Source organism: Simplicispira metamorpha (assembly GCF_004341365.1).
Taxonomy (GTDB): domain Bacteria; phylum Pseudomonadota; class Gammaproteobacteria; order Burkholderiales; family Burkholderiaceae_C; genus Simplicispira; species Simplicispira metamorpha.
The window spans coordinates 1-88,832 of the sequence record NZ_SLXH01000019.1 but is presented as its reverse complement, the minus strand read 5'-3'; the positions used below and the strand labels follow the sequence as shown (position 1 = coordinate 88,832).

At 65.3% G+C, this 88,832-nt stretch carries 74 protein-coding genes and 1 riboswitch; of the genes, 39 read left to right on the top strand and 35 right to left on the bottom strand.

Features of this window, described 5'->3' with window-relative positions:
- Nucleotides 1-236 precede the first annotated feature (236 nt).
- Both EV674_RS11345 and EV674_RS11340 read left to right on the top strand, forming a co-directional pair.
- Nucleotides 237-1,247, top strand: coding sequence for a DnaJ C-terminal domain-containing protein (locus EV674_RS11345; protein ID WP_119012641.1), 1,011 nt, complete (start codon nucleotides 237-239; stop codon nucleotides 1,245-1,247).
- A gap of 2 nt (nucleotides 1,248-1,249) precedes the next feature.
- Complete coding sequence (locus EV674_RS11340; protein WP_119012642.1) at nucleotides 1,250-1,582, top strand: chaperone modulator CbpM; 333 nt, start codon at nucleotides 1,250-1,252, stop codon at nucleotides 1,580-1,582.
- A 76-nt stretch (nucleotides 1,583-1,658) separates the two neighbouring features.
- On the opposite strand, the gene EV674_RS11335 is transcribed toward EV674_RS11340, so the two are convergent.
- Entirely contained in the window at nucleotides 1,659-2,636 is a 978-nt protein-coding gene (locus EV674_RS11335; RefSeq protein ID WP_241524896.1) for a sensor histidine kinase, read from the bottom strand.
- Nucleotides 2,637-2,746: 110 nt separating this feature from the next.
- Entirely contained in the window at nucleotides 2,747-4,198 is a 1,452-nt protein-coding gene (glmU, locus tag EV674_RS11330; protein ID WP_119012643.1) for a bifunctional UDP-N-acetylglucosamine diphosphorylase/glucosamine-1-phosphate N-acetyltransferase GlmU, read from the bottom strand.
- Between the two features lie 290 nt (nucleotides 4,199-4,488).
- Here glmU and EV674_RS11325 point away from each other — a divergent pair, with 290 nt between their 5' ends.
- Nucleotides 4,489-4,920: a bacteriohemerythrin gene (locus EV674_RS11325; RefSeq protein ID WP_241524897.1), complete on the top strand. Its 432-nt coding sequence runs from the start codon at nucleotides 4,489-4,491 to the stop codon at nucleotides 4,918-4,920.
- 71 nt (nucleotides 4,921-4,991) lie between these two features.
- Here the strand turns inward: EV674_RS11325 and tyrS are convergent, their stop codons facing one another.
- Nucleotides 4,992-6,224 carry a tyrosine--tRNA ligase gene (gene tyrS / locus EV674_RS11320; RefSeq protein ID WP_119012644.1) on the bottom strand — a complete coding sequence of 411 codons (1,233 nt, stop codon included), beginning with the start codon at nucleotides 6,222-6,224 and terminating at the stop codon, nucleotides 4,992-4,994.
- Nucleotides 6,225-6,412: 188 nt separating this feature from the next.
- Here tyrS and EV674_RS11315 point away from each other — a divergent pair, with 188 nt between their 5' ends.
- A complete protein-coding gene (locus EV674_RS11315; RefSeq protein WP_119012645.1) occupies nucleotides 6,413-7,777 on the top strand; it encodes a M23 family metallopeptidase in 1,365 nt (454 codons plus the stop codon).
- 122 nt (nucleotides 7,778-7,899) lie between these two features.
- Entirely contained in the window at nucleotides 7,900-9,012 is a 1,113-nt protein-coding gene (locus EV674_RS11310) for an anhydro-N-acetylmuramic acid kinase (protein WP_119012646.1), read from the top strand.
- Nucleotides 9,013-9,015: 3 nt separating this feature from the next.
- Here the strand turns inward: EV674_RS11310 and erpA are convergent, their stop codons facing one another.
- The 4 genes from erpA to EV674_RS11290 form a co-directional block, all read right to left on the bottom strand.
- Complete coding sequence (gene erpA / locus EV674_RS11305) at nucleotides 9,016-9,378, bottom strand: iron-sulfur cluster insertion protein ErpA (protein ID WP_119012647.1); 363 nt, start codon at nucleotides 9,376-9,378, stop codon at nucleotides 9,016-9,018.
- Nucleotides 9,379-9,540: 162 nt separating this feature from the next.
- Nucleotides 9,541-9,933, bottom strand: coding sequence for a 30S ribosomal protein S9 (gene rpsI / locus EV674_RS11300; protein WP_119012648.1), 393 nt, complete (start codon nucleotides 9,931-9,933; stop codon nucleotides 9,541-9,543).
- An 11-nt stretch (nucleotides 9,934-9,944) separates the two neighbouring features.
- Complete coding sequence (gene rplM, locus EV674_RS11295; protein ID WP_119012649.1) at nucleotides 9,945-10,373, bottom strand: 50S ribosomal protein L13; 429 nt, start codon at nucleotides 10,371-10,373, stop codon at nucleotides 9,945-9,947.
- A gap of 212 nt (nucleotides 10,374-10,585) precedes the next feature.
- Nucleotides 10,586-12,490 carry a serine/threonine protein kinase gene (locus EV674_RS11290; RefSeq protein ID WP_119012650.1) on the bottom strand — a complete coding sequence of 635 codons (1,905 nt, stop codon included), beginning with the start codon at nucleotides 12,488-12,490 and terminating at the stop codon, nucleotides 10,586-10,588.
- A 153-nt stretch (nucleotides 12,491-12,643) separates the two neighbouring features.
- On the opposite strand from EV674_RS11290, the gene EV674_RS11285 reads away from it, so the two are divergent.
- Nucleotides 12,644-13,534: a 23S rRNA (adenine(2030)-N(6))-methyltransferase RlmJ gene (locus EV674_RS11285; protein WP_119012730.1), complete on the top strand. Its 891-nt coding sequence runs from the start codon at nucleotides 12,644-12,646 to the stop codon at nucleotides 13,532-13,534.
- Between the two features lie 32 nt (nucleotides 13,535-13,566).
- Here the strand turns inward: EV674_RS11285 and EV674_RS11280 are convergent, their stop codons facing one another.
- The 5 genes from EV674_RS11280 to ahcY form a co-directional block, all read right to left on the bottom strand.
- Nucleotides 13,567-14,232, bottom strand: a complete 666-nt coding sequence (locus EV674_RS11280; RefSeq protein WP_241524898.1) for a septal ring lytic transglycosylase RlpA family protein — start codon at nucleotides 14,230-14,232, stop codon at nucleotides 13,567-13,569.
- Between the two features lie 136 nt (nucleotides 14,233-14,368).
- Nucleotides 14,369-14,962 carry an OmpW/AlkL family protein gene (locus EV674_RS11275; protein WP_119012651.1) on the bottom strand — a complete coding sequence of 198 codons (594 nt, stop codon included), beginning with the start codon at nucleotides 14,960-14,962 and terminating at the stop codon, nucleotides 14,369-14,371.
- A gap of 147 nt (nucleotides 14,963-15,109) precedes the next feature.
- Nucleotides 15,110-16,003, bottom strand: coding sequence for a methylenetetrahydrofolate reductase [NAD(P)H] (metF, locus tag EV674_RS11270; protein ID WP_119012652.1), 894 nt, complete (start codon nucleotides 16,001-16,003; stop codon nucleotides 15,110-15,112).
- Complete coding sequence (locus EV674_RS11265; RefSeq protein ID WP_119012653.1) at nucleotides 16,000-16,998, bottom strand: TlyA family RNA methyltransferase; 999 nt, start codon at nucleotides 16,996-16,998, stop codon at nucleotides 16,000-16,002. The genes metF and EV674_RS11265 overlap by 4 nt, the downstream gene beginning before the upstream one ends.
- A gap of 189 nt (nucleotides 16,999-17,187) precedes the next feature.
- Complete coding sequence (gene ahcY / locus EV674_RS11260) at nucleotides 17,188-18,621, bottom strand: adenosylhomocysteinase (RefSeq protein ID WP_119012654.1); 1,434 nt, start codon at nucleotides 18,619-18,621, stop codon at nucleotides 17,188-17,190.
- 71 nt (nucleotides 18,622-18,692) lie between these two features.
- Nucleotides 18,693-18,775: riboswitch (S-adenosyl-L-homocysteine riboswitch) on the bottom strand.
- Between the two features lie 404 nt (nucleotides 18,776-19,179).
- Between ahcY and EV674_RS11255 the strand changes: the two genes are divergently transcribed.
- The 6 genes from EV674_RS11255 (at nucleotide 19,180) to EV674_RS11230 (ending at nucleotide 24,461) form a co-directional block, all read left to right on the top strand.
- Entirely contained in the window at nucleotides 19,180-20,079 is a 900-nt protein-coding gene (locus tag EV674_RS11255; protein ID WP_119012655.1) for an amino acid ABC transporter substrate-binding protein, read from the top strand.
- Nucleotides 20,080-20,191: 112 nt separating this feature from the next.
- A complete protein-coding gene (locus EV674_RS11250) occupies nucleotides 20,192-20,944 on the top strand; it encodes an amino acid ABC transporter permease (protein ID WP_119012656.1) in 753 nt (250 codons plus the stop codon).
- Nucleotide 20,945: 1 nt separating this feature from the next.
- The gene (locus EV674_RS11245) at nucleotides 20,946-21,614 is read left to right on the top strand and encodes an amino acid ABC transporter permease (protein ID WP_119012657.1); all 669 of its coding nucleotides are present in this window, start codon (nucleotides 20,946-20,948) and stop codon (nucleotides 21,612-21,614) included.
- A gap of 24 nt (nucleotides 21,615-21,638) precedes the next feature.
- A complete protein-coding gene (locus EV674_RS11240) occupies nucleotides 21,639-22,376 on the top strand; it encodes an amino acid ABC transporter ATP-binding protein (RefSeq protein WP_119012658.1) in 738 nt (245 codons plus the stop codon).
- A gap of 112 nt (nucleotides 22,377-22,488) precedes the next feature.
- Nucleotides 22,489-23,157, top strand: a complete 669-nt coding sequence (locus tag EV674_RS11235) for an HAD family hydrolase (RefSeq protein WP_119012659.1) — start codon at nucleotides 22,489-22,491, stop codon at nucleotides 23,155-23,157.
- A gap of 59 nt (nucleotides 23,158-23,216) precedes the next feature.
- Entirely contained in the window at nucleotides 23,217-24,461 is a 1,245-nt protein-coding gene (locus EV674_RS11230) for an HD-GYP domain-containing protein (protein ID WP_119012660.1), read from the top strand.
- A 39-nt stretch (nucleotides 24,462-24,500) separates the two neighbouring features.
- Here EV674_RS11230 and EV674_RS11225 read toward each other — a convergent pair whose 3' ends face one another.
- Nucleotides 24,501-25,502, bottom strand: coding sequence for an AraC family transcriptional regulator (locus EV674_RS11225; protein ID WP_119012661.1), 1,002 nt, complete (start codon nucleotides 25,500-25,502; stop codon nucleotides 24,501-24,503).
- Between the two features lie 239 nt (nucleotides 25,503-25,741).
- Between EV674_RS11225 and EV674_RS11220 the strand changes: the two genes are divergently transcribed.
- From EV674_RS11220 to EV674_RS11175, 10 genes are all read left to right on the top strand, one after another.
- Complete coding sequence (locus EV674_RS11220) at nucleotides 25,742-27,349, top strand: carboxyl transferase domain-containing protein (RefSeq protein ID WP_119012662.1); 1,608 nt, start codon at nucleotides 25,742-25,744, stop codon at nucleotides 27,347-27,349.
- A 17-nt stretch (nucleotides 27,350-27,366) separates the two neighbouring features.
- Complete coding sequence (locus EV674_RS11215) at nucleotides 27,367-27,876, top strand: DinB family protein (protein ID WP_119012663.1); 510 nt, start codon at nucleotides 27,367-27,369, stop codon at nucleotides 27,874-27,876.
- The gene (locus EV674_RS11210; RefSeq protein ID WP_119012664.1) at nucleotides 27,873-28,655 is read left to right on the top strand and encodes an enoyl-CoA hydratase/isomerase family protein; all 783 of its coding nucleotides are present in this window, start codon (nucleotides 27,873-27,875) and stop codon (nucleotides 28,653-28,655) included. The genes EV674_RS11215 and EV674_RS11210 overlap by 4 nt, the downstream gene beginning before the upstream one ends.
- Nucleotides 28,656-28,675: 20 nt before the next feature.
- Complete coding sequence (locus EV674_RS11205; protein WP_119012665.1) at nucleotides 28,676-30,715, top strand: acetyl/propionyl/methylcrotonyl-CoA carboxylase subunit alpha; 2,040 nt, start codon at nucleotides 28,676-28,678, stop codon at nucleotides 30,713-30,715.
- A 76-nt stretch (nucleotides 30,716-30,791) separates the two neighbouring features.
- Nucleotides 30,792-31,712 carry a 2-hydroxyacid dehydrogenase gene (locus EV674_RS11200; RefSeq protein WP_119012666.1) on the top strand — a complete coding sequence of 307 codons (921 nt, stop codon included), beginning with the start codon at nucleotides 30,792-30,794 and terminating at the stop codon, nucleotides 31,710-31,712.
- Nucleotides 31,713-31,826: 114 nt separating this feature from the next.
- A complete protein-coding gene (locus EV674_RS11195; RefSeq protein WP_119012667.1) occupies nucleotides 31,827-32,744 on the top strand; it encodes a hydroxymethylglutaryl-CoA lyase in 918 nt (305 codons plus the stop codon).
- 24 nt (nucleotides 32,745-32,768) lie between these two features.
- A complete protein-coding gene (locus EV674_RS11190; protein WP_119012668.1) occupies nucleotides 32,769-33,044 on the top strand; it encodes a DUF1289 domain-containing protein in 276 nt (91 codons plus the stop codon).
- Entirely contained in the window at nucleotides 33,041-33,682 is a 642-nt protein-coding gene (locus tag EV674_RS11185; RefSeq protein ID WP_119012669.1) for a 2-hydroxychromene-2-carboxylate isomerase, read from the top strand. The genes EV674_RS11190 and EV674_RS11185 overlap by 4 nt, the downstream gene beginning before the upstream one ends.
- Nucleotides 33,683-33,691: 9 nt before the next feature.
- Complete coding sequence (locus EV674_RS11180; RefSeq protein WP_119012732.1) at nucleotides 33,692-35,512, top strand: DUF294 nucleotidyltransferase-like domain-containing protein; 1,821 nt, start codon at nucleotides 33,692-33,694, stop codon at nucleotides 35,510-35,512.
- Nucleotides 35,513-35,525: 13 nt separating this feature from the next.
- Nucleotides 35,526-36,209 (top strand): 3'-5' exonuclease, encoded by a 684-nt coding sequence (locus tag EV674_RS11175; RefSeq protein WP_119012670.1) that lies wholly within the window; start codon nucleotides 35,526-35,528, stop codon nucleotides 36,207-36,209.
- A gap of 266 nt (nucleotides 36,210-36,475) precedes the next feature.
- On the opposite strand, the gene EV674_RS11170 is transcribed toward EV674_RS11175, so the two are convergent.
- Both EV674_RS11170 and EV674_RS11165 read right to left on the bottom strand, forming a co-directional pair.
- Entirely contained in the window at nucleotides 36,476-38,212 is a 1,737-nt protein-coding gene (locus EV674_RS11170) for a cation acetate symporter (protein ID WP_119012671.1), read from the bottom strand.
- Nucleotides 38,209-38,517 carry a DUF485 domain-containing protein gene (locus tag EV674_RS11165; protein ID WP_119012672.1) on the bottom strand — a complete coding sequence of 103 codons (309 nt, stop codon included), beginning with the start codon at nucleotides 38,515-38,517 and terminating at the stop codon, nucleotides 38,209-38,211. The genes EV674_RS11170 and EV674_RS11165 overlap by 4 nt, the downstream gene beginning before the upstream one ends.
- A gap of 268 nt (nucleotides 38,518-38,785) precedes the next feature.
- Between EV674_RS11165 and EV674_RS11160 the strand changes: the two genes are divergently transcribed.
- The 3 genes from EV674_RS11160 (at nucleotide 38,786) to EV674_RS11150 (ending at nucleotide 46,503) form a co-directional block, all read left to right on the top strand.
- Entirely contained in the window at nucleotides 38,786-44,923 is a 6,138-nt protein-coding gene (locus EV674_RS11160) for an excinuclease ABC subunit UvrA (protein WP_119012673.1), read from the top strand.
- Nucleotides 44,924-44,925: 2 nt separating this feature from the next.
- Nucleotides 44,926-45,369 carry a hypothetical protein gene (locus EV674_RS11155; RefSeq protein ID WP_374761670.1) on the top strand — a complete coding sequence of 148 codons (444 nt, stop codon included), beginning with the start codon at nucleotides 44,926-44,928 and terminating at the stop codon, nucleotides 45,367-45,369.
- 168 nt (nucleotides 45,370-45,537) lie between these two features.
- Nucleotides 45,538-46,503: a Bug family tripartite tricarboxylate transporter substrate binding protein gene (locus EV674_RS11150; RefSeq protein ID WP_119012674.1), complete on the top strand. Its 966-nt coding sequence runs from the start codon at nucleotides 45,538-45,540 to the stop codon at nucleotides 46,501-46,503.
- A 155-nt stretch (nucleotides 46,504-46,658) separates the two neighbouring features.
- Here EV674_RS11150 and EV674_RS11145 read toward each other — a convergent pair whose 3' ends face one another.
- The 4 genes from EV674_RS11145 to EV674_RS11130 all read right to left on the bottom strand — a co-directional run bounded on the left by EV674_RS11145 (nucleotide 46,659) and on the right by EV674_RS11130 (nucleotide 52,256).
- Nucleotides 46,659-47,504, bottom strand: coding sequence for an HAD family hydrolase (locus tag EV674_RS11145; protein WP_119012675.1), 846 nt, complete (start codon nucleotides 47,502-47,504; stop codon nucleotides 46,659-46,661).
- A 51-nt stretch (nucleotides 47,505-47,555) separates the two neighbouring features.
- Complete coding sequence (locus tag EV674_RS11140; protein WP_119012676.1) at nucleotides 47,556-49,394, bottom strand: hypothetical protein; 1,839 nt, start codon at nucleotides 49,392-49,394, stop codon at nucleotides 47,556-47,558.
- Nucleotides 49,395-49,443: 49 nt separating this feature from the next.
- Nucleotides 49,444-51,072 (bottom strand): peptide chain release factor 3, encoded by a 1,629-nt coding sequence (locus tag EV674_RS11135; RefSeq protein WP_119012677.1) that lies wholly within the window; start codon nucleotides 51,070-51,072, stop codon nucleotides 49,444-49,446.
- A gap of 233 nt (nucleotides 51,073-51,305) precedes the next feature.
- On the bottom strand, nucleotides 51,306-52,256 hold the full coding sequence (locus EV674_RS11130; protein ID WP_119012678.1) for a LysR substrate-binding domain-containing protein: 951 nt from the start codon (nucleotides 52,254-52,256) through the stop codon (nucleotides 51,306-51,308).
- 190 nt (nucleotides 52,257-52,446) lie between these two features.
- On the opposite strand from EV674_RS11130, the gene EV674_RS11125 reads away from it, so the two are divergent.
- The 3 genes from EV674_RS11125 (at nucleotide 52,447) to EV674_RS11115 (ending at nucleotide 55,408) form a co-directional block, all read left to right on the top strand.
- Nucleotides 52,447-52,998 carry a TRAP transporter small permease gene (locus tag EV674_RS11125; protein ID WP_119012679.1) on the top strand — a complete coding sequence of 184 codons (552 nt, stop codon included), beginning with the start codon at nucleotides 52,447-52,449 and terminating at the stop codon, nucleotides 52,996-52,998.
- On the top strand, nucleotides 52,995-54,293 hold the full coding sequence (locus tag EV674_RS11120) for a TRAP transporter large permease (protein WP_119012680.1): 1,299 nt from the start codon (nucleotides 52,995-52,997) through the stop codon (nucleotides 54,291-54,293). The genes EV674_RS11125 and EV674_RS11120 overlap by 4 nt, the downstream gene beginning before the upstream one ends.
- Nucleotides 54,294-54,370: 77 nt before the next feature.
- Nucleotides 54,371-55,408, top strand: a complete 1,038-nt coding sequence (locus EV674_RS11115) for a DctP family TRAP transporter solute-binding subunit (RefSeq protein ID WP_119012681.1) — start codon at nucleotides 54,371-54,373, stop codon at nucleotides 55,406-55,408.
- A gap of 74 nt (nucleotides 55,409-55,482) precedes the next feature.
- On the opposite strand, the gene pdxR is transcribed toward EV674_RS11115, so the two are convergent.
- Nucleotides 55,483-56,979, bottom strand: coding sequence for a MocR-like pyridoxine biosynthesis transcription factor PdxR (gene pdxR / locus EV674_RS11110; protein WP_119012682.1), 1,497 nt, complete (start codon nucleotides 56,977-56,979; stop codon nucleotides 55,483-55,485).
- 218 nt (nucleotides 56,980-57,197) lie between these two features.
- Here pdxR and EV674_RS11105 point away from each other — a divergent pair, with 218 nt between their 5' ends.
- From EV674_RS11105 to EV674_RS11095, 3 genes are read left to right on the top strand one after another with little or no spacing between them, the layout of a single operon-like run.
- Complete coding sequence (locus EV674_RS11105; protein ID WP_119012683.1) at nucleotides 57,198-58,439, top strand: benzoate/H(+) symporter BenE family transporter; 1,242 nt, start codon at nucleotides 57,198-57,200, stop codon at nucleotides 58,437-58,439.
- Nucleotides 58,436-59,272, top strand: a complete 837-nt coding sequence (locus EV674_RS11100) for a YggS family pyridoxal phosphate-dependent enzyme (RefSeq protein WP_119012684.1) — start codon at nucleotides 58,436-58,438, stop codon at nucleotides 59,270-59,272. The genes EV674_RS11105 and EV674_RS11100 overlap by 4 nt, the downstream gene beginning before the upstream one ends.
- Nucleotides 59,273-59,282: 10 nt before the next feature.
- Entirely contained in the window at nucleotides 59,283-60,521 is a 1,239-nt protein-coding gene (locus tag EV674_RS11095) for an aspartate aminotransferase family protein (RefSeq protein ID WP_119012685.1), read from the top strand.
- Here EV674_RS11095 and EV674_RS11090 read toward each other — a convergent pair.
- Both EV674_RS11090 and EV674_RS11085 read right to left on the bottom strand, forming a co-directional pair.
- Nucleotides 60,502-61,194: a DUF3334 family protein gene (locus EV674_RS11090; RefSeq protein WP_119012686.1), complete on the bottom strand. Its 693-nt coding sequence runs from the start codon at nucleotides 61,192-61,194 to the stop codon at nucleotides 60,502-60,504. The two genes, EV674_RS11095 and EV674_RS11090, sit on opposite strands and share 20 nt — an antisense overlap.
- A 219-nt stretch (nucleotides 61,195-61,413) precedes the next feature.
- The gene (locus tag EV674_RS11085; RefSeq protein ID WP_119012687.1) at nucleotides 61,414-63,231 is read right to left on the bottom strand and encodes an ABCB family ABC transporter ATP-binding protein/permease; all 1,818 of its coding nucleotides are present in this window, start codon (nucleotides 63,229-63,231) and stop codon (nucleotides 61,414-61,416) included.
- A 40-nt stretch (nucleotides 63,232-63,271) separates the two neighbouring features.
- On the opposite strand from EV674_RS11085, the gene EV674_RS11080 reads away from it, so the two are divergent.
- On the top strand, nucleotides 63,272-63,697 hold the full coding sequence (locus EV674_RS11080; protein WP_119012688.1) for an acyl-CoA thioesterase: 426 nt from the start codon (nucleotides 63,272-63,274) through the stop codon (nucleotides 63,695-63,697).
- A gap of 41 nt (nucleotides 63,698-63,738) precedes the next feature.
- On the opposite strand, the gene EV674_RS11075 is transcribed toward EV674_RS11080, so the two are convergent.
- Nucleotides 63,739-64,260 (bottom strand): bactofilin family protein, encoded by a 522-nt coding sequence (locus tag EV674_RS11075; RefSeq protein WP_119012689.1) that lies wholly within the window; start codon nucleotides 64,258-64,260, stop codon nucleotides 63,739-63,741.
- A 177-nt stretch (nucleotides 64,261-64,437) separates the two neighbouring features.
- Entirely contained in the window at nucleotides 64,438-64,920 is a 483-nt protein-coding gene (locus tag EV674_RS11070; protein WP_119012690.1) for a thioesterase family protein, read from the bottom strand.
- Nucleotides 64,921-65,008: 88 nt separating this feature from the next.
- On the opposite strand from EV674_RS11070, the gene EV674_RS11065 reads away from it, so the two are divergent.
- From EV674_RS11065 to EV674_RS11050, 4 genes are read left to right on the top strand one after another with little or no spacing between them, the layout of a single operon-like run.
- Nucleotides 65,009-66,640 carry a glycosyltransferase family 39 protein gene (locus EV674_RS11065; RefSeq protein WP_241524899.1) on the top strand — a complete coding sequence of 544 codons (1,632 nt, stop codon included), beginning with the start codon at nucleotides 65,009-65,011 and terminating at the stop codon, nucleotides 66,638-66,640.
- A complete protein-coding gene (locus tag EV674_RS11060; protein WP_119012692.1) occupies nucleotides 66,637-67,716 on the top strand; it encodes a glycosyltransferase family 2 protein in 1,080 nt (359 codons plus the stop codon). Before EV674_RS11065 ends, EV674_RS11060 begins: the two co-directional genes overlap by 4 nt.
- A gap of 8 nt (nucleotides 67,717-67,724) precedes the next feature.
- Entirely contained in the window at nucleotides 67,725-68,132 is a 408-nt protein-coding gene (locus EV674_RS11055; protein ID WP_241524900.1) for a GtrA family protein, read from the top strand.
- The gene (locus EV674_RS11050) at nucleotides 68,129-68,938 is read left to right on the top strand and encodes a ChbG/HpnK family deacetylase (protein WP_119012694.1); all 810 of its coding nucleotides are present in this window, start codon (nucleotides 68,129-68,131) and stop codon (nucleotides 68,936-68,938) included. The genes EV674_RS11055 and EV674_RS11050 overlap by 4 nt, the downstream gene beginning before the upstream one ends.
- Before the next feature lie 338 nt (nucleotides 68,939-69,276).
- Here EV674_RS11050 and EV674_RS11045 read toward each other — a convergent pair whose 3' ends face one another.
- The 11 genes from EV674_RS11045 to EV674_RS10995 form a co-directional block, all read right to left on the bottom strand.
- Nucleotides 69,277-70,053 (bottom strand): enoyl-CoA hydratase, encoded by a 777-nt coding sequence (locus EV674_RS11045; RefSeq protein ID WP_119012695.1) that lies wholly within the window; start codon nucleotides 70,051-70,053, stop codon nucleotides 69,277-69,279.
- Nucleotides 70,054-70,058: 5 nt separating this feature from the next.
- Nucleotides 70,059-70,883: an acyl-CoA thioesterase gene (locus EV674_RS11040; RefSeq protein WP_193552676.1), complete on the bottom strand. Its 825-nt coding sequence runs from the start codon at nucleotides 70,881-70,883 to the stop codon at nucleotides 70,059-70,061.
- Nucleotides 70,884-70,964: 81 nt separating this feature from the next.
- Nucleotides 70,965-72,161 (bottom strand): acetyl-CoA C-acyltransferase, encoded by a 1,197-nt coding sequence (locus EV674_RS11035; RefSeq protein ID WP_119012696.1) that lies wholly within the window; start codon nucleotides 72,159-72,161, stop codon nucleotides 70,965-70,967.
- Nucleotides 72,162-72,185: 24 nt separating this feature from the next.
- A complete protein-coding gene (locus EV674_RS11030) occupies nucleotides 72,186-74,606 on the bottom strand; it encodes a 3-hydroxyacyl-CoA dehydrogenase/enoyl-CoA hydratase family protein (RefSeq protein ID WP_119012697.1) in 2,421 nt (806 codons plus the stop codon).
- 73 nt (nucleotides 74,607-74,679) lie between these two features.
- The gene (locus EV674_RS11025) at nucleotides 74,680-75,117 is read right to left on the bottom strand and encodes a DUF2147 domain-containing protein (protein WP_119012698.1); all 438 of its coding nucleotides are present in this window, start codon (nucleotides 75,115-75,117) and stop codon (nucleotides 74,680-74,682) included.
- A 46-nt stretch (nucleotides 75,118-75,163) separates the two neighbouring features.
- Complete coding sequence (locus tag EV674_RS11020; protein WP_119012699.1) at nucleotides 75,164-76,960, bottom strand: acyl-CoA dehydrogenase C-terminal domain-containing protein; 1,797 nt, start codon at nucleotides 76,958-76,960, stop codon at nucleotides 75,164-75,166.
- Between the two features lie 37 nt (nucleotides 76,961-76,997).
- Nucleotides 76,998-77,663, bottom strand: coding sequence for a TetR/AcrR family transcriptional regulator (locus tag EV674_RS11015; RefSeq protein WP_119012700.1), 666 nt, complete (start codon nucleotides 77,661-77,663; stop codon nucleotides 76,998-77,000).
- A 123-nt stretch (nucleotides 77,664-77,786) separates the two neighbouring features.
- Nucleotides 77,787-78,458: a nucleoid occlusion factor SlmA gene (slmA, locus tag EV674_RS11010; protein ID WP_119012701.1), complete on the bottom strand. Its 672-nt coding sequence runs from the start codon at nucleotides 78,456-78,458 to the stop codon at nucleotides 77,787-77,789.
- A gap of 207 nt (nucleotides 78,459-78,665) precedes the next feature.
- A complete protein-coding gene (gene argB / locus EV674_RS11005; protein ID WP_119012702.1) occupies nucleotides 78,666-79,574 on the bottom strand; it encodes an acetylglutamate kinase in 909 nt (302 codons plus the stop codon).
- Between the two features lie 81 nt (nucleotides 79,575-79,655).
- Nucleotides 79,656-80,759 (bottom strand): MraY family glycosyltransferase, encoded by a 1,104-nt coding sequence (locus tag EV674_RS11000; RefSeq protein ID WP_119012703.1) that lies wholly within the window; start codon nucleotides 80,757-80,759, stop codon nucleotides 79,656-79,658.
- The gene (locus EV674_RS10995) at nucleotides 80,756-81,541 is read right to left on the bottom strand and encodes a glycosyltransferase family 2 protein (RefSeq protein ID WP_193552677.1); all 786 of its coding nucleotides are present in this window, start codon (nucleotides 81,539-81,541) and stop codon (nucleotides 80,756-80,758) included. Before EV674_RS10995 ends, EV674_RS11000 begins: the two co-directional genes overlap by 4 nt.
- A gap of 28 nt (nucleotides 81,542-81,569) precedes the next feature.
- Between EV674_RS10995 and EV674_RS10990 the strand changes: the two genes are divergently transcribed.
- The 3 genes from EV674_RS10990 to EV674_RS10980 all read left to right on the top strand — a co-directional run bounded on the left by EV674_RS10990 (nucleotide 81,570) and on the right by EV674_RS10980 (nucleotide 88,367).
- Nucleotides 81,570-85,316, top strand: coding sequence for a methyltransferase domain-containing protein (locus tag EV674_RS10990; protein ID WP_243647381.1), 3,747 nt, complete (start codon nucleotides 81,570-81,572; stop codon nucleotides 85,314-85,316).
- Between the two features lie 82 nt (nucleotides 85,317-85,398).
- Nucleotides 85,399-87,372 (top strand): glycosyltransferase family 2 protein, encoded by a 1,974-nt coding sequence (locus tag EV674_RS10985; protein ID WP_119012705.1) that lies wholly within the window; start codon nucleotides 85,399-85,401, stop codon nucleotides 87,370-87,372.
- A complete protein-coding gene (locus tag EV674_RS10980) occupies nucleotides 87,369-88,367 on the top strand; it encodes a glycosyltransferase family 2 protein (RefSeq protein ID WP_119012706.1) in 999 nt (332 codons plus the stop codon). Before EV674_RS10985 ends, EV674_RS10980 begins: the two co-directional genes overlap by 4 nt.
- The last annotated feature ends 465 nt before the right edge of the window (nucleotides 88,368-88,832 follow it).

The window sequence follows — 88,832 nt, the reverse complement described above, 5'->3', positions numbered from 1 at the left end:
GCATCAAGAAGGGCATATCTTTTACTCATCGCATTCACTTGGCGCTTGGGCTGCGACTTTCAACTGTAGGGGCATTGATTGATGACACGCCCTAGAAACAAAAATGCCTCCAGCGCTTTCTGCGCAAGCGCCATAAGCTATCAAAGTAATAGCGTTGCAGCACTTGGGCGGCGACACCCTTGCCCCGAACGCCAATTCGCGTAGAGTGCAGGAACCCACCGTCAGGAGGCACCGGCATGGAGTTCAAGGACTACTACCAGATTCTCGGCGTCGCCCGCAGCGCCAGCGCCGACGACATCAAGAAGGCTTACCGCAAACTCGCCCGCAAATACCACCCGGATGTGAGCAAGGAGGCCAACGCGGCCCAGCACATGAGCGAGGTCAACGAAGCCAACGCCGTGCTCAGCGACCCCGAAAAGCGCGCCGCCTACGACAACCTGGCCGCACAGGCCGCAGCGCAGGCCACGCGCGGGGGCGGTGGCGATTTCCGGCCACCACCGGGCTGGGACACGGGCTTTGAGTTCTCCGACACGGGGGCAGGCTTTGCCGAAGAGGGCAGCGACTACAGCGCCTTTTTCGATCAGCTCTTTGGCCGCGCCGCCCGGGCCGCGCGCAGCCCGCACCCCGGCCAGCGCGCTGGGGGCGCGTCTGCTGGTGCAGGCCACCCCGGCGCCCAACGCGGCACCGACCACCACGCCAAAATCGCCCTTGACCTGCGTGATGCCTACTACGGCAGCGAACGCACCATCGACCTGCGCAGCGCGCACCTGGACGCCTCGGGCCATGTGGTGCAGGAAACACGCAGCTTGCAGGTGAAAATTCCCAAGGGCGTGCGCGAGGGGCAGTTGATCCGGCTGGTCGGCCAGGGCAGCCCGGGCACCGGGGGCGCACCGGCGGGCAACCTGTTTCTGGAGGTGCATTTCACGCCCGGCGGGCCTTGGCGCGCCGAGGGGCGCGATGTGTACCAGCGCCTGCTGCTGTCACCCTGGGAGGCAGCGCTGGGCGCCAGCGTGCTGGTGCCAACGCCCACCGGCGAGGTCGAGGTCACGGTGCCTGCGCACTCGCTGCCCGGGCGCAAGCTGCGCCTGAAGGGGCGGGGCATTCCGTCCACACCGCCGGGCGACCTGTTTCTGGAGCTGGACGTGGTGCAGCCCCCCGCCCACAGCGACAGCGCGCGCGCCGCTTACGCCGCCCTGGCCAAAGCCTTCCCGCACTTCAACCCGCGCCAGCCCGCGCCAGGAGCCTGAACATGCCCCACGCTTTTCACCTGCCCGTGCAACTGGGCGAACTGCTGGACGAGCACGCCCTCACCCTCGAAGAACTGGCCCAGGCCTGCCGCCGCGACCCCGCCTGGGTGAGCGCGCGCCTGCAAGCGGGCGTGATCGAAGCCCAAGGCCCCCGCGCTGGCGTGTATTACTTCACCAGCAGCACACTGGTGCGGGCGCGGCGCATTGCACACCTGGAAACCACTTTCGATGCCGACCCGCACCTGGCCGCACTCGCTGCCGATTTGATGGAAGAGGTGGCAGCACTGCGCCAGCGCCTGGCGCAGCTGGAGCCCCCCTCGGCGCAGGCCCACTGACCACCGCTGCACTGGTTTATTTATCAGACCAAAACAGGCCCTGAGGCCCACCGATAGGGCGCAAGCAGCTATTAAATTAATAGCATTTTGCAGGCCAGGTGACGCACACGGTGCAGCCCTGCCCGGGTGTGGCCGTGGCACTGGCCTGGCCGCCGTGGCGCTGGGCAATGGCGCGCACCACAGCCAGACCAGCGCCTACGCCGTCAAACTCGCTCTCGCGGTGCAGGCGCTGGAACACGCCAAACAGGCCCGCCGATTGCGCCGGGGCAAAACCGGCACCGTTGTCCTGCACGTGCAGCGTGACCTGACCGCCCGCACTGCCTTGGCTGTCTGGCGCGCCTGGGCTGCCTGCGCTGGCCAGATCGTCCTGCGTGCGTGCATCGCCTGCGCCGGTGGCATCGCTGGCGCCCGGGGGTTCCACGGCCAGCGTGATGGCGATGTGCGCCGGTTCGCGTCCGCGCGTGAACTTGAGCGCGTTGTCCAGCAGCTCGGTGAGCAGTTGGCGCAGCAGGGCGGCGTCGGCGTATACGGGGCGCTCGGCCAGCGTGAGCTGCCACTGCACGGCCCGCCCGGCAGCGCGGGGGGCCAACGTGTCCTGCACCTGGGCGATCAGGTCGGCCACCTCGGCGCGCGACAGCTGCTGCGGGTGCAGCGGCGCGCGGGCCACGCGCGACAGCGCCAGCAGCGCGTCCAGCATACGGCCCATGCGCCGGGCCGATTGCTCCATGGTGGCCAGAAACTCCAGCGCCTCTTGCAGCGCTTGGCCCGTGGGCAGGGCGCCGTCGGCCTCTTGCAGCACTTCGGTGACCAGCGGGCCGTAGGAGGTGATGTGGCGCAGCGGCGCGCGCAGGTCGTGCGAGACGGCGCGCAAAAACTCTTCGTGCGCGGCGGCCATGTCGGCCAGGCGCTGGTCACGCTCGGCCAGCTGGGCGCGCAGCTGGGCCAATTCCTGCGCCGGGTCTTCAGTGGGTTCCTGCACCGGGCCAGCCACGCTGGCGGGGGCGGCGCCCGGTGTGGCGTGGCAGCCAGCAGCAGGCGAAGGCGTGGGGGTCATATCGGTTCACCTCGGGTTTGGGGCAGATCAGGCATCACAGGCGGCACGTTGGCAGGCGGTGCCGTGCTGTGCCGCACCAGTCTGGGCCAGCACACGCAACGCCCAGCCGCTCAACTGCGGCCCGCCTTGGTCGGGCGCTGCCAGTTGGCAATGCTGGCTTGCTTGCCGCGCGCCACGCCCAGGGCGCCGGGGGACACGTCTTTGGTGATGGTGGAGCCGCCGCCCACGGTGGCCCCGGCGCCAATGGTCAAGGGTGCCACCAGTACGCAGTTGCTGCCCACGTGTACGTCGGCTTCGATCACGGTGCGGTGCTTGTTGGCGCCGTCGTAGTTGGCGGTGATGCTGCCCGCGCCGTAGTTGACGCGCTCGCCCACGGTGGCGTCGCCCAAATAGGCCAGGTGGTTGGCCTTGGCGCCATCGGCCAGGGTGCTGTTCTTGATCTCGACAAAGTTGCCGATATGCACGTCGCGGCCCAGCGCAGCGCCGGGGCGCAGGCGAGCAAAGGGGCCGATGAGCGCGCCCTCGCCCACGCTGGCGCCCAGGGTTTCGCCGTCGATGTGGGTGTAGGGATGGATGACGGTGCCCGCCGCAATGCGCGCGTTGGCAATGCAGCAGTGCGCGCCAATTTGCACGCCCTCGCCCAGCACCACCGGGCCGGTGAAGATGCAGCCCACGTCGATTTCCACATCCTGGCCGCACACGAGCTGGCCACGCGCGCCGCTGCGCACGTCATCGCGCAGGTCAAAACGGGCCGGGTCTGCCAGGCGCACGCCCTGCTCCATCAGCGCGCGGGCCTGGCGCAGTTGGTGGGCGCGCTCCACGGCGGCCAGTTGCAGCGGGCTGTTGATGCCTTCGACCTGCAAGGCGTCGGCAATGCAGTGGCCGACTACCGGCACGCCGCCCTGCACGGCCATGGCGACGATGTCGGTCAGGTAGTACTCGCGCTGGGCGTTGTCGTTGGTCAGGCGCGCCAGCCAGCCCGTCAGGTGCTGCGCGGGCACGGCCATGATGCCGCTGTAGACCTCGGTGATGGCGCGCTGGGCGTCGGTGGCATCTTTGTGCTCGACGATGCCCTGCACGGCGCCGCTGGCATCGCGCACGATGCGGCCATAGCCGGTGGGGTCGGGCAGCGTGACGGTGAGCAGCGCCAGCGCGCCGCCGGCCACGCCCTCGGACGCGGCCACCAGCGCGCGCAGGGTGTCCGGCTGGGTCAGTGGCACATCGCCCGAGAGCACCAGCACGGTGCCATCGCCCGCCAGCACGGGCACGGCCTGCTGCACGGCGTGGCCAGTGCCCAGCTGGGGCTCCTGGCGCACGAATTTCAGGTCGAATTGAGGGTCAAAAGTGGCTCCAGCGCCCGTGGGCTGGGCGCAAGCAGCTTCTACTTCGATAGCACCGTGGCCGGTGATGACCACCGCACTGCGCGGCTGCAGCTGCGCGCCGGTATCGAGCACATGCTGCAACAGGGGGCGCCCGGCCAGGCGGTGCAGCACTTTGGGGCGGCGGCTTTGCATGCGCGTGCCTTTGCCTGCGGCCATGATGAGGATATCCAGGGGTGCCATGGGGTTCTCGTCGGTGAAAGTGGGGTGGCGCGCGGGGGCGGTGCCCTGGCGCCGGTGGTGGGCGCGATTATCGGTGCGGCACGCCACTGGCCCGAGGCGGCAGCCGGGCGCGCAGCCGCTCCGGACAAACCCTCACGCAGCGCCCAGCCAGTGCCAACCCTTGACGCGGCGCAAACCTGTGCGTGAAAAGCCCTTCTACAACCATGGTTTGCAAAATCGGCGGGCGTGTGAAACGGCTTTTGGCACGACTTTTGCAGAAGCACACCAAAGGGGGTTTTGCGATGACATTCATGCCATGGACCAGCGCGCTGGAGCTGGGAATCGACGAGATCGACCAGCAACACCAGCGGCTGGTGGACCTGACCAACCAGCTGCACGACGAGCTGTCCCACGACCTGCCCCGGCGCGAGGCCATCGGCGATGTGCTGGAGGGGCTGGTGGACTACACGCACAACCACTTCATCGTCGAAGAGGTGATGTTCCAGCAGCACGACTACCCCGACACGCCCGCGCACAAAGCCCAGCACGACAGTTTTACCGGCAAGGCCATGGACTTGCTGATGCGCTTTGAGGACGGCGAGGAAGTGACCTTTGAGGCGCTGGACTTTCTCAAAGAATGGCTGGTACACCACATCTGCGAGGTAGACCGCTCGTACCTGCCGTTTCTGCGCGCCCAGAACGCGCTGCAAGCGCGCAGCGCAGCGCAGCCCCTGGCCGCCTGAGTGGCGCCGGTGCCGCAGCTTTACAGCACAGCGCCCGGCGCGTGGGGCCAGGGCCAGGCACGGTCGGCAGCTCAGGCCAGCGTCACCTTGGCAAACTTGCGCTTGCCCACCTGCACCACGTAGGTGCCTGCGGCCAGCTTCAGGCCCTTGTCGCTGACCACGCTGCCATCGACGCGCACGCCGCCACCGTCGATCAGGCGGTTGGCCTCGCTGCCCGAAGGCGCCAGGCCCGCCTGCTTGAGCAAGGCACCGATGCCCAGCGGCGCGCCAGACAACGCCACCTCAGGGATGTCATCGGGCACACCGCCCTTGCTGCGGTTGATGAAGTCCTGCTCCGCCGAATCCGCCGCCGACACGTTGTGAAAACGCGCCGTGATCTCTTTGGCCAGCGCCACCTTGGCATCTTTGGGATTGCGCCCGCCTGCCACCTCGGCCTTGAGCGCGGCAATCTCGGCCAGGCTCTTGAACGACAGCAGCGTGTACCAGTCCCACATCAGCGTGTCCGAGATGGACAGCACCTTGGCAAACATGGTGTTGGCGTCTTCGGTGATGCCGATGTAGTTGTTCTTGGACTTGGACATCTTCTCGACGCCATCCAGCCCCACCAGCAGTGGCATGGTGAGCACGCACTGCGGCTCCTGGCCGTATTCCTGCTGCAAATGGCGCCCCATCAGCAGGTTGAACTTCTGGTCGGTACCGCCCAGCTCCAGGTCAGACTTCAGGGCCACCGAGTCGTAGCCCTGCATCAGCGGGTACAAAAACTCATGCACCGCAATCGGACTGCCCGCTTTGAAGCGGTCGTGGAAATCGTTGCGCTCCATCATGCGCGCCACGGTGTAGCGCGAGGCCAGCTGGATCATGCCCGCCGCGCCCAGTGCGTTGCACCACTCGCTGTTGTAGCGGATCTCGGTGCGCTCGGGGTCGAGCACCAGGCTGGCCTGCTGGTAGTAGGTTTCGGCGTTGTGCTGGATTTGCTCGGGCGTCAGCGGCGGGCGCGTGTTGTTGCGCCCGGATGGGTCGCCAATCAGGCTGGTGAAGTCGCCAATCAGAAAAATCACCTGGTGGCCCAGGTCTTGCAACTGGCGCATTTTGTTCAGCACCACGGTGTGGCCGATGTGGATGTCGGGCGCCGTCGGGTCCAGCCCCAGCTTGATGCGCAGCGGCTGGCCGGTGGCTTCAGCGCGCGCCAGTTTCTTGGCCCACTCGTCTTTTGGCAGCAGCTCATCGACCCCGCGCAGCGAGATTTCAAGCGCTCGTCCTACACCATCGGATACCTGAAAAGATGTAACAACAGATTGATTCATAAGGGTTTCCTTGGATGTCCTGGTGGCAAGCTTCGCTATACTTCGCCCCACTTTGCAGTGGCGGATTCTAGTAGCCCGCTTTTTCGAACGACTCGAAACACTGTAGCCCGACAGTCTGTGCGCTCCGCCGCACCCGGCCCCTGCGCCGGGACTCTGCCCCGGACACACGCTCACCCTGGGAAGACATCTTGAACAACGGCTTGACCACCGCTAGCGCGGCTTTGCTTTCGCGGCTCTCCCACGGCATCCAGAAACACCCCAAGCGCGTTACCGCTGCACTGGCACTTTTGCTGCTCACGGGCGGCGGCGGTGCCTTTGCCGTGGCCTCGTTCGGCCCCGACCCGTCCGAGCTGCCTGTGCGCCTGGTCGAGCAACCGGTCGAATCCCTGGCCAGCGACGCCACCTTGGCTGAGCTGACCGACCGGCCTGGCTTCTCGCTGTACCGCTCTGACAACGTGCGCAGCAGCGACACCGCTGAATCTCTGCTGCGCCGCATGGGCGTGGCCGACCCCGCCGCCGCTGCCTTTCTGCGCCGCGACACCCACGCCCAGCAAAACCTGCTCGGTCGCACGGGCCGCCTGATCAAGGCCGAAACCACCGACGACCACCGCCTGCTGCGCCTGACAGCGCGCTGGGCACACGACGACAGCGGTGACTTCAAGCGCCTGGTGGTCGAAAAGTCAAACAGCGGCGAGTTCACCTCGCGCATCGAGACGGCGCCCCTGACCGTCTCCAGCCGCCTGGCCGGGGGCGTCATCCACAGCTCACTGTTCGCCGCCACCGATGCGTCCAACATCCCTGACGGCGTGGCCGTGCAGCTGGCAGAGTTGTTCTCGGGTGATATCGACTTTCGCCGTGCGCTGCGCAAAGGCGACCGCTTCTCGCTGGTCTATGAAACCCTGGAAGCCGATGGCGAGCCCCTGCGCAGTGGCCGCGTACTGAGCGCCGAGTTCCACAACCAGGGCAAATCGCACCAGGCCGTGTGGTTCCAGGAGCCCGGCACGACCAAAGGCGCCTACTACACGCTGGCGGGCCAAAGCCTGCGCCGCGCCTACCTCACCTCGCCCCTGGAGTTCTCGCGGGTGTCCAGCGGCTTTGCCATGCGCTTTCACCCCATCCACAAAACCTGGCGCGCCCACCTGGGCACCGACTTTGCCGCGCCCACGGGCACGGCCGTGCGCACCATCGGTGATGGCGTGGTCGAGTTTGCGGGCACGCAAAACGGCTTTGGCAATGTGGTGTTCGTCAAGCACCGCAACCAGCATGTCACCGTCTATGCCCACCTGAGCCGCATCGACGTGCGCCCCAACCAGGCCGTAGAGCAAGGCCAGACCATCGGTGCCGTGGGCGCCACCGGCTGGGCCACCGGCCCGCACCTGCACTTCGAGTTCCGCGTCAACGGGCAGCACCAAGACCCCATGCTCATCGCCAAGCAAAGCGAAGCGGCTGCACCGGTGTCTGCCGCTGCGCGCCCGGCATTCAACCGCCTGGCTGCCGTCATGCGCACACAGCTGGCATCGGCTGAGCTGATTGAGCAGGCCAGCGCCCAGTAAGCGCAACCGCAGGCGGGCGCCGCCCAGCGCGCCCGCTGCCCACGCCCGCCTGCGCGCCCCGGCAGCTTACTGTGTACCCACCTGCTGCCCCGCCCTACACCCCCCACCACTGCGCCCGCCCCATGCCCTCTGACCTGTATATCGGCCTGATGTCGGGCACCTCACTGGACGGGGTGGATGCAGTGCTGGTTGATTTTTCAGGGTCAAAATGCCTTGTAACGCACCACCAGTCTGCGCCACTAGCTCCTGAATTAAGAGCACAATTGTGGGCCCTAAACACCCCAGGCCCTGATGAACTGCACCGCAGCGCACTGGCGGCCAACGCATTGGCACGCACCTACGCCCAGGCCGTGCAGGCGCTGCTGGCCGACAGCGGCACCCCGGCCCAGGCCATCCGCGCGCTGGGCGCCCACGGGCAGACCGTGCGCCACCGCCCACAGGCCTTCGACGGCACCGGCTACACCCTGCAACTGAACAACCCCGCCCTGCTGGCCGAACTGACAGGCATCACCGTGGTGGCCGACTTTCGCAGCCGCGACGTGGCCGCAGGCGGGCAAGGCGCGCCGCTGGTGCCCGCGTTCCACCAACAGGTGTTCTGGCAACCGGGCCAGAGCGCGCTGGTGCTGAACATTGGCGGCATTGCCAACCTCAGCGTGCTGGGGGCAGACGGCAGCGTACTGGGCTTTGACTGCGGCCCCGGCAACGCACTGATGGATTACTGGTGCCAGCAGCACACCGGCCAGCCCTTCGACCGCGATGGCGCCTGGGCCGCCAGCGGCCAGGTGCTGCCCGAACTGCTGGCGCGGCTGCAAGCCGAGCCCTTTTTGCACCAGCCACCGCCCAAAAGCACGGGCCGCGACCTGTTCAACCCCGCTTGGCTGACAGCGCAATTGGCAGACATGGGCCACGCCGCGCCGCAAGACGTGCAAGCCACATTGACCGAATTGACCGCAAACGCTTGCGCATCCAGCGTGAGCAGCTACGGAAACAATAGCAAAACACTGGCCATATGTGGGGGTGGCGCCTTCAACCGGCACCTGATGCAGCGCTTGCAGGCCCTGCTGCCGGGCGTGGCCGTAGCACCCACCGATGCCCATGGCCTGCCAGCGCAGCAGGTCGAAGCCGCCGCTTTCGCCTGGCTGGCGCGCCAGACTTTGCTGGGCGCGCCAGGCAATCTGCAAAGCGTTACGGGCGCCCGTGGCGCCCGTGTGCTGGGGGCTATCTACCCCGCCTGAGGATCAGGAAAAGCTCGAACCGCAGCCGCAGGTGGTGGTGGCGTTGGGGTTCTTGATGACAAACTGCGCGCCTTGCAGGTCTTCTTTGTAATCGATCTCGGCGCCCACCAGGTACTGGTAGCTCATGGCATCGATCAGCAGCGAGACACCGTTTTTGGTCATGGTGGTGTCGTCTTCGTTGGTGATCTCATCGAAGGTGAAGCCATACTGAAAGCCCGAGCAGCCGCCGCCTTGCACAAACACGCGCAGCTTGAGGTCAGGGTTGCCTTCTTCGGCAATCAGGTCAGCCACCTTGGCCGCCGCGCTGTCGGTAAACAGGATGGGGGCGGGCATTTCGGTCTGGATGTTTTCGGCAACAGCGCTCATGGAGACTCCGGGATTTCTAGGGTTGGGCCAAATACTACTGAAAAATGGTCGGCCATTCAGGCCAGCGGCTTTTGCCGACAACCCCGGTAGGGGCATTGCCACCAACAACAAAGCCGCACCAGGCGTGAACCCGGGGCGGCTTGGTGGCAGGCAAAAAGCGGATTAACGCTTGGAGAACTGCTTGGCGCGGCGTGCAGAACGCAGACCGACCTTCTTACGTTCGACTTCACGCGCATCGCGCGTCACGAAGCCGGCTTGGCTCAGCACGGGCTTGAGCGTTGCATCGTAGTCAATCAGAGCGCGGGTGATACCGTGGCGGGCAGCGCCAGCCTGGCCGGATTCACCACCACCGTGCACGTTGATCATCACGTCGAAAGTTTCGACATGGTTGGTCAGTGCCAGAGGTTGCTTGGCGATCATGATCGAAGTTTCACGGCCAAAGTAGGACTGGATGTCCTTGCCGTTGATCGTGATCTTGCCAGAGCCTTTTTTCAGAAACACGCGGGCGACGCTGGACTTGCGACGGCCGGTGCCATTGTTCCATTCACCAATCATCTCAAGGCTCCTTACAGTTCCAGCACTTTGGGCTGTTGGGCGGTGTGGGGATGCTCAGCACCACCGTACACCTTGAGTTTCTTGATCATGGCGTAACCGAGCGGGCCCTTGGGCAGCATGCCCTTGACAGCCTTTTCGAGTGCGCGGCCAGGAAACTTGGCTTGCAGATCGCGGAAGTTGGTGGCTGTGATGCCGCCGGGATAGCCGGAGTGGCGGTAGTACACCTTGTCCAGGTTCTTGGTACCGGTGACCTTGAGCTTGGCGGCGTTGATGATGACGATGAAGTCACCGGTATCGACGTGAGGCGTATAAATGGCTTTGTGTTTGCCGCGCAGACGGAGGGCAACTTCGCTGGCTACCCGGCCGAGCACCTTATCGGTGGCGTCAATCACAAACCACTCGTGCACGACCTCAGCGGGTTTGGCGCTGAAAGTTTTCATGAGTTTTCTCTTTCGAGGGTTTGACCAGCCTGGAACAGGGGCTGGCGTCCTGGGGACTCTTTTCCACGGTCGGTGTTTCTCTAGGGTGGAAATCTCTTAGGTGGTACTTGCAGGCATTGCTGCCTGCCTTCGCCGCGGAGTCGCGCAAGCGCTGCGAAGCCCGCGATTATATAACGCCGCCTATTTTGGCGGGTGTTTTTCAGAACGCGCCTTTAGTTTTGCGGGTGCACTTCCAATGGCTCCATCTGCTTGCGGAATTCCACACACACCGGCAAGTTGGCATGGACAGGCTGGCGGCATTCGCTGCGCAGGCACATGCTGCGGGTCAGGGCGCTGCTGTCTTCGCACAAGCGGGCAGGCTGGGGGCGCGGACGCTCGGGTGCAGGCGCCGGGGTCGGTGCAGGCGCCTGCGGGGCGGGCGCAGGCACCGGCGCAGGGGGTACGACCGGTGCGCGGCGCGGTGCAGAGGCGCGCGGCAAGGCGTTGGAGACGGCGCGCGGATCGGTCTTGGGTACAAAGGCGGGGGTGGCTGGCGCAGCGTCGGATGCTGCCAACGCCATGGAGGCCGCAGGCTCGGTGGCTTCGGCCAAGGCATCGCCGTCGGGGGCAGCAGAAGCGGGCGCCAAGGCGCCACTGGCAGCGGGATCGGCCATTTCGGTCAGTATGTCCTCAACCGGCGCCACGGCGGCAGGCGCGCCGGTGCGACCACCCGACAGTGCCCAGACAGCGGCCAGCACCGCCAACGTGCCCCCCACCAACAGCCCCACGGCCAGCGTGCGCCCCGAACTCTTGGCCACACGGGCCTGCCCCCCGGCAGATGCAGCGCGGTGGTGCTCCAGACCACGCACCGGCCTGGCACTCTCCAGAACAGCGGCAGGGTCTTCAGGGGGCGACACTGGTACGTGGTGGCGTCCATCGTCCAGCAATACGGTGTCGCCTGCATCGACCAACACGGTATCCCCCGCATCGGCCGGTCGGCCACCGACGGCGCTGGAGCGTGGCGGCATCCCACCCGCATCCGGCACCGGCGCGGCGGCCCGCGCCGCAGCATGCGGCGGCAAGGCGGCAGAGGCCAGGTCCACCGTGGTCACGGCCAATCCGGGGCCAGGCTGGTCGGTGGGCTCCACCCAGATGTCACCCAGCTCGGCACGAAAATCAAAGTGTTCCAGCGCGGCGGGCGGCACCGTCATGGCCATGGCCTGCAAAAAGGCGTCGATGCTCTGGGGACGCTCTTCGGGGCGCAGCGCCAGCGCCTGCGCAATGGCGGCCACAAAGGCCCCTGAATACTCCTGGCCAAACTGGTCTTCGACGGTTTTTGCCACGCGCGCCAAGGGCACCATGCGGTCGCGGATGGAGCGCAGCGTGGAAGGCAGCGGCGCATCGTTGCACAGGCAGCCATAGACCACGGCCGCCAGCGAGTACAGATCGCTCCAGGGGCCTTGCGGCAGCTCGGCATCGCCGCTGGCGTATTGTTCAATGGGCGCGTAATTGACCTTGAGCACGGCAGTGTGCTTGCGGTCACGGTCGTTGATGGCATGGCGTGCAGCGCCCAGATCCAGCAGCACCGGCGGCCCCACGTCCTGCAAGAAAATGTTGTCAGGCGAGATGTCGCGGTGCAGCGTGTGGCCATCGTGCAAGGTGCGCAGGGCACCCAGCACCGACCACAGCACCTTGCGCAACCAGGCCTCTGACGGGGGCGCACGCATTTGGCTGCGCGCCTGTTTGAAGGTCATGCCGCTGTACAAGGGCATGACCATGTAGGCCGTGTGATTGGCCTCCCAGAAGCGAAACACCTTGACCAGGGAGGGGTGGTCAAACTGGGCCAGCAAGCGCGCCTCACCCACAAAGGACTTCAGACCGGCCTCAAACGCTGGCGCATCGGCTGGCGTTCGCACCGACAGCGCCAATCCATCGGCACGCCCCGCCAGGGCCGAGGGCATGTATTCCTTGATGGCCACCGCCCGGTGCAGGGAGTGGTCAAAAGCCTGGTACACCATGCCAAAACCACCCACGCCCAGCAACGCAACAATCTCAAACTCAGCCAGGTGCGTGCCTGCGGGCAAGGCGTCCACATGGCGCGCCGCAGACACGGGAGCGGAACGGGAACTATCAGTCATGGTGGCAAATACGTGACGGGTGGTAACAAGAAGAAAGGCGCCATCATCCACCATGCACACGCCAAAACCGTGACCCACGTCACTTCAGCGCACGAAAAATGCCCCACACATACGCCGCCCACGGCCAGCGCCAGCAGTAGTTACCATAGCGCCATGTTCAGTTACCGCCACGCCTTCCATGCGGGCAACCATGCCGATGTGCTCAAGCACACGGTATTGATTGCCGCCCTGCAATACCTTACAGAGAAAGATGCCGCACTCACCGTGCTGGACACCCACGCGGGAGCGGGTCTGTACCGGCTCGATGGCGACTACGCCAAAACCAGCGCCGAAGCCGCCGACGGCATTCTGCGCCTGGCCGCTGCCAGCGCAAGCACACCGTTGACCCCGGCCTTGCAAGCCTATCTGGAGCTGGTGCGCAGCTTCAACACAGGCCATAGCACCAAGGTGTACCCTGGTTCGCCTTTCATCATCCAGCACCTGCTGCGCGCCCACGACAAGCTCAAACTGTTTGAGCTGCACCCCTCGGACATGCGCTCGCTGGCGGGCAACGTGGCCCAGCTGGAAGCGGGCCGCCAGGTGGCCGTGCTGCACGAAGACGGTTTTGAAGGCATCAAGAAGTTTTTGCCTCCACCGGCGCGCAGGGCGCTTGTGCTGTGCGATCCCAGCTATGAAATCAAGAGCGATTACGGCAAGGTGCTGGACATGGTGCAAGACAGCCTCAAGCGCTTTGCCACCGGCACGTATGCCGTCTGGTACCCGATCATTCCACGCCCCGAGGCGCATGACCTACCGCGCCGGCTGAAAACCATGGCGCAAAAAGCAGGCAAAAGCTGGCTGCACGCCACGCTCACCGTCAAATCCAGCAAGATCACCGAAACCCTGGAAGGCCAGACCAAGCGCCCCGGTCTGCCCGCCAGCGGCATGTTCCTCATCAACCCGCCACACACCCTGAAGGCGGCACTGAAAGACGCGCTACCCCAGATGGCAACCCTGCTGGCACAAGACAAGCACGCCACACACACGCTCGAATCGGGCAGTTAAAGCGTGCAGGCCCGGCGCTGCGGCGCAGGGCCTCAGGAGTCGGGGCATTCACCCTCGTCGGTGCTGTCGAACAGCGCCACCTGCTTGGTGCCCAAGTCCAGCATGCCCAGCGCATCTGCGGCAGCACGGCTCAGGTCGATGACCCGGCCAGGGGTATGCGGGCCACGGTCATTGATGCGCACCACCACCTCACGCCCCGTGGTCAGGCTGCGCACGCACACCAGCGAGCCAAAAGGCAATGTGCGGTGCGCGGCGGTCAGGGCGTGCATGTCAAAGCGCTCGCCGCTGGCGGTACGTTTGCGGTGCAATTGCGCGCCGTACCACGAGGCCAGGCCGTACTCCTGGCGCGGCGGCGTGATTTTCGACACCAAGGGTTGGTAGGCCGGGGTGTCCGCGCTCTCAGCATCGGCATCGGTATCGACACCAGCCCCTACGGCCAGCGCCCCTGCCAGCGGTGGACGCAGCCCCAGCTGGGGAGATTCTGCCGAGGGCGTCTGGGCGCCATCAGCATCGGTGGCATCGGCAGTGGCGGCCACATCGGGCGGTGCGCCAGACGGAGCGCCATCGGCCATGGCCAGCGCCGTGGTCAGCGCCAATGCGGCTGCCAACACCGCACCACGCACGCCCAGCCGCCAGCGGCCCGCCACTATCGAGAGCGTCATGTTCAGCACCTTTGCCAAAAAAACAGGGGCGGCCATGGTAGCGCACAGCCTGCGGCGACCTGCCTGCCAGGCCCGCAGGCAAAAAAAATCCCGCACATGGCGGGAGCTTGGGCACCAAAGCGCCAGGGGCTGCGCCAGGCCCGGAGGCGCGACGCAGCAGGGGCCGTCAACCTCAGAAGCGCCAGCCCAGACCCACGCCCACCAGCATGGGATCGACCTTGAAGCGGCCGATCTTGGCGCCCGCAGCCGACACATCGGTACGGATATAGACCTTCTTCACATCAAAGTTCAGGTACAGGTTTTTGGCCACGGGAATGTCCACACCCACTTGCAGCGCAGGGCCGAAGCTGTTGCGGTCCACCGTCACGCCAGCGGGCAGGTGGACTGCGCTCAGGCGCGTGTAGTTGATACCGGCGCCCACGTAGGGCTTGAAGCCCTGCGCGTCAAAGTGGTATTGCAGCGTCAGGGTGGGTGGCAGGTGCTTGAACGAACCGATGGCTGCACCGTTGGACGACAGCGTCTGCTTTTGCGGCACGGTCAGGATCAGCTCGACAGCCAGGTTCTTGTTGTAGAAATACGTGACATCGAATTCGGGCAGCCATTTGTCGTTGATCGACAGACCCAGGCCGGTGGAGTCGCCGTTGCTGCTGTCGAGGTGGACAGCGCGGGCGCGCACCATCCAGGAGCCTTCTTCAGCCTGCTGCGCAAACGCCGAAGCGCACAAAACAGAGCCAAGCACAGCGGCGGCAATAGCGTGTTTTTTCATGGGGAAATCATCCAAAAAGGGCAGGGAACATTCCCTGGGAAAAGATTGGAATCCTGCGCAGCGGCAAGGTGGTTGACGTGCATCAATCCCAAGCCGCCAGCGTGGCGCAAAAACATCGGCTGCAACGCGGCGCAGCCGGGCCAAGGCTCAATCGCGCAGGCCCAGGCGGCGGCAGATTTCCAGCGTGGCCGCGCTCTGGTTCATGGTGTAGAAGTGCAGCGCGGGCGCACCACCACGGCGCAGTTGTTCGCACAAGGTGGTGATGACATCCAGGCCGAACGCGCGAATGCTGGCCGTGTCGTCGCCAAAGCCTTGCAGGCGCAGACGCAACCAGCGCGGAATCTCGGCGCCGCAGGCGTCCGAAAAACGCATCAGCTGCGTGGCGCCCAGAATGGGCATGATGCCCGGCACGATGGGCACCTGTAGCCCCAGGCGCTGGGCGTCATCCACAAAGCGGAAGTAGGCATCGGCGTTGAAAAAATACTGCGTGATGGCCGAATCCGCACCCGCGCGCACCTTGGTGGCAAAAGCCTGCAAGTCGGCCTCGGGCGAGCGCGCCTGCGGATGGACTTCCGGGTAGGCGGCCACCTCGATGTGAAAGCTGCTGCCCGTTTCGGCACGGATGAAGGCGACCAGATCGCTGGCGTACTGGAACTCGCCGCCCACGCCGTAGCCGCTAGGCAAATCACCGCGCAGCGCCACCAGGCGCTGGACGCCCATGGCCTGCAACTGCGCCAGCTCGGCGCGCACCGAATCGCGCGTGGCGCCGATGCACGAAAAGTGCGAGGCCGCGCTCTGGCCCTCGGCCAGGATGTCGCGCACGGCGGCAAAAGTGCCTTCTTGCGTCGAGCCGCCCGCGCCATAGGTCACGGAACAAAACTGCGGCCCCAGCGCATACAGCTGCTGGCGCACGGCGCGCAGCTTGTCGGCGCCCTCGGGCGTCTTGGCCGGAAAAAATTCCACGCTGATCGGGTACGGCACGCCCGGCGCCACGCTGTCATGGGTTGCGGGGGTGGTGCTCGTTGCGCTGCTGGTGGTCATGCGCCTCTCCTGGCCAAAACAAAAAATTCACGGTTGCCATCGCCGCCGCTGATGGGGCTGTCCAGCCAGGCCTGCACCTGCAAACCTTGTGCGGCGCAGCACTCGCGGATGCGCTGCTCGACCACGGCGTACAGCGCCGCATCGCGCACGATGCCGCCCTTGCCCACCTGCCCCGGCTGCAGCTCAAACTGCGGCTTGACCAGCATCAACAGTGCGCCTTGCGGCGCCAGCAGCGGCACCAGCGCGGGCAGCACCAGCGTCAGCGAGATGAACGACAGATCGCCCACCACCACATCGAACTGCGGCGTGATGTCCACGTTCTGGCGGTCAGCGCGGCGGCGACGCTGCACCGGCAGCGTGCCAGCGGCACGCGCCTTGGCCCGGGCCGCACGCTCGGCCTTGAAGCGCTCGATGTCCTGCTCCTTGGCGTCGTCGCTGTCGTCGTATTCCTCATCGACCAGACCGCCGTTGCGCATCCAGCTGTAGGGCGCCTCGGGCTGGGTGTCGTTGTCCTCTTCTTCCTCAATGGCTTCGGACAGCGCCAGCTCGCAGGCTTCTTGCAGCGCCTCGGGTGTGAGCGCACGCGCGTTCAGGCCCTCGACGCAGACCACGCGCGCATCCTGGCGCAGGCGCTCGTGCAACTGGGCATGGCCCACATCCACGCCAATCACCTGCGCTGCACCTTGCTGCAACAGGCAGTCGGTAAAGCCGCCGGTGCTCTGGCCCACGTCCAGGCAGCGCAGGCTGGCCACCGACAAGCCTGTGGCCGCCAGCGCGCCTTCGAGCTTGAGGCCGCCGCGCGAGATGTATTTGGCCTCGGCGCTGTCGAGCAGCCGCACCTCGGCCACGGACGGGATCTCGTCCCCGTTCTTGACCACCTTCTGCCACGGCGCCAGCGGCGACAGGCGCCACTCCACCCCGGCCGCAATCAGCCGCTGCGCCTGCGAGCGCGTGGCTGCGTGGCCAAAATCCACCAAAAAAACATCTGCGCGCATGCGCCCATCCTTTATGTATCAAAAAGGCATCTAACGCCCGACTGGCGGGCGCAAGCAGCTATTATTTAAGTAGCGCTGCACCCAAAGCGCTCGCGCCCTGAAAACCAGCGCCGCAGCGCAACCGGCTTTGCCGGGACGCTAGCGGCGCCCCCCGCTGAAGGGGAAGGCGCGCAGCGCCTCAAAGCGGGTTCAATACCGGTAGCTGTCGGCCTTGTAGGGGCCGTTTTTCGGCACGCCGATGTAGGCGGCCTGGGCGTCGGTCAGCTCGGTGAGCATGGCGCCCACTTTCTTCAGGTGCAGGCGGGCCACTTTTTCATCCAGGTGCTTGGGCAGCACATAGACCTTGCCCGCTTCGTACTGGCTGGTCTTGGTGAACAGCTCGATCTGCGCGATGGTCTGGTTGGCAAACGAGGCGCTCATCACAAAGCTGGGGTGGCCGGTGGCGCAGCCCAGGTTCACCAGACGGCCCTTGGCCAGCAGGATGATCTTTTTGCCATCAGGGAACTGGATGTGGTCCACCTGGGGCTTGATCTCTTCCCACTGGTATTGCTCGATCGAGGCCACGTCGATTTCGTTGTCGAAGTGGCCGATGTTGCAGACGATGGCCTGGTCTTTCATGGCCAGCATGTGCTCGTGGCGGATCACGTCCTTGTTGCCGGTGGTGGTGACGAAGATATCAGCCTTGTCGGCGGCGTATTCCATCGTCACCACACGGTAGCCTTCCATGGCGGCTTGCAGGGCGTTGATGGGGTCGATTTCGGTCACCCAGACCTGGGCGCTCAGGGCGCGCAGGGCCTGGGCGCTGCCCTTGCCCACGTCGCCGTAGCCGGCCACCAGCGCCACCTTGCCGGCGATCATCACGTCGGTAGCGCGCTTGATGCCGTCCACCAGGGATTCGCGGCAGCCGTACAGGTTGTCGAACTTGCTCTTGGTCACCGAGTCGTTGACGTTGATGGCGCGGAACAGCAGCGTGCCCTTGGCCGACATTTCGTTCAGGCGGTGCACGCCGGTGGTGGTTTCTTCGGTCACGCCGATGATCTCGGCCGACTTGCGGGTGTACCAGGTGGCATCCACGGCCAGCTTGGCGCGGATGGCGGCAAACAGGATGGTTTCTTCTTCGCTGGTGGGCTTGTCGAGCACCGACAGGTCTTTTTCAGCGCGCTGGCCCAGGTGCATGAGCATGGTGGCGTCGCCGCCGTCGTCCAGGATCATGTTGGGGCCTTCGCCGGGGGTGCCAGCAGCGCCGAATTCAAAGATGCGGTGGGTGTAATCCCAATAGTCGGCCAGCGATTCGCCCTTGATGGCAAACACCGGCGTACCGCCATCAGCGATGGCAGCGGCGGCGTGGTCTTGCGTGCTGAAAATATTGCACGAGGCCCAGCGCACTGTGGCGCCCAGGGCTTCGAGTGTCTGGATCAGCACGGCGGTCTGGATGGTCATGTGCAGCGAGCCGGTGATGCGCGCGCCCTTGAGCGGCTGGCTGGCGGCAAACTCTTCACGGATGGCCATCAGGCCGGGCATTTCCGTCTCGGCGATGCGGATTTCCTTGTGGCCCCAGGCGGCCAGGGCGATATCGGCAATGGCGCAATCGGCGGGGGCGAAGGTTGTGGACGGTGCGTTCATGGTCAGCTCCAAACAGGTTTGAACAAACCACTGGCCGCTGGGGAGTCATGAAAAAAGCTCACCACACGGAAAGTGGATGAGCGTCGTTGCGAGATAGGGTTCCGAGCCTCACGCCCCGCTGTGTGTAGGGGGCGCTGCAACGCTCCTCGGAAAGCGCGGATTATACGGAAGCTGTGGCAGCGGTGGCGCAAGGCACAGGGCAATAATCCACGCCCAATCCGGCTCCAAGGCTTATACAGAAAGCGCAAGTAGCTATTAATTAAATAGCATTTCGAGGCTGACACACACCTGAAGACTCCAGACAATGCCTGCGCCAGTGGGCGTTTGTGGGTAGCGTCACCTGGGTGCAGCAGCGCCAGAGTTGGGGTATGGCCACGGCGCCACCCACTCCCCCCGGCTCGGTATTACCCCCTAGCGCACAACATCCCCACAGAGCACTTTAGGGGCGGTCAAGGTGTCAAAATGCTGTCACCGAGGCAACGTAAGCCGATGGAACGTGTGCGTGCAGACCCACCCGGTTGTGCGTTTTGGATTTCACCCCCACAAGGAGACCTTTTCATGAAAAAACATTTGCTGGCAATTGCCGTCACCGCACTGGCCGCAGGCAGTGCATTCGCCCAAGCGGGCGACACGCTGGCCAAGATCAAAGCATCGGGCAGCATCACGCTGGGCGTGCGCGAGTCGTCGGGCCTGTCGTACACCCTGGGCAATGGCAAATACGTGGGCTTTCACACCGAAATGGCCGAGCGCGTGATTGCCGATCTGCAAAAGCAGCTGGGCCTGGCCAAGCTGGAAACCAAGTACCAGCCCGTCACGTCGCAAAACCGCGTGCCCCTGGTAACCAATGGCACGGTGGACTTTGAGTGCGGCTCCACCACCAACAATGCGGCACGCCAGAAGGATGTGGCCTTTGCCGTCACCACCTATGTGGAAGAAGTGCGCACCGCCGTCAAAGCCAACTCGGGCATCAACTCGGTCAAAGACCTCAACGGCAAGAGCGTGGCCACCACCACGGGCACCACGTCGGTGCAAACCCTGCGCAAAAACGAGCGCGCTGGCGGCATCGACTTCAAGGAGGTCTATGGCAAAGACCATGCCGACAGCTTTTTGCTGCTGGAAACGGGCCGCGCCGACGCGTTTGTGATGGATGCCTCCATCCTGGCGGCCAACATCTCCAAATCCAAGAACCCGGCAGACTTCAAGATCGTGGGCGAAGTGCTGAGCGTGGAGCCCATCGCCTGCATGCTGCGCAAGGACGACACTGCCTTCAAGAAGGCCGTGGACGACTCCATCAAGCGCCAGATTGCCGATGGCTCGCTGGCCAAGCTCTACGACAAGTGGTTCATGCAACCCGTTCCGCCCACCAACACCAAGGTGGGCCTGCCCCTGTCTGAAGCCACCAAGGCCGCCTGGGCCACCCCCAACGACAAACCCATGGAAGACTACGCCAAGAAATAACTGGCAGTTCGCACATGCGCCCCTTCAAACTGATGTTTGAGGGGGCTTTTTTGTTGTGCCGGGTACGTTGAATAGACCCGTGGGCATACAGATTGAAGAAAGGGGAAATCCTATGAGCTGGGATTGGCAGGTGTTCTGTGAGGACACCATGAGCAGAACGGCAGTCCAGGGCTGCTTTGGCAAGGGTGGTGACATCACCTACCTGGACTGGATGCTGTCGGCCTGGGGCTGGACGGTGTCGGTGTCTTTGCTGTCGCTGCTGCTGGCGCTGGTGCTGGGTGCGCTGGTGGGCACGCTGCGCACGCTGCCGGGCAGACCGGGCATCGTGAAACTGGGCAACGCCTGGGTGGAGTTGTTCCGCAATATTCCGCTGCTGGTGCAGCTGTTCCTGTGGTACCACGTGGTGCCCACGGTGTTTCCGGCGATGAAGGCCGTGCCCGGCTTTGTGCTGGTGGTGCTGGCGCTGGGCTTTTTTACCTCGGCGCGCATTGCCGAGCAGGTGCGCTCGGGCATTGAGACCCTGCCGCGCGGCCAGCGCTATGCGGCCATGGCCATGGGCTTTACCACGTTCCAGAGCTACCGCTATGTGCTGCTGCCAGCGGCATTTCGCATCATCATTCCGCCGCTGACCAGCGAGACCATGAACATTTTCAAGAACTCGTCGGTGGCGTTTGCCGTGTCGGTGGCCGAGCTGACCATGTTCGCCATGCAGGCGCAGGAAGAAACCGCGCGCGGCATCGAGGTCTATCTGGCCGTCACGGCGCTGTACGTGGTGTCGGCCTTTGCCATCAACCGCATCATGGCCTTCGTGGAAAAGCGCGCCCGCATTCCTGGCCTGGTGGCAGCAAGCGCAGGAGGACACTGACATGACCGGGCTTGACTTTTCTTTCTACAACTGGGACCTGATCAGCAACTTCGTGCTCAAGGGGCTGTACTTCAGCGTCATGCTGACGGTGGTGGCCACCATTGGCGGCGTGCTGTTTGGCACCGTGCTGGCGCTGATGCGCCTGTCGGGCAAAAAGTGGCTGGATGTGCCCGCCACCATCTATGTCAACGGCATGCGCAGCATTCCGCTGGTGATGGTGATTTTGTGGGTGTTCCTGCTGGCGCCCGCGCTGATTGGCCGCCCCATTGGCGCCGAGGTGTCGGCGGTGATCACCTTCATCGCCTTTGAGGCGGCGTACTTCAGCGAGATCATGCGCGCGGGCATCCAGTCGATCTCACGCGGCCAGGTCTTTGCCGGCCAGGCCCTGGGCATGACCTATGGCCAGAACATGAAGCTGGTGATCCTGCCGCAGGCGTTTCGCAACATGCTGCCGGTGCTGCTGACGCAGACCATCATCTTGTTCCAGGACACCTCGCTGGTGTATGCCATTGGCGCCTACGACATGCTCAAGGGCTTTGAGGTGGCGGGCAAGAACTTTGGCCGCCCCATCGAGGCCTACCTGGCCGCTGCCGTGCTGTACTTTGTGATGTGCTATGCCCTGTCGTGGGGCGTCAAGCGCCTGCACAAAAAGATTGCCATCATCCGCTAAGACCGATATTCCAAGAGATTCGCCATGATTGAACTCAAAAACGTTTCCAAGTGGTACGGCAACTACCAAGTGCTGACCGATTGTTCCACCCGCATCAACAAAGGCGAGGTGGTGGTGGTGTGCGGGCCTTCGGGCTCGGGCAAGTCCACGCTGATCAAGACCATCAACGCCCTCGAACCCATCCAGCAGGGCGAAATCTGGGTGGACCGCGTGCCCGTGCACGACCCGGCCACCAACCTGCCCAAGCTGCGCAGCCATGTGGGCATGGTGTTCCAGCACTTTGAGCTGTTTCCGCACCTGTCGGTGACGGAAAACCTGACCATCGCGCAGATCAAGGTGCTGGGCCGCAGCGCCGACGAGGCCAAACAGCGCGGCCTGAAGATGCTTGACCGCGTGGGCCTGATGGCGCACAAAGACAAGTTCCCGGGCCAGCTCTCGGGCGGACAGCAGCAGCGCGTGGCCATTGCCCGGGCACTGTCGATGGACCCCATCGTCATGCTGTTCGATGAGCCCACCAGCGCCCTCGACCCCGAAATGGTGGGCGAGGTGCTGGACGTGATGGTCGGCCTGGCCCACGAGGGCATGACCATGATGTGCGTGACCCACGAGATGGGCTTTGCCCGCAAGGTGAGCAACCGCGTGATCTTCATGGACGTGGGCGGCAAAATCCTCGAAGACTGCACGCGCGACGAGTTCTTCAACCACCCCGAAGAGCGCCAGACCCGTACCAAAGACTTCCTCAACAAAATCTTGCAGCACTGAACCCGCAGCCGCTGCCCTTCCCCCGCACACACCCGCAGGCGCCTGGCGCACCTGCGGGTGTGTTTTTATATGTTTTTGCCCTCCAGCCCCGATGCAGAGGGCGCTACCAGCTATGAAATTTGAAGCAGTTTTATTCGATTGTGATGGGGTTTTGGTGGACAGCGAGCCCATCACCAACGGCGTGCTGTGCCAGATGCTCAACGAGGCCGGCTGGGCCTTGACGCCTGCGCAGTGCATGGAGTGGTTCATCGGCAAGACGGTGCGCAGCGAGGCCGAGCGCATCGAGGCCCACACCGGTCGCCCGCTCACCGACGCCTGGATGGCCGCCTTCTACGCGCGCCGCAACGCCCGGCTGGCCGCCGAGCTGCAAGCCATTGACGGCGCCGTAGAGGCCGTGCGCACCGTGCACGAGCGCCTGCAAGGGCGCATTGCCTGCGCCTCGGGGGCCGACCGCTTCAAGGTCGAGATGCAGCTGGCCCAAGTGGGCCTGGCGCCGTACTTTGCGGGCCGCATCTTCAGCGGCCACGAAATGCCCGCCACCAAACCCGCGCCCGACGTGTACCTGGCCGCCGCCGCCGCACTGGGCGTGGCGCCCGCGCGCTGCCTGGTGATTGAAGACACCGTGACGGGCGTGCAGGCCGGGGTGGCCGCTGGCGCCACCGTGGTGGGCTACAGCCCCAGCCCGGTGGGCCACGGCACACCCGAGGCGCTGCGCGGTGCCGGGGCCCAACACATCATTGCCGACATGGCCGCACTGCCCGGCTTGCTCAGTGGTTGGTAGCATTGCCACCGGGCGTGCGCACCCGCGCTTTGCTCACCCCCAGCCCATCCTTCAAGCTTATGCCCCTGCAAGCCGAACTGCACCATGTGATTTACGCCCTCTCCGACGCCCTGGATCTGGTCGGGGTGGACGACCTGTCCCACGGCAAGCGGGTGGGCGTGATGGCCGCCGAATGTGGCCGCGTGCTGGGCCTGGGGCTGCCGGAGCAGCATTTTCTGTTCGAGCTGGGCATGCTGCACGACATCGGCGTGTCTTCTACCCGCATGCACCAGCACCTGCTGGCCGAGTTTGACTGGGTGGGCTCGCAAGAGCATGCGGTGGATGGCTGCGCACTGCTGCAATCGTTTGCGCCACTGGCGGCCATGGCCTTGCCCATCCGTTACCACCACACCCCCTGGAGCGAGCTGAAAACGCTGGACCTGGCGCCCGAGGTGGCCTTGCAGGCCAACCTGATTTACCTGGTAGACCGGGTGGACACCCTGGCCGCGCCCTATTACGCCAGCAACGCCGTACTGGTTCATATGGCGCAAATCCGTACCGAAATCGCGCAGCGCAGCGGCTGCCATTTCGCGCCCGCGCTGGTAGAGGCGTTTTTGCAGGCTTCGCGCACCGAGGCGTTCTGGCTGCTGCTGGAGCCGCGTGCCATCCAGCAGGCGTTGCAGCACCAACTGGCACAGGCCACGCCCCTGCCCGCGCAGGGAATGCAAATCCGCCAGGCGGCTGCGCTGTTTGCCCGCATCGTCGATGCCAAAAGCCCGTTCACAGCACGCCACTCCGAGGGTGTGGCCTGCCTGGCCCGGCTGCTGGCCCAGCGCATGGGTGTGAGCGCCGACCACTGCGACAAGCTGGAGGTGGCCGGGCTGCTGCACGACCTGGGCAAACTGCGCGTGCCCGACGAAATCCTGGAAAAACCCGGTGTGCTGGAGCCCGACGAGCGCCAGATCATCCACACCCACAGCTTTGAAACCTTCCAGATTCTGCGCGGCATCCAGGGCTTTGAAGACATCGCCCTGTGGGCCGCCTACCACCACGAAGAGCCGGGCGGGCATGGCTACCCGTTCCATCTGGATGCGCGCACGCTGCCGCTGGAGGCGCGCATCCTGCGTGTGGCCGACATCTTCCAGGCCATGGTGCAAGACCGCCCCTACCGCGCCGGGCTGGACGCCGCCCAGGCCATGGCCTTCATGCACGAACTGGCGCAGGCCGGGCGCGTGGAGTGGCCCATTCTGGAGGCGCTGGAGCAAGACCTGGACGAAGCCATGGCCGCCGCCCACAGCACGCTGACCGACGCCGCCACGGCCTGAAACGCCCGCCCGCGCCAACGCAGCGGCCCTGCACTGGCCTCAGCCAGGCCGGGCGCTGCGCCGGAACTCGGCGGGCGATTGCCCCGTCCAGCTGCGAAACGCGCGGATAAAACTCTTGTCGTTGCCAAAACCCGCTTCGTGCGCCACCTGCTTGATGGGGCGGTCGGTGCGGTGCAGCAGGGCGATGGCGCGCTCGCGGCGCACCTCGTCTTTCAGCGCTTGCAGCGATGCCCCCTCCTCCTTGAGCTGGCGGTGCAGGGTGCGCGGCGACAGGTGCAGGCGCTGGGCCAGGGCCTCGGCGCTGTGGGCGGCGCCCGGGTCGGCGGCCAGGGCGTGGCGCACACGCTGCACCAGCAGGCGGTCGCGCCGGTATTGCAGCACCGTCAGCGGCAGGGCACGTTGCAGCATCTGGCGCAGCGCAGCCTCGTCGCGCTGCAAAGGCAGCGCCAGGTAGCGCGCATCCAAGCGGATGCTGGCCAGCGCCGCCCCCGCCACCGGGGCGCCAAACACCGTCGGCCCCGGAAACAACACCGCATAGGCGCTGTGGTGCGCAGGCCGGGCAAACGCAAACTGCGCCCCTTGCAGCGGAATGCGCGAGTCGATGAACCAGCAGGCCAGACCGTGGGCATTGCGCAGCACCGACACCGGACAGAACTCCTGAAACGGCCCCAGGTCACGGTGCGCAGTGAGCGAGAGCGTGGCCGTACCGCCCTCGCTGTGCAGGCGCAGTGTGATGGCCTCTTGCAGCAGGCCGTGGTGGCGGCACCAGCGCTGCAAGGCCACGCCCAGCGTGGGCGCGCTGATGGAGGCGCGCGCCAGCATGCCGTAGCTGCCCCAAGGCAGGCGGCGGCCAAACCAGCCCAGGGCCTCATCGTCGAGCGCCTGCATGGCCAGGCCCGAGAGCCGCTCGAACTGCCAGGCGGTGACACGGGCCTCAGGGTTTACCACTTCTTGTGGCGCGATTTGTGCCTGCGCCAGCAGCGGACCGGGGGGCACACCGGCGCGTGTGCAAGCCTGCACAATGGCCTGCACAAAAGCCATGGGCGTAGCGGCAGGGCCGCCGGGAAGGGGCGATGACAGGGTGGCAACCGGTGCCGTGGCAGGAGCGTGATTCACCAACCGCAGTGTGCGTTGCCGTGGCGCAATTTGCAACCCCGCTGGCAACCTCAAAACCAGCGAAGGGCGTATTCTTGCCGTTCGTGTCGTGGCATACCCACACCGCGCAGCCTGGCGTGACCGCCATGGCGCACGCCCTATTTCTTGCACCCGGAAAGACCACCATGCCCGTTTTGCAGAGCCAACTCAACGCCCGCTCGGCCGACTTTCAGGCCAACGCCAGCGCCATGCGCGCGCTGGTCGCTGACCTGAACGCGCACCTTGCCACCATTTTTGCGGGCGGTGGCGAAGCCGCCCGCGCCAAACACACCGCCCGTGGCAAGCTGCTGCCGCGCGAGCGCGTGCAAATGCTGCTCGACCCCGGTACGCCGTTCCTGGAGCTGGCCCCCCTGGCCGCACTGAACATGTACAACAACGACGCCCCCGGCGCGGGCCTGATCGCTGGCATTGGCCGCGTCAGCGGCATCGACTGCATGATCGTGTGCAACGACGCCACCGTGAAGGGTGGCACCTACTACCCGCTCACCGTCAAAAAGCACCTGCGTGCGCAGGAAGTGGCCCAGCAAAACCACCTGCCCTGCATTTACCTGGTGGACTCGGGCGGTGCCAACCTGCCCAACCAGGACGAGGTCTTCCCCGACCGCGACCACTTTGGCCGCATCTTCTTCAACCAGGCGCAGATGAGCGCCCAGGGCATCGCACAAATCGCCGTGGTCATGGGCTCTTGCACAGCGGGCGGCGCTTACGTGCCTGCCATGAGCGATGAATCCATCATCGTGAAAAACCAGGGCACCATTTTTCTGGGTGGCCCGCCGCTGGTCAAAGCCGCCACGGGCGAGGTCGTCACCGCCGAAGACCTGGGCGGTGGCGATGTCCACACGCGCCTGTCGGGCGTGGCCGACCACCTGGCGCAAAACGACATGCACGCGCTGGCCCTGGCGCGCAATGCCGTGCGCAATTTGAATAAAAACAAGGCTCCAGCGCCCGCCGATACTGCGCCAACAGCTCCTAATTTTGCAGCAGAAGAGCTGTACGGCGTGATCCCCGTGGACACGCGCAAGCCCTTTGATGTGCGCGAAATCATCGCCCGCATCGTCGATGGCAGTGAGTTCGACGAGTTCAAGGCCCGCTACGGCACCACGCTGGTCACGGGCTTTGCCCGCATCGAAGGCATGCAGGTGGGCATCATTGCCAACAACGGCATTTTGTTCAGCGAATCGGCCCTCAAGGGCGCGCACTTCATCGAGCTGTGCTGCCAGCGCAAGATTCCGCTGGTGTTCTTGCAGAACATCACCGGCTTCATGGTGGGCCGCAAGTACGAAAACGAAGGCATCGCGCGCAACGGCGCCAAGATGGTCACGGCGGTGGCCACGGCCAGCGTGCCCAAATTCACCATCATCATCGGCGGCAGCTTTGGCGCCGGTAACTACGGCATGTGTGGCCGCGCCTACTCGCCGCGCTTCTTGTGGATGTGGCCCAACGCGCGCATTTCCGTGATGGGCGGCGACCAGGCCGCTGGCGTGCTGGCCACCGTCAAGCGCGATGGCATCGAAGCCAAGGGCGGCAGCTGGAGCATGGAAGAAGAAGAAGCCTTCAAAGCGCCGATCCGCCGCCAGTACGAAGACCAGGGCCACCCCTACTACGCCAGCGCCCGCCTGTGGGACGACGGCGTGATCGACCCCGCCGACACGCGCCGCGTGCTGGCGCTGGGCCTGTCGGCCACGCGCAACGCGCCGATTGAAGACACCAAGTTCGGCATCTTCCGCATGTAACCCCACGGGGAGCTTCCATGGACGCTGTGGCCCACTTCACCCAACTCGCACGCTACAACGTGTGGGCCACGGTGCGCCTGCTCGATGCCGTGCGGGCGTTGCCTGAAGAGGCCTATCGGCACGATGTGGGCCTGTTCTTCAACAGCATCCACGGCACGCTCAACCACCTGCTGGTGGGTGAGCACCACCTGTGGTTTGTGCGGTTTGCCGAGGGCATTTCACCCAAGGTGGCGCTGGACACCGAACTGGAGAGCGACCGTGCGCGGCTGGATGCCCGCCTGCGTGAAGGTGCTGCCCGCTGGGCACCGCTGATCGCTTCGTTCTCTCCAGACCGTTGGGGCGGCACGCTGGACTACACCACCATGCGTGGCACAGCGGCATCGTTGCCTTTTGCGGCCACGCTGGCGCATGTGTTCAACCACGGCACGCACCACCGGGGCCAGATCACCGCCGCATTGACCGCCCTGGGCCAGCCCTGCCCTGAGCTGGACCTTGTTTACTTCTTGCAAAACCCATCCAAGCCATGAGTCAGAACCTGTCCATCACCCAAACTGGCGCCGTGGCGCGCATCACGCTCACGCAGCCCGAGGTGCGCAACGCCTTCAGCGACGAGGTCATTGCCGAGATCACCGCAGCCTTCACCGAGGTGGGCGCGCGCCCCGACGTGCGCGTGGTGGTGCTGGCCGCCGAAGGCCCAGCCTTTTGCGCCGGTGCCAACCTGAACTGGATGCGCCGCATGGCCGACTACACCCGCGAGGAAAACCTCATCGATGCGGGCAAGCTGGCCCAGATGCTGCGCGTGATTTATGAATGCCCCAAGCCCACCATCGCCCGCGTGCAGGGCGATGTGTACGCCGGTGGCATGGGCCTGGTGGCCACGTGCGACATGGCCGTGAGCGTGGATACGGCAGGCTACTGCCTGAGCGAAGTCAAGCTGGGGCTCATCCCCGCCACCATCAGCCCGTATGTGATCCGCGCCATGGGCGCACGCGCCGCGCACCGCTACTTTTTGACCGCCGAACGCTTTGACGCTGCCGAGGCACTGCGCACCGGTTTTGTCCACGCGGTGGTCGCGCCCGATCAGCTCGACGCCAAGGTGGACGAGCTGGCCCGGGCCATCACCGTAGCCAGCCCCGACGCCGTGCGCGCCTGCAAAAAGCTGGTGCAAGACGTGGCCGAGCGCGACATCAACGCACAACTGATCGCCGCCACCGTGGAAGGCATTGCCGACATCCGCGCCAGCGAACAAGGCCGCGAGGGCGTGCAGTCTTTCCTGCAAAAACGCAAACCCGGCTGGCTGGCCTGAAATTCCTGGAGAAATTCACCATGTTTAAGAAAATTCTGATTGCCAATCGCGGCGAGATTGCCTGCCGCGTGGCCGCTACGGCGCACCGCATGGGCATCAAAACCGTGGCCGTCTATTCCGACGCCGATGCCCACGCCAAACATGTGGCCGCCTGCGATGAGGCCGTCCACATCGGCGCCAGCACCCCCAAGGAAAGCTACCTGCGCTGGGAACGCATCATCGAGGCCGCAAAAGCCACGGGCGCCCAGGCCATCCACCCCGGCTACGGTTTTCTGAGCGAGAACGACGAATTTGCCCAGGCTTGTGCCAAAGCAGGTCTGGTGTTCATCGGCCCGCCCGCCTCCGCCATCCAGGCCATGGGCCTGAAGGCCGAATCCAAGCGGCTGATGGAGCAAGCCCAGGTGCCCCTGGTGCCGGGCTACCACGGCGCCGACCAAGACCCGGCACTGCTGCAGTCCGAGGCCGACCGCATCGGCTACCCCGTGCTCATCAAGGCCAGCGCGGGCGGCGGTGGCAAGGGCATGCGTGTGGTCGAGCACAGCGCAGACTTTGCCGCTGCCCTGGCATCGTGCCAGCGCGAAGCCATCAACAGCTTTGGCAACGACAACGTGCTGATTGAAAAATACGTACAGCGCCCGCGCCATATCGAAATCCAGGTGTTTGGCGACACCCACGGCAACTGCGTGTACCTGTTCGAGCGCGATTGCTCGGTGCAGCGGCGCCACCAGAAGGTGCTGGAAGAAGCCCCCGCCCCCGGCATGACGCCTGAGCTGCGCGCCCGCATGGGCGAAGCTGCCGTGGCCGCTGCGCGCGCCGTGAACTACGTGGGCGCAGGCACGGTGGAGTTCATCGTCGAGCAGCCCGGCGGCTACGAACACCCCGAGCAGATGAAGTTCTACTTCATGGAGATGAACACCCGCCTGCAAGTGGAGCACCCCGTCACCGAAGCCATCACGGGCCAAGACCTGGTGGAGTGGCAACTGCGCGTGGCCTCGGGAGAGCCCCTGCCCTGCAAGCAAGAAGACCTGCGCATCACCGGCCACGCCATTGAAGCGCGCATTTGCGCAGAAAACCCCGAGAACCACTTCCTGCCCGCCACCGGCACCCTGACCGTGTACCGCAAGCCGCATTGCACCAGCTTTGCACGCGGCGAAGTGCGCTTTGACGACGGTGTGCGCGAAGGCGATGCCATCAGTCCGTTCTACGACCCGATGATTGCCAAGCTCATCGTCCACGGCGACACGCGCGAGCAGGCGCTGGCCCGGCTGGACGAAGCGCTGGCGCAAACACACATCGTCGGCTTGGCCAACAACGTGCAGTTTTTGCGTCTGGTGGCGCGCAGCCCCGCGTTTGCCAACGCCCAGCTCGACACCGCCCTGATCCAGCGCGAGGCCGCCGTGCTGTTTGGCCAGGAACTGGTGGGCCTGCCGCTGGCCGCTGCCGCTGCCGTGGCACAAACCCTGCTGGCCGAACAGCGGCTGGCGGGCACCGACCCCTTCAGCCAGCGCGACGGCTGGCGCTCGCATGGGCGCACGCAGCGGCGCTTTGCCTTTGAATTTGGCGGCGCCCAGGCCAGTGCCGTGCTGACCTACCAGGGCGGCGGCGCACTGGACTTTGCCGTGCAGCCCCCCGAGGGCCACGGCGCGGCCACCAGCGGCGCGCTGGCGTTCAAGGCGCTCTGCGATAACCGCATCGAGTTGGAGTTTGCCGGTGAGCGCACGCTGGTCAGCGTCTATGCCCAGGGCGAAACCGAGCATGTGTTCAGCGCGCGCGGTGCCACGCAGATTGTCGAAATCGACCTGCTGGCGCACGCTGGCGAAGTGGCCGCTGAAGGCGGTCGCCTGACGGCCCCCATGCCCGGCAAGGTGGTGTCGTTTGCCGTGCAGGCCGGTGACAAAGTCAGCAAAGGCCAGCCCCTGGCCGTGATGGAGGCCATGAAGATGGAGCACACGATTGCCGCGCCGTTCGATGGCGTGGTGGCCGAGCTGCTCTACGCCCCGGGCGACCAGCTGACCGAGGGCGCCGAGCTGCTCAAACTGGTGGCTGCCAGCGCCGCCTGAGCATGACCAGCTGCGGCACAAGGTGTGTGCCGCGCCGGACTGCGCTGGCGGGGCAATGGCGTTACGCTCTCGCGCCATGAAAATCACTTTTTGCTGCACCGATACCAAAGCCGAGCCCTGGTTACAGGGCTTGCGCGCGGCCCTGCCACAGGCGGACATCACTGTCTGGCAAAGCGGTGCCCCGCTGGCCGACTACGCCGTGGTCTGGGCACCGCCCCAACAGTTTCTGGATGAGCAGCAAGGCATACAGGCCCTGTTCAATATTGGCGCGGGCGTCGATGGCCTGCTACAGCGGCGCCTGCCTGCCGGCGCGCGCGTGGTGCGCCTGGACGACGCGGGCATGGCCGTGCAAATGGCCGAATATGTGTGCCATGCCGTTATCCGGCATTTCCGCGAGTTCGACGGCTACGAGGCCGACCGGCAGGCCGGGCGCTGGGCCTACCGCAAGCCACGCCTGCGCCAGGATTTTGCGGTCGGGGTGATGGGCCTGGGCGTGCTGGGCGAGCGCGTGGCCCAGGCGCTGGCGCAGTTCGAGTTTCCGGTCAACGGCTGGAGCCGCTCGCCCAAAGCCGTCGCGGGCGTGCGCGCCTTCAGCGGTGCGGGGCAGTTCAACGACTTCCTCGCTGCCAGCCGCGTACTGGTCAATTTGCTGCCCCTCACGCCCGACACAGCCAACATCATCCACCGCGACACGCTCTCCCGCCTGCAGCCGGGCGCTTACGTGATCAACGTGGCGCGCGGCGCGCACCTGGTTGATGACGACCTGCTGGCCTTGATAGCCAGTGGCCACGTGGCGGGCGCCACGCTGGACGTGTTCCGCACCGAACCGCTGCCCGCCGCCCACCCGTTCTGGCAGCACCCGAACATCACCGTCACCCCCCACACCTCGGCGCGCACGCTGCGCGACGAAAGCATTGCCCAGATCGCCCGCAAAATCACTGCGCTACAGCGCGGCGAGGCCATTGCCGGGGTGGTGGAGCCCGCGCGGGGGTACTGACAACGCACGCCCAGAAAAAACCCCCAAGCAACCTGGCCGCCGAGGCAGTGGTGTTGAAGGGGGCCGTGTTGGCTGGGACTTTACAGAAAATTTGATGGAGCCAATAGCACAACCATGAACCTTGCCAACCTTCCCACCCGCGTCAAACTCATCGACGTAGGCCCGCGCGACGGCCTGCAAAACGAGAAAACCCCCGTGCCTGCCGATGTCAAGATCAGCCTGGTGCAGCGCTTGCAGGACGCGGGCCTGCAAGAGATCGAAGTCACCAGCTACGTGAGCCCCAAGTGGGTGCCGCAGATGGCCGACAACCACGCCGTGATGCAAGGCATCGCCCGGCGCAGCGGCGTGCGCTACTCGGTGCTGACGCCCAATCTGCAAGGCTATGAAGCCTCGGTGCAAGACCGGCCCGACGAGATCGTGGTGTTTGGCGCAGCCAGCGAGGCCTTCAGCCAGAAGAACATCAACTGCTCGATTGCCGAGAGCATTGAGCGCTTTGCCCCGGTGGTGGCGGCGGCGCGCGCAGCCGGTATTGCGGTGCGCGGCGCCATGAGCTGCACCGTGGGCTGCCCCTACGAGGGCGAGATCGCCCCCGAGCGTGTGGCCTACCTGGCGGGCCTGATGCGCGGCATCGGCGTGCAGCGCGTGGACGTGGCCGACACCATCGGCGTGGGCACGCCGCGCAAGGTGCAGCGCGCCATCGAAGCGGCGTTGCAGCACTACGCCATTGACGAGGTGTCGGGGCATTTTCACGACACTTATGGCCAGGCGCTGGTCAACACGCTGGCGGCACTGGAGCTGGGGGTGTGGAACTTCCAGTCCTCCGTGGCGGGCCTGGGCGGCTGCCCCTATGCCAAGGGCGCCACGGGCAACGTGGCCACCGAAGACCTGGTGTACCTGCTGCACGGCATGGGCATTGACACCGGCATCGACCTGGACAAGCTGATTGATGCCGGCGTCTACATCAGCGACTTCCTGGGCCGCAAAAGCGCCTCGCGCGTGGCGGTGGCCGTTCTGAACAAACGCGCTGGCTGAGCACAACACCCCACACCATTGACCATGAACGCTATCAAACCAATAGCTGCTCGCGCAGAACTGCTGCGCGCTGCGGGCTATTTTGACCCAAATTCTGACGAGGACATTCCCTCGCCCTGCATCTCGGTGTGCCGCATGACCGAAGACCGCAGCCACTGCGAGGGGTGCTTTCGCACCATCCCCGAGATCCGCGCCTGGGCCGGGGCCGACCGGGCGCAGCGCCTGTCCATCTGGACGCAGTTGTCGCAGCGCGCGGGGGTGGCCTTTGCGCCCGTACCTGCCGCCCAGGAGAACGCATGAAGCACATCACCTTCTACCTCGACTTTGTCTCGCCCTACGCCTGGCTGGCGTTTGAACGCCTGCCGCAGGCGCTGGAGGGCCTGAGCTACAGCGTGGAATACCGCCCGGTGCTGCTGGGCGCGCTGCTACAGCAGCAGGGCAACCCCGGCCCGGCGGGCATTGCGCCCAAGCGCGACTGGACGTACCGCCATGTCACCTGGCTGGGCCACGCGCTGGGCGTGCCGCTGCACATGCCCGCGCGCCACCCATTCAAGCCGCTGCCGCTGCTACGCCAGGCGCTGGCGTGCAGCCACGACGGCAGCATCAACCGCTTCACAGCGGGCACGCTCTTGCGCCATGTCTGGCAAGGCGGGCACGACGCACTGGACGCCACGCGGCTGGAGCAACTGGCCCAGGCGCTGGCGCCGCAGGTGCAGCCCGGCGACGACGACGGCGCGCGCGCCAAGGCGCTGCTGCGCAGCAACACCGATGCCGCTGCCGCGCGCGGTGTGTTTGGCGTGCCCGCCTTCGAGGTCGATGGCAAGCTGTTCTGGGGGCTCGACGGCCTGCCCATGCTGCGCGCCTATCTGGAGGGCGATGCCTGGTTTGCCACCGGCTGGGACGCCGCTGCAAGCGTGGAGAAAGGCATCCCGGGTTGAATGGGCGCCATGCCCAACGCCTTCAACTTTGCCGCTTCTCCCTTTGACTGCCTGACGCCCGACGAGCGCGGGCTGGTGCGCCAAAACGTCGATATTGCCTACTTCCCCGAGGGCGCCGTGGTGCTCGATGTGGGTGTGGTGCCCACGCATTTGTTCGTGCTCATCAAAGGCTACGTCACGCAGACCGAGGGCGACGAGGTGCTGGCCACCTATGGCCCCGACGACACCTTTGATGGCCGGGGGCTGGTGGCCGGGCGCGTCAGCAGCCGCTTCGTGGCCGCCGAAGAAGTGGTGGCCTACCAGCTCACCCACGAGGCGGTGAACACACTGATTGCGCGCAACACCACCTTTGGCGCGCTGCTGTTTTCCGACATCGGGCACAAACTCAGCACACTGGCCCAGCGCGGCGACCAGCACGAGCTGCAATCGCTCACGCTGGCGCGCGTCGATCAAGCCTACCTGCGCCCGGCGCACAGTGTGGACGCACAGACCGACATTATCTCGGTGGTGCGCATCTTCCAGGCCCAGCGCACCACCAGCGTGCTGGTCACGGGCCTGCCTGGCGGGGCGACGGGCATTTTCAGCAACACCACGCTCCAGCGCGCCATCCTCGATGGCCGCCCGCTGGCGCAATTGGCGGTGGGCGAGCTGGCCAGCAGCCCGGTGGTCACGGTGCGCACCAGCGACCAGCTGGGCGACGCCATGGCCCAGCTGCTGCGCAGCCGCATCCACCGGCTGGTGGTGCTGGACGAGGCCGGGCAGGTGCGCGGCATTCTGGAGGCGCTGGATTTGTTCAGCTTTCTGGCCAACCACTCGCACCTGATCACGGTGCAGATCGAGCAGGCCAGCGACCTGCCCGCGCTGGCGCAGGCCGCAGCGCAGATCACACGGCTGATTGCGCTGCTCTACCGGGGCGGCACCCGCATCAGCCTGATGACCACGCTGGTGCAGCAGCTCAACGCCCGCTTGTTTGAGCGCGCCTGGGCCATGGTGGCGCCGCCCGAGCTGGTGGCCCACAGCTGCCTGTTCGTGATGGGCAGCGAGGGGCGTGGCGAGCAACTGCTGAAAACCGACCAGGACAACGGCCTGATCCTGCGCGACGGCTACCAGCCGCCCGACGATTTGCAGGCCATTTGCCAGCGCTTTTCGCAGGCGCTGGCCGACTTTGGCTACCCCGAATGCCCCGGCCATATCATGGTGAGCAACCCACAGTGGCGCGCCAGTGCCAGCGAGTTTGGCCAAAAGGCGCGCCAGTGGCTGCTGCTGCCCGATGCCGACAGCCTGATGCATTTGGCCATCTTCATGGACGCCCACGCCGTGGCGGGTGATGCCAGCTTGCTGGCCGCTGTGCGCGAGCGCCTGGTCACGCTGGCCACCGACAGCGATGCCATGCTGGGCCGCTTTGCCGCCGCCGTGGAAGCTTTTGGCAGCAGCACCAGCTGGTGGAACCGCTGGCTGGCGCGCAGCGATGGGGCGCAGCACCTGAACCTGAAAAAAGAAGGCATCTTCCCCATCGTGCACGGCGTGCGCAGCCTGGCGCTGGCCCAGCGCGTGGCGCCCACCAGCACGGCCGATCGCATCGCCGCGCTGGTGGCAGACGGCACCTTGAGCAGCGCCCAGGGCGATGAACTGACCGAGAGCCTGTATTTTTTGATGGGCCTGCGCCTCAAAGCGGGCCTGGCCGAGCTGGACACGGGCCGCGCTGTCAGCGGCGAAGTCGCCCCCGAGCGCCTGAGCAGCCTGGAGCGCGACCTGCTCAAAGACACGCTGTCGGTGGTCAAGCGCTTCAAGGTGCTGCTGCACCACCGCTTCCGCCTGGACGCCCTGTGAGCGGGGCCTGCCCATGACCACCGCCCTGCCCACCTCCCTCGCCCCCGCCACGGGGCCACGGCGCTGGTGGCAATCGGTGCAGCGCCAATGGCAGCTGCGCCAGCTCACCGACCCGGCATTTGCCTTTTTGTTCGACCCGCCGCCGCCCGATGAATGGGTGTCGCTGGACTGCGAAACCACCGGCCTGAACGTGCGCAGCGACGAAATCATCTCGATTGGCGCCGTGCGCATCGTCGGCCAGCGCATCCTGACCAGCCAGCGCCTGGAACTGCTGGTACGCCCCGACAAGGGCGTGTCGGCAGAGAGCGTGCGCATCCACCGCCTGCGCAGCAGCGACGTGGCCCAGGGCCTGGCGCTGGACGAAGCCATGCGCCAGCTGCTGCACTTCATCGGTAGCCGCCCGCTGGTGGGCTACTACCTCGAATTTGACGTGGCGATGCTGCAACGCGCCATCCGCCCCCTGCTGGGCGTGGGCCTGCCCCAGCCCAAAATCGAAATCTCGGCGCTGTACTACGACCACAAATTCCGCCAGCTGCCGCCCTACCAGCAGCACGACAACGCCGACATCGACCTGCGCTTTGACACGCTGATGGCCGACCTGCAACTGCCCCGGCGCGATGCGCACGACGCGCTCAACGATGCGGTGATGGCGGCGCTGGCCTTCATCAAGCTGCGCCAGCTGCACCACGGGCACTGAACCTGCACCGCTGCCGCACGCGCAGCGGGCGGCCAGAAAAACCCAAGCCAAAAGAGCCTCAAGCGCCCGCAGAATGGGCGCCAATGGCTATCTTTTTAATAACATTTTGCGCAATCCCAGCGCGGCCTGGCTGCGGTATCGAGATGCGTGCGGATGCAAAAAAGCCGGGCGCTGCGGCCCGGCTTTTTTTTTTGGGGGGGGGGGAAGTGGCGCAGCGGTATGCCCGCTGCGCCGGGGGTGCATCGCACCCTCCCGAGGGAATGGACTCAGTGGCCCGATGCGCCCGATGCACCGAAACCGGTTTCCGAACGCACTTGCTGCGCGGCAAACTCCGAGCGCTCGCGGGCGGCGTTGGCGCTGCGGTCGGTGATGGAGAACAGCCACACGCCCAGGAAGCCGATGGTCATCGAGAACAGGGCTGGCGAGGTGTAGGGGAACCAGGCCGAACCGGCAGGGTTGCCCAGCGTGGCTTCCCACACCGAGGGCGACACAATGGTCAGGCCCACCGAGGAGATCAGGCCCAGGAAGCCACCGATCACCGCGCCGCGTGTGGTGCAGTCTTTCCACAGCACCGACATGAACAGCACCGGGAAGTTGGCCGAAGCCGCAATCGCGAAGGCCAGCGACACCATGAAGGCGATGTTCTGCTTCTCGAAGGCAATGCCCAGCACCACGGCAATCACGCCCAGTACCAGGGTGGTGATGCGCGACACTTTCAGCTCGGAAGCGCTGTCGGCCTTGCCCTTTTTGATCACAGTGGCGTACAGATCGTGCGACACGGCAGAGGCGCCCGACAACGTCAGACCCGCCACCACGGCCAGGATGGTGGCAAACGCCACGGCAGAGATGAAGCCGTAGAACACGTTACCGCCCACCGACTTGGCCACCAGCACCGCAGCCATGTTGGCCGTACCGGCACCGCCGTGGATCACGCCCTTGGCCACATCGGCAAACTCAGGGTTGGTCAGCACCAGGGTGATGGCGCCAAAGCCGATGATGAAAATCAGCACGTAGAAGTAGCCGATCCAGGTGGTGGCCCACAGCACGGACTTGCGCGCTTCCTTGGCATCGGGCACGGTGAAGAAGCGCATCAGGATGTGCGGCAGACCAGCGGTACCGAACATCAGCGCCATACCGAAGGAGATGGCAGAGATGGGGTCTTTGATGAAGCCACCGGGGCCCATGATGGACAAGCCCTTCTTGGCGGCTTCTTCTGCCGACATACCAGAGTTGGCGGCAATTTGGGTACGCACTTCCACGCCCTTGGCAAACAGCGCCTCGGGGCTGAAACCGAACTGCGCCAGCACCATGAAGGCCATGAAGGTCACGCCCGACAGCAGCAGCACGGCCTTGATGATCTGCACCCAGGTGGTGGCCGTCATGCCGCCAAACAGCACGTACACCATCATCAGCGCGCCCACGATGACCACGGCCATCCAGTATTCCAGACCGAACAGCAGCTTGATCAGCTGGCCGGCGCCCACCATCTGGGCGATCAGGTAGAAGGCCACCACCACCAGCGTGCCCGAAGCGGCAAAGGCGCGGATGGGGGTTTGCTGGAAGCGGTAACCGGCCACGTCGGCAAAGGTGAACTTGCCCAGGTTGCGCAGGCGCTCGGCCATCAGGAAGGTGATGATGGGCCAGCCCACCAAGAAGCCCAGCGAGTAGATCAGGCCGTCGTAGCCCGACGCCATCACCGCCGCAGAAATACCCAGGAACGAGGCAGCCGACATGTAGTCGCCCGCAATGGCCAGGCCGTTCTGAAAGCCGGTGATGCCGCCACCGCCGGTATAGAAGTCAGAGGCCGACTTGGTCTTGGCCGCTGCCCACTTGGTGATGTAGAGCGTGCCGGCAACAAAGGCGCCGAACATCACGATGGCCGTCCAGTTGGTGGCCTGCTTGGCAGCCTGGCCCATGTCGGCACCAGCGGCGTGCGCGCCCGCTGCCGCTACCAGGCCCACCAGTGCCAGCAGGATGCTGGCGTACGTTGTGTGGCGATTCATTTGGAAGCGTCCTTCAGGATTTCTTTGGTCAGCGTGTCGAACTCGCCGTTGGCGCGGCGCACGTAGATGCCCGTGATCACGATGGTGAAAATAATCACCCCCATGCCGATGGGAATGCCCACCGACGTCACGCCCGCGCCAATCGGCTGGGCCAGAAAAGGCTTATTGAAAGCAATCAGGGCGATGTAACCGTAATAAACGATCAACATCAGAATCGTCAGAAAAACCCCTAACCGATTGCGCTTGGCACGCAACTCCAGGTATTTGGGATGGCGCTGTATCTTGTCTACCACCGGATCACTCATCGTGTTGTCTCCTCAGGAATGGGTAAAAGGCCAGGCCGTGAAACCGTGCCGGCTTCAAAGCGTTGGCTGATTCTGCAAACGCCGTCTGACCAACTGCTTACGAAAATTGCCCAAAACTGCCATTTAAGTGCTTGATTTATTAGGGGAAACCCGTTGGTAATTACCCTAGGACGCACCCTGCCAAGGAGATCGGCAGCACTTGTTTTTCCGGGCTTGAGGCACCATCAGCGGGTTTGCCGGTTTCCCTTTTCCTCCTGAAAGAACCCCCATGAGCGATGGCCTGATCCGTATCCGTGGCGCCCGCCAGCACAACCTGAAAAACGTCGATCTGGACATCCGCACGGGCGAGCTCACCGTGGTCACCGGGCCCAGTGGCTCGGGCAAATCCAGCCTGGTGTTTGACACCCTGTACGCCGAGGGCCAGCGCCGCTACGTGGAAACCTTCAGCGCCTATGCGCGCCAGTTTCTCGACCGCATGGACAAGCCCGCCGTGGACAAGATCGAGGGCGTGCCCCCGGCCATTGCCATCGACCAGACCAACCCGGTGCGCAGCTCGCGCTCCACCGTGGGCACGATGACGGAGCTGAACGACCACCTCAAACTGCTCCTAGCGCGCGCCGGGCAGTTGTTTGACCGGCAAACCGCCCAGCCGGTGCGCCATGACTCCCCCGAAACCATTTACGCCGAACTGCAACGGCGCTGCGGCGTCGAGCTGCCGCCGGGCCACCCCCAGGCGGCGAGCGCCCCCTTGGAGGGCAGCGAACCACACGCAGTGGGGAGCGTGGGGGCCATGGCCAACCCGCGCCTGGTGCTGACCTTCCCGGTGGAACTGCCCGCCGCCACCAGCGCCGAGGAGGTGGCGCAGTGGCTGTCGGTCAGCGGCTTTACCAAGGTGCAGGCCGAGCGCGAAGTGGCCACGCCCAGCGGGCCGCGCAAGGTGCTGGACGTGGTGGCCGACCGCTTTCGTCTGGGCAACGCCGAGAAGGCACGCGTGATCGAGGCCATCGAGGTCGCGCTCAAGCGTGGCACAGGGCGGCTGAACGTGTACCGGCTGCTGGAAGGGGGCGAGCCAGAAATCTGGCGCTTCTCCACCGGCCTGCACTGCCCCGACAGCGATCTGCGCTATGCCGAGCCCATCGCGTCGATGTTCTCGTTCAACTCCGCTGTGGGCGCCTGCGAAACCTGCCGGGGCTTTGGCCGCGTGATTGGCGTGGACTGGGGCCTGGTCATCCCCGACGACAAGCTCACCCTGCGCGCCGGTGCCATCAAAGCCATACAGACGCCCGCCTGGAAAGAGTGCCAGGACGACCTGCTGCGCCACGCCGAGCGCGAAGGCATACCGCGCGACACGCCCTGGAACCAGCTTACCGAGGCGCACAAAAACTGGGTGATTGCCGGCTCACCCGAATGGAAGGGTAAATGGAACCAGCAGTGGTACGGCATACAGCGCTTTTTTGGCTACCTGGAGAGCAAGGCCTACAAGATGCACATCCGGGTGCTGCTGTCCAAATACCGCAGCTACACCGAATGCCCCAGCTGCGCCGGTGCGCGCCTCAAAACCGACAGTCTGCTCTGGCGCCTGGGCAGCCAAGAAGACGCCGATGCCGTGCTGGCGCCCGAACAGCGCTTCATGCCCGTGGGCGTGGCCTGGTCGCGCGCGCAGCTCGAAGCCCTGCCCGGCCTGTGCCTGCACGACCTGATGCGCCTGCCCATTGAGCGCCTGCGCCGGTTCTTTGACCGGCTCAGTGCCTTGCCCTCCCATGCCACGCCAGCACCCCGCAACGGCGATGTCCAGGCCCTGCGCCTGCTGTTCGACGAAATCGGCACCCGCCTGCGCTACCTGTGCGATGTCGGCATCGGCTACCTCACCCTGGACCGGCAAAGCCGCAGCCTGAGCGGCGGCGAGGTGCAGCGCATCAACCTGACCACTGCGCTGGGCACCAGCCTGGTCAACACGCTGTTTGTGCTGGACGAGCCCAGCATCGGCCTGCACCCGCGCGACATGCACCGCATCACCGAAGCCATGCTGCGCCTGCGCGATGCGGGCAACACGCTGGTGGTGGTCGAGCACGACCCGGCGGTCATGCTGGCCGCAGACCGCATGATCGACATGGGCCCCGGCCCCGGTGCGCGCGGTGGCAGCATCGTTTTTGACGGCACCCCCGAGGCGCTGCGCCACGCCGACACCCTCACCGGCCAGTACCTGGGCGGGCGCAAGCACATCGGCATGGGCTTTGTGCGCCCCGTGACCGAGGCCACGCCGCGCCTGGTTCTGGAAGGCGCGCACGCGCACAACCTGCGCCACGTCACGGTGCAGTTTCCGCTGCAACGCCTGGTCAGCGTGACGGGCGTGAGCGGCTCGGGCAAATCCAGCCTGGTGCAGGACGTGCTGGCGCCCGCGCTCTTGCGCCACTTTGGCAAGGCCACCGAGGCGCCCGGCGGCTTTGTGCGGCTGCTGGGCGCCGACCACCTGGGCGATGTGGTGTTTGTCGATCAATCGCCCATCGGCAAAACCGCGCGCTCCAACCCCGTCAGCTACGTGGGCGCGTGGGACACCCTGCGCGAGCTGTTTGCCACGGCGCCGCTGGCCGCCCAGCGCGGCTATACGGCCAGCAAATTCAGCTTCAACAGCGGCGACGGGCGCTGCCCCACCTGCGGCGGCTCGGGCTTTGAGCATGTGGAGATGCAGTTCTTGAGCGACGTGTACCTGCGCTGCCCCGACTGCGACGGCAAACGCTACCGCCCCGAAATTCTGGAAGTGACCATCGAACGGGCGTGGCCCGAGCAATCAGGGCCAGCGGGCGATGCACCCGATGCCGCCCACCGCGCCACCGTGGCGCTGAACGTGGCCGACGTGCTGGCACTCACGGTGAGCGAAGCGGCTGCGCTGTTTGCCGATGACGCCCAAGTCATCCGCGCCTTGCAGCCGCTCATCGACGTGGGGCTGGACTACCTGCAACTGGGCCAGAGCGTGCCCACGCTCTCGGGCGGCGAGGCCCAGCGCCTGAAGCTGGCGGGCTTTCTGGCCGAGGCCGCGCGCACACAGGCCAAGTCGCGCCAGCCACTGGCGCGCAAGGGCACGCTGTTTTTGTTCGACGAGCCCACCACCGGCCTGCACTTTGACGACATTGCCAAGCTCATGCGCGCACTGCGCAAGCTCCTGGACGCCGGGCACTCGCTCATCGTCATTGAGCACAACCTGGACGTGATCCGCGCCAGCGACTGGCTGATTGACCTGGGCCCCGAGGGTGGCGACGGCGGTGGCATGATCGTGGCCGAGGGCACGCCGCAGGACGTGCGCCAGCACCCGACATCGCACACCGGCGCGGCCCTGCGCGAGTACGCACAGGCGCTGGGCCTGGGCGACCTGGCGGTGCAAGAGCGCCCCGCACCGCTCCTGAAAAGTGAGCTGCAAGCGCTTATTCCACAAGCGCCAGAGGCCAAAAACGCCATACAAATCGTCAACGCCAAAGAGCACAACCTGCGCAACCTCAGCGTAGACATTCCGCGCGGCCAGTTCAGCGTGGTCACGGGTGTGAGCGGCTCGGGCAAATCCACGCTGGCGTTTGACATTTTGTTCAACGAAGGCCAGCGCCGCTACCTGGAAAGCCTCAACGCCTACGCGCGCAGCATCGTGCAACCGGCCGGGCGGCCCGAGGTGGATGCCGTGTATGGCATTCCGCCCACGGTGGCCATTGAGCAGCGCCTGAGCCGGGGCGGGCGCAAGTCCACCGTGGGCACCACCACCGAGGTGTGGCATTTTTTGCGGCTGCTGTACGTCAAGCTGGGCGTGCAGCACTGCACCAAAGACGGCGCCGCCGTGCAGCCGCAAACGGCAGAGCGCATCGCCGCGCAGCTGCTCACGCAGTTTCGGGGCCAGCACATCGGCCTGTTGGCGCCGCTGGTGGTGGCGCGCAAGGGCGTCTATACCGAACTGGCCGACTGGGCGAGCGCGCGCGGCCACCGCCACCTGCGCGTGGATGGAAACTTTTTGCCGACCACGGGTTTTCCGCGCATCGACCGCTTCAAGGAGCACACCATCGAGCTGCCGGTGATGAGCCTGACCGTGGCGCCCGAGAACGAAGCCGATCTGCGCACCGCCCTGACCCGCGCCCTGGAGCACGGCAAGGGCGTGGTGCATGTGCTGTCCAGCCTCGACGGCCTGCAAGAGGCGATGCAAGCGGGCACGCCCACGGCAGGCATAGGCCGCTTGCAGGTGTTCTCGACACGGCGCGCCTGCCCGGTCTGCGCCACCAGCTACGCCGAACTCGACCCGCGCCTTTTCTCCTACAACAGCAAACACGGCTGGTGCCCCGACTGCGTGGGCACCGGCGTGCAACTCACGGCCGCGCAGCGCCAGGTGCTGGACGACTCGGTGCTGGCCGACGAACAAAAAGGCCGCGAGCAAACCTTTGCCGAGCCCGACGCGCCCGACGTGGGCGATGTGGTCTGCCCCGGCTGCGCAGGCACCCGGCTCAACGCCACCGCGCGGGCCGTGCGCTTTGGCGCGCAGTTTGCAAAATTGATAGCTGCTAGCGCACAGCCCGCAAGCGCCGGAGGCCAAAATCATGCAAAAGATGCTGCCGTGGATGGCGTGGCCATCACCGAGCTGGCACGGCTGTCCGTCAGCGACCTGCGCCGCTGGGTGCAGGCACTGCAAACCGAGGGCAGCTTGAGCACGCGCGAAGCCGACATCGCCCGCGACCTGATCCCCGAGATTGAGAGCCGCCTGGCCTTCCTCGAAGAAGTGGGCCTGGGCTACCTGACGCTGGACCGGGGCGCGCCCACCCTGAGTGGCGGTGAAGCGCAGCGCATCCGCCTGGCAGCGCAGCTGGGCAGCAACCTGCAAGGCGTGTGCTATGTGCTGGACGAGCCCACCATCGGCCTGCACGCGCGCGACAACCACATCCTGCTGAACGCCCTGCACCAGCTGGGCGCCAAGGGCAACACGCTGGTGGTGGTGGAGCACGACGAGGACACCATCCGCCGTGCCGACCACATCATCGACATTGGCCCCGGCGCGGGCCAGCGCGGCGGGCGGCTGGTGGCCCAGGGCAGCGTGGCCGACATCACCGCCGCACCCGACTCGCAAACGGGCCGCTACCTGCTGCATGCCATGCGCCACCCGCTGCAAGCGCGGCGCAGCATGGTGCCCGGCGAGGCCAGCGCTGCCGTGGGCGCGCAGGCCCAGGCGGCGGCCACGCTGGCCGAGCCTGCCGCAGCCTTCTCCGAGACGCCCGCTGCCCCTGCCGGGCGCCAAAGCGCCGCCGCCAAAAAGCGCGCCGCACAGGCGGCATCGCTGGCCACCGATGCTCTGACCGAGGCCCAAGCGCGCGCCGCCATGCGCTGGCTCACGCTGCACGGCGCCCATCTGCACAACCTGCACGATGTGACCGTGCAAGTGCCCCTGCACCGTCTGGTGGCGATTACCGGCGTGAGCGGCTCGGGCAAATCCACGCTGGCGCGCGATGTGCTGCTGACCAACGTGGCCGCCTGGGTGGGCCAGCGCGCCACCAAGGCCGGGCGCGAGGCTATGGATGCGGGCCAAGCGCCTTCTTTGGTCGGCTGCACCGGCCTGCAAGGCTTTGAAAGCATTGACCGCGTGCTCGAAGTCGATCAAACGCCCATTGGCAAAACGCCGCGCAGCTGCCCCGCCACCTACATCGGCTTTTGGGACACCGTGCGCAAGCTGTTTGCCGACACGCTGGAGGCCAAGGCGCGCGGCTACGGCGCCGGGCGCTTTTCCTTCAACACCGGCGAGGGCCGCTGCCCCAGCTGCGAGGGCGCGGGCATACGCACCATCGCCATGAGCTTTCTGCCCGACGTGAAAGTGCCCTGCGAGGTCTGCCACGGCGCGCGCTTCAACCCCGAAACGCTGGCCGTGAGCTGGCGCGGCAAAAGCATTGGCGACGTGCTGCGCATGGAAGTCGATGAGGCCGTGGGCTTTTTTGCCAGCATGCCCGCCATTGCCCACCCGCTGCAACTGCTGCAAGACGTGGGCCTGGGCTACCTCACGCTGGGCCAGCCCAGTCCCACGTTGAGCGGTGGCGAAGCCCAGCGCATCAAACTCGTGACCGAGCTGACCAAAGTGCGCGACGACGTCACCCGGCGCGGCCAGAAAGCGCCGCACACCCTGTACGTGCTGGACGAGCCCACCGTGGGCCTGCACATGGCCGACGTACACAAACTCATCCGCGTGCTGCACCGGCTGGTGGACAGCGGCCACAGCGTCATCGTCATCGAGCACGACCTGGACGTGATCGCCGAGGCCGACTGGGTCATCGACCTCGGGCCGGAAGGTGGCGAGGCGGGCGGGCACATCGTGGCCGCTGCCACGCCAGAAGACCTGGTGCGCCTGGGCACGCACACCGGCTGCGCGCTGGCGCCGGTGCTGGCGCGGGGGTGAAGATGCCCGAAAGCGGTGCGCAACAACCCGGCATGGGCGCTGAACCGTCCATGCCGCCGTCACAGTGCCAGACGGGCCACCCCGTGGACGGGCCCATCGTCCACTGGCACCCCCACGCCCCCCCGAAGCCGCCCGAGGGCGCGCCCTGCAATGGCTGCGGCCTGTGCTGTCTGGACGCGCCTTGCCCGCTGGGCATGCTGGTGTCGCGCCGGCGCACCGGGCCGTGTGTGGCGCTGCGCTGGAGCGATGCCCAGCAGCGCTACCTGTGCGCCATGGTGGCCGACCCCGGTGGCGCGACCGGCATCACGCGCCCCTGGGCCGTGGGCGCGCTGGCCTGGCTGGCGCGGCGCTGGATTGCCGCAGGCGCAGGCTGCGACGCCAGCGTGCAAGCGCACCCCGTGGAACAGCCCCCCGCACCGCACGCCGATTCGCTCCGGAAAGAATAGCTGCTTGCGCTCTGCAGGCGGGCGTTTCAACCTTGTTTGCCATTCAAAACCAACAGCGGGCCGGGTTAAAAAAACATGTCGCATCAGTGACAGATTCAGGGGTTTCCTGCATGCGCGACGCGCTGGTCTGGGGCCCAATAGCCCCCTTTCTCACACAAGGAGCCTGCTTTGCAGCGTCGCAACATCCTCCACTGGGGCGCAGCCGCCCTGACCGCCCTCTCGCTGGGCAGCGCCCATGCGCAGACCTTTCCCGCCAAGCCCATCAAGCTGCTGGTGGCCTTTCCCGCAGGCGGCCCCACCGACATCAGCATGCGCGTGCTGGCCGACAACGCCAGCAAAATCCTGGGCCAGCCCGTCATCGTCGAGAACAAGCCCGGCGCGGGCGGCACGCTGCCCGCACAAACCTTGCAGAGCAGCGCGGCCGATGGCTATACGCTGGCGCAAATCCCGCTGGGCGTGTTCCGCATGCCCTACACCACCAAGATCAACTGGGACCCGGTCAAGGACATCAGCTACGTGATCAACCTCACGGGCTATGCCTTTGGCGTGGTGGTGCCCGCCGATTCGCCCATCAAGACCTGGACGCACTTCGTCGCCTGGGCCAAGGCCAACCCCGGCAAACTCAGCTACGGCTCCACCGGCGCCATGACCAGCCCGCACCTGACCATGGAGCTGGTGGCACAAAAGCTGGGCATTGAGCTGCTGCACATCCCCTACAAAGGCAGCGCCGATCTGATGCAGGCCACCCTGGGCGGGCAGCTCATGGCCGCCGCCGATTCCACCGGCTTTGCGCCGCAGGTGGAGGCGGGCAAGCTGCGCGTGCTCAACACCTGGGGCGCCGAGCGCCTGGCCAAGTTCCCCGATGCGCCCACGCTCAAGGAGCTGGGGCTGGACGTGGTGCAAAACTCGCCCTTTGGCCTGGGTGCGCCCAAGGGCACGCCAGCGGCGGTGGTCAAGCGCCTGCACGACGCCTTCAAGCAGGCCATGGAGCAAGACAGCTACAAATCCGTCCTGGCCCGCTACGACATGGTGCCCATCTACATGAGCACCACGCAGTACCAGAAGTTTGCCCAGGACACCTTCGCCCGCGAGAAGGCCCTGGTCGAGAAGCTGGGCCTGGCCAAGCCACAGTAAAGCGTTGCCGCTGCCGCTGCGGCCACCGCCAGGGGCGCCAAACTGCTATTGACTTGATAGCTTCTTGCGCCCGTCTGGCGGGCCTCAAGGTCACTTTTGACATGCAAAACGCCCTCATCCGAGGGCGTTTTGCATGGGCCGTGCGCGCTGCGGCGCTACGCCCCCGGGGCCGCTTTGGCCGCCAGAATCGCCCGCGCCATCTCGGCAAACCCGGCGCCGCGCGCGGCCTGCGTCACGTAGCGCGGCAGGTAGCGCAGCTGCGGCGCAAAGCGCGCCACGTTGGCCACGCCCACGCTGTGCGGAAAATGCTCAAACATGACCTGGTCGTTGAGCGAATCGCCGACAAACACCCAGCGCTCCATCTCATCGTCCAGCGTGCGCCCCAGCAGCTCGCGCACGATCCAGCGCGCGCCCACCAGCTTGTTGTGCGTGCCGTAGCTGGCGTTGATGTGGATGCTGCTGATCTGCGCGTTCATGCCCGCCGCGCGCAGGATGGCCAGCGTCTGCGCAATGGCCTCGGGCGGCAGCTGCGTGAACTCGCTGTGGTCGATGGCGATGTCCGTCTCGCGCCCGGGCGAATCCTGCGCCAGCACCGCGCCGGGCACCTCGCGCAGCACCTGCTGCGCCACCTGCTGCATGCGCGCGTAGTTGGCAGCGCGCGTGGTGGCATCTTGCAGATACCATTTTGATAGCTGCTCGCGCCCATCCCCATTGGGCTGGAGGCCGTTTTGGCTGCTATTTTTCGGGGTGCGCAGCAGGGCCACGGAACCTGTCTCGGCCACGATGGCATCGACCGGCCAGGTGGTGGCAAAGGGCTCGCTCCAGCCCGCAGGCCGCCCGGTGATGGCAATGACGTACAGCCCCGCCGCCCGCAGCGCCGCCATGGCCTGCAAGGCGTCGTCGGTGATGGCGCCGTGGGTAGTGAGGGTGTCGTCCACATCGGTGAGCACGCCCACGATGCGGGCGCGTGCTTCCAGGGGCCAGTCGGTCAGGTCAAGCATGCAAACAATCCGGGTGAAAACAAAACGGTCAGGGGTGGCAGGCGGCAGGGGTCATTGCCGGGCAAAGTCGATGATGGCGCGGTAGAAGCGGTCGGAGCCGTCTTTGGGGTTGTCGGGGGCCAGCTCCATGCGGTTGACGCCGTGCTCACCGCCACCCTTGAAGCGCTGGGGCACCACCGAAAAATAGTATGGGCTGACAAAACGCGCGCCCGCGTCATAGTGCGATTGCAGGGCCGCCCGGTGCACGCCATCGCGCTTCCACTGCTGGGGGTTGAACTCGGGCACGCCGTAGTCGCTGATACCGCGCTGGCGCAGAAAGTCGCGCACCCAGGCGCTGTCGGTGGCGCCGCCGTACAGGTTCAGGCCGGTTTTCCAGGGGGCACTGCCATCGAGCGTGTCGCCAATGGCAAACAGCTGCGCGTTCCAGCTGGCGTTGACTTCGGGCAGGATTTGGTGCGAATACAGCTTGTCCGCCGGCAAGCCCGCTTGCCGGGCTACTGTATGAAAAGCGCCCAAGAAATCCCGCACTTGCTGGGCCCGGAACCGGTTCCAGTCCCGGGCCAACGGGTTGTAGTACAGGTCTTGGCCCGCGCGCGGCAAGTCCAGCCAAGTGCGCAGGCCCGGTAGGCCTTCGGCCTTGGCCAGCCCGGTGAGGCCGCGCGGCTTGCTGTCGGGTGGCTTGCTCTGGTCGCGCGGCGCCACCACAAAAGGCGCCTGGGCCAACAGGCGCGGTTGGCCTTTCACCGTGGCCACGATCTGCGCCAGATGGTGGCCCGCAGGCAAGGCGCGGTAGTCGTAATCCACCCGGTAGCCCACGTTGGGGTCGGTGATGGCGTCCACCGCCCGGTACACGTCCAGCCGGTGCAGGCCCCGGGGCACCGGCCCCACACGCTGGCCATCCACAAACAGCTCCAGACGCTGGACATGGCCTTGCGGATCCCAGAGCCAGCCCGACAGCGGCAGAGTGCCATCGGCAAAGGCGTCGTAGTGCTCGCCAAACGAGGCCAATCGCTCGGTGCGGATGTCTTTGGACGGGGCGGGCACGGCCTGCCAGTCGGGGTAGGCCAGGCCGGTGCGCTCTTGCAGGGTCTGCACGCTGCCGTATTCGCGCGCCAACCAGCGGCGGAAGTCGGCCACCGAGGCCGGGTGGTAATCGGTGACGCGGATGTTCTGGAACGCGCCCATGCCGTTTTCAAAATCGGGGAACAGGTGGTGCAGCTCGCCCGCCAGCGTGAACGCCACGATGCGCTCTTGCACCGCCTTGGGCAGCGCCTTGACGCGCCGGGCGACGTAGCGCAGGGCCTCAAAACGGTAGCGGTTGACGGGGATGCTGGCGTCGGTGCGCAGTGTGTAGGGCAGGATGCGGTAGCCAAAATAGCCCAGCGCGGGCGGTTTGCCATCGGCCAGCTGCATCCAGTTGGCGGGGTCTTTTTCCAGCTCGGCCACGATGGGGCCCTGCGAGTCGAAATGCCCCGCCGACAGGTACAGCACCACGGGCCGGGGCACCTGGGCGATCAAATCCAGCAGCGCGCTGACCTTGGCATCGTCTATCACCCAACCCTTGGGCGTGTGGCGGTACAGCTTGAGCAGCTCCAGCGTGGCCGTGTAGCCCACCTGTACCTTCCCCTCGGGGCCGCCGGGCTCCAGCGTGTCCAGCAGGCGCCGGAGCGCCGCTGCGCCGTGGGCCTTGCGCGCCTGGCACTCTGCCAGTACCTGGTCCAGCGTCAGGAAGGCCGGGTTCTGGGCCGCCTCATCGCAGGCCATCAAGCCCTCGACGGTGGGGGCGATGATGAAAGGGGCGCGCGATGGAGGCGCTGTCTGCGCCATGGCCAGGGTGGGCAGCGCCAGCAACAGCGCCCGGCGCAGCCCGTGGCGGAAGTGGTGGATCATGGTCGCGCTCCTGGTCGCCGTGCTCTCGTGGTCATGGTGCCGGGCGGCGTCACCCCGCCGACTGCAACGCCAGCCCCGCGTGCTCGCGCAGCGGGTGGAAGTGGATTTTGGGGAATCTTTCTTGCGCCAAGCGTACGTCGTAGGGGCTGGTACACAAATAGGCCAGCGTGTTGGCGGCGTCGTGGGCCAAGCGCAGGGGGTAGGCGTCGGTGAAGGCGCGCAGGTCGGCGGGGGTGTCGGCGGTGATCCAGCGGGCGCCGGTGTACTGGCAGCCTTCGAGGCGGATGTCGGCGTCATATTCGGTCTTGAGGCGGTGCTGCACCACTTCAAACTGCAGCTGGCCCACAGCGCCCAGCAGCATGTTGCCGCCCGCATCGGGTTTGAAGACCTGGATGGCCCCCTCTTCGCCCAGTTGCGCCAGGCCCTGCTGCAATTGCTTGGTGCGCAGCGGGTTTTTCAGCACCACGGTCATGAACATCTCGGGGGCAAAGAACGGCAGGCCGGTAAATTGCAGCGCCGCGCCGTCGGTGATAGTGTCGCCCAGCTGCACGCCGCCGTGCGTGGTAAAGCCGATGATGTCACCCGCGTAGGCTTCTTCCACGGCCTCGCGGCGCTGGCTCATGAAGGTGACGACGCTGGTGGGACGCAGCTCTTTGGCGGTGCGCTGCACCTTGAGCTTCATGCCCGGGGTGTATTTGCCACTGGCCACGCGCACAAAGGCGATGCGGTCGCGGTGGTTGGCGTCCATGTTGGCCTGCACCTTGAACACCACGCCGGCAAAGCCTTCGTCTTCGGGCTGCACGGTTTTTTCGATGGTCTGCTTGTTGACGACAAGCGAGCTTTTGCGCGGGCCGGGCGGGGGCGACATATCGACCACCGCGTCCAGCACCTCCATCACCCCGAAGTTGTTCACGCCCGAGCCAAAGAACACCGGCGTGAGCTTGCCCGCCAGAAAATCCGCATGGTTCCAGGGGGCCGAGGCGCCTTGGGCCAGCTCCATGCTCTCCAGCGCATCGTCAAACGCCTGGCCAAAGCGTGCGCGCAGGCGCTCGGCCTCGGCCAGCGGCACCACTTCAAAGTCTTTGGGGCCCCGGTCGCTGCCGGGGGTGAACACCGTCATGGTCTGCGTGCGCAGGTTGATGATGCCGCCGAACGATTTGCCCTGGCCCACCGGCCAGGTGATGGGGCAGCAGGGCATGCCCAGTTCGCGCTCGACTTCGTCGAGGATGTCCAGCGGGTCGCGCACCTCGCGGTCCATCTTGTTGACGAAAGTGATGATGGGCGTGTCGCGCTGGCGGCAGACCTCGATCAGGCGGCGCGTTTGCGCTTCCACGCCGTTGGCCGCGTCGATCACCATCAGGGCCGAATCCACCGCCGTGAGCACGCGGTAGGTGTCTTCCGAGAAGTCTTTGTGGCCGGGGGTGTCGAGCAGGTTGATGACGTGCTCGCGGTAGAGCATCTGCATGACCGAGCTGGCCACCGAGATGCCGCGCTGCTTTTCGATTTCCATCCAGTCGGAGGTGGCGTGGCGGCTGGCTTTGCGGCCCTTGACGGCGCCCGCAATCTGGATGGCGCCCGAGAACAGCAGCAGTTTTTCCGTCAGCGTGGTTTTACCGGCGTCAGGGTGGGAAATGATGGCAAAGGTGCGGCGGCGCCGGGTTTCGGGGGCGTAGGACACGGGGGAATTCCAGAAAGTGGGCCGGTGCGCAACCGGCGGGAGGTGCATTGCAGGCCGGTGCGGGGCACGGCGGGCAAGCGGGGCAAAGCGCGGATTTTACCGGGCGAGGGCCAGCGCCAGCGGGGGGCGCTGCCAGCGCGCGCCGCCCCGGATTTACTCTTTTTTTGATAGCTGCTTGCGCGCTCTGCGCAAGGGCTGGAGGCTGATTTGGCTGTAAACGACGGCGTCTGCCGTCACGGCAGCAAGGCGCTGGCACCGGCGACGCTGTGCTCTTGCAAAAACGTCCACATGGCCTGGGCCGTGCCTTTGGCAGGCTCTTTGCCGGTGGGTTTTTCGCGGTACACGCGCACATCCATGGCCATCTCCAGGCCGTGCAGTTCGGGCGGGGCGGCGCGGGTCAAGGTACGTGCGCGCAGCTCTTTTTTGACGGCGCTGTAGGGCAGAAAGGCAATGCCGTGGCCTTCCAGCGCCATCGCCTTGAGGCCCTCGGCCATGTCGGTTTCATAAACGCGGTCGAGGTGGATGGGCGTGCTCGACTGCTTGAGGATCAGCTCGGTGACGCGGCCCAGGTAGGCCCCGGGCGCATAGCCCAGGTAGGGCAGCGGCTGCCCGGCACGCCCGGGCAGCGGGTACAGGGGCTGGCCCTGGGCATCGGCCTTGGCGTAGGGCGCCAGCACTTCCTGGCCCAGCACCACCATCTCGTAGCGGTTGGCATCGAGCTGAAAGGGCTGCGAGGCGTGGTGGTAGGTGATGAGCAGGTCGCAACTGCCTTCGACCAGGCGCATCACCGCGTCATGCACGTTGAGCGCAATCAACCGGCTCTTGAAAGGGCCGAACTGCTCGCGCAGGCTCGACACCCAGGCCGGAAAGAAGGTGAAGGCCAGCGTGTGCGGCACGGCAAACTCGATCATGTCCTGGCTGGACGTGCCGTGGGCGCGCAGCGTGGCGCGGGTGTTTTGCAGCGCCTGCAAAGTCTCCAGCGCCTGGTCGTACAGCGTTTTGCCCGCTGGCGTCAGGCGCGTGGGGTACGAGCTGCGGTCCACCAGATCGGTGCCCGCCCAGGCCTCCAGGGCCTGGATGCGGCGCGAGAACGCCGGTTGCGTGACGTGGCGCAGCTGCGCCGAACGGCTAAAACTGCGCGTTTCCGCCAGACTGACAAAGTCCTCAAGCCACTTGGTTTCCATGCGTGCATTATCGGCGCTGGCAAGGGGCCGCCCGGGCTGCGGCGCGCAACGCCTGCCAGAGCAGAACGCATAATGGCGCCCGCGTTCACAGCGCAACCCTGCTGACCCCATGGCGTACCACGCCAGCGCGTAGCAAACGGCCTGCCGCTTTGGCACCCTCCTGTCGCCCTGCCCCTGACGCTTCTCTCCCATGCCCCCCTCCCCAGAACCCGGGCCTTGCGCTGCCAACCCCGAACCCACCCTGCCCGCCAGCGATGAGCCGCGCTCGCTGCGCATTGAAGACTGGCTCACCGTGCTCGTGATGGCAGCGCTGGCCTTGATCACCTTTGCCAACGTGCTGGCACGCTACTTCACCGACAGCTCCCTTGCCTGGACAGAAGAAATCTCGGTGTTCCTGATGATCGTGCTGGCGCTGGTGGCGGGCTCGGCGGCTGTGGCGCGCGACCGCCACATCCGCATCGAGTTCTTTTCTGACAGCGGCTCGGGCGCACGCCGGCGTGCGCTGGCCCGTTTTGGCGCGCTGATGGTGGCGCTGCTGTTTGCCACCATTGCCGTGCTCAGTGTGCGCGTGGTCTGGGACGACTACCGTTTTGAAGAAACCTCGCCCGGCATTGGCGTGCCGCAGTGGTGGTACTCGGTGTGGCTGCCGGTGCTGTCGGCACTGATCACCTGGCGCGCCCTGGGCCTGTTCATCCGGCGCGGCAAACAGTCCGACGTGGACTTTCTGGAGCGCCAGCCATGATCGCTACGCTCTTGTTTGTTGCCTTTTTGCTGATGATGCTGGTGGGCGTGCCCATTGGCGCGGCGCTGGGTCTGGCGGGTGCTGCCGCGATTGCGCTGGCCAACCAGGATGCGCAGTGGTTCGGCCTGCTGGCCGTGCCGCAGAACTTTTACGCCGGTCTGGGCAAATACCCGCTGCTGGCCATTCCGATGTTTGTGCTGGTGGGCTCGATTTTTGACCGCTCGGGCGTGGCGCTGCGGCTGGTGAACTTTGCCGTCGCCATCGTCGGGCGTGGCCCCGGCATGTTGCCGCTGGTGGCCATTGCCGTGGCCATGTTTTTGGGCGGCATCTCGGGCTCGGGGCCGGCCAACGCCGCTGCCGTGGGCGGCGTGATGATTGCCGCCATGCACCGCGCGGGGTATCCGGGCAGTTTCTCGGCCAGCGTGGTGGGCGCCGCCGCCGCCACCGACATCCTGATTCCGCCCTCGGTGGCGTTCATCATTTACTCGGTGCTGGTGCCAGGCGCCTCGGTGCCAGCGCTGTTTGCCGCCGGGATGATTCCGGGCATTCTGGCGGGCATTGCGCTCATCGTTCCGGCCGTGTGGATGGCGCGCAAGCACAAGATGGGGGCGCTCGAAGCGTCCATGCCGCGCCCGCCGTTCTGGCGCAGCCTGCGCGAAGCGGCCTGGGGCCTGGCCGCGCCGGTGCTGATTCTGGGCGGCATGCGCGCGGGCTGGTTCACGCCCACCGAGGCTGCCGTGGTCGCCGTGTTCTACGGCCTGTTTGTGGGCATGGTCATCCACCGCACCATTGCCGTGCGCGATTTGTTCACCATCCTGCGCGAGTCGGGCGAGCTGTCGGCGGTGATTTTGATTGTGGTGTCGCTGGCCGGGATTTTTGCCTTCTCGCTGTCCACGCTGGGCGTGATCGACCCGGTGGCCAAAGCCATCGTCAACTCGGGGCTGGGCGAATACGGCGTGCTGGCGCTGCTCATCTTGCTGCTGGTCACGGTGGGCATGTTTTTGGACGGCATCTCCATCTTTTTGATCTTCGTGCCGCTGCTGCTGCCCATCATGGAGCACTACCGCTGGGACCCGGTGTGGTTTGGCGTCATCCTTACGCTCAAGGTGGCGCTGGGCCAGTTCACACCGCCGCTGGCCGTGAACCTGATGGTGTCGTGCCGCATTGCCGGGGTGCGCATGGAGTCCACCGTGCGCTGGGTCGGGCCCATGCTGCTGGCCATGTTCCTGGTGATGGTGCTGGTGATTGCCTTCCCGCCCCTGGCGCTGTGGCTGCCTGCCCGTCTCGGTTATTGAGAATATTGAATAAAAATGGGCTTCAAGGCCCGCCAGATAAGCGCTACTAGCTACTTTTTTCATAGCAAGGAGAACCCATGAAACTGCGTACTTTCCTGACCACCGCCGTGGCCGCTGCGGCCGCCCTGGCCTTTACCGCGCCTGCGGCCATCGCGCAGACCGCGTACAAGAGCGAGTACCGCATGTCGCTGGTGCTGGGCACGGCCTTTCCCTGGGGCAAGGGCGGTGAGCTGTGGGCCAACAAGGTGCGCGAACGCACCCAGGGCCGCATCAACATCAAGCTCTACCCCGGCGTCTCGCTGATCCAGGGCGACCAGACGCGCGAGTTCTCCGCGCTGCGCCAGGGCGTGATCGACATGGCCATTGGCTCGACCATCAACTGGTCGCCCCAGGTGAAGCAGCTGAACCTGTTCTCGCTGCCGTTTTTGATGCCCGACTACGCCGCCACCGATGCGCTCACGCAGGGCGAAGTGGGCAAGCGCCTGTTCCAGACGCTGGACAAAGCCGGTGTCATGCCGCTGGCCTGGGGCGAGAACGGCTACCGCGAAATCTCCAACTCCAAAAAGCCCATCAAGAGCCCCGCTGACCTCAAGGGCATGAAGATCCGCGTGGTCGGCTCGCCGCTGTTCCTCGACACGTTCACCGCCCTGGGCGCCAACCCCACGCAAATGAGCTGGGCCGATGCCCAGCCCGCCATGGCCAGCGGCGCCGTCGATGGGCAGGAAAACCCGCTGTCGGTGTTCATGGCCGCCAAGCTCTACACCGTGGCGCAAAAGCACCTGACGCTGTGGGGCTACATGAACGACCCGCTGGTGTTCGTGGTCAACAAGGACATCTGGAACAGCTGGACACCCGCCGACCGCGAAATCGTCAAGCAAGCAGCCATCGACGCGGGCAAAGAGCAGATCGCCATCGCCCGCAAAGGCGTGGTTGAGGCCGACAAGCCGCTGCTCAAGGAAATTGCCAGCCACGGCGTGACCGTGACCCAGCTCACCGCCGCCGAGCGCGACGCCTTCGTCAAGGCCACCCGCCCCGTGGTGGACAAGTGGAAGGGCCAGATCGGCGCCGACCTGGTGGACCTGGCTGAAAAGTCCATCGCTGCGCGCAAGCAGTAAGCCGCCAAGGCCCTGCTACCGGGCGCCGCGCTGCGGCCATGCCGCTCAGCCCAGGCTGGGCGGCTTTTTTTCGCCTACTGTCTGAGGGCCTGGGCCAGGCGCAGCATGGCCGTTTCAATGGCCTGCTCCGTCAGGCAGGCATAGCCCAGCAACCAGCCATACTGCTTCTGCGGCCCCAGATAGAGCCGGCTCAAGCCGGGCAACTGCACGCCCGCCGCCGCCGCCTGCCGAATGGTGGCCTCCTCAGACCAGCCTGGCTTCAGAAAGCACGGTATCTGCATACCGCCCGCTGGCCGCAGCGGCGCCACCACGGCGCCCAGATGCCGCTCGATGGCATCGAGCATGTAATCGCGCCGGCCCGCATAAAGCTTGCGCATGGCCCTGACATGGGCGTTGTAGTGCCCGTCTTCCATGAAACGTGCCAAGGTCAACTGCACGGCCTGGGGCGTATGGCCATCCAGGATGCTGCGCGCATGGGTGAATGCGCGCACCAGCTCCAGCGGAAGCGCCATGTACCCCATGCGCAGCCCAGGGTAGAGCGTTTTGCCGAAGGTGCCGATGTAGAGCGTTCTTTGGTACTTGTCCAGGCCTTGCACACACGCGGTAGGCAGACCGTCGTAGTGGAACTCGCTGTCGTAGTCGTCTTCGAGGATCCACTTGCCGTTGTCAGCCGCCCAGTGAATCAAGTCGAGCCGCCGCTCCAGCGACAAGGTGGCCCCCGTGGGGTATTGGTGCGAAGGTGTCACATAGACGCAACTGGCGCCACTGCGGTCGGCGCGCAACAGGTCAGTGCGTATGCCTTGGGCATCCACGTCCACCGGCACGACCTTGGCCTCGGCGGATTCAAATGCTTTTTTGGCGCCGAAGTAGCCGGGGTTCTCCAACAAAATTGGTTTGCCCGCGTCCACCAGCAACTGCGCACACAGAAACAAGGCCTGCCGGGTGCTGCTGAGCACCAGAATCTGTTCCGCCGACACCTGGGCGCCCCGCTCCAGGTTGAGGTAGGCGGCAATGGCCTCGCGCAAGGGCCTGGCGCCTTGCGGGTCGCCATGCAGCAGCACCTGGGTGCGGTGGTCTTTCAACACCTGGCGCTGCAAACGCTCCCAAACCTGTACGGGAAAGGTGCGGGTTTCGGGCAGGCCCGTGGCAAAGGCCTGGATCACCTGTTGATCGGCCACCCCGCCGCTGTCAAGCACCATCCGGCCCCGCCGGCTCAGACCAGCACCGGCCTGCGGGGTGCTGCGGGCGGGAGAGCGAAACCTCAGGCGCCGCCGCTCGGCGCCGCGCAGCTCGGTGCCCATGGTCTCGGGCACGTAGCTGCCAGAGCCTTTGCGCCGGACGACGAAACCATCGCGCTGGAGCTGCACATAGGCGTTCTCCACGGTGTCGCGGGCCACACCCAGCGACTGGGCCAGCGCGCGCGTGGCAGGCAGTTTGACACCCGGCCCCAGGGCCCCATCCAGTATCAGGGCGCGCAGGGCACGCTGAATGCGCTGGTGCAAGTCCAGGGGCTGCAGGTCGGCATCGCTGAGCCGCATTCTCAGTGTCTCCAGCTCAAAAACGCTTTTCATGTGGTCTGCTTTTTTTCTGCAAATTGGCCAATAACAGCAGTCCATTTTATGGCCGCACCTGGACTTTGCACCGTATTCATGGGCAGCGCCAGCCTCTGGTTTTGAGCAAAGTGGTCTGTACACCATTGCAAAATTGACATAGAAGAACAGTCCACTGCAACGGTATAAAACCACTTTTGATACCCGCGATTTCGCACTTCAGAGGGAGCCCCCAGGCCATGTCGTTTTCCAGCACACCACCACCCATTCAACTGCGCGATCTTGCCCACCCGGTGGTGGCGGGCTTGATTTCGGTCATCGTCAACTACGGCGGCACCTTCATTCTGGTCTTTCAGGCGGCCAAGGTGGCGGGCCTGAGCCCGGAGCTGACGGCCTCGTGGGTCTGGTCAATTTCGATTGGCGTGGGGGTGACGGGCCTATTGCTCAGTGCCATGGCCCGCGAGCCGATCATCACGGCCTGGTCCACGCCTGCGGCAGCGTTCCTGGTCACGGCGCTGGCCACCACGCCGTATGCCGAGGCGGTGGGTGCCTACCTGGTCTCTGGCGCGGCCTTTGTGCTGCTGGGCTTGTCAGGCTATTTCGAGAAACTTATCCGCCTGATTCCGCCAGGCGTGGCGGCCGGGCTGCTGGCGGGCATCTTGTTGCAGTTCGGCATTGGCGCCTTTGGCAGCGTGAGCATCGATCCGCTGTTGAGCAGCGTGCTGATCGTGGCCTATGTCGTGCTCAAGCGCTTTTGCGCACGCTACGCCGTGGTGGGCATTCTGGTGCTGGGGCTGGCGCTCCTGCTGGCACAAGAGCGCGTGGACCTGTCGGGCCTGCAATGGCAGTTGGCTGCGCCCGTGCTCACCCTGCCGGTGTTCTCGCTCAATGCCTTGCTGAGCGTGGCGCTGCCGCTGTTTCTGATCACGCTGACGGGCCAGTACATGCCCGGCATGCTGGTGCTGCGCAACGACGGGTTCAAGACCAGCGCCAACCCCATCGTCACCCTCACCGGGCTGGGCTCGTTGCTGATGGCACCGTTTGGCTCGCACGCCTTCAACATCGCGGCCATCACGGCGGCCATCTGTACGGGCAAGGAAGCGCACGAAGACCCCTCCAAGCGCTGGGTGGCAGGCATTGCGGCGGGTGTTTTCTACATCCTCGTGGGGGTGTTCGGGGTCACGTTGGCGGCGGTTTTCATGGCGTTTCCGGCCAGCTTCATCACCACGCTGGCAGGGCTGGCCTTGCTGGGCACCATTGGCACCAGCCTGGCCAGCGCAATGGCCGACCCCCGAACCCGTGAAGCAGGGCTGATCACTTTCCTGGCCGCTGCCGCCAACATCAAGCTGTGGGGCATTGGCGGGGCGTTCTGGGGGCTGGTGATCGGGCTGGTGGCTTACGCGGTGCTCCATGGCCAGTGGTCACGCAACCCATCGCGCTCTGCACCCGACCCCCTTGGCAGCAAGGCGGTGGCCAAATGACGCCATCCACCTCCGACGCCGATGCCACCGGGACAGCGCCCGGTTCGCACATCGGGCGCAGCCACTACCCCCAGGCCAGCACGCTGGAGGACTTGCAGCGCAACCTGGCCGCTGTGCAGGCGCGCATCACTGCGGCCTGCCAGCGCGTGGGGCGCGACCCCGCCAGCGTGCGCCTGCTGCCGGTGAGCAAAACCATGGACGAAGCACGCATTCGCCTCTCCTACGCAGCGGGCTGCCGCCAGTGGGGAGAAAACAAGGTGCAGGAAGCCCACCGCAAATGGCAAGCGATGGCCGATCTGGCAGATGTGCGCTGGTCGGTCATCGGCCACCTGCAAACCAACAAGGCCAAGCTGGTGGCGCGTTTTGCCACCGAATTTCAGGCGCTGGACAGCTTGCGCCTGGCCCAGGTGCTGGACCAGCACTTGCGCGCACAGGGGCGTGTGCTGGACGTGTTCGTGCAGGTCAACACCTCCGGCGAGGCCAGCAAATACGGCCTGCCACCACAGGACGTAGCGGCTTTTTTGCAGGCCTTGCCCGCCTTTCCCGCCTTGCGCGTGCGCGGGCTGATGACGCTGGCGCTGCTGTCGCCCGAGACAGCGCGGGTGCGCCAATGCTTTATCGGGCTGCGCACACTGCGCGACCAGCTTCGCGCCAGCGCCCCGGCAGGGCTGTGCCTGGATGGGCTGTCCATGGGCATGTCGGGCGACTTTGAGATCGCCATTGAAGAAGGCGCCACCGTGGTGCGCGTCGGCCAGGCCATTTTTGGCGCGCGCGCCTTGCCAGACAGCCATTACTGGCCCAACGAACCAGCAGAACCAGCACACCAGAATTGAGAACACCTCCATGCCAAACACCACTTCACATTTGATGCAGGCCTATGCCCGCCAGCCCGTGTCTTTCTGTCGCGGCAGCGGTGCCCGCCTGTGGGATACACAAGGCACCGAATACCTGGACGCCATCGCGGGCGTTGCCGTGACCAGCCTGGGCCATGCGCACCCCGAGATCACCGCCGCCATTACCGAGCAGGCGGGGCTGCTGCTGCATACCTCCAACCTGTTTCAGATCGACTGGCAAGAGCGCCTGGGAGAGCGACTGTGCGGGCTGTCGGGCATGCAGCGTGCGTTCTTCTGCAACTCGGGGGCCGAGGCCAACGAGACAGCGCTCAAGCTGGCGCGCCTGCACGGCCAGCGCAAACAGGTGGTCCAGCCGCAGGTGCTGGTGATGGACAACAGCTTTCATGGCCGCACCATCGCGACGCTGGCGGCCACCGGCAACCCGGCAGCGCACCGCGGGTTCGAGCCCTTGATGCCGGGCTTTGTGCGCGTGCCCTACAACGACATCGGCGCAGTGCGCCAGGCTGCGGCACAGGTGCCCGGCATCGTGGCCGTGCTGGTCGAGCCGGTGCAAGGCGAAGGCGGTGTGCGCCCTGCCAGCCCCGAGTACCTGCGCGCGCTGCGGGCCCTGTGCGACGAGCAAGGCTGGCTGCTGATGGTCGATGAAGTGCAAACCGGCATGGGCCGCACCGGCACCTGGTTTGGCTACCAGCACGCGGGCATTGCGCCCGATGTCATCACCCTGGCCAAAGCGCTGGGCAATGGCTTTCCGATAGGCGCCTGCCTGGCACGGGGCCAGGCGGCACAACTGTTCTCCCCCGGCCACCACGGCTGCACCTTCGGCGGCAATCCGCTGGCTTGCCGGATCGGTTGCACGGTGGTGGACGTGATGGAACGCGACAACATCCCCGAGCGCGCTGCCCAGCTGGGCCACCGGCTGCTGGCTGGCTTGCAACATGCGCTGCGCGACCACCCGCGCGTCGTGGCCATCCGGGGCCTGGGCCTGATGGTAGGCATCGAACTGGAATCAGACGCCAAAGCGCTGCTCGGGCGTGCGCTGGCGCAACAGCGCCTGCTCATCACGGTGACGCGGGACACCACCATCCGCTTGCTGCCACCGCTCATCTGCGATGGGGCTCAAATCGACGACATCGTGGCGCGTGTGGCGCGCCTGCTGAACGCCCCCACCGCACTGCCAGCGCACGGCGAACACGCCCGCAGGGGCCGCATCACATCCCCAGCGACTTGAGCAGCTCGTCGGTCTCACTCAGGGGCTGTGCGGCTGCGGGGGCGGGTGCAGCCGCCCCGGCGCCGTGTGCCTGGGCGATCAGCTCATCGGGGTTCGGCACGTCTTGGGGCTCGAAGTCGTAGAGCTTGATGAACTCGGTGCGGTCAATAGCCAGTTCCAGGTAGAAGATATGGTTGGCACCGGTGTAGAAAGTAACGCGCCGCGCCTCGGGCTGGTCCAGGTTGGCATCCACACTGAGCAGCACTTCCTTGTTCAGCGCCAGCATCTTGGGCTGGTTTTGCGTGATGTGCGTTTGCAGCTCGCGGCGCACCTTGCCGGTGAAGTCGCCCACCACCTGGTTCATCAGCTCGCCCATCACGTTGCTGACCTCGTCCGAGGTGAACGAGCTGGCCAGGTCGCTTTTGGACATGCCCATGTTGAGCATGTAGCTCTCGTAAATCTCCATGGCCGCCGCGCCCGAGAAGTTGATGATCACCAGCCCGGAAAAGCCGCCGTCAAACAGCACGAAGCAGCCAATATCGGGCTTGAGACAGGTTTTGCTGATGCGCTGCACCATGCCCGAGTAGCTGATCTGGGTCTGGGTGGCCACGTTCAGCACCCGGGTGACCGAGTTGCACAGGCTGACCAGCAGGTCTTCGGTGCCATAGACGACGGGATTTTTTTGCGTGCTCATATTGCGGGTGTGGTTACGCTGTGAATAGGGTGGTGTTTTGTATAACACAGGCGCGCGGCTGCTCCATAAAAGCCCGCCAGTCGCTCCTGATTCAGGAGCTGCAAGCGCACATCCCGCATGAAATTGCGCTTGTTTTATGCCTCAAAACCTTGCGCAGTGTGCGCAAGCAGCTACGTTTTCAGGAGCGCGCAGCCGCACCATGCCCGCTCCATGCCTACTTCAGGCCACCTCGCCGCTTTGCTGCAAGGCCCACATGCTGGCGTAGCGGCCGCCGCGCGCCAGCAGCTCGGCGTGGGTGCCGCGCTCGATGATGCAGCCCGCGTCCATCACCAGAATCTGGTGCGCCTCCACCACCGTGGACAGGCGGTGTGCAATCAGCAGCGTGGTTTTGTTCTGCGCGGCGCTGTGCAGCTCGGCCTGGATGGCGCGCTCGTTGGCTGAATCGAGGGCGCTGGTGGCCTCGTCAAAAATCAGGATGGGCGGGTTTTTCAAGAGCGTGCGGGCGATGGCCACGCGCTGCTTTTCGCCACCCGAGAGCTTCAGGCCGCGCTCGCCCACTTGTGTTGCGTAGCCCTTGGGCGTGGCGGCGATGAAGTCGTGGATGCGTGCGGCGCGGGCGGCGGCCTCGATCTCGGCCTGCGTGGCGCCCGTGCGGCCATAGGCGATGTTGTAGGCCACGGTGTCGTTGAACAGCACGGTGTCCTGCGGCACGATGCCAATCGCCCGGCGCACGCTGGCCTGCGTCACGCTGCGAATCTCCTGCCCGGCAATGGTGATGCGGCCCTGCTGGATGTCATAGAAGCGAAACAGCAGCCGCGCCAGCGTCGATTTGCCCGAGCCCGACGGCCCGACCACGGCCACGGTTTTACCGGCGGGAATGTCAAAGCTGATGCCTTTCAGAATGGGCCGCGCCGGGTCGTAGGCAAATTCGACGTTCTCAAAACGCACATCGGCGCGTTCCAGGCCAGTGAGCGGCTGCGCGCCGGGCGCATCGGCCACCTCGCGCTCTTTGTCCATCAGCGTGAACATCTTGTCCAGGTCGGTCAGGCTTTGCTTGATCTCGCGGTAGATCACGCCCAGGAAGTTCAGCGGAATGTAGAGCTGGATCATGAAGGCGTTGACCATGACCAGGTCGCCCAGCGTCATGCGGCCATCGACCACGCCCTGCGTGGCGCGCCACAGCATGGCCACCAGGCCGATGGCGATGATGAGCTGCTGGCCGGTGTTGAGCAGCGAGAGCGTGCTCTGCGCCTTCAGCCGCGCCGTGCGCAGGCGCTGCAAGCTCTCGTCGTAGCGGCCCGCTTCAAAGGCTTCGTTGTTGAAGTATTTGACGGTTTCGTAGTTCAGCAGCGAGTCCACCGCCTTGCTGTGCGCGGCCGAATCAAACTCGTTGGCCTGGCGGCGAAACTGCGTGCGCCACTCGGTCAGCACCACCGTGAAAGTGATGTAAAACGCCAGCGCCGCCAGCGTGATCCAGGCAAACCAGGCGTCGAACTTGACCGCCAGCACCGTCAGCACCATGGCCACTTCGATCAGCGTGGCACCGATGTTGAACAGCGTGAACGAGATCAAGGATTCGATGCCGCGCACGCCGCGCTCGATGTCGCGCGTCATGCCACCGGTCTGGCGCTCCAGATGAAAGCGCAGGGAGAGCGCGTGCAGGTGCTCAAAGGTTTGCAGCGCAATGGAGCGCGCCGCGCCCTGTGTGGCCTTGGAGAACACCAACTCGCGCAACTCGGTGAACAGCGAGGTCGACAGGCGCAGCAGGCCATAGGCCAGCAACAGGCCCACGGGCACGACCAACACGATGGCCGGGTCGCCCGGCTTGACGTCCATGGCATCGACCAGGTTTTTCAGCAGCACGGGCACGCCCACGTTGGTCACCTTGGCGCCCACCATGAAGACGATGGCCACGACGACGCGCCACTTGTACTGCCACAAATAGGGCAGCAGGCGCGAGAGGGTGGTCCAGTCGGAGCGCGGTTGCGCGGAGTTTTGAGGGGAAACGGGGGCAGAGGACTCGCCGTGGTGGCGCATGGGGGACAATTCCGAGGGTTGTTGTACCGAGATTGTGCCCATGCCCGACCTGCATCTTCTGCCCGCCCCTGCTTTGCCCAGCCACCACGAGCTGGTACTCAAGGTCATTCCCCTGCCCGGCGATTGCAACGCCAACGGCGATATTTTTGGCGGCTGGGTGATGGCGCAACTGGACTTGGCAGGCGCCGTGCTGCCCGCGCGCTACATCCAGGGCCGCATGGCCACCGTGGCAGTCAACGAGATCATCTTCAAACACCCCGTGCGTGTGGGCGATTTGCTGTCGTTCTTCTCGCACGTCACGCGCATCGGCAACACGTCGATCACGGTGGCGGTGGAAGCCTACGCCGAGCGCATGTCTGAGCAGGGCCGCTACATCAAGGTCACGGAGGCCATGCTGACCTTTGTGGCCATTGATGACGAGGGCAAACCGTGCCCGGTGCCCCGCCCCCCGGACTGCGCCCACTGAACGCACCGCCCCCAGGGTGGCGGCGCGCCGGTGGGGCAGATTCAGGCCACCAGTGGCAAGGGCTCTGCACGCACGCTGGCTGCCGGGCGCTGGCCGGCGCCCACGCCCACATCGATTTCTCCGGACAACTGCCCGCCCTCTTCAATCACCAGCTTGCCGTAGCGGATCTTGCCGCTGACTTTGCCGGTGCCAAAGATCAGCAGTTTCTCGCGCACCGTGAGCGTGCCGCTGAACTCGCCACGGATTTCAGCGATGTCGATTTCAGCGCTGCCGCGAAAAGCGCCCTGCTCGGCAATCTGGATCACGCGCGAGTTCATGGTGGCCTCTACCGTTCCCTCTACCACCAGGGTGTCGCAGTCGGTGATTTCTACGCCCTTGAGCTTGATCTTGGGGCCCACGGTGAGCTTGCTGCCCACGCTGGGTGCGCTGGCGTTGGCCACGGCACTGGACACCGCAGAGGCACTGGTGACAGCACTGCCCAGGCTGCCCGGCATCACCGTGGTGTGGCGGGGCTGGGGGGTTTCGGGTTCACGCTTGCCAAAGAAAGGATTCTGCACAGCCATCGGATCTCCTTGAAAAAAGGCCATCCTAGGAGGGGCAGCGCGCAAAAACCCGGTGCGTTACGCAAGACTGGTAAGCAAACGGTTCAGCCGTTGCATCCACTTGCAAGCCTTGCAGCAGCGCACAGCAGCGGACTGCGCAGCAGCCCGCGTGGCCGCGGCCAGAGCGCATCAGCGCCCTCAAGAAACGATGTAAGCCGCCGAGCCTGCCGACATGAGCTGCCCGTCAGGGCCCAGGAACTCCATGCGCGTGCTGGCCACGCGCGAGCCCAGGCGCAGCACCTCAGCGCGCAGCTCGAAATGGCTGCCGATACCAGGGCGCAGGTAGTCCACACGCAAATCAATGGTGCCCAGCTTGGCAAAGCGGTGCAGGCGCTGGGCGGGGGGCTCGTCCATGTGGCGCGCGCCAATGGCCGCCATCACGGCCATGGCGCCTGTGGCATCCAGCCCGGCACTGATGACGCCGCCGTGCACGCGGTTGTAGGCATAGTGGCCGACCAGATCGGGTTTCATGTCGATGCGCGCCACCACCTGCTGGGGCCGCAAAGTGGTGATCTTCAGGCCCAGCACCTGGTTGAACACAATTTTTTCCTCAAAAATTTCTTTGAGGCCCTCGATAAACTCTGGCTCGAACTCCAGGGGAAGTTTTGCGTTTTTCGTCATGTGTCTGATTGTGACGCACTGCGGCGTACCGCCCACGCACAGCCCAACACCTACAATTCTTGACCTTTTTTTCTTGCCCCACCCGCCCTTGAACACCTCCGCCCTTGCCGCACCCGGTGCCCCCTCCCGCTCCCTTCTGGCGCCGACACGTGTGGCCGTGGTGATAGGGGCCTCGTGCCTGGTCTGGGCACTACTCCAGTGGTTAGCCCAAGGCAATCTGGATGGCTACCACGACATGCTGGAAAACTACGCCTGGGCCCAGGCGTGGGACTGGGGCACGCACAAGCACCCGCCGTTCTTTGCCTGGGTGGTAGGCGCCTGGTTTGCCGTGTTCCCCCAGACCGATTGGGCCTACCGTCTGCTGTCCTATACCAACGTGGCTGTGGGGCTGTGCGGCGTGCTGCACCTGGCCCGGCGGCTGGGCCTGGGCGCGCTGGCCCCTACGGCGGCACTGCTGCTGCTGTGGAGCCTGCCTTACGCCAACCTGGCTGCCAAGTTCAATGCAAACAGCCAGTTGCTGTCGCTGTGGCCCTGGACGGCGGCCATGCTGCTGGCCAGTTGGCAAGAGCAGCGCTGGCGCGGGGCTGCGTGCAGTGTGGCGCTGGGCCTGCTGGCGGCGGCCAGCATGTTGAGCAAGTACTACAGCGGGGTGTTTTTGGCTGGTTTCCTGTTGCCCACGCTGCTCACAGCGGCGGGGCGGCAGTGGCTGGCATCGCCGCGACCCTACCTGGCGCTGGCCGTGTTTGCTGCTGCGCTGGCACCGCACATCGCCTGGATTGCCGGGCACGGCTGGATCACGCTGGGCTACGCCATGGACCAGGGCAGCGGAGCCACCCAATGGGGCTATGTGCTGCGCTTTGCCCTGGCTCCGCTGTTTTACTGGCTGCCCGGCTGGCTGGCCTGCGTAGGCGTGTTCAGCTACTGGCAGCGCAAAACCCAGCCCGATGCAAGCCACTGGGCGCGCACGTGGCTGCACCTGGCCTGGCAAAGCTGGCGCCCCACCGGCTGGGCCGACACCCTGTTCTGGCTGGCCTTCACGCCCTGGGCGCTGACACTGGGCTTTGGCGTGGCGGGGGTGGCCGAGCTGTCCACGCCCTGGGCCATTCCGATCGGGTTTGCTTTTTCGCTGCTGTGGCTGCGCAACCTGCAAGCAGCCGTGCCCGGTGCCACGGCGCGCGCGCTGGCGGCGCTGCACCGGGCGTTCTGGCCGGTGTTGGGGGCGATTGCGCTGGCGGGCCTGGCACTGGCCTGGTCGCACGCCCGCTCGGGCCACAGCGGCTACTACCGGCCCAGCTTTGAAGCCGCACAGGCCATTGCCGATGACTGGGCCCGGCGCCACCCCGGCACCGCGCTGGGCTGGGTCGGCGGTGCCTGGGCAGAAAACGCCCTGTTGGCCTTTTACGCCCTGCCCCACGCCCGCACCCTGCCCGGCCTGCCCGATACCTACCCCGCCCTGTTCAACCCCCACGCGGGTTGGGAGCAGCAGGCGGGCATCCTGCTGTGCCCGCGCGGCCCCTACAGCACCACCGGCAGCGCCCCCGCCCCCGACGCCGCGTGTGAAGACACCGCACAGCAGTGGCTGGCGCAGCGCGGCCAGAGCGCAGCGCCGCACCTGATCGCCGTGCAGCGCCAGGGCTGGCGCTTCCCCCGCCCCCAGACCTTTGTGTACGCCGTCTTTGACGCCTTGCCGGCCACGCCACCCCCGCCCCGCCTGCCATGACGACACCCCTGCCCCCCCCCACCGCACCCGTACACGCACGACCACCGCTGCGCCTGAGCTGCGTGGTGCCCGCCTACAACGAGGCGGGCCACCTGGCCGAGTTTCTGCACGCACTGCACGCCACCGCCCAGGCGCTGACGCCCGATTTTGAGATCCTGGTCATCAACGACGGCAGCCGCGATGCCACCCGCGACGTGGCCCTGGCCCACGCCGCCACGCTGGGCGTGCGCTACCTGGAGTTCTCGCGCAACTTTGGCAAAGAGGCGGCCCTGTCCGCCGGGGTGGACCACGCGCGCGGCAACGCCGTGCTGCTGATCGATGCGGATTTTCAGCACCCGCTGGAGCTGGTGGCGCGCATGGTCGAACTCTGGCGTTCGGGCTACGACATGGTGTATGGCGTGATTGCCGACCGCGCGGGCGAGAGCAGCGCCAAGCGCCTGGGCACCGACGTGTTCTACCGGCTGATGAACTTTGGCTCCAACATCCGCATCCCGCGCAACGCTGGGGATTTCCGGCTGATGGACCGCAAAGTGGTGCAGGCGCTCAAGGCCCTGCCCGAGCGCAACCGCTTCATGAAAGGGCTGTACGCCTGGGTGGGGTTCCAGACCGTGGCCCTGCCCTTTGTGCCCGCCGAGCGCTTCAGCGGGCAATCGAGCTTCAGCCTGCGCCGCCTGGGCGCGCTGGCGCTGTTGGGGCTGACCTCGTTCACCACGCTGCCGCTGCGCTTTTGGAGCGTGGCGGGCGCCTGCATCTCGGTGCTGGCCATCTGCTACGGGCTGTGGATCACCCTGGAGACGCTGCTGTTTGGCAACCCCGTGGGCGGCTGGCCCACCCTGGCGGCCAGCGTGATGCTGTTTTCTGGCGTGCAGCTGCTGTCGATAGGCATCCTGGGCGAATACATAGGCCGCATTTACGAAGAAGTGAAGCAGCGCCCCGTGTACCTGCTGGCGCAGGACGAAGACCACAGCCCGCTGGCGCGCGAGGCAGGGGCGGGGGCTGCACCAGCGCCCGCAACGGCAGCGCCCGCGAACGCCAACGTCGGCACGGGCACCCACACCGACCCGGGCACCGCATGACCCCCACGATGTCCGCCCTGACCCGGGTGCAGCAACTGCCGCAGGCACTGCGCTTTGTGCTGGTGGGCGGCAGCGCCGCCGCCACGCACCTGCTGGTGGTCTGGGCGCTGGTGCAGGGTGCGCAGTGGGCGCCGCTGTGGGCCAATGGGGTGGCGTTTCTGGTCGCTTTCTGGGTCAGCTACGGCGGCCATGCGCTGCTCACGTTTGCAGGCAGCGGTGCCCGGCACCGCCAGGCCTTGCCGCGCTTTTTTGTGGTGGCGTGCAGCGCGTTTGCCATCAACGAGCTGCTCTACCTGGCCGCCCTGCGCTGGCTGCCCTGGCACTATCTGCTGAGCCTGCTGGCCGTGCTGCTGGCCGTGGCCGTGGGCACCTTTGTCAGCAGCAAACTCTGGGCCTTTGCCCGGCCCGCACCATGAAGCACATCACCCTGTGCGCCGACGACTTTGCGCTGCACCCCGCCGTGGATGCCGCCGTGGTCGCCCTGGCGCAGGCTGCGCGCCTGAGCGCCACCAGCTGCATGACCACCGCACCGCGCTGGCCACAAGCGGCGCAGCTGCTGGCCCCGCTGCGCCCCGCGCTGCAAGTGGGCCTGCACTGGAACCTGACCGAAGGCCACGGCCAGGCCGCGCCCCGCCTGGTGCAGGTGCTGGCCCGCGCCTACAGCGGGCAACTGCGCCCGGCAGCCATGGCAGAGAGCCTGCACCGCCAGCTCGATGCCTTCGAGCAGCACGCGGGCACGCCGCCCGACTTCATCGACGGCCACCAGCACATCCACCAGCTGCCCGGCGCGCGCGCGGCCCTGCTGCACGTGCTGCACCAGCGCTACGGCACGCAGGCGCCCTGGGTGCGCAACACCGTGCCCGCCCAATGGGGCGCCAACAAGGCCACGCTGCTGGCCCTGCTGGGCGGCTGGAGCCTGCGGCGCGCGCTGGCGCGCGAGCGCCTGCGCCACCACCGCAGCTTTGCCGGGGTCTATAACTTCGATGCGCCCACGCCCACCGCCTACGGCGCGCGCATGGCGCAGTGGCTGCACGACGCGCAGGACGGCGCCCTGCTCATGTGCCACCCCGCCAACGCCAGCGTGCCCGGCGACGCCATCGCCAACGCACGCACCACCGAATACGCCTACCTGGCATCACCCGCTTTTGCCGAGCTGCTACAGCGCCTGGGCGTGCAGCTGGCCACCGGGCCGCAGGCTGTGCCCCCACAGATTCGCTCCTGAAATAAGAGCTGCTTGCGCTGACTATGCGGGCGCCGGAGGCACTTTTGACTATCAATCTGGCGTGAAAACCGGGCAAACCCGCTGTCCCCTCCGATCGGCAGGGATGGCCTACCGGGCCGCAGGGCAAGAATTTTTGGTCAAATTGGCTTCAAACGCCCGACCAGTAAGCGCTAGCAGCTATCAATTTTGATGTTCTAGGGAAAGGTGCAGCGCCCCACTGCCCGGGGCGCCCTCCTGCGCAGGAGCCCGATGTCAGCAGCCGCTGAAATCAGGTTTGCACTTTTAGCGAAAGCGCCGTGCCCCGCTTCGCGGCGCACCTCCTGCGAAGGGCCCCAATTTCAGCAGCCGCTGAAATCGGGTCTTCTCTTTTCCATGAAGGCGCTGAAGGCTTCGCGGGCGGCGGGTTCGCGCAGCATGCGGCCAAAGCTGGCGCCTTCTTCGTTGATGCGCTCCAGCACCGCGGCGCTCTGGCCGTGTTTGAGCAGGCGCTTGGTTTCGATCAGCGCCGACAGCGGCTTGGCCGCCAGCTTGCGCGCTTGCGCCTGGGCAATGGCGTTGCACTCGGTGGGCGGCACCACGCGGTTGACCAGGCCCACTTCCAGCGCGGCCTCGGCCATGAAAGGCTCGCCCAGCAAAAGCGCCTCGGCTGCGCGGTGGTAGCCCAGCATCTGCGGCACCAGCAGGCTCGACGCGGCCTCAGGGCACAGGCCCAGGTTCACGAAGGGCATGGAAAACGCGGCGTTGTCGCCCGCATAGACCAGATCGCAATGGAACAGCATGGTGGTGCCAATGCCCACGGCCGGGCCGCACACCGCTGCCACCACCGGCTTGGGAAAGGTGGCGATGGTGCGCAAAAAGCGGAACACCGGCGCATCCTGCGTGGAGGGCGGCTGCTGCAAAAAGTCGCCAATGTCGTTGCCCGCGCTGAAGATGGCCACATCGCCCTGGAACACCACCACACGCACGGCGGCATCGTGGGCGGCAGCGTCCAGCGCGTCGGCCAAGGTGGCGTACATGGCGGCGGTGAGGGAGTTTTTCTTGTCCACCCGGTTGAAGGTGATGGTGGTCACACCGGCTTCGGTGTGGGTCAGGATGTCTTGGGGGGATACGTTCATGGGGCTCACTCTTTGAAATAGACAATTTGGTGGCTGGTGGCCAGCATGGCACCGGCTTCGTTCCATAGCTGCGCGGCCTGGTCGAAAAAGCCGTTGCGAAACTCCTGGCCGCGCGCCTGGCCCAGCAGGTAGCCACTGCCGGTGGCGGCCAGCTCGGCGCTGTTGGCGTGGAAATACACCGTCAGCGATACCGTGCCCGCTGGCACGCGCACCGCACGGCGCAGCCACACCCGGGGGAAGAACACATCGGCCAACGCGGCCAGGGCGCAAAAGTCCAGGGTGCGGGTGGGCTCGTCGCGCATCCAGAGCTGGCTCAGGCTGCTGTCGCCCTGGCCGTCCCACTGCTCGGGCAGGGTGCCGGTGACGGGGCGCATTTCGTAGCGATTGAGCCACTCCACGCCCGTGCGCAGGGCTATGCGCGGGCACTGCGCGGGTGGAGGCACAGCGGGCATGGGCGCATCGCCCAGGCTCCAGGTATCGCGGCGCACCGCCGTGACCGCCGTGGCCGTGGTGGTGACCACCGGCTGGTCTTGGGCATCGGTTTGCAGGATGGAGACGCTCCAGTGCTGCGTAGAGCGGTTGGTGCGCACCGGCTCGGCCTGCACGGTAAAGGGCCCTGCGGTAAGGGCGGCGGCAAAGTTGACCGTGAGCGACAGCGGCTCGCCCAGCAGCTGCGGGTGCAGCAGCACGGCGCGCAACGCCGTGGCGGCCGTCGCACCGCCATAGGGGCCGACCATGTTCCAGTAACCGGGGCTGGTGTGGCCTCGGTACTGCCCGGGGGTTACGGACTCCAGCGCAAGCGCCTTGTCCAGGGGATGTAATGAAGTCATGGTCAGCAGTGTGCCGCGAAATGGGCCGCGCTGTCGTCTTGGCGGTGACGGCGCAGACGCCAAACGGTTGCGCGGCGCGGCTTACAGCGCCTCGAAAATACCCGCTGCGCCCTGGCCCATGCCCACGCACATGGTCACCATGCCGTACTTGAGCTTGTTGCGGCGCAGCGCATGCACCACCGTGGCCGAGCGGATGGCACCCGTGGCGCCCAGCGGGTGGCCCAGGGCAATGGCGCCGCCCATGGGGTTGACCTTGGCCGGGTCCAGCCCGAGCTGGCCCATGACGGCCAGCGATTGGGCGGCAAAAGCCTCGTTCAACTCAAACCAGTCGATGTCGTTCTGGTTCAAACCGGCGTAGCGCAGCGCGGCCGGGATGGCCTCGATGGGGCCAATGCCCATGATGTGCGGCGGCACCCCCCGGGCGGCATAGGACACAAAGCGCGCCAGCGGCGTCAGGCCAAAGCGCTGCACGGCGGCGCCGCTGGCCAAAATCAGCGCACCGGCGCCATCGCTGGTCTGGCTGCTGTTGCCTGCCGTCACGCTGCCGCGCGCGGCAAACACCGTGCGCAGCTTGGCCAGGCCCTCCAGCGTGGTGTCGGCGCGGGCGCCTTCGTCCATGTCCACCGAGCGGGTGGTGGCGATGGTTTCGCCCGTCTCCAGGTTGGCCGTGCGGTCGGTCACTTCGATGGGGGTGATTTCATCGGCAAAGTAGCCCGCTTGCTGCGCGGCCAGGGCTTTGCGGTGCGATTGCAGGGCAAATTCATCCTGCGCCTGGCGGCTCACTTGCCACTGCTGGGCCACTTTTTCTGCGGTCAGGCCCATGCCGTAGGCAATGCCCACATCACCGTCGCGCTCAAAGATGCTGGGCGAGAGGCTGGGCGCGTTGCCCATCATGGGCACCATGCTCATGCTTTCGACACCAGCGGCAATCATTACCTCGGCCTCACCGACACGGATGCGGTCGGCGGCCATCTGCACCGCCGACAGGCCCGAGGCGCAAAAGCGGTTCACGGTGATACCGCCCACGCTGGTGGGCAGGCCCGCCAGCACGGCGCCAATGCGCGCCACGTTCAGGCCCTGCTGGGCTTCGGGGATGGCGCAGCCGCAGATGATGTCTTCGATGGCCGCCGGGTCCAGCCCGGGCGCTGCGGCCAGCGCGGCCTTGAGCGTGGTGGCCAGCAAATCGTCGGGGCGCATATTGCGGAAAAAACCCCGGTGCGAACGCCCGATGGGGGTGCGCGTGGCGGCAACGATGTAAGCGTCTTGAACTTGTTTCATCACAGTGATTCCTTGCTGGCAGATTCAGTTACGCACGGGCTTGCCGGTGGAGAGCATGCCCAGAATGCGCTCTTGCGTCTTGGGGTGAACGATGAGTGCGCAAAACGCCTTGCGCTCCAGCGCCATCAGGTATTGCTCGCTGACCAGCGTGCCCGCATCGACATCGCCGCCGCAGAGCACGTCGGCAATCAGGCTGGCAATGTGGAAGTCGTGCGCGCTGATGAAGCCGCCGTCGCGCATGTTCACCAGCGAGCCCAGGATGGTGGCGCGGCCACTGCGCCCTGCCACCGGGAACAGGCGCTGGTGCGGTGCGCGCCAGCCGCCGTGGGCCAGCGCCCGGGCTTCGTTGATGGCCACGTAGAGCAGCTCGTCCTTGTGCGGCACGATCACATCGCTGTCGAGCAGGTAGCCCAGCTGGCGCGATTCGAGCGCGCTCATGCCCACCTTGGCCATGGCGGCGGCGGTGAAGCCTTCGGTCAAAAAGGGCAGCAGGTCTTTGCCGGTGGAGGTGGCCGCGTTTTCGGCGGCGCGCCGGGCAATGTAGGTCAGGCCGCCCGCGCCGGGCACCAAGCCCACGCCCACTTCGACCAGGCCGATGTAGCTCTCCATGTGCGCCACGCGGCGCGCGCAATGCACGGCCAGCTCGCAGCCGCCGCCCAGCGCCAGCCCCCGGATGGCCGACACCACCGGCACGTTGGCGTAGCGCAGGCGCAGCATGGTGTCTTGCATTTGTGCCTCGGCGCCCTCGATGGCACTGACGCCCGCCACCATGAAGGCGGGCAGCATGGCTTGCAGGTCGGCCCCAGCGCTGAAGGGCTCGTCGCCCGACCAGATCACCATGCCGGCGTAGTCTTTTTCAGCCATCTCCACGGCCTGCACCAGCCCCTCGCACACGTCGGGGCTGAGGGCGTGCATCTTGGTCTTGATGCTGGCAATCAGCACGCCGTTGCCGCTGGCCGCTTCGCCCGCATCCAGCGTCCACAGGCGGATGGCGTCGTCCTCGTGCAGCGTGTGGCCTGCGGTTTTGAAGTCGGGCAGGGATTCGCCCAGCAATTTTTCAGGAAAATGCTGTCGGACATAGACGGGGAGCGCGCGACGCGCTATGAATTTCTGAGCAGATGCGCTCCACGAGCCCTCGGCGGTGTGTACGCCACCGGCCTGCGCCACCGGGCCATTGAACACCCAGTCGGGCAGGGGCGCACGGCACAGGGCCTTGCCCGCGTCAATGTCCTCTTGCACCATGCGGGCCACGTCCAGCCAGCCTGCGTCTTGCCACAGCTCGAACGGGCCTTGCGCCATGCCAAAGCCCCAGCGCATGGCCTGATCGACATCGCGGGCGTTGTCGGCAATCGTGCCCAGGTGCAGGGCGGCGTAGTGAAAGCTGTTGCGCAAAATGGCCCACAGAAACTGGCCCTGTGGCCCTTCGGCATTGCGCAGCAGGCGCAGGCGCTCGGCGGCGGGCTTTTTCAGCATGCGGGCATAGACCTCGTCGGCCTTCTGGCCTGCGGGCACGTAGTCCTCGCTGGCCAGGTCAAAGCGCAGCACATCGCGCCCCACCTTTTTGTAAAAACCGGCCTTGGTTTTTTGCCCCAGGTGGCCCAGCGCCAGCAGCTTTTGCACCACGGCGGGGGTGCCAAAGCTGGCGTAGAAGGGGTCGGTTTTCTCGTCCAGGTTGTCTTGCAGCGTCTTGATGACGTGGGCCATGGTGTCCAGCCCCACCACGTCGGCGGTGCGGAAGGTGCCGCTGCTGGCGCGGCCCAGTTTTTTACCCGTCAGGTCATCCACCACGTCGTAGGTGAGGCCAAAGTTGTCCACCTCTTGCATGGTCGAGAGCATCCCGGCGATGCCCACGCGGTTGGCAATGAAGTTGGGCGTGTCGTGCGCGCGTACCACGCCTTTGCCCAGGCCGCTGGTGACAAAGGCTTCGAGCTGGTCCAGCACCTGGGGCGCGGTGGTGGGCGTGTCGATCAGCTCCACCAGGTGCATGTAGCGCGGTGGGTTGAAGAAGTGGATGCCGCAAAAACGCGGCTGGATGCTCTCGGGCAGCGCTGCCGAAAGCTTGGTGATCGACAGGCCCGAGGTGTTGCTGGCCACGATGGCGTGCGGCGCCACAAACGGGGCAATCTTGGCGTACAAGTCGAGCTTCCAGTCCATGCGCTCGGCAATGGCCTCGATGATGAGGTCGCAGCCGCGCAGCTGTTCCAGGTGCTCTTCGTAGTTGGCCTGGCCAATCAGCGCCGCATCCTGGGCCACGCCCAGCGGCGCGGGCTTGAGCTTTTTCAGGTTGTCGATGGCGCGGGTGACGATGCCGTTCTTGGCGCCTTCCTTGGCCGGCAGATCGAACAGCACCACGGGCACCTTGACGTTGACCAGGTGCGCGGCAATTTGCGCACCCATCACGCCAGCGCCGAGGACGGCGACTTTTTTCACTTGGAATCGGGTCATTGGAAATACTCCAAAAAAAGTGCGCCGGGCACATAGCAAGCCAGCAGCGGCCCGCCCGGCGCGTAAAACGGATTTACTGCACGCGCACCCAGGTTTGCGTGCGGCCAAACGGGCCCAGGGAGCCGCGCACTTCGAGCTTTTTGCCGCCCTCGATGGGCGTCAGGCGCAGGGTGTAGTTGCGGCCGTTCTCGGGGTCGAGAATCTTGCCGCCCTCCCACACGTCTTTGCCCTCTGCCTTTTGCGCGCCCCGGATGATTTCCAGGCCCAAGATCGGCTGGTTCTTGCGCTCGTCGCTGCACTCTTTGCACAGGTCGTCGGGCTTGGCGTCTTTGGCCAGGCGCTTTTCCAGCACGCCCGTCAGCACGCCAGCGCTGTTGCCCTGGATGCGGATCTCGGCCTTGGCCTCGCCGCTCTTGTCGTCGATGTTGCGCCACAGCCCTTCGGGGGTCATCTGGGCCCAGGCGGGGGCGGAAATAGCTACAAAAATAATAGCTGCTAGCGCTTGTCGCATGGGCTCTCCAGTGCCAAAAGACTTGAAATTTGCGGTGCGGGCGCCATCAGGCCAAGGCCAGATCGGTGTCCATCAGCACTTTGCTGCCAGCGCGCGCGGTGCGCATCAGCGTGGCCGTTTCGGGGAACAGCTTGGCAAAGTAAAAGCGCGCCGTTTGCAGCTTGGCGCCGTAGAAGGGGTCGGTGTTGCCTGCGGCGATTTCGCGCAGCGCCACCTGGGCCATGCGGGCAAAAAAGTAGCCAAACACCAGGTGGCCTGCCACGCGCAGGTAGTCCACCGCAGCAGCGCCCACTTCGTCGGGGTTTTGCAGGCCCTTGAAGCCGATTTCGGTGGTGAATTTGGTCATCTGGTCGCCCAGGTAGGCAATCGGGTTGATGAACTCGGCCATCTTCTCGTTCACGCCCTCTTCCTGCACCAGCGCGGCCACCAGCTTGCCAAACTTTCTCAGCGTGGCGCCGTTGTTGCCCAGCACCTTGCGGCCCAGCAAGTCCAGCGACTGGATGGTGTTGGTGCCTTCGTAAATCATGTTGATGCGCGCATCGCGCACAAACTGCTCCATGCCCCATTCCTTGATGAAGCCGTGGCCGCCGTACACCTGCTGGCACATGACGGCCGCTTCAAAGCCGTTGTCGGTGATGAAGGCTTTGACGATGGGCGTCAGCAGCGCCAGCAGGTCGCCCGAGTCTTTGCGCACTTTCTCGTCGGGGTGGTGCAGTTCTTTGTCCAGCAGCACGGCGCAAAAGCATTGCAGCGCACGGCCCCCTTCGGCGTAGGCCTTGGCGGTGAGCAGCATCTTGCGCACATCGGGGTGGACGATGATGGGGTCGGCCGGTTTGTCTTTGGCCTTGGTGCCACTCAAGGAGCGCATTTGCAGGCGGTCTTTGGCGTAGGCCAGCGCGTTCTGGTAGGCCACTTCGGTCAGGCCCAGGCTCTGGTTGCCCACGCCCAGGCGGGCGGCGTTCATCATCACAAACATGGCGGCCAGGCCCTTGTGTGGCTGGCCCACCAGGGTGCCGGTGGCACCGTCGATGTGGATTTGCGCCGTGGCGTTGCCGTGGATGCCCATCTTGTGCTCCAGCGCGCCGCAGAAGATGGCGTTGCGCTCGCCCAGCGTGCCGTCGGCATTGATCTGGAACTTGGGCACCACAAACAGGCTGATGCCTTTGCTGCCCGCTGGCGCGTCGGGCAGGCGGGCCAGCACCAGGTGGACGATGTTGGCGGCCATGTCATGCTCGCCCGCGCTGATGAAAATCTTGGCGCCGGTGATTTTGTAGGTGCCATCTTCTTGCGGCTCGGCCTTGGTGCGCAGCAGGCCCAGGTCGGTGCCGCAGTGCGGCTCGGTCAGGCACATGGTGCCCGTCCACTCGCCGCTGGTCAGCTTGGGCAGGTACAGGGCTTTTTGCGCTTCGGTGCCGTGGGCGTGCAGGCACTCGTAGGCGCCGTGCGAGAGGCCGGGGTACATCGTCCAGGCCTGGTTGGCCGCGTTCATCATCTCGTAGAAGCACTGGTTGACCACAAACGGCAGGCCCTGGCCGCCGTACTGCGGGTCGCACGACAGCGCGGCCCAGCCGCCTTCCACGTACTGGGCGTAGGCTTCTTTGAAGCCCTGGGGCGTGGTCACTTCATGCGTGGTTTTGTCCAGGCGGCAGCCTTCGGTGTCGCCGCTGATGTTCAGCGGAAAGGCCACCTCGGCGGCAAACTTGCCACCTTCTTCGAGCACGGCGTTGATGGTGTCGGCGTCCACCTCGGCGTGGGGTGGCAGCACCTTCAATTCATCGGTGACTTTGAGCACTTCGTGCAGGACGAATTGCATGTCGCGCAGGGGTGGGGTGTAAGTGGGCATGGTTTTGTCTCCTGGGGTTGTAAAAGGGGGGCGGCAATCAGGCGGCGCGGGCGCCGTAACGGGTCAGCACGCTGTCGAAGCCGCGCACGGCACGCTCTATGGCGCCGGGGCTGTGCAAAAAACGGGCTTCGTAGTGCAGCGCCAGAATCAGGCCGTGGATTTCAAACAGCACTTGCTCAGGTTCGGCGTTGGCGTGCAACTGGCCCAGCGCCTGGCACTGCGCAATGGCACGGCGCATGGCGCCCATCCAGGCCTGCACCGACTGCGCCAGCGCATCGCGCACGGGGCCGGTGCGCTCGTGGAACTCCACCGCACCGCTGATGTAGATGCAGCCCGAATCCAGCTCGACGGTGGTGCGCTTCATCCAGTTGCCAAACAGCGCGCGCAGGCGGGGCAGGCCGCGCTCTGCCCGCAGGGCCGGAAAAAACACTTCTTGCTCAAAGCAGGCGTGGTATTGCTGGATGACGGAAATTTGCAGCTCTTCGCGCGAACCAAAGTGCGCAAAGACGCCGGACTTGCTCATGCCCGTGACGTCCGCCAGGGCGCCAATCGATAAACCCTCCAGGCCGATGTGGGTGGCCAGGCCCAGCGCGGCCTCGACGATGGCGGCCTTGGTTTGCTGGCCTTTGGGCAGGGTGCGGCCACCAGTGTTGCGGCGGCGCGGCGCGGTGCCTTCGGGGAGGGAGGAAGCGTCAGCGGACATGGATCAGAATAAAAACGAACGACCGTTCTATTCTGCAACAAACCCCTTCGCGTGGGCAATACCCGGCGCACAAATAAAAAAAGCGCCCCATGGGGGCGCCGGTGTGCTGCGCTGGCAGGTGCGTTACAGCAGCATGGCCAGGCTGGCGTCCAGGTGCTCGGTGGGCAGACGCCGAAAGCCTGTGCGGGCATAGCGCTGCAACCGGCCCAGCGCAAAAGCCACCAGCACGCTGGCGGCCACCTGGGCATCCACGGTGGGTGTGGCCGAGCCTGCGGCGTCTGCGGCCGGGCGCAGGCACTGGCGCAGGGCCAGCTCTATGCCATCAAAAAACCGGTTCATGCGCTCTTGCAGGCGCTCGTGCTCCAGCACCAGCGCGTCGCCCGCCATCAGGCGCGCCAGCCCGGGGTTGCGCTCACCAAACTGCAACACCAGCGCCACCACGCGCGCGGCCTGCCGGGTGCCCACCTCGGCGCCTTGTTCGGGCGTGGGCAGCTCGCGGCCCACCACCTGCTGCACCAGCGTGAGCACGGACTGCTCGATGAAGTCGATCAGCGCCTCGTACATCTGCGCCTTGCTGGCAAAGTGCCGGTACAGCGCGGCCTCGCTCACCGACAGGCGCGCAGCCAGCGCAGCCGTGGTGATGCGCTCGGCCCCGGGCTGCTCCAGCATGGCGGCCAGCGTTTGCAGAATCTGCGCGCGCCGCTCTCCCGGCTTGGGGCGCTTGCGGGGGACGGGGGTGGCCTCGGCGCTGGGAGCGGCTTCGGCGGCTTCGGGGGGGGATTCGAACTCGGACATGGGTGCAAGAAGTGTGTGCAAATGATTCTCGCACAGCCATCCGGCACCCCCCAATACCGTTGCGCTGCGGGGAAATACCTCTTGCTGTCCGGTGTATTTTGCTACTTTATTGATAGCTGCTAGCGCCCGACAGGCGGGCGCCTAAGGCATTTTTGACATCCAACTCCATCGCCACTGCCTGCGCGAAGCTGGCAGGAGCCAGCGCCTTCAGCGGGCGCGGATCATGGTGCCGTAGGCCTGATCGGTCAGGATTTCCAGCAGCATGGCGTGGGGCACGCGGCCATCAATGATGTGAACGGCGTTCACACCGGCCTTGGCGGCGTCCAGCGCGCCGGCAATCTTGGGCAGCATGCCGCCGCTGATGGTGCCGTCGGCAAACAGCTCGTCAATGCGGCGCGCGGTCAGGTCGGTCAGCAGGTTGCCCGCTTTGTCGAGCACACCGGGGGTGTTGGTCAGCAGCATGAGCTTTTCAGCCTTGAGCACTTCGGCCAGTTTGCTGGCCACCACGTCGGCGTTGATGTTGTAGCTCTCGTTGTGCTCGCCAAAACCAATCGGGCTGATGACGGGGATGAAGGCATCGTCTTGCAACGCCTTGACCACGCTGGGGTCGATGGAGACGATATCGCCCACCTGGCCCACATCGTGCTCGACGCTGGGGTCTTTGTTATCGACCATCTTGAGCTTTTGCGCGCGGATCAGGCCGCCATCGCGCCCGGTCAGGCCCACGGCCTTGCCACCGGCCTGGTTGATCAGGCCCACGATGTCTTGCTGCACTTCGCCGGCCAGCACCCACTCGACCACTTCCATGGTCTCGGCGTCGGTCACGCGCATGCCCTGGATGAACTCGCCCTTCTTGCCCAGGCGGCCCAGCGCCGCCTCGATCTGCGGGCCACCGCCATGCACCACCACCGGGTTCATGCCCACCAGCTTGAGCAGCACCACATCCTCGGCAAAATCTTGCTGCAAGGCCGGATCGGTCATGGCGTTGCCGCCGTATTTGATGACCATGGTTTTGCCATGGAACTTGCGGATGTAAGGCAGGGCCTGGGCCAGGATTTCGGCTTTTTCGCGGGGGCCGATGTGCGACAGGTCGGGGTCAGGGGTGGGGGATGTCATGGAGGCGCTGAAGTTGGGTGAACAAAGAGGCGCAAATTGTGCCGCATCCGTGTGAAGGATTCGTGCCGCAGACCAGGCGCCTCAGCGGCGCAGCCAGTCGGGCACCTTGAAGCGCACGATGGCCAGATAAGCCACTACATAGCTCACCACAAACAGCAGGCAAAACCCCACCAGCACCCAGGTGTTGTTCCAGAACAGCACGGCGGGCACGACTGTGAGCAAGGTAAAGCCCCACAAATAGGGCGAGGTGCGGTTGTTGCGCATGAGCACGCGGCGCGACTCGTCATCGTGGAACACGCTGCGCACAATGCGCCGGTAAATCAGCTGGTGAAAATGCAAGGCATCGGCCACCCCCGGCGACACCCCGCGCACCAGTTTGCGGTAGATGGAAAACACCGTTTCCCACACCGGGTAGATCAGCAACAGCATGGGGAACCAGGGCGACACATCGGTATTGCGCTGCACCAGGGCAATGCTGGCCAGTGCAATCACCACGCCCCACACATAGGCGCCGCCATCGCCCGCAAACAGCATGCCGCGCGGGTAGTTCCACACCAGAAACCCGCCCGTGGCGGCCGCAGTGGCCACCAGCAAGGCCGCCAAAGCACGGTCGCCCACCTGCAACGCGACGTGGGCCAAGGCCAGGCACACAATCAGCGCCACCATGCCAGCCAGGCCGTTGTAGCCATCAATGATGTTGAACGCGTGCGGCAGACCAGCCACCGCCAGCAAGACAATGCACCACCCCAGCCAGGGCGCTGCGACCAGCAATGCATCCAGCCAGGGCAGGCCCATGTGCGGCACGGTCATGTCCAACAACACAATGGCCAGCACCCCCGACAGCGTGGTCATGGTCAGGCGGTAGCGCACCGTCAGGCGCTGGGTCAGGTCTTCAGAAATGCCGCCGAGCGCGGCCGGCAGCAGCACCAGCAACCACCAGCCCACCCAGGCGCCCAGGCGCAGGGAGCCCGGGTCACCCCACCACGCTGTCTGCGCCATGCCCAGCAGCCACGCCAGCACGGTGCCTGCCAACACCGCGACCCCGCCCAGCCGTGGCACATGGCCCAGATGAAAGCGCTGCGGCATGCCGTGGCCATACAGGGCCGCATGGTCACGCAGCCACCGCACCACCGCACCAGCGACCACCGCCGCCACCAAAAAAGCCACTAAAGACAACCAGATCATGGGGCGCCGATGGTACCTGCGCCGGGCGCCTGGGCCGCCAACAGACGCCGAGCCTGCCGGTACACGGGTGAACACCACAGCCGCAGCAGGCTGCGCACATGCCAGCGCAAATGCGACCAACGCCGGTGGCTGGCGCGCGTGCCTGTGTGCAACACCTGTGCGGGCGCGCGCACCAGCGCCAATCCAGCCAAGCGCAGGCGCAGGCACAAATCCACATCCTCGCAGTACATGAAATAGGCCTCGTCAAACCCACCAATGGTCTGCCACACCGGTTGCGGCAGCACCAGACACGCGGCATTGACCCAATCGGTGCGCTGCTCGGCCTGCCCCAAAGCGCGCCTGCGCCATAACGCGGCCGGAGTGGGCAAGGCACGCTCGCTGTCTTGCACTACGCCGTGCGCGTCTACCTGCACCGGATAGGCACAACCCACCCCGGGCTGGGCCGCCGCTTGCACCAGGCTGGCCAACGGATCCCGCCCAGCCAGCGCCACATCGGGGTTGAGCACACAAACAAAGCGCTCGCGCGCCCCGGCCAGCGCGCGGTTGTGGTTAGCGCCAAACCCTGCGGGCGTGCGGTTGTGTACCACCTCCAGCACAAAAGGCCAGCCTCCCGGTGGCGGCGCGGGCACGGCTTCGGGCAAATTGAGCGTCAGCACCACGCGAGACACGCTGGCGGCGCAGCACTGCGCCAGCTCGTGCACCAAGCGCTGCACCAACGGGCCATGGCCATGGCTTACCACCGAGACCACCAGGGCCGGTGAAGATGAGGGGAAAGAAGTCATTGGGGCGCGATTTTGACTGCATGGCGCCATGCACCCGTCATATGCCCGTCACATGGACACCTCCGAGCGCCGCTTCCTCGCCCGCGATAATCCCGGAATGACGCATTCAACCGAGGATTTGCACGTTTACGTGCGCCACATCAACGCCAATGAGCGCACCTCCCTGTCCGTGTTGGCGCAGTGGATACCCCAAGGCGCCACCGTACTCGACTTGGGCTGCGGCAGCGGTGCCCTGGGACAGTACCTGGCCCAGCACCGCGCCTGCACTACCGACGGCATCACCTGGAGCGAGGCCGAAGCTGCCCACGCCCGCCCTCACTACCGCCGCGTGGAAGTGGCCGATCTGGAAACTGCCGACCTGCACACCCTGTTGGCGGGCCAACGCTACGACCGCATCGTCTGCGCCGATGTGCTGGAGCACCTGCGCCAGCCCGAGCGCATTCTGGACACCTGCCGCGCGCTGCTGGCCCCCGATGGCCAGTTGCTGATCTCGGTGCCCAACGCTGCCTATTGCGGCCTGGTAGCCGAGCTGCTGCACGGCGAGTTCCGCTACCGCGACGAAGGCCTGCTGGACCGCACACATCTGCGCTTTTTTACGCGCACATCGCTATTGCGCCTGCTGCACGAGCAAGGGTGGGCCGTGGATGCCTTGGACACCATCCGCCGCGAGCTGCCCGAATCTGAATTTGGCGTGGCCTTTGACAGGCTGCCACCCGCCGCTGCCCGCTACCTGCTGGCCGGACAGGATGCCCTGACGTACCAATTCATTGGTGCTGTCCGCCCGCGCGCGCTGGGTCAGACCGCCGCAGAAGCCGCCGCGCAATCACCCAGCCGGGGAGCTAACGCCCAGGCTTTGTTCACCGCCCAGCTGTATGTGACGCAGAACGGCCAATTTCAGGAAAGCCACAAGTTCACCAGCACCGGCGCCATTGGCACGTTGCGGCAAACCCTGCGTTTTACGCTGCCTGCCACGCACGACACTGCTCCGCGCCTGCGCCTGGATCCTGCCGACCGCCCCGGTTTTTTGCACCTGCACGCCATCACCCTGCGCACCAGCGATGGCCTGGTACGCTGGCGCTGGAGCCCTACCAGCACCACCGCCCCCGAACAGACACTGCCCGGCGCCAGTGCCCACCGGCAAATCATGTGGCACCCACCGCTGCCCACCGCACCCGACACCGTTCTGCTGCTGCTCACCGGCGACGACCCCTGGCTGGAGCTTCCCATCCCCGTCCCACTGCTAGCACAGACCCTGCAAGAACCTGGCGCCACCCTGAGCGTGGAGCTGGGCTGGCCCATGTCGGCCGACTACCTGACTCTGGGAACCACAGTGAGCGACCTGCAAGCGCAAATTACCCACATGGAAACGGCACTGGTCCAAGCACAGAAAGATCGCATACAGGCGAGCGCTGCACTGGCTGCCAACGCAGCGCAGATTCAGCACCTGACACATGCACAGCAGCAGTATGAACAGCTACAGCTAGAACAGCAGCAGCTTCAGGCACACCTGCACAGCATCGAAAACTCCACAGTCTTCAGAGCCACACGCCCCATCGTGCGGGCAAAAATGCGACTGGATCGGCTACTGGGGCGCTCACACCCGGCTACCTCAATGGCCGAGTTCCCTCCACCTGTAACACCACCGCCTACGCTTACACCGCCCAGCAAAGCTGCGCCCCCGGCTACCGCAGAAACCACTACTGCCACTTTAGCGGCAGAAGATCAGGCAAACACACCAGAACCAGTCCCCGCCAGCACCGTAGACATCATCGTCCCGGTGTACCGCGGGCTGGCAGACACCCAGCTGTGCGTCAATTCGGTGCTGGCAAGCACCTGCGCCACGCCTTACCGCCTTGTGATCATCAACGACGCCAGCCCTGAGCCCGAAGTCACCACCTGGCTGCGCGAGCGTGCTGCGCAAGAACCACGCATTACTCTATTAGAGAACCCTGAAAACCTCGGCTTTGTCGGCACCGTGAACCGGGGCATGGCCCTGAGCGACAGCCACGATGTCTTGCTGCTCAACAGCGACACCGAAGTAGCCAACGACTGGCTAGACCGCATCCGCCGCGCCGCCTACAGCGACCGCAAAGTGGCATCTGTCACGCCATTTTCCAACAACGCCACTATTTGCAGTTACCCGAAATTCTGTCAGGACAACCGCCTGCCCAGGGGCTATGACACCGCCCGCATGGACGCCCTGTGCGCCCAGACCAACCCCGGCGCCGTGGTCGATGTGCCCACTGGCGTGGGCTTTTGCATGTACATACGCCGCGACTGCCTGGCACAGGTGGGCTTGTTTGACACCACCCACTTTGGCAAAGGTTACGGCGAGGAAAACGATTTTTGCCAGCGCGCCGCCCAAGCTGGTTGGCGCAACCTGCACCTGCTCGATACTTTTGTACTACACACTGGCGGCGTCAGTTTTGGCGCCAGCAAAAGTCCGCGCGAACAGGCCGCCATGGAAACCCTGCGCCGCCTGCATCCACACTATGAAACTGACGTACAAACTTTTGTCGTGCAAGATCCAGCACGCCCCTACCGGCATGCGTTGGACTTTGCCCGAATGCGTGCCAGCGCCCTGCCGCGCATACTGACCGTGCTGCACAACGCGGGCGGCGGTACACGGCGCCACACCGAAGAGCTGGCGACCTACCTCCATGACAAGGTCATCAGCCTGTCGCTGATTCCGCTGGCCGACCACATGGTGCGTTTGACATGGAATTCCCCCCATGAAGCACTGTGCCAAACCTACCACTGGCCCACGCAATCGCAGGAACTGCTGACCACACTGCGCAGCATCGGCGTGTGCCATATGCACTACCACCATCTGCTAGGCGTCAATCCCGAAATCATGCTGATTCCTACGCAGTTGGGCATCACTTACGACTTCACGGCACACGACTACTATGCAGCCTGCCCGCAAATATCGCTAACCGACAGTGGCCACAATTACTGTGGCGAACGAGGCTTGGCACAATGCAGCGCCTGCTTGGCACAGCGTCCGGCCCCCACTACAGAAACCATAGAAGACTGGCGCCTGCGCCACCGGCTGTTTTTGCGCAACGCGCGCTACCTGCTCACCCCCAGCCGAGATGCCGCCGAGCGCCTACACCGCTACTTTCCATCCGCACGGCTGCGCTTTGCCCCCCACCTGGACATTGCTGCTGACAGTACATTACCACCTCCACAACCACGGCGTCTGGCGCCCGGTGCATACCTGCGGGTGTTGGTGATTGGAGCCGTTAATGAAATAAAAGGCGCCAACACTCTGGAAGCTACCGCTTTTCAGGCAGCGCAAAACGCCTCGCCGCTAGAGTTTCACCTTGTTGGCTACGCCCACCGCCCATTGCAAACACAACCCCACGCCAGTCTGACCATACATGGTGCTTACGCAGATAGTGACCTGCCGCGCCTACTGGAGCGGCTGCGCCCCGACATCGTCTGGTTTCCAGCACGGTGGCCGGAAACCTACAGCTACACCCTGAGCGCCTGCCTGCTCGCCGGTGTACCGATAATGGCGCCCAATCTCGGTGCCTTTCCAGAACGTCTGAGCCAACGCCCTTGGACCTGGATCCGCCCCTGGGAGACCAACGCTCAAACATGGGTAGAGATTTTTGAGACTCTGCGCAACCAACATTTCGTGACCGGCCAGCCCCCTCCGTTAGCACCTGAGTTCATTGCTGCACTTCCCGAATCTAGCGCCACCCCCTGGTCTTACACCACCGACTACCTTGATCACCTGGGCGCTGCCCAAACGCCCCCCGCCCCTTGACCCTGGCCCCCGCCTGCAACGGCACTTCCCCCTGACACGTCAACGGCGGGCGCCCGCTCTCTTGTTCTATGGATTACCAGCCGTGACCTCCCTGCTCCACTCAGTCCGCCGCCTGCCGAACAAACTGCGCCTGCTTACACGCAGCTTGCGCCAACTACTCAAAGACCGCCGCCACCTGCGCGGCAATCTGCGCAAACTGCAGCGCGCGTGGCATGACGGCGGTTTGCACTCGCTCAAAGGCGCACTGCTGGGTCTGACCGATGGCATCACCCCCAACAGCTGGGAAGAACATCGCCACGCTTTTGCACAAACCGTAAGGCCACACATCATCGAGCGCATACAACGTATGGGTGCACCGGCCACCATTTCGGTCATCGTGCCTACCTACAACACCCCGGAGCACATGCTCAAGGCCATGCTGCGCTCGGTACAAGACCAGCTCTATCCGCACTGGGAAATGTGCATTGCCGACGATGCCTCCACCCAACCACACGTGATCGCCGTGCTGCAGGCATTTGCCAAGAAAGACAAGCGCATCAAACTGCATCTGGGGCAAACCAACCAGGGCGTATCGCACGCATCCAACCAAGCACTGGCGCTGGCCACTGGCGCGTTTGTCGTGCTCCTTGACCACGACGACCTGCTGGAAGAACAAGCCCTGTTCCGAGTAGCAGAGTCCATCGTGCAAGACAACCCCGATATGCTGTATTCAGACGAAGTGCTGGTATCGCCCGATGGAAAAACTGTGTTGCAGTACTTTCACCGCCCCGCGTTTTCGCCCGAATACCTGCGCAGCCACCCCTATATCGTGCATATGGTGGGTTTTCGTACCGAACTGCTGCGCAGCCTGGGCGGCTTTGACGAGCAACTCAAGATTTCACAAGACTATGACCTGATCCTGCGCGTATCCGAGCAGGCTCAAACCATCGTCCACCTGCCAGAAATTTTGTACCAGTGGCGCACGCACACCAACTCGGCGGGTCACGACCGAGCGAACGAAGTGATGGCTGTTTCCAGCGCCGTGTTGCAGCGCCACCTACAGCGCTGCGGCCTCAAAGGCCATGTGGACTCAGGGGCCTCCTTCAATTTCTTTGAAGCCCGCTACCCGCTGCACTCCGGCCAACGGGTGGCCATCATCATCCCCACCAAAAACCACGGTGACCTAGTGCGCCAATGCATCAACAGCATCCGCGCCACCACCAGCCAAGTGGCCTATGACATCGTAGTCATAGACCACGAATCCAACGAGCCAGCCACCATCGCTTACCTCGAATCTATACGCCACCAAGTGCAGGTGCTGCGCTACACCGGGGTATTCAACTTCTCCACCATCAACAACTGGGCCGTGCAACAGCTGGCCCAGCAGCCAGTACCACACACGCACTACCTGTTCTGCAACAACGACATCGAAGCTCTGGAACCAGGCTGGCTGGAGCGCATGTTGGAGCTGGCGCAACAGCCCGACGTAGGCATGGTGGGCGCCCAGCTACTCTACCCCGACCGCAGCAGCATCCAGCACGCGGGCGTGTGCGTTGGTGCTTTTGGCATTGCCGAGCATTACGGCAAATTTTTGAGACTGCCACCCGACCGCATCGACATCAGCTTCATGGGCCGACTCATCGTTACCCATGAAGTCGCCGCCGTGACTGCGGCCTGCCTGCTGATGCGCCGCGACACTTTTGAAGAAATCAATGGCTTTGACGAAGCTCTGGCCGTGGGCTTTGGTGATGTGGACTTGTGCCTGCGCACTTTGTTCAAGGGCTGGCGCGTGCTGTACTGCCCTCAGGCCACACTGCTACACCACGAATCGTTCACACGCGGCAAAACCGTGGGCTACGACCCCCACCCCGAAGACTCGGCCTTGTTTGCAGCGCGCTGGAAAGCTTTTCTGCAGGAAGGCGACCCCTATTTCAATCCTGGGCTTTCCACGCAACACACCTGCTGGCAAGTCAAAGCACCGCTACCCTGCCAACTGGACATTGGCCGCCGCGTTTATCGCCGCCCTCCGGGTGCTCTGCGGCAAACCCTGCAACACAGCGGTCACACCAGCACATGAACCAGCCACATTCTGGCTACGCTACAGCGCCCGCAGGCAGCGTGGCGGTCATCATCGTCAATTGGAACGGTGGCGCCCTGCTGGCGCAATGCCTGAGCCATCTACAAGCGCAAACCAGACCTCCCGACCAAGTACTGCTGGTAGACAACGCCAGCACCGACGACTCTTTGGCGCAATTGCCTCACTGGGACAGGCTAACCGTGCTGCGTATGGGCAGCAATCTGGGGTTTGCTGCTGGCAACAACCACGCACTGGCGCAGTGCACCACTGAATATGTAGCACTACTGAACCCCGACGCCTTTGCTGCGCCTGAATGGCTGGAAAACCTGCTGCAAGCAGCACAAGCGCACTCGACCGCTGCCGCCTTTGGCTCACGCCAGCTATGCCACGAAAACCCCAACCGCTTGGACGGCATAGGTGACTGCTACCACGCCAGCGGCATGGCTTGGCGGCAAGGCCACGGCCAGCCCCAGCAAGCTCGTCACTTAGTGGCGCAAGAAATTTTTGCACCCTGTGCTGCGGCAGCGTTATACCGTCGCGCCGCCATCATGGCACTGGACGGGTTTGACGAAAGCTACTTTTGCTACATGGAGGACGTGGATCTGGGCTTCAGGCTGCGACTGGCAGGTCACAGTGCCTACTACGTACCCACCGCCGTGGTGCGCCATGTGGGCAGCGCCACCTCTGGCGGACAGCACAGCGATTTTGCGGTGCTCCATGGGCACCGCAACATGGTGTGGACGTTTGTAAAGAACATGCCCTTCCCACTGCTATGGCTGCTGCTGCCCTGGCACTTGGCTGCCAACTTAGCCGCATTGGTGATCTTTACCGCACGCGGGCAAGGTAAAACCATATTGCGCGCTAAATGGCAAGCCCTGCAAGGACTCAAGCACGCTTGGCGTCAGCGCCAAACCATTCAACGCCAACGCATCGTCAGTACACGCAGTATCTGGGCAGCGCTAAACAAGCAGATATGGCCCAAGCCTGACAACTGACCAATGTAGAGTGTGAAAAAAACCACAGTTTGCCACTACCCCCATTTACAACCCCGACTAATGCTGGCCCCTACCCTAGGCTTGCACTAAACTGCCCCCTGACCCGCGCCAGCGTCGCCCGTAAAGGCTGCGTTCCTGCATATAGCAGCGTCGTTTTGTGGCAATTGTTGTTTTTTCAAAACAGCCTCTTACCACAGAAGAGCACGGGCGTTATACCCTGTATAGGCTGTGCTAACATTCTTTAGCGTAATCAATCTTGGTAGTTGCGCTTTCAACTTTTAACTGGAGTTCCTACATGAAGAAAAATCTTCTTGCCCTGAGCATTGCTGCCATGGTTGGTGGCCTGTCTGGCGTGGCTAACGCACAAGCTGTTATTAATTAGAAACAAAACGACTTGAAATATTTCTGATTACCCGGATGTTGTCTTGATGAAACTGACCGACATGAGAAAGCTCAGTCCTGCGG

Bases quoted from the DNA above. Each gene is read 5' to 3' on its own strand.
- EV674_RS11310 (WP_119012646.1), top strand. From the start codon at position 7,900: ATGCCCTCTGACCTGTATATCGGCCTGATGTCGGGCACCTCACTGGAC.
- EV674_RS11250 (WP_119012656.1), top strand. From the start codon at position 20,192: ATGAGCTGGGATTGGCAGGTGTTCTGTGAGGACACCATGAGCAGAACG.
- glmU (WP_119012643.1), bottom strand. From the start codon at position 4,198: ATGGCACCCCTGGATATCCTCATCATGGCCGCAGGCAAAGGCACGCGC.
- EV674_RS11020 (WP_119012699.1), bottom strand. From the start codon at position 76,960: ATGCCCACTTACACCCCACCCCTGCGCGACATGCAATTCGTCCTGCAC.
- slmA (WP_119012701.1), bottom strand. From the start codon at position 78,458: ATGTCCGAGTTCGAATCCCCCCCCGAAGCCGCCGAAGCCGCTCCCAGC.
- erpA (WP_119012647.1), bottom strand. From the start codon at position 9,378: ATGAGCGCTGTTGCCGAAAACATCCAGACCGAAATGCCCGCCCCCATC.
- rplM (WP_119012649.1), bottom strand. From the start codon at position 10,373: ATGAAAACTTTCAGCGCCAAACCCGCTGAGGTCGTGCACGAGTGGTTT.
- EV674_RS11285 (WP_119012730.1), top strand. From the start codon at position 12,644: ATGTTCAGTTACCGCCACGCCTTCCATGCGGGCAACCATGCCGATGTG.
- metF (WP_119012652.1), bottom strand. From the start codon at position 16,003: ATGACCACCAGCAGCGCAACGAGCACCACCCCCGCAACCCATGACAGC.
- EV674_RS11035 (WP_119012696.1), bottom strand. From the start codon at position 72,161: ATGAAACAAGTTCAAGACGCTTACATCGTTGCCGCCACGCGCACCCCC.
- EV674_RS11170 (WP_119012671.1), bottom strand. From the start codon at position 38,212: ATGAATCGCCACACAACGTACGCCAGCATCCTGCTGGCACTGGTGGGC.
- EV674_RS11000 (WP_119012703.1), bottom strand. From the start codon at position 80,759: ATGATCTGGTTGTCTTTAGTGGCTTTTTTGGTGGCGGCGGTGGTCGCT.
- ahcY (WP_119012654.1), bottom strand. From the start codon at position 18,621: ATGAACGCACCGTCCACAACCTTCGCCCCCGCCGATTGCGCCATTGCC.
- EV674_RS11080 (WP_119012688.1), top strand. From the start codon at position 63,272: ATGCCCGACCTGCATCTTCTGCCCGCCCCTGCTTTGCCCAGCCACCAC.
- EV674_RS11335 (WP_241524896.1), bottom strand. From the start codon at position 2,636: ATGACCCCCACGCCTTCGCCTGCTGCTGGCTGCCACGCCACACCGGGC.
- EV674_RS11195 (WP_119012667.1), top strand. From the start codon at position 31,827: ATGAACCTTGCCAACCTTCCCACCCGCGTCAAACTCATCGACGTAGGC.
- EV674_RS11290 (WP_119012650.1), bottom strand. From the start codon at position 12,490: ATGACTGATAGTTCCCGTTCCGCTCCCGTGTCTGCGGCGCGCCATGTG.
- EV674_RS11075 (WP_119012689.1), bottom strand. From the start codon at position 64,260: ATGGCTGTGCAGAATCCTTTCTTTGGCAAGCGTGAACCCGAAACCCCC.
- EV674_RS11095 (WP_119012685.1), top strand. From the start codon at position 59,283: ATGCCAAACACCACTTCACATTTGATGCAGGCCTATGCCCGCCAGCCC.
- EV674_RS11345 (WP_119012641.1), top strand. From the start codon at position 237: ATGGAGTTCAAGGACTACTACCAGATTCTCGGCGTCGCCCGCAGCGCC.
- EV674_RS11225 (WP_119012661.1), bottom strand. From the start codon at position 25,502: ATGGCTTTTGTGCAGGCCATTGTGCAGGCTTGCACACGCGCCGGTGTG.
- EV674_RS11045 (WP_119012695.1), bottom strand. From the start codon at position 70,053: ATGAACGTATCCCCCCAAGACATCCTGACCCACACCGAAGCCGGTGTG.
- EV674_RS11340 (WP_119012642.1), top strand. From the start codon at position 1,250: ATGCCCCACGCTTTTCACCTGCCCGTGCAACTGGGCGAACTGCTGGAC.
- EV674_RS10995 (WP_193552677.1), bottom strand. From the start codon at position 81,541: ATGACTTCTTTCCCCTCATCTTCACCGGCCCTGGTGGTCTCGGTGGTA.
- EV674_RS11245 (WP_119012657.1), top strand. From the start codon at position 20,946: ATGACCGGGCTTGACTTTTCTTTCTACAACTGGGACCTGATCAGCAAC.
- EV674_RS11145 (WP_119012675.1), bottom strand. From the start codon at position 47,504: ATGCTTGACCTGACCGACTGGCCCCTGGAAGCACGCGCCCGCATCGTG.
- EV674_RS11240 (WP_119012658.1), top strand. From the start codon at position 21,639: ATGATTGAACTCAAAAACGTTTCCAAGTGGTACGGCAACTACCAAGTG.
- EV674_RS11200 (WP_119012666.1), top strand. From the start codon at position 30,792: ATGAAAATCACTTTTTGCTGCACCGATACCAAAGCCGAGCCCTGGTTA.
- EV674_RS11015 (WP_119012700.1), bottom strand. From the start codon at position 77,663: ATGTCCGCTGACGCTTCCTCCCTCCCCGAAGGCACCGCGCCGCGCCGC.
- EV674_RS11130 (WP_119012678.1), bottom strand. From the start codon at position 52,256: ATGGAAACCAAGTGGCTTGAGGACTTTGTCAGTCTGGCGGAAACGCGC.
- EV674_RS11235 (WP_119012659.1), top strand. From the start codon at position 22,489: ATGAAATTTGAAGCAGTTTTATTCGATTGTGATGGGGTTTTGGTGGAC.
- EV674_RS10980 (WP_119012706.1), top strand. From the start codon at position 87,369: ATGAACCAGCCACATTCTGGCTACGCTACAGCGCCCGCAGGCAGCGTG.
- EV674_RS11120 (WP_119012680.1), top strand. From the start codon at position 52,995: ATGATCGCTACGCTCTTGTTTGTTGCCTTTTTGCTGATGATGCTGGTG.
- EV674_RS11165 (WP_119012672.1), bottom strand. From the start codon at position 38,517: ATGAGTGATCCGGTGGTAGACAAGATACAGCGCCATCCCAAATACCTG.
- pdxR (WP_119012682.1), bottom strand. From the start codon at position 56,979: ATGAAAAGCGTTTTTGAGCTGGAGACACTGAGAATGCGGCTCAGCGAT.
- EV674_RS11085 (WP_119012687.1), bottom strand. From the start codon at position 63,231: ATGCGCCACCACGGCGAGTCCTCTGCCCCCGTTTCCCCTCAAAACTCC.
- EV674_RS11030 (WP_119012697.1), bottom strand. From the start codon at position 74,606: ATGACCCGATTCCAAGTGAAAAAAGTCGCCGTCCTCGGCGCTGGCGTG.
- EV674_RS11220 (WP_119012662.1), top strand. From the start codon at position 25,742: ATGCCCGTTTTGCAGAGCCAACTCAACGCCCGCTCGGCCGACTTTCAG.
- EV674_RS11125 (WP_119012679.1), top strand. From the start codon at position 52,447: ATGCCCCCCTCCCCAGAACCCGGGCCTTGCGCTGCCAACCCCGAACCC.
- EV674_RS11255 (WP_119012655.1), top strand. From the start codon at position 19,180: ATGAAAAAACATTTGCTGGCAATTGCCGTCACCGCACTGGCCGCAGGC.
- EV674_RS11215 (WP_119012663.1), top strand. From the start codon at position 27,367: ATGGACGCTGTGGCCCACTTCACCCAACTCGCACGCTACAACGTGTGG.
- EV674_RS11325 (WP_241524897.1), top strand. From the start codon at position 4,489: ATGCCATGGACCAGCGCGCTGGAGCTGGGAATCGACGAGATCGACCAG.
- EV674_RS11210 (WP_119012664.1), top strand. From the start codon at position 27,873: ATGAGTCAGAACCTGTCCATCACCCAAACTGGCGCCGTGGCGCGCATC.
- argB (WP_119012702.1), bottom strand. From the start codon at position 79,574: ATGACATCCCCCACCCCTGACCCCGACCTGTCGCACATCGGCCCCCGC.
- EV674_RS11230 (WP_119012660.1), top strand. From the start codon at position 23,217: ATGCCCCTGCAAGCCGAACTGCACCATGTGATTTACGCCCTCTCCGAC.
- EV674_RS11160 (WP_119012673.1), top strand. From the start codon at position 38,786: ATGAGCGATGGCCTGATCCGTATCCGTGGCGCCCGCCAGCACAACCTG.
- EV674_RS11180 (WP_119012732.1), top strand. From the start codon at position 33,692: ATGCCCAACGCCTTCAACTTTGCCGCTTCTCCCTTTGACTGCCTGACG.
- EV674_RS11185 (WP_119012669.1), top strand. From the start codon at position 33,041: ATGAAGCACATCACCTTCTACCTCGACTTTGTCTCGCCCTACGCCTGG.
- tyrS (WP_119012644.1), bottom strand. From the start codon at position 6,224: ATGAATCAATCTGTTGTTACATCTTTTCAGGTATCCGATGGTGTAGGA.
- rpsI (WP_119012648.1), bottom strand. From the start codon at position 9,933: ATGATTGGTGAATGGAACAATGGCACCGGCCGTCGCAAGTCCAGCGTC.
- EV674_RS11280 (WP_241524898.1), bottom strand. From the start codon at position 14,232: ATGGCCGCCCCTGTTTTTTTGGCAAAGGTGCTGAACATGACGCTCTCG.
- EV674_RS11205 (WP_119012665.1), top strand. From the start codon at position 28,676: ATGTTTAAGAAAATTCTGATTGCCAATCGCGGCGAGATTGCCTGCCGC.
- EV674_RS11155 (WP_374761670.1), top strand. From the start codon at position 44,926: ATGCCCGAAAGCGGTGCGCAACAACCCGGCATGGGCGCTGAACCGTCC.
- EV674_RS11140 (WP_119012676.1), bottom strand. From the start codon at position 49,394: ATGATCCACCACTTCCGCCACGGGCTGCGCCGGGCGCTGTTGCTGGCG.
- EV674_RS11105 (WP_119012683.1), top strand. From the start codon at position 57,198: ATGTCGTTTTCCAGCACACCACCACCCATTCAACTGCGCGATCTTGCC.
- EV674_RS11055 (WP_241524900.1), top strand. From the start codon at position 67,725: ATGTCCGCCCTGACCCGGGTGCAGCAACTGCCGCAGGCACTGCGCTTT.
- EV674_RS11275 (WP_119012651.1), bottom strand. From the start codon at position 14,962: ATGAAAAAACACGCTATTGCCGCCGCTGTGCTTGGCTCTGTTTTGTGC.
- EV674_RS11100 (WP_119012684.1), top strand. From the start codon at position 58,436: ATGACGCCATCCACCTCCGACGCCGATGCCACCGGGACAGCGCCCGGT.
- EV674_RS11070 (WP_119012690.1), bottom strand. From the start codon at position 64,920: ATGACGAAAAACGCAAAACTTCCCCTGGAGTTCGAGCCAGAGTTTATC.
- EV674_RS11115 (WP_119012681.1), top strand. From the start codon at position 54,371: ATGAAACTGCGTACTTTCCTGACCACCGCCGTGGCCGCTGCGGCCGCC.
- EV674_RS11190 (WP_119012668.1), top strand. From the start codon at position 32,769: ATGAACGCTATCAAACCAATAGCTGCTCGCGCAGAACTGCTGCGCGCT.
- EV674_RS11025 (WP_119012698.1), bottom strand. From the start codon at position 75,117: ATGCGACAAGCGCTAGCAGCTATTATTTTTGTAGCTATTTCCGCCCCC.
- EV674_RS10990 (WP_243647381.1), top strand. From the start codon at position 81,570: ATGCACCCGTCATATGCCCGTCACATGGACACCTCCGAGCGCCGCTTC.
- EV674_RS11175 (WP_119012670.1), top strand. From the start codon at position 35,526: ATGACCACCGCCCTGCCCACCTCCCTCGCCCCCGCCACGGGGCCACGG.
- EV674_RS11060 (WP_119012692.1), top strand. From the start codon at position 66,637: ATGACGACACCCCTGCCCCCCCCCACCGCACCCGTACACGCACGACCA.
- EV674_RS11040 (WP_193552676.1), bottom strand. From the start codon at position 70,883: ATGACTTCATTACATCCCCTGGACAAGGCGCTTGCGCTGGAGTCCGTA.
- EV674_RS11265 (WP_119012653.1), bottom strand. From the start codon at position 16,998: ATGCGCGCAGATGTTTTTTTGGTGGATTTTGGCCACGCAGCCACGCGC.
- EV674_RS11090 (WP_119012686.1), bottom strand. From the start codon at position 61,194: ATGAGCACGCAAAAAAATCCCGTCGTCTATGGCACCGAAGACCTGCTG.
- EV674_RS11050 (WP_119012694.1), top strand. From the start codon at position 68,129: ATGAAGCACATCACCCTGTGCGCCGACGACTTTGCGCTGCACCCCGCC.